The sequence below is a fragment of the Achromobacter sp. genome, assembly GCF_050285585.1.
Lineage (GTDB): Bacteria > Pseudomonadota > Gammaproteobacteria > Burkholderiales > Burkholderiaceae_B > Achromobacter.
The window spans coordinates 220,293-333,587 of sequence record NZ_JBLZXF010000003.1; the positions used below are offsets into that span (position 1 = coordinate 220,293).

99 protein-coding genes (2 of these 99 running past the window's edge) are annotated in these 113,295 nt (G+C 68.1%); 63 read left to right on the forward strand and 36 right to left on the reverse strand.

The features are described 5' to 3' along the window. On the reverse strand, positions 1-857 hold the 5' portion of the coding sequence (locus ACN6PJ_RS06595) for a DMT family transporter (protein ID WP_427995075.1). It extends 64 nt beyond the left edge of the window; only the first 857 of its 921 coding nucleotides appear in the window; its start codon is at positions 855-857; its stop codon lies beyond the left edge, outside the window. Between the two features lie 98 nt (positions 858-955). Between ACN6PJ_RS06595 and ACN6PJ_RS06600 the strand changes: the two genes are divergently transcribed. Together ACN6PJ_RS06600 and ACN6PJ_RS06605 are read left to right on the forward strand one after the other, a co-directional pair. Then, positions 956-1,753, forward strand: a complete 798-nt coding sequence (locus tag ACN6PJ_RS06600) for an AraC family transcriptional regulator (protein ID WP_427995076.1) — start codon at positions 956-958, stop codon at positions 1,751-1,753. A gap of 118 nt (positions 1,754-1,871) precedes the next feature. Next, positions 1,872-2,393, forward strand: a complete 522-nt coding sequence (locus tag ACN6PJ_RS06605; protein ID WP_427995077.1) for a hypothetical protein — start codon at positions 1,872-1,874, stop codon at positions 2,391-2,393. Between the two features lie 68 nt (positions 2,394-2,461). Here the strand turns inward: ACN6PJ_RS06605 and ACN6PJ_RS06610 are convergent, their stop codons facing one another. From ACN6PJ_RS06610 to ACN6PJ_RS06635, 6 genes are all read right to left on the reverse strand, one after another. Continuing rightward, positions 2,462-3,457 (reverse strand): ABC transporter ATP-binding protein, encoded by a 996-nt coding sequence (locus ACN6PJ_RS06610; protein WP_427995079.1) that lies wholly within the window; start codon positions 3,455-3,457, stop codon positions 2,462-2,464. After that, the gene (locus ACN6PJ_RS06615; protein WP_427995080.1) at positions 3,454-4,476 is read right to left on the reverse strand and encodes an ABC transporter ATP-binding protein; all 1,023 of its coding nucleotides are present in this window, start codon (positions 4,474-4,476) and stop codon (positions 3,454-3,456) included. The genes ACN6PJ_RS06610 and ACN6PJ_RS06615 overlap by 4 nt, the downstream gene beginning before the upstream one ends. 10 nt (positions 4,477-4,486) lie before the next feature. Then, on the reverse strand, positions 4,487-5,401 hold the full coding sequence (locus ACN6PJ_RS06620; protein ID WP_427995081.1) for an ABC transporter permease: 915 nt from the start codon (positions 5,399-5,401) through the stop codon (positions 4,487-4,489). Further along, a complete protein-coding gene (locus ACN6PJ_RS06625; protein ID WP_427995082.1) occupies positions 5,401-6,390 on the reverse strand; it encodes an ABC transporter permease in 990 nt (329 codons plus the stop codon). Before ACN6PJ_RS06625 ends, ACN6PJ_RS06620 begins: the two co-directional genes overlap by 1 nt. Before the next feature lie 59 nt (positions 6,391-6,449). Continuing rightward, a complete protein-coding gene (locus ACN6PJ_RS06630; RefSeq protein ID WP_427995083.1) occupies positions 6,450-8,021 on the reverse strand; it encodes an ABC transporter substrate-binding protein in 1,572 nt (523 codons plus the stop codon). A gap of 197 nt (positions 8,022-8,218) precedes the next feature. Beyond that, positions 8,219-8,716 carry a MarR family winged helix-turn-helix transcriptional regulator gene (locus ACN6PJ_RS06635; RefSeq protein ID WP_427995084.1) on the reverse strand — a complete coding sequence of 166 codons (498 nt, stop codon included), beginning with the start codon at positions 8,714-8,716 and terminating at the stop codon, positions 8,219-8,221. Positions 8,717-9,047: 331 nt separating this feature from the next. On the opposite strand from ACN6PJ_RS06635, the gene ACN6PJ_RS06640 reads away from it, so the two are divergent. The 14 genes from ACN6PJ_RS06640 to ACN6PJ_RS06705 all read left to right on the forward strand — a co-directional run bounded on the left by ACN6PJ_RS06640 (position 9,048) and on the right by ACN6PJ_RS06705 (position 26,419). Continuing rightward, complete coding sequence (locus tag ACN6PJ_RS06640) at positions 9,048-11,270, forward strand: thiamine pyrophosphate-dependent enzyme (RefSeq protein WP_427995085.1); 2,223 nt, start codon at positions 9,048-9,050, stop codon at positions 11,268-11,270. A gap of 13 nt (positions 11,271-11,283) precedes the next feature. Continuing rightward, a complete protein-coding gene (locus ACN6PJ_RS06645; RefSeq protein ID WP_427995086.1) occupies positions 11,284-12,828 on the forward strand; it encodes an indolepyruvate oxidoreductase subunit beta family protein in 1,545 nt (514 codons plus the stop codon). 26 nt (positions 12,829-12,854) lie between these two features. After that, entirely contained in the window at positions 12,855-13,832 is a 978-nt protein-coding gene (locus ACN6PJ_RS06650) for a PDR/VanB family oxidoreductase (protein ID WP_427995087.1), read from the forward strand. Between the two features lie 16 nt (positions 13,833-13,848). Continuing rightward, on the forward strand, positions 13,849-15,168 hold the full coding sequence (locus ACN6PJ_RS06655; protein ID WP_427995088.1) for an aromatic ring-hydroxylating dioxygenase subunit alpha: 1,320 nt from the start codon (positions 13,849-13,851) through the stop codon (positions 15,166-15,168). Continuing rightward, positions 15,165-15,656 (forward strand): aromatic-ring-hydroxylating dioxygenase subunit beta, encoded by a 492-nt coding sequence (locus tag ACN6PJ_RS06660; protein ID WP_427995089.1) that lies wholly within the window; start codon positions 15,165-15,167, stop codon positions 15,654-15,656. Before ACN6PJ_RS06655 ends, ACN6PJ_RS06660 begins: the two co-directional genes overlap by 4 nt. 9 nt (positions 15,657-15,665) lie before the next feature. Next, the gene (locus ACN6PJ_RS06665; RefSeq protein WP_427995090.1) at positions 15,666-17,330 is read left to right on the forward strand and encodes an AMP-binding protein; all 1,665 of its coding nucleotides are present in this window, start codon (positions 15,666-15,668) and stop codon (positions 17,328-17,330) included. After that, complete coding sequence (locus ACN6PJ_RS06670) at positions 17,327-18,499, forward strand: thiolase family protein (protein ID WP_427995091.1); 1,173 nt, start codon at positions 17,327-17,329, stop codon at positions 18,497-18,499. The genes ACN6PJ_RS06665 and ACN6PJ_RS06670 overlap by 4 nt, the downstream gene beginning before the upstream one ends. Next, positions 18,496-19,737 carry an SDR family NAD(P)-dependent oxidoreductase gene (locus ACN6PJ_RS06675; RefSeq protein ID WP_427995092.1) on the forward strand — a complete coding sequence of 414 codons (1,242 nt, stop codon included), beginning with the start codon at positions 18,496-18,498 and terminating at the stop codon, positions 19,735-19,737. The genes ACN6PJ_RS06670 and ACN6PJ_RS06675 overlap by 4 nt, the downstream gene beginning before the upstream one ends. Positions 19,738-19,777: 40 nt before the next feature. Continuing rightward, positions 19,778-20,563, forward strand: coding sequence for a cyclase family protein (locus ACN6PJ_RS06680; protein WP_427995093.1), 786 nt, complete (start codon positions 19,778-19,780; stop codon positions 20,561-20,563). A gap of 22 nt (positions 20,564-20,585) precedes the next feature. Further along, positions 20,586-21,314 (forward strand): SDR family NAD(P)-dependent oxidoreductase, encoded by a 729-nt coding sequence (locus ACN6PJ_RS06685; protein ID WP_427995094.1) that lies wholly within the window; start codon positions 20,586-20,588, stop codon positions 21,312-21,314. A 172-nt stretch (positions 21,315-21,486) separates the two neighbouring features. Further along, positions 21,487-22,638 (forward strand): ABC transporter substrate-binding protein, encoded by a 1,152-nt coding sequence (locus ACN6PJ_RS06690; protein ID WP_427995095.1) that lies wholly within the window; start codon positions 21,487-21,489, stop codon positions 22,636-22,638. Between the two features lie 218 nt (positions 22,639-22,856). Beyond that, positions 22,857-23,891 carry a branched-chain amino acid ABC transporter permease gene (locus ACN6PJ_RS06695; protein ID WP_427995096.1) on the forward strand — a complete coding sequence of 345 codons (1,035 nt, stop codon included), beginning with the start codon at positions 22,857-22,859 and terminating at the stop codon, positions 23,889-23,891. After that, positions 23,888-25,681: an ABC transporter permease subunit gene (locus ACN6PJ_RS06700; RefSeq protein ID WP_427995097.1), complete on the forward strand. Its 1,794-nt coding sequence runs from the start codon at positions 23,888-23,890 to the stop codon at positions 25,679-25,681. The genes ACN6PJ_RS06695 and ACN6PJ_RS06700 overlap by 4 nt, the downstream gene beginning before the upstream one ends. After that, positions 25,682-26,419 (forward strand): ABC transporter ATP-binding protein, encoded by a 738-nt coding sequence (locus ACN6PJ_RS06705; RefSeq protein WP_427995098.1) that lies wholly within the window; start codon positions 25,682-25,684, stop codon positions 26,417-26,419. Positions 26,420-26,536: 117 nt separating this feature from the next. On the opposite strand, the gene ACN6PJ_RS06710 is transcribed toward ACN6PJ_RS06705, so the two are convergent. Beyond that, positions 26,537-27,472 carry a glycosyltransferase family 2 protein gene (locus ACN6PJ_RS06710; RefSeq protein ID WP_427995099.1) on the reverse strand — a complete coding sequence of 312 codons (936 nt, stop codon included), beginning with the start codon at positions 27,470-27,472 and terminating at the stop codon, positions 26,537-26,539. Between the two features lie 223 nt (positions 27,473-27,695). On the opposite strand from ACN6PJ_RS06710, the gene ACN6PJ_RS06715 reads away from it, so the two are divergent. Next, positions 27,696-28,649, forward strand: a complete 954-nt coding sequence (locus ACN6PJ_RS06715) for a LysR substrate-binding domain-containing protein (protein WP_427995100.1) — start codon at positions 27,696-27,698, stop codon at positions 28,647-28,649. 172 nt (positions 28,650-28,821) lie between these two features. Here ACN6PJ_RS06715 and ACN6PJ_RS06720 read toward each other — a convergent pair whose 3' ends face one another. The 4 genes from ACN6PJ_RS06720 to ACN6PJ_RS06735 form a co-directional block, all read right to left on the reverse strand. Then, positions 28,822-28,950 carry a hypothetical protein gene (locus ACN6PJ_RS06720; protein WP_006226408.1) on the reverse strand — a complete coding sequence of 43 codons (129 nt, stop codon included), beginning with the start codon at positions 28,948-28,950 and terminating at the stop codon, positions 28,822-28,824. Positions 28,951-29,150: 200 nt separating this feature from the next. Continuing rightward, positions 29,151-30,083: a sugar kinase gene (locus tag ACN6PJ_RS06725; RefSeq protein ID WP_427995101.1), complete on the reverse strand. Its 933-nt coding sequence runs from the start codon at positions 30,081-30,083 to the stop codon at positions 29,151-29,153. Further along, complete coding sequence (locus ACN6PJ_RS06730; RefSeq protein WP_427995102.1) at positions 30,076-30,717, reverse strand: bifunctional 4-hydroxy-2-oxoglutarate aldolase/2-dehydro-3-deoxy-phosphogluconate aldolase; 642 nt, start codon at positions 30,715-30,717, stop codon at positions 30,076-30,078. Before ACN6PJ_RS06730 ends, ACN6PJ_RS06725 begins: the two co-directional genes overlap by 8 nt. Before the next feature lie 23 nt (positions 30,718-30,740). Further along, positions 30,741-31,526: an IclR family transcriptional regulator gene (locus ACN6PJ_RS06735; protein WP_427995103.1), complete on the reverse strand. Its 786-nt coding sequence runs from the start codon at positions 31,524-31,526 to the stop codon at positions 30,741-30,743. A 250-nt stretch (positions 31,527-31,776) separates the two neighbouring features. Here ACN6PJ_RS06735 and uvrA point away from each other — a divergent pair, with 250 nt between their 5' ends. From uvrA to ACN6PJ_RS06750, 3 genes are all read left to right on the forward strand, one after another. Further along, complete coding sequence (gene uvrA / locus ACN6PJ_RS06740) at positions 31,777-37,539, forward strand: excinuclease ABC subunit UvrA (protein WP_427995104.1); 5,763 nt, start codon at positions 31,777-31,779, stop codon at positions 37,537-37,539. Positions 37,540-37,543: 4 nt separating this feature from the next. Continuing rightward, positions 37,544-38,680: an aminodeoxychorismate synthase component I gene (locus tag ACN6PJ_RS06745; protein ID WP_427995105.1), complete on the forward strand. Its 1,137-nt coding sequence runs from the start codon at positions 37,544-37,546 to the stop codon at positions 38,678-38,680. A gap of 63 nt (positions 38,681-38,743) precedes the next feature. After that, on the forward strand, positions 38,744-39,376 hold the full coding sequence (locus ACN6PJ_RS06750) for an aminotransferase class IV family protein (RefSeq protein WP_427995106.1): 633 nt from the start codon (positions 38,744-38,746) through the stop codon (positions 39,374-39,376). Between the two features lie 24 nt (positions 39,377-39,400). Here ACN6PJ_RS06750 and ACN6PJ_RS06755 read toward each other — a convergent pair whose 3' ends face one another. Then, positions 39,401-40,303 (reverse strand): LysR family transcriptional regulator, encoded by a 903-nt coding sequence (locus ACN6PJ_RS06755; protein ID WP_427995107.1) that lies wholly within the window; start codon positions 40,301-40,303, stop codon positions 39,401-39,403. 210 nt (positions 40,304-40,513) lie between these two features. Between ACN6PJ_RS06755 and ACN6PJ_RS06760 the strand changes: the two genes are divergently transcribed. From ACN6PJ_RS06760 to ACN6PJ_RS06770, 3 genes are read left to right on the forward strand one after another with little or no spacing between them, the layout of a single operon-like run. Then, positions 40,514-41,773: an aromatic ring-hydroxylating dioxygenase subunit alpha gene (locus tag ACN6PJ_RS06760; protein WP_427995108.1), complete on the forward strand. Its 1,260-nt coding sequence runs from the start codon at positions 40,514-40,516 to the stop codon at positions 41,771-41,773. A 2-nt stretch (positions 41,774-41,775) separates the two neighbouring features. Then, positions 41,776-42,249: an aromatic-ring-hydroxylating dioxygenase subunit beta gene (locus ACN6PJ_RS06765; protein WP_427995109.1), complete on the forward strand. Its 474-nt coding sequence runs from the start codon at positions 41,776-41,778 to the stop codon at positions 42,247-42,249. 15 nt (positions 42,250-42,264) lie between these two features. After that, on the forward strand, positions 42,265-42,576 hold the full coding sequence (locus tag ACN6PJ_RS06770) for a non-heme iron oxygenase ferredoxin subunit (protein WP_427995110.1): 312 nt from the start codon (positions 42,265-42,267) through the stop codon (positions 42,574-42,576). A 16-nt stretch (positions 42,577-42,592) separates the two neighbouring features. Here the strand turns inward: ACN6PJ_RS06770 and ACN6PJ_RS06775 are convergent, their stop codons facing one another. From ACN6PJ_RS06775 to ACN6PJ_RS06790, 4 genes are all read right to left on the reverse strand, one after another. Beyond that, positions 42,593-43,435 carry a tRNA threonylcarbamoyladenosine dehydratase gene (locus ACN6PJ_RS06775; protein ID WP_427995111.1) on the reverse strand — a complete coding sequence of 281 codons (843 nt, stop codon included), beginning with the start codon at positions 43,433-43,435 and terminating at the stop codon, positions 42,593-42,595. Between the two features lie 110 nt (positions 43,436-43,545). Beyond that, positions 43,546-44,964, reverse strand: a complete 1,419-nt coding sequence (locus ACN6PJ_RS06780; RefSeq protein ID WP_427995112.1) for an efflux transporter outer membrane subunit — start codon at positions 44,962-44,964, stop codon at positions 43,546-43,548. A gap of 5 nt (positions 44,965-44,969) precedes the next feature. Then, entirely contained in the window at positions 44,970-46,928 is a 1,959-nt protein-coding gene (locus tag ACN6PJ_RS06785) for a MacB family efflux pump subunit (RefSeq protein ID WP_427995113.1), read from the reverse strand. 1 nt (position 46,929) lies between these two features. Then, positions 46,930-48,117, reverse strand: a complete 1,188-nt coding sequence (locus ACN6PJ_RS06790) for an efflux RND transporter periplasmic adaptor subunit (protein ID WP_427995114.1) — start codon at positions 48,115-48,117, stop codon at positions 46,930-46,932. Between the two features lie 414 nt (positions 48,118-48,531). Here ACN6PJ_RS06790 and ACN6PJ_RS06795 point away from each other — a divergent pair, with 414 nt between their 5' ends. The 6 genes from ACN6PJ_RS06795 to purU all read left to right on the forward strand — a co-directional run bounded on the left by ACN6PJ_RS06795 (position 48,532) and on the right by purU (position 53,897). Further along, positions 48,532-49,740, forward strand: a complete 1,209-nt coding sequence (locus ACN6PJ_RS06795) for an MFS transporter (protein ID WP_427995115.1) — start codon at positions 48,532-48,534, stop codon at positions 49,738-49,740. Positions 49,741-49,748: 8 nt separating this feature from the next. Continuing rightward, positions 49,749-50,402, forward strand: coding sequence for a gamma-glutamylcyclotransferase (locus tag ACN6PJ_RS06800; RefSeq protein WP_427995257.1), 654 nt, complete (start codon positions 49,749-49,751; stop codon positions 50,400-50,402). 114 nt (positions 50,403-50,516) lie between these two features. Then, on the forward strand, positions 50,517-51,146 hold the full coding sequence (pdxH, locus tag ACN6PJ_RS06805) for a pyridoxamine 5'-phosphate oxidase (RefSeq protein ID WP_427995116.1): 630 nt from the start codon (positions 50,517-50,519) through the stop codon (positions 51,144-51,146). Positions 51,147-51,185: 39 nt separating this feature from the next. Then, entirely contained in the window at positions 51,186-51,710 is a 525-nt protein-coding gene (locus ACN6PJ_RS06810) for a flavin reductase family protein (protein ID WP_427995117.1), read from the forward strand. Beyond that, entirely contained in the window at positions 51,707-52,819 is a 1,113-nt protein-coding gene (locus ACN6PJ_RS06815; protein WP_427995118.1) for an NAD(P)/FAD-dependent oxidoreductase, read from the forward strand. Before ACN6PJ_RS06810 ends, ACN6PJ_RS06815 begins: the two co-directional genes overlap by 4 nt. A 223-nt stretch (positions 52,820-53,042) precedes the next feature. Further along, positions 53,043-53,897, forward strand: coding sequence for a formyltetrahydrofolate deformylase (gene purU / locus ACN6PJ_RS06820; protein ID WP_427995119.1), 855 nt, complete (start codon positions 53,043-53,045; stop codon positions 53,895-53,897). 13 nt (positions 53,898-53,910) lie between these two features. Here the strand turns inward: purU and ACN6PJ_RS06825 are convergent, their stop codons facing one another. Then, complete coding sequence (locus tag ACN6PJ_RS06825) at positions 53,911-55,584, reverse strand: SulP family inorganic anion transporter (protein ID WP_427995120.1); 1,674 nt, start codon at positions 55,582-55,584, stop codon at positions 53,911-53,913. Positions 55,585-55,774: 190 nt separating this feature from the next. After that, a complete protein-coding gene (locus ACN6PJ_RS06830; protein ID WP_427995121.1) occupies positions 55,775-56,677 on the reverse strand; it encodes a LysR family transcriptional regulator in 903 nt (300 codons plus the stop codon). 124 nt (positions 56,678-56,801) lie between these two features. On the opposite strand from ACN6PJ_RS06830, the gene ACN6PJ_RS06835 reads away from it, so the two are divergent. The 3 genes from ACN6PJ_RS06835 to ACN6PJ_RS06845 are packed head-to-tail and all read left to right on the forward strand — an operon-like array spanning position 56,802 to position 60,651. Continuing rightward, positions 56,802-58,502, forward strand: coding sequence for an acyl-CoA dehydrogenase family protein (locus ACN6PJ_RS06835; RefSeq protein WP_427995122.1), 1,701 nt, complete (start codon positions 56,802-56,804; stop codon positions 58,500-58,502). 47 nt (positions 58,503-58,549) lie between these two features. After that, positions 58,550-59,533 carry a Bug family tripartite tricarboxylate transporter substrate binding protein gene (locus ACN6PJ_RS06840; protein WP_427995123.1) on the forward strand — a complete coding sequence of 328 codons (984 nt, stop codon included), beginning with the start codon at positions 58,550-58,552 and terminating at the stop codon, positions 59,531-59,533. Positions 59,534-59,544: 11 nt separating this feature from the next. Then, entirely contained in the window at positions 59,545-60,651 is a 1,107-nt protein-coding gene (locus ACN6PJ_RS06845; protein ID WP_427995124.1) for a CaiB/BaiF CoA transferase family protein, read from the forward strand. 42 nt (positions 60,652-60,693) lie between these two features. On the opposite strand, the gene ggt is transcribed toward ACN6PJ_RS06845, so the two are convergent. Further along, positions 60,694-62,451, reverse strand: a complete 1,758-nt coding sequence (gene ggt, locus ACN6PJ_RS06850) for a gamma-glutamyltransferase (RefSeq protein ID WP_427995125.1) — start codon at positions 62,449-62,451, stop codon at positions 60,694-60,696. Between the two features lie 110 nt (positions 62,452-62,561). Here ggt and ACN6PJ_RS06855 point away from each other — a divergent pair, with 110 nt between their 5' ends. Next, positions 62,562-63,467 carry a LysR family transcriptional regulator gene (locus tag ACN6PJ_RS06855; protein ID WP_427995126.1) on the forward strand — a complete coding sequence of 302 codons (906 nt, stop codon included), beginning with the start codon at positions 62,562-62,564 and terminating at the stop codon, positions 63,465-63,467. A gap of 84 nt (positions 63,468-63,551) precedes the next feature. Here the strand turns inward: ACN6PJ_RS06855 and ACN6PJ_RS06860 are convergent, their stop codons facing one another. Beyond that, positions 63,552-64,544 (reverse strand): tripartite tricarboxylate transporter substrate binding protein BugE, encoded by a 993-nt coding sequence (locus ACN6PJ_RS06860; protein WP_427995127.1) that lies wholly within the window; start codon positions 64,542-64,544, stop codon positions 63,552-63,554. Positions 64,545-64,785: 241 nt separating this feature from the next. Between ACN6PJ_RS06860 and ACN6PJ_RS06865 the strand changes: the two genes are divergently transcribed. Next, on the forward strand, positions 64,786-65,679 hold the full coding sequence (locus tag ACN6PJ_RS06865; protein WP_427995128.1) for an AEC family transporter: 894 nt from the start codon (positions 64,786-64,788) through the stop codon (positions 65,677-65,679). A gap of 367 nt (positions 65,680-66,046) precedes the next feature. Here ACN6PJ_RS06865 and fumC read toward each other — a convergent pair whose 3' ends face one another. After that, a complete protein-coding gene (gene fumC / locus ACN6PJ_RS06870; RefSeq protein WP_427995129.1) occupies positions 66,047-67,432 on the reverse strand; it encodes a class II fumarate hydratase in 1,386 nt (461 codons plus the stop codon). 163 nt (positions 67,433-67,595) lie between these two features. Between fumC and tsaE the strand changes: the two genes are divergently transcribed. Further along, entirely contained in the window at positions 67,596-68,135 is a 540-nt protein-coding gene (gene tsaE / locus ACN6PJ_RS06875; RefSeq protein ID WP_427995130.1) for a tRNA (adenosine(37)-N6)-threonylcarbamoyltransferase complex ATPase subunit type 1 TsaE, read from the forward strand. After that, positions 68,063-69,448: an N-acetylmuramoyl-L-alanine amidase gene (locus ACN6PJ_RS06880; RefSeq protein ID WP_427995131.1), complete on the forward strand. Its 1,386-nt coding sequence runs from the start codon at positions 68,063-68,065 to the stop codon at positions 69,446-69,448. The genes tsaE and ACN6PJ_RS06880 overlap by 73 nt, the downstream gene beginning before the upstream one ends. A 103-nt stretch (positions 69,449-69,551) precedes the next feature. On the opposite strand, the gene ACN6PJ_RS06885 is transcribed toward ACN6PJ_RS06880, so the two are convergent. Next, complete coding sequence (locus tag ACN6PJ_RS06885) at positions 69,552-70,193, reverse strand: VTT domain-containing protein (protein WP_081954978.1); 642 nt, start codon at positions 70,191-70,193, stop codon at positions 69,552-69,554. 104 nt (positions 70,194-70,297) lie between these two features. Here ACN6PJ_RS06885 and mutL point away from each other — a divergent pair, with 104 nt between their 5' ends. Then, positions 70,298-72,223, forward strand: a complete 1,926-nt coding sequence (mutL, locus tag ACN6PJ_RS06890; RefSeq protein ID WP_427995258.1) for a DNA mismatch repair endonuclease MutL — start codon at positions 70,298-70,300, stop codon at positions 72,221-72,223. 2 nt (positions 72,224-72,225) lie between these two features. Continuing rightward, the gene (gene miaA, locus ACN6PJ_RS06895) at positions 72,226-73,194 is read left to right on the forward strand and encodes a tRNA (adenosine(37)-N6)-dimethylallyltransferase MiaA (RefSeq protein ID WP_427995132.1); all 969 of its coding nucleotides are present in this window, start codon (positions 72,226-72,228) and stop codon (positions 73,192-73,194) included. 67 nt (positions 73,195-73,261) lie between these two features. Here the strand turns inward: miaA and purM are convergent, their stop codons facing one another. Beyond that, positions 73,262-74,311, reverse strand: coding sequence for a phosphoribosylformylglycinamidine cyclo-ligase (gene purM, locus ACN6PJ_RS06900; protein ID WP_043542463.1), 1,050 nt, complete (start codon positions 74,309-74,311; stop codon positions 73,262-73,264). 419 nt (positions 74,312-74,730) lie between these two features. Between purM and hda the strand changes: the two genes are divergently transcribed. From hda to ACN6PJ_RS06920, 4 genes are read left to right on the forward strand one after another with little or no spacing between them, the layout of a single operon-like run. After that, positions 74,731-75,432: a DnaA regulatory inactivator Hda gene (gene hda, locus ACN6PJ_RS06905; protein ID WP_427995133.1), complete on the forward strand. Its 702-nt coding sequence runs from the start codon at positions 74,731-74,733 to the stop codon at positions 75,430-75,432. Beyond that, entirely contained in the window at positions 75,429-76,127 is a 699-nt protein-coding gene (locus ACN6PJ_RS06910; protein ID WP_427995134.1) for an HAD family hydrolase, read from the forward strand. The genes hda and ACN6PJ_RS06910 overlap by 4 nt, the downstream gene beginning before the upstream one ends. Further along, positions 76,128-77,486, forward strand: coding sequence for a polynucleotide adenylyltransferase PcnB (gene pcnB, locus ACN6PJ_RS06915; RefSeq protein WP_427995135.1), 1,359 nt, complete (start codon positions 76,128-76,130; stop codon positions 77,484-77,486). A gap of 3 nt (positions 77,487-77,489) precedes the next feature. Beyond that, on the forward strand, positions 77,490-77,972 hold the full coding sequence (locus ACN6PJ_RS06920; RefSeq protein ID WP_427995136.1) for a 2-amino-4-hydroxy-6-hydroxymethyldihydropteridine diphosphokinase: 483 nt from the start codon (positions 77,490-77,492) through the stop codon (positions 77,970-77,972). Between the two features lie 72 nt (positions 77,973-78,044). Here ACN6PJ_RS06920 and ACN6PJ_RS06925 read toward each other — a convergent pair whose 3' ends face one another. Genes ACN6PJ_RS06925 through ACN6PJ_RS06940 form a run of 4 tightly spaced genes read right to left on the reverse strand, consistent with a single transcriptional unit; the run spans position 78,045 to position 81,829 of the window. Next, positions 78,045-78,941: a sugar kinase gene (locus tag ACN6PJ_RS06925; RefSeq protein WP_427995137.1), complete on the reverse strand. Its 897-nt coding sequence runs from the start codon at positions 78,939-78,941 to the stop codon at positions 78,045-78,047. 37 nt (positions 78,942-78,978) lie between these two features. Beyond that, entirely contained in the window at positions 78,979-79,812 is an 834-nt protein-coding gene (locus ACN6PJ_RS06930; protein WP_427995138.1) for an HpcH/HpaI aldolase/citrate lyase family protein, read from the reverse strand. After that, complete coding sequence (locus tag ACN6PJ_RS06935; protein WP_427995139.1) at positions 79,809-81,002, reverse strand: CaiB/BaiF CoA transferase family protein; 1,194 nt, start codon at positions 81,000-81,002, stop codon at positions 79,809-79,811. The genes ACN6PJ_RS06930 and ACN6PJ_RS06935 overlap by 4 nt, the downstream gene beginning before the upstream one ends. After that, positions 80,999-81,829, reverse strand: a complete 831-nt coding sequence (locus ACN6PJ_RS06940) for an FAS1-like dehydratase domain-containing protein (protein ID WP_427995140.1) — start codon at positions 81,827-81,829, stop codon at positions 80,999-81,001. The genes ACN6PJ_RS06935 and ACN6PJ_RS06940 overlap by 4 nt, the downstream gene beginning before the upstream one ends. A 149-nt stretch (positions 81,830-81,978) precedes the next feature. Here ACN6PJ_RS06940 and ACN6PJ_RS06945 point away from each other — a divergent pair, with 149 nt between their 5' ends. Beyond that, on the forward strand, positions 81,979-82,872 hold the full coding sequence (locus ACN6PJ_RS06945; protein ID WP_427995141.1) for a LysR family transcriptional regulator: 894 nt from the start codon (positions 81,979-81,981) through the stop codon (positions 82,870-82,872). 52 nt (positions 82,873-82,924) lie between these two features. On the opposite strand, the gene paaG is transcribed toward ACN6PJ_RS06945, so the two are convergent. The 3 genes from paaG to ACN6PJ_RS06960 are packed head-to-tail and all read right to left on the reverse strand — an operon-like array spanning position 82,925 to position 86,076. Further along, entirely contained in the window at positions 82,925-83,737 is an 813-nt protein-coding gene (gene paaG / locus ACN6PJ_RS06950) for a 2-(1,2-epoxy-1,2-dihydrophenyl)acetyl-CoA isomerase PaaG (RefSeq protein WP_427995142.1), read from the reverse strand. Next, complete coding sequence (locus ACN6PJ_RS06955; protein WP_427995143.1) at positions 83,734-84,846, reverse strand: acyl-CoA dehydrogenase family protein; 1,113 nt, start codon at positions 84,844-84,846, stop codon at positions 83,734-83,736. Before ACN6PJ_RS06955 ends, paaG begins: the two co-directional genes overlap by 4 nt. A 39-nt stretch (positions 84,847-84,885) precedes the next feature. Next, complete coding sequence (locus ACN6PJ_RS06960; RefSeq protein WP_427995144.1) at positions 84,886-86,076, reverse strand: acyl-CoA dehydrogenase family protein; 1,191 nt, start codon at positions 86,074-86,076, stop codon at positions 84,886-84,888. Positions 86,077-86,280: 204 nt separating this feature from the next. Here ACN6PJ_RS06960 and ACN6PJ_RS06965 point away from each other — a divergent pair, with 204 nt between their 5' ends. The 5 genes from ACN6PJ_RS06965 to ACN6PJ_RS06985 are packed head-to-tail and all read left to right on the forward strand — an operon-like array spanning position 86,281 to position 91,449. Then, on the forward strand, positions 86,281-86,685 hold the full coding sequence (locus ACN6PJ_RS06965; RefSeq protein ID WP_427995145.1) for a Zn-ribbon domain-containing OB-fold protein: 405 nt from the start codon (positions 86,281-86,283) through the stop codon (positions 86,683-86,685). Then, positions 86,682-87,854 (forward strand): thiolase, encoded by a 1,173-nt coding sequence (locus ACN6PJ_RS06970; protein WP_427995146.1) that lies wholly within the window; start codon positions 86,682-86,684, stop codon positions 87,852-87,854. Before ACN6PJ_RS06965 ends, ACN6PJ_RS06970 begins: the two co-directional genes overlap by 4 nt. Positions 87,855-87,870: 16 nt before the next feature. Further along, positions 87,871-89,391: a class I adenylate-forming enzyme family protein gene (locus tag ACN6PJ_RS06975; RefSeq protein WP_427995147.1), complete on the forward strand. Its 1,521-nt coding sequence runs from the start codon at positions 87,871-87,873 to the stop codon at positions 89,389-89,391. A 55-nt stretch (positions 89,392-89,446) separates the two neighbouring features. Beyond that, positions 89,447-90,424: a Bug family tripartite tricarboxylate transporter substrate binding protein gene (locus tag ACN6PJ_RS06980; RefSeq protein WP_427995148.1), complete on the forward strand. Its 978-nt coding sequence runs from the start codon at positions 89,447-89,449 to the stop codon at positions 90,422-90,424. Between the two features lie 17 nt (positions 90,425-90,441). Beyond that, a complete protein-coding gene (locus ACN6PJ_RS06985; protein ID WP_427995259.1) occupies positions 90,442-91,449 on the forward strand; it encodes an NAD(P)H-dependent flavin oxidoreductase in 1,008 nt (335 codons plus the stop codon). On the opposite strand, the gene ACN6PJ_RS06990 is transcribed toward ACN6PJ_RS06985, so the two are convergent. Further along, positions 91,436-92,419: a tripartite tricarboxylate transporter substrate binding protein gene (locus tag ACN6PJ_RS06990; protein WP_427995149.1), complete on the reverse strand. Its 984-nt coding sequence runs from the start codon at positions 92,417-92,419 to the stop codon at positions 91,436-91,438. The genes ACN6PJ_RS06985 and ACN6PJ_RS06990 overlap by 14 nt on opposite strands. 184 nt (positions 92,420-92,603) lie before the next feature. Continuing rightward, on the reverse strand, positions 92,604-93,503 hold the full coding sequence (locus ACN6PJ_RS06995) for a LysR substrate-binding domain-containing protein (protein WP_427995150.1): 900 nt from the start codon (positions 93,501-93,503) through the stop codon (positions 92,604-92,606). A gap of 148 nt (positions 93,504-93,651) precedes the next feature. On the opposite strand from ACN6PJ_RS06995, the gene ACN6PJ_RS07000 reads away from it, so the two are divergent. From ACN6PJ_RS07000 to ACN6PJ_RS07010, 3 genes are read left to right on the forward strand one after another with little or no spacing between them, the layout of a single operon-like run. Further along, positions 93,652-94,566, forward strand: coding sequence for an SDR family NAD(P)-dependent oxidoreductase (locus ACN6PJ_RS07000; protein ID WP_427995151.1), 915 nt, complete (start codon positions 93,652-93,654; stop codon positions 94,564-94,566). Positions 94,567-94,573: 7 nt separating this feature from the next. Further along, positions 94,574-95,434: a MaoC/PaaZ C-terminal domain-containing protein gene (locus tag ACN6PJ_RS07005; RefSeq protein ID WP_427995152.1), complete on the forward strand. Its 861-nt coding sequence runs from the start codon at positions 94,574-94,576 to the stop codon at positions 95,432-95,434. Then, complete coding sequence (locus tag ACN6PJ_RS07010) at positions 95,431-96,666, forward strand: CaiB/BaiF CoA transferase family protein (protein ID WP_427995153.1); 1,236 nt, start codon at positions 95,431-95,433, stop codon at positions 96,664-96,666. Before ACN6PJ_RS07005 ends, ACN6PJ_RS07010 begins: the two co-directional genes overlap by 4 nt. Positions 96,667-96,766: 100 nt before the next feature. Here ACN6PJ_RS07010 and ACN6PJ_RS07015 read toward each other — a convergent pair whose 3' ends face one another. Both ACN6PJ_RS07015 and ACN6PJ_RS07020 read right to left on the reverse strand, forming a co-directional pair. Further along, positions 96,767-98,290, reverse strand: a complete 1,524-nt coding sequence (locus ACN6PJ_RS07015; RefSeq protein WP_427995154.1) for a fumarate hydratase — start codon at positions 98,288-98,290, stop codon at positions 96,767-96,769. A gap of 108 nt (positions 98,291-98,398) precedes the next feature. Beyond that, positions 98,399-99,166: a crotonase/enoyl-CoA hydratase family protein gene (locus ACN6PJ_RS07020; RefSeq protein ID WP_427995155.1), complete on the reverse strand. Its 768-nt coding sequence runs from the start codon at positions 99,164-99,166 to the stop codon at positions 98,399-98,401. A 297-nt stretch (positions 99,167-99,463) separates the two neighbouring features. Here ACN6PJ_RS07020 and hisD point away from each other — a divergent pair, with 297 nt between their 5' ends. From hisD to def, 12 genes are all read left to right on the forward strand, one after another. Then, positions 99,464-100,726, forward strand: a complete 1,263-nt coding sequence (gene hisD / locus ACN6PJ_RS07025; RefSeq protein WP_427995156.1) for a histidinol dehydrogenase — start codon at positions 99,464-99,466, stop codon at positions 100,724-100,726. Positions 100,727-100,799: 73 nt separating this feature from the next. After that, the gene (locus ACN6PJ_RS07030) at positions 100,800-101,774 is read left to right on the forward strand and encodes a Bug family tripartite tricarboxylate transporter substrate binding protein (protein ID WP_427995157.1); all 975 of its coding nucleotides are present in this window, start codon (positions 100,800-100,802) and stop codon (positions 101,772-101,774) included. A gap of 40 nt (positions 101,775-101,814) precedes the next feature. Continuing rightward, complete coding sequence (locus ACN6PJ_RS07035; protein ID WP_427995158.1) at positions 101,815-103,323, forward strand: M81 family metallopeptidase; 1,509 nt, start codon at positions 101,815-101,817, stop codon at positions 103,321-103,323. A gap of 69 nt (positions 103,324-103,392) precedes the next feature. Continuing rightward, positions 103,393-103,941: a cupin domain-containing protein gene (locus tag ACN6PJ_RS07040; RefSeq protein ID WP_427995159.1), complete on the forward strand. Its 549-nt coding sequence runs from the start codon at positions 103,393-103,395 to the stop codon at positions 103,939-103,941. A 117-nt stretch (positions 103,942-104,058) separates the two neighbouring features. Next, positions 104,059-104,970 carry a glycine--tRNA ligase subunit alpha gene (glyQ, locus tag ACN6PJ_RS07045; protein WP_427995160.1) on the forward strand — a complete coding sequence of 304 codons (912 nt, stop codon included), beginning with the start codon at positions 104,059-104,061 and terminating at the stop codon, positions 104,968-104,970. After that, on the forward strand, positions 104,971-107,109 hold the full coding sequence (gene glyS / locus ACN6PJ_RS07050; protein ID WP_427995161.1) for a glycine--tRNA ligase subunit beta: 2,139 nt from the start codon (positions 104,971-104,973) through the stop codon (positions 107,107-107,109). Beyond that, a complete protein-coding gene (gene gmhB, locus ACN6PJ_RS07055; protein ID WP_427995162.1) occupies positions 107,106-107,645 on the forward strand; it encodes a D-glycero-beta-D-manno-heptose 1,7-bisphosphate 7-phosphatase in 540 nt (179 codons plus the stop codon). Before glyS ends, gmhB begins: the two co-directional genes overlap by 4 nt. A gap of 4 nt (positions 107,646-107,649) precedes the next feature. Then, positions 107,650-108,378, forward strand: a complete 729-nt coding sequence (locus ACN6PJ_RS07060) for a lysophospholipid acyltransferase family protein (RefSeq protein WP_427995163.1) — start codon at positions 107,650-107,652, stop codon at positions 108,376-108,378. Then, complete coding sequence (locus ACN6PJ_RS07065; protein ID WP_427995164.1) at positions 108,365-109,342, forward strand: M48 family metallopeptidase; 978 nt, start codon at positions 108,365-108,367, stop codon at positions 109,340-109,342. Before ACN6PJ_RS07060 ends, ACN6PJ_RS07065 begins: the two co-directional genes overlap by 14 nt. A 37-nt stretch (positions 109,343-109,379) precedes the next feature. After that, complete coding sequence (locus ACN6PJ_RS07070) at positions 109,380-110,522, forward strand: 2-aminoethylphosphonate--pyruvate transaminase (RefSeq protein WP_427995165.1); 1,143 nt, start codon at positions 109,380-109,382, stop codon at positions 110,520-110,522. Between the two features lie 11 nt (positions 110,523-110,533). Then, the gene (gene gloA / locus ACN6PJ_RS07075) at positions 110,534-110,929 is read left to right on the forward strand and encodes a lactoylglutathione lyase (RefSeq protein ID WP_129239197.1); all 396 of its coding nucleotides are present in this window, start codon (positions 110,534-110,536) and stop codon (positions 110,927-110,929) included. Positions 110,930-110,942: 13 nt separating this feature from the next. Continuing rightward, complete coding sequence (gene def / locus ACN6PJ_RS07080; RefSeq protein ID WP_427995166.1) at positions 110,943-111,476, forward strand: peptide deformylase; 534 nt, start codon at positions 110,943-110,945, stop codon at positions 111,474-111,476. Between the two features lie 9 nt (positions 111,477-111,485). Here def and ACN6PJ_RS07085 read toward each other — a convergent pair whose 3' ends face one another. After that, a protein-coding gene (locus ACN6PJ_RS07085; RefSeq protein ID WP_427995167.1) for an acyl-CoA dehydrogenase crosses the window boundary here: on the reverse strand, positions 111,486-113,295 show its 3' portion. 458 nt of this gene lie beyond the right edge of the window; the window shows 1,810 of its 2,268 coding nt (coding positions 459-2,268); the start codon falls outside the window, past its right edge; the stop codon is at positions 111,486-111,488.

A 113,295-nucleotide genomic window follows, 5' to 3' on the forward strand; every position in this document is an offset into this window, starting at 1 on the left:
AGCGCCATCGCGCCGCCAACGATGTGGAAGAGGTGCGGCTTCTCGTCCAGGAACGCGGCCGCGATCGCCACCGTGGCGACCGGCATGACGTTCAGGAAAATGCTGGCCCGGTTCGGCCCCAGGTGCTTCACGCCCTGCATCCACAGGAAGGGCGCGAACAGCGACGGAAAGATCGCCGCGTACAGGACCAGGGGCAGGTTGTCGCCATTGAGGGGCGAGGCGGGCGCCGCCAGGAAGGCGGGCAGCTGGAACAGCACGCCGAAGGCCACCTGCACATACAGCGACTGCCACGGCCCTACCGGCAGCGCCCAGCGGCGCAGCAGCACGCCGTACAGCGCGTAGGCCAGCGCGCCCACGCCCATCAGCACGTCGCCGTGGTTGGCGCCCACCGACAGCAGGCGGGCGGGATCGCCCTCCCCGATCAGCAGGGCAAGGCCCGCCAGGGACAGCAGGCCGCCCAGCATCGCCATCACCGACGGCAACTCGCGCAGCACCACGGCCACCACGGCGATGGTCATCAGCGGAATCATGGCCGTGATGATGCCCATGTTGGTTGCGGTGGTGCTGGCGGCCGCCACATAGGCCAGCCCCTGGTACAGCGCCATCCCCAGGCCGCCCAGCACCGCGAGCCTGGGCAGGTTGGGCAGGATCTGGCGGCGCTGCGCCCAGACGCCGGGAAGCGCGAAGGGCGTCAGCAGCACGCCTGCCAGCGCCCATCGGTAGAACCCGATGGCGGCCGGCGCGATCACGCCCGCGGCCATCTTCGTGACGATCATGTTGACCGACCAGATCAGGGCCGCGAGCAGGGGAAACAGCAGGTAGCGGGCGGGAGGGTGCGTGGCGTGGGCGGTCGGCATGGCGGAGCAAAGCGAAAACGAAACAGAGCGGCAAGTGTAGGATCTGTCCGACCTGATGTATATAATGAAAAACAGACAAATCCAGACGAAGTTCCGACATGCCGCCCGCAGACACCGCGCCCGTGCTGGCCAGCCACCTGCCCTATCCGCTGGCCTGCCGCATCCTCCACTTCACGCCCCATTCGCGCATGAAGCGCCATGCGTCGCCCTGGGCGGAACTGAATTTCGCGATCTCCGGCATCATGGAACTCGGCATCGGCGGCGTGACCTATCTGTCGCCGCCGCAGTACGCCATCTGGATACCTCCCCACGTCGAGCATTGCTGCCAGAACGAAGGCGAAGTGCATTACGCCTGCATCGACATTCCCGCCGCCGCATGCGCCGGTTTGCCCGACAAGCCCTGCACGCTGGAAATCAGCCCGGTCATGCGCGCGATTCTGGCCGACTTCGAACGGCGGGGGATCAGCTATCCGGATACGCCCGAAGACCGGCGGATGGCGCAGATCGTCATCGACCAGGCCCGCCAGGCCCGCGCCTACGCCAGCTACCTGCCGTCCGCCGCGGACCCGGTGCTTGCGCCCATCCTGTCGGCGCTGCAACAGCGCCCGGGCGACAAGCGCGGCGCCGCGCACTGGGCTGCCACCGCCGGCATTACCGAGCGCACGCTATTGCGCCGCTGCCAGCAGCGGCTGGGCATGTCATTCAACGAATGGCGGCAGCGGCTGCGCGTGGTCAGCGCGCTGGGCATGCTGGGCGAAGGCCGGTCGGTCCAGTCGGTGGCGCGCGAACTGGGCTACAGCACCCCCTCGGCCTTCATCGCCATGTTCCAGCGGCTGACGGGCGAATCGCCCGACAGCGCGCGCAGGCGCAGCCTGGGCTGCTCCCCCTCTTCGTGACCCGGGAAAATCGCGTCGTCCAAGCGTCGGATGCAAGGCGAAGCCGATAGAGCGACAATACGCCTGACTTTCGTCTTGCCGTGCCGTCGCGGCTTCATCGCGCCCAGGAATTCCCCTCATGTCCGCCTCCGCCACCCCCCCAGCTTCCCTGACCCATTTCAACGCATCCGAACTGGACATGCTGGCCAAGACCGCAGACGCCCTGAGCGCCTATCTGGGCAAACCCGTGCTGGCCGAAGTCGTGCTGGGCGACGACGGCACCGAATGGGTGACCTACGGCGTGCCCGTGGACGAAAACGCCAAACCGGACGAGGAACAGACCCACGTCCAGCTGGGCGGCCCCGGCGCCCGGCTGCTGGGCAACCGCGGCGGCCTGCCCCAGTCCGACGACGACACCTACGACTGCCTCTACCTCTGGGCCATCGAGATCTCGTTGAACGAGGGCGAGCGCTTCGTCAAGCTCGACCACGACGGCGAAGAGTCCGCCTGGTCGGACAGCCTGGAAGACGTCCTGCCCTTCGCGCTTACCGAGGAGCCCGTGCCGGAAGATCCGGACGAAGACGAGGATGACGAAGACGACGCCGATGAGGAAGACGGCGATCCCCACCGCCATCCCCACGACCACGGCCATCGCCACTGAAGAAACGGGGCGCGGCGGCTGGCGGGCCCGGCTCGCCGCGCCGGGCCCGCCTCCCAGTCAAGCGCGGATCACACGGTGATCCGCCCCTCCTGCACCGCGTGGCAAGCCACCACCGACGGGCCCGCAACCATCGCTGCGGGCGCCTCCCGCTTGCATCGTTCGTTCGCGTGCGGGCAGCGCGGGTGGAACGTGCAGCCCGAGGGCGGGTTGAGGGGATTCGGCACTTCGCCTGCCACCGCCGTGCGCGGCTTGCCCGCGCCGTTGATGTCCGGAATGGCTTCCAGCAACATGCGCGTGTACGGATGCCGCGGCCGCTGGAACAGCTCGTCGCGCGGCGCCACCTCCACCATGCGGCCCAGGTACATCACCCCCACCCGATCGGCCACATGGTGCACGACCGCCAGGTTGTGCGAGATGAACAGATAGGTCAGCCCCAGCTTGCGCTGCAGGTCTTTCATCAGGTTCAGCACCTGCGCCTGCACCGACACGTCGAGCGCCGACGTCGGCTCGTCGCACACCAGGAACTCGGGGTTCACCGCCAGCGCCCGCGCGATCGAGATGCGCTGGCGCTGGCCGCCGGAGAACTGGTGCGGATAGCGCGCCTGGTCGGCCGGATCCAGCCCCACCTGCGTGAGCAGCTCGCCCACCCGGACGCTGCGCTCCGCCGGCGTCATCCGCGTATGGGTCAGCATGGGCTCGGCGATGATGCGGCCGACCCGCCAACGCGGGTTCAGGCTTGCGTACGGATCCTGGAAGATCATCTGCAGGCGCTTGCGCAGCGCGCGTCCGCCCGGCTCCGACATGCGCGAAAGAGGCTGTCCGTCGAACCGGATGTCGCCGCGGGTCAGGCCGTACAGCCCGACCAGCATGCGCGCCACCGTCGACTTGCCGCAACCCGATTCGCCCACCAGCGCCAGCGTCTCGCCGCGCGCGATCTCGAACGACACGCCGTCCACGGCGCGCAGCATCACCTGCGGCTTGCCGGCGAGCTTGCGTTCCAGCCATGGCGGCGACACGTCGAACCAGCGGGCGGCGTCCTTCACTTCCACCAAGGGCGTGCTCATTTCGACTCCTCCGCTTGGGCGCCGGCGATCCCGTCCAGCGGACGCGGCGCCTGAACGGATCCGTCATGCAGCCAACAGGCCGCCAGCGACGCGCCCGCGGGCATCAAATCGGGCCTGTCCCGTCCGCAACGCGGCAAGCGCCGGCCGCAACGCGGGTTGAAGGCGCAGCCTGGCGGAATGGCGTTCAACCTCGGCATGCTGCCGTCGATCTGCACCAGCCTTTCGGCATGCCCGTCCAGCGACGGGATGGATCCCATCAGCCCCGAAGTATAGGGATGGCGCGGCTTGTGGATCACGTCCGCGACCGGGCCGATCTCGGCGACGCGGCCCGCGTACATCACCGCCACGCGGTCGGCGGTCTCGGCGATCACGCCCATATCGTGCGTGATCAGCATCACGGCCGTGCCGTTCTCGCGGCACAGGCGTTTCAGCAGCTCGATGATCTGCGCCTGGATGGACACGTCCAGCGCGGTCGTCGGCTCGTCCGCCACCACCAGCTTGGGCTCCGCCGCCAGGGCCAGCGCGATCACCACGCGCTGGCGCATGCCGCCCGAAAACTGGTGCGGATAGTGGTCGATGCGCTCGCGCGCCGCCGGGATGCCGGTTGCCGCCAGCAGTTCCACGGCGCGGTTGCGCGCCTGGGACCAGCTCATGTCCAGGTGCGTGACGATGGTCTCCGCCAGCTGCCGGCCCACCGTGTACAGCGGGTTGAGCGACGTCAGCGGATCCTGGAACACCGCGCCGATCTCGCGGCCGCGCACGCGGCGCATCTGCTCGTCGGGCAGGTTGTCGATACGGCGGCCCGCCAGCAGGATCTCGCCGGCGGCGATGCGCCCCGGCGGCTCCAGCAGGCCGATGATGGACGCGCCGGTCAGCGACTTGCCGGCGCCGGATTCCCCCACGACGCCCAGGACCTCGCCCGCCCGGATGGAAAACGAAACGTCGTCCAGCGCGCGCAGCGTGCCGCGGCGCGTGGGAAATTCCACGCGCAGATTGCGGACTTCAAGTAATGCGCTCATCCGCGATACCTCAATTCAATTTGGGGTTGAGCGCGTCGCGCAGCCAGTCGCCCAGCAGGTTGACGGACAACACCAGCAGCACGAGCGCCGCGCCCGGGAAAATGGTGATCCACCACTCTCCGGAAAACAGGAAGTCATTGCCGATGCGGATCAGCGTGCCCAGCGAAGGCGCCGTCGGCGGCACTCCCACGCCCAGGAACGACAGCGTCGCCTCGGTAATGATGGCGGTGGCCAGGTGCACGGTGGCCAGCACCAGCACCGGCCCCAGCACGTTGGGCAGCACGTGGCGGAACATGATGACCGGCGACGCCACGCCGATCACCCTGGCCGCCTGCACGTATTCGCGGTTCTTCTCCACCAGGGTGGAACCGCGCACCGTGCGCGCGTACTGCGGCCAGCCCGCCAGCGCGATCGCGCCGATCAGCACCGGAAAGGCGATCAGTTCATGCATTTCGCGCGGAACGGCGGCGCGCGCCACGCCATCGATCAGCAGCGCGATCAGGATGGCGGGGAACGACAGCTGCACGTCCGCGACGCGCATGATGAACGCATCGATCCGGCCTCCGGCGTATCCCGATACCAGCCCCAGCACGATGCCGATCAGCATGGACAGCAGCACCGACGCCAGCCCGATCAGCAGCGACACGCGCGTGCCGTACAGGATCGCGGAATACAGGTCCCGCCCCTGGCTGTCCGTGCCCAGCAGATAAGTCGATTGGCCGTCGGCCTCCCAGGCGGGCGGCAGCAGGGCATCCAGCAATTCCACCTTGGTGAGGTCGAAGGGATTGTGCGGCGCCACCCAGCCGGCGCCGAAGGAACCGATGAGCAGAAGCGCCAGCAGCACGGTCGCGGCGATGGCCACCGGAGCCCGGCGCCAGGCCCAGGCGATGTCGCTGTCCCACCAGCGTTTGAGTACGGCGCGCATCAGTGAGCCCCCCCGCCGCGGGTCAGCCCCGAGCGCAGGCGCGGGTCCACGACAAAATACAGAAGATCGACGATCAGGTTGATGACCACGAACACCAGCGCGATCAGGCACAGGTACGCGGCCATGACCGGCACGTCGGCGAATTGCACCGCCTGGATGAACAGCAGGCCCATGCCCGGCCACTGGAATACCGTCTCCGTCACGATGGCGAACGCGATGATGCCGCCCAGCTGCAGGCCGGTGATGGTGATGACGGGCACCATCGTGTTCTTCAACGCATGGCCGAAATGGATGGCGCGGCGCCTCAGGCCTCGGGCGCGGGCGAACTTGATGTAGTCCGAGCGCAGCACCTCCAGCATTTCGGAACGCACCAGGCGCAGAACCAGCGTCATCTGGAACAGCGACAGGGTGATGGACGGCAGGATCAGGTGCTTCCAGCCCGTGGAGGTGAAAAGCCCGGACGTCCACCAGCCAACGCTGACGGTATCGCCCCGCCCATAGCTGGGCAGCCAGCCCAGCTGGACGGAGAACACGAGGATCAGCAGGATGCCGATCAGGAAGGTGGGCAGCGACACGCCCAGCAGCGAACCGGCCAGCAGCAGCTGGGACACCAGGCTGTTGCGCTTGAGCGCGGTGTAGACCCCGAGCGGCACGCCCACCAGCAGCGCCAGCAGGGCAGCCACCATGGACAGCTCCAGCGTGGCCGGCAGGCGGGATTTCAGCAAGGCGGAAACGGGTTCGCTCTGGCGCAGGGAAATGCCGAAATTCCCTTGCGCGGCGTTGGCCACGAAATGGCCGAATTGGACGATGGCGGGCTCATTGAGCCCCAGGCGCTCACGCAATTCGATGCGCTCGGCATCGGTGGCGTCCTGCCCCAGCATGATGGTGACAGGGTCGCCGACGTATTGAAAAAGCACAAAGGCCAGCAGCGCGACGGTGAGCATCACCGCTACGGCCTGCAACAGGCGACGCAGTATGAAGGCAAACATAGGCGGAAAAGGCAAAACGGCGGAAGCCCGGGCGGGCCCCGCCGTTCGATTAGCCTGGATCAGTCAACCTTGACCCAATCGGCAACGAGACGGTTGTCGGCACGGTGGATGACCGTGACGTTCTTGCGCATCGCCCAGGGAATGACCTGGTCGTGCAGGGGGATGTGGCCGAAGTCCTTGGCGTGTCCCTGCAGCACGGTAATGATGTCGGCGTCGCGCTTGGCCGGATCGGTTTCCGTCTTGATCCGGTCGATGATGACGTCCAGTTCCTTGTTGCTGTAGTTGCCCAGGTTGTACATGCCGTCCGCGCCCTCGCCCTTGGTGCGGATCAGGTTCTGCAGCGTGTACATGGCGTCGAACGTGGGCACGCCCCAGCCGAACAGGTAGGCGCTGGTGTCGGACGACTGCACCTTGGGGAAATACGTGGAGCGCGGCATGGCGTTCATCGTCGCCTTCACCCCCACCTTGGCCCACATGCCGACGACGGCCTGGCAGATGGCTTCGTCGTTGATGTAGCGGTTGTTGGGGCAGTCCAGCGTGAAGTTCAGGGTGCCGTCGTAGCCGGCTTCCTTCAGCAGCGCGCGGGCCTTCTCGGGATCGTAGGGCACGCGCTTGTGCAGGGATTCGGCCCAGCCGTGCACCTGGGGCGCGATCATCGTGCCGGTGGGGGCCGACAGGCCGCGCATCACCGCGCGCTTGATCGCATCCACGTCGATGGCGCGGTACAGCGCTTCGCGCACGCGGATATCCTGGAACGGATTCTTGCCCTTGATGCTGGAATACTGGAGCTCGGGACGCTTCTGGTCCAGGCCCAGGTAGATGGTGCGGTATTCGTTTCCTTCCACCACCTTGGCGGACTGGCGCAGGCGGTCCAGGTCCTGCGCGGCGGGATCCAGCACGAAATCGATCTCGCCCGACAGCAGGGCCGCGGTGCGGGTGGCGTTCTGCTTGATCGGCGTGAACACCACCTCGGTCACGTTGCCGATCTTGCCGGCCTTGTTCCACCAGTCCTTGTTTTCCTCGAAAACGGTGCGCACGTCCACTTCGCGCGACTTGAGCTTGTAGGGACCGGTGCCGTTGGTATTGCGCGCGCCGTAGGTTTCTTCCTTGTTGACGAAGTCCTGCGGCTTGGCGATGTTGTTCTTCTCGGACCAGGCCTTGTTCATGATGAACACGTTGGTCAGCTGGCGCAGCAGCACGGGGTTGGGCGCGGAGGTCTCCACCTCGACCGTGAGCTCGTCGATCTTGCGCGCTTCCTTGATGCCCGTGGTGTAAGCCTTGTAGTTCGACGTGGGCGCCATGGCGCGATGGATCGAGAACACCACGTCGTCGGCGGTGAACGCGGCGCCGTCGTGGAACTTCACGCCGGGGCGCAGCTTGAAGCGGTACAGCGTGGGCGAAACCTGCTCCCATTCCGTCGCCAGGCGCGGCGACACCTTGAAGGACTTGTCGTAGTCCACCAGCGGCTCGTAGATGTAGCTGTTGGCGGCGATCGTCATGCCCTCGTTTTGCGAGTGCGGGTCGAAAGTGAGGATGTCACCCTGGGCGGCCCAACGAAAGGTTTTGGCCTGCCCGATCGAGGGCGCGGCCACGGCGGCGGCGATCGCGATAGCAATCAAAGTGCGGCGCATAGTTTCAACTCCTGACAATAGTCTGAATACCGGCGCGATATTGCCTAGCCGCAAGACCCCCGTCAATTAAGGGTTTATGCGTACCGGAACAGGTTTTCACAGAGGGGAAACATATTGGGGACGCATATGCTTGTAACAAAAAAATCGAAGTAAACGGCGTTGGGCCGAGCCGGCGGATCCCGCCGGCTCGCGTTGGCCTATTCGTCCTCGGACGCGGCCATTTCCAGCGGTACGTGCTCCGTCATCAGCACGTCCAGCATCTCGATCAGCAGCGCGGCCTTTTCCTCGCCGAAAGGCGCCAGCACCGCCTTCTGGTGCTGCAAGGCCTGATCGCACAGGGCGGCGATCAGGTTGGAGCCCTTGGCGGTAATGCAGACCCGCGTCTGCCGGCGGTCGGCCCGCACGCCCGAGCGGACCACCAGGCCCTCGGCCTCCATGCGCTGCACCACCTTGCTCAAGGTGGGCTGCTTGGTGATCGCGAGCACCGCCAGCGTGCCGATGGTTTCGCCGGCGCTGCCTTGAAGGCTGGCCAGCACCCGCCATTGCGTGACCGACAGGCCGGCCGCCCTGACCTGCAGGTGGAACTCCGCCGAAATGCGCTGGCTGGCCTGCGCCAGCAGGTACGCCAGGTAGCCGTCGACGAAACGGCCGCCAGGCGCCGCCGTGGATGTGTCCCGCTGCTTTTCCAACCGCATACTGCCTTGCTCCCATGCGCGCCCCACGGCGGCGCGATCATGCGCCCGGATGGGGCGCTTGCTGTTGCGCAACACAGGGTATACCCGGAATCGCAACCCGTTTTTTGCACCATGCCGGCGCTCGCCGCGTGCACTGAAACTAGAGAACAACGAGTATATACGTCCTTGTTTTAGCGTGATATTTTTTTCTTTCCATGAAATTTCATCTTTTTTGTTGACAGCTAAAACGTTGACTCCTAAAGTATTTTTTAGGCGAGATTTTCCTGACGTGACGATGCTGCGCAGCAGCAAAGCTTGAGGACCCGCGGGCCGGGCCGGGAAGGAGTTCTAGATGGCTGAAAGGTCTTTCAAGAAAGAAGTCCAGCAGTTGCGCATCGGCGCGGGCGAAGAGTTCCGCGGAGAGGGCATCCTCGCGGTCACGAAGGCCCTGCTGCAGTCCGGCGTGGGTTATGTCGCGGGCTACCAGGGCTCGCCGATCTCGCACCTGATGGACGTGCTGGCCGACGCCAACGACATCCTGCAGGAACTCGGCGTGCACTTCGAGGCCAGCGCCTCCGAAGCCACGGCGGCGGCCACCCTGGCCGCTTCGGTCATGTATCCGATCCGCGGCGCGGTTACCTGGAAATCCACCGTGGGCACCAACGTCGCGTCCGATGCGCTGGCCAACCTGTCCTCCGGCGGGGTAACGGGCGGCGCGCTGGTCATCGTGGGCGAAGACTACGGCGAAGGCTCGTCCATCATGCAGGAGCGCTCGCACGCGTTCGCCATGAAGTCCCAGATCTGGCTGCTGGATCCGCGGCCCAATCTCGAAAGCATGGTCAAGGCCGTGGAAGACGGCTTCGAACTGTCCGAGGCCAGCAAGACGCCGGTCATGCTGCAGCTGCGCATCCGGGGCTGCCACGTGCATGGCCGCTTCATCGCCAAGGAAAACAAACGCCCCGGGTTCTCGCTCGCCCAGGCGCTGGAAAGCCCCGCCCGCGACACCAGCCGCATCGTGCTGCCTCCCGCCTCGTTCCTGCACGAGCAGGAAAAAATCAAGGAGCGCTGGCCTGCGGCCATCCGCTACATCAAAGAACACAAGCTCAACGAATACGTCGACGGCGATCAGGACGATATCGGCCTGATCCTGCAGGGCGGCCTGTACAACGGCGTCATCCGCGCCCTGCAGCTGCTGGGCCTGGCGGACAACTTCGGCAATAGCCGCATCCCGCTGTACGTCATGAACGTGACCTATCCCGTCATCGAGGACGAAGTCATCGATTTCTGCCGCGGCAAGCGCGCCGTGCTGCTCCTGGAGGAAGGCCAGCCCGACTACATCGAGCAGAACCTCCACGCGGTGCTGCGCCGCGCAGGCGTGGACACGCGCCTGTCCGGCAAGGACGTGCTGCCCATGGCGGGCGAATACACCACCCAGGTGATGCGGGACGGCCTGCGCGAATTCCTCAAGCGCAACCGGCCGGAATCCCTCCAGACGCATCCCGCCGCCGCGGCCGATTCGCAGGCCGCCGAACGCCAGCTCGAAATCACCGAACTGGCGCGGCCCAGGCCCGCCCCGCCCGCCGAACAGCCCATCACCTTCCACAAGCACGTGGAGGGCCTGGCGGCCGTGGTTCCGCCCCGGCCCGCGGGCTTCTGTACCGGCTGCCCGGAAAGGCCGATCTTCTCGGCGCTGACGCTGGCGCAGGAAACGCTGGGCCAGCACCATATTTCCTGCGACATCGGCTGCCACCTGTTTTCCATCCTGCCCCCCTTCAACCTGGGCGCCACCACCATGGGCTACGGCCTGGGCGCCTCCAGCGCGGCGGCCTTCAACGTGCCCGCGGCCAAGCGCCCCATCTCCATCATGGGAGACGGCGGCTTCTGGCACAACGGGCTGGCCTCGGGCATCGGCAACGCGGTGTTCAACAAGTACGACGGTGTCATCGTCATCGTCGACAACTACTACGCCTCGGCCACCGGCGGCCAGGACATCCTGTCGTCGCGCGCCGAAAACCCGGACCGCTCGACCAACAACCCCATCGACCAGGCAGTGCGCGGCGTGGGCGTGAAATGGGTGCGCACGCTGGACCGCACCTATGACGTGGCCAAGGTGCGCGCCACGATCGAAGAGGCGCTGACCACGGACGTCAAGGGCCCCAAGGTCATCATCGCGCAGTCGGAGTGCATGCTGAACAAGCAGCGCCGCATCAAGCCGCAGTTCAACAAAGCCGTGAAGGAAGGCAAGCGCGCGGTGAAGGAACGCTTCGGCGTGGATCCCGACGTCTGCACCGGCGACCACGCCTGTATCCGCCTGTCGGGCTGCCCCTCCCTGACCGTCAAGGACAGCGGCGATCCTCTGAAGGAAGACCCGGTCGCGCACGTGGAAAGCAGCTGCGTCGGCTGCGGCAATTGCGGCGAGGTCGCCCATGCCGCCGTGCTGTGTCCGTCGTTCTACCGCGCCGACATCGTCCACAACCCCACCAAGGGCGACCGTTACCTGGCGCGCGTGCGCGGCGCCGTGATCGGCTTCCTGCAACGGCGACGCGCGGCGCGCCTGGCCAATAACGCACTTTAAGGACATGCGCTCCATGAAATCGGTGCCCATGCAGCAAGGCAACCCCATCAAGATCGCCATCCTGGCCATGGGCGGCCAGGGCGGCGGCGTGCTGGCCGACTGGATTGTCGACATGGCCGAGCACGCCGGCTGGTGGGCGCAGACCACCTCGGTGCCCGGCGTGGCCCAACGGACCGGCGCCACGATCTACTACCTGGAATTGATGCCCGAATCGGACGTGAAACGCGCCGGACGGCAGCCGGCGCTGGCGCTGATGCCCACTCCCGGCGACGTGGACCTGGTGGTGGCGGCCGAGCTGATGGAAGGCGGCCGCGCGATCCAGCGCGGCCTCGTCACGCCGGAGCGCACGATGCTGCTGGCGTCGTCCCACCGCAGCTACGCGGTCAGCGAAAAGTCCGCGCCCGGCAATGGCATCGCCGACCCGAACAAGGTCCTGGAGGCGGGCCGCGCCGCGGCCAAGCGCTTCCTGTGCTTCGACCTGCAGGCGCTGGCCGACCGCGCCGGCAGCGTCATCAGCGCCAGCCTGTTCGGCGCGGTGGCCGGCAGCGGCGCCCTGCCCTTCGCGCGGGAAGACTACGAAGCCACCGTGCGGCGCGCCGGCCTGGGCGTGGAAGCCAGCCTGCGCGCCTTCGCCCTGGGCTTCGAATCGGCCGACCAGGCGCCCGCGCAGCCCGCGCCCATCGACCTGGAACGCCCGGTGCCGGCGCTGCCCGACGTTGCCGCCAGCCCCAGGACGCAGGCCCTGCTCGATACCATCAAACGCGACTTTCCCGCCTGTGCGCAGCCCATGCTGGCGGCAGGCGTGCGCCGCCAGCTCGAATTCCAGGACCTGGCCTACGCCGGCGACTACCTGCGCCACATGAAGGCGATCCGCGACCTGGACGCCGCGCACGGCGGGGAAGCCCGGCAATGGGCGCTGACCTGCGCCGCCGCCCGCTATGTGGCCACGGCCATGGCCTACGACGACGTGATCCGCGTCGCGGACCTGAAGACCCGCGGCACGCGCTTCGACCGCGTGCGCCAGGAAGTGGGCGCGCGCCCGGACCAGCTGGTCTACACGACGGAATTCATGCATCCGCGGCTGGAAGAGATCTGCGGCACGCTGCCCGCCGGGCTGGGACGCTGGCTGGAAGGATCCAAGGCCTTCGGCGGCTTCGTGGCGCGCCGGCTGGGCCGCGGCCGCCGCATGCGGAGCAGCACGCTGGGCGGCTTCCTGATGCTGTATGCGCTGGCCGGCATGCGCCGCTTTCGGCGCGGCACGCTGCGCCACCAGGCCGAGGCCGCCGGCCTGCGGCAATGGTTGGACCTGATCGCCAAACTGGCGCCGCGCGACTACGCGCTGGCCGTCGAAACCGTCAATTGCCGCCGCCTCGTCAAGGGGTATAGCGACACGCATGCGCGCGGCGGCGGCAAGTACCGCCAGTTGATCGCCGCGGCGGAACAACTGGCCGGCCGGCCCGACGCCGCCGCGACGTTGCGCGCGTTGCGCGACACCGCCCTGGCCAATGAGAAATGCGGCCCCATGGAACGCCAGCTGGCCGAAAAGCTGGCGGCCTGAGCCGACTACCGAAAGGGAAAAACGCCGTGCAGACATTGAAACTCATCGTTCGGGAAGTCCGGCAGGAATCGCCGCTGATCCGCTCGTTCCGGCTGGCCCGCGAGGACGGCGCGCCCCTGCCCGCCTTCGGGCCCGGCGCGCACCTGAAGGTGTCGGTGCCCGGGCAGCGCGAACCGCGCTGCTATTCGCTGGTGCAGCTTGCGCCGGAGCCCGGACGGTTCGCCCAACCCCTCGAATACCGGCTGGGCGTGCGCCTGGAGGAAGCCAGCCAGGGCGGATCGCGCTACATGCACGCGCTGGCCGAAGGCGACGCGCTCACGGTGGAAGGCCCGAAGAACGATTTCCCGCTGCACGAATCGCCGGCCGGCGACGAGCCCGTGGTGCTGATCGCGGGCGGCATAGGCATCACCCCGGTCGCCTCCATGGCCGCCGCGCTCAGATCCGCCGGCCGCGCCTTCCACCTGCACTATTGCGGGCGAAGCAGGGACCAGCTGGCCTTCCTGCCCGAACTCGAAACCCTGGCGGGCGAAGACCTGAGCCTGCATGCGGACGACGATCCCTCGTGCCGCTTCGACCTGCAGGCGCTGCTGGAATCCGCCACGCCGCGCCAGCACCTGTACGTCTGCGGCCCCAAGGGCCTGATCGACGCGGTCATCCAGGAAGCCCGCGCCCGCCACTGGCCCGACGCCCACATCCACTTCGAACTCTTCACCACGGCCGCTCCGCAGGCCGGCGACCAGCCATTCGAGGTCGAGCTGCGCCAGTCCGGCCGGGTGCTGACCATTCCCGCCGACAAGACCATCATCGACGTCATGGAAGAGGAAGGCTGCGATCCAATGTACGACTGCAAGCGCGGCGAGTGCGGGGTCTGCCAGGCCACGGTGCTGGAAGGCGTGCCCGACCATCGCGACTATTACCTCTCGGATACGGAGAAGGCCAGCGGCAAGATCATCCAGATCTGCATCTCGCGCGCGAAATCGGCGCGCCTGGTGCTGGATCTGTAGGAAGGAAAGCGCCATCATGAGCAAATACCGCGACAACCCCGACGCCATCCGCGCCCTGCTGCGCGACACCGAGGTGCACAAGGACCTGTTCATCGACCAGGAACTGTTCGACCTGGAAATGGAACGCCTGTACGCCAATACCTGGGTCTATGTCGGCCACGACAGCCAGGTGCCCAATCCCGGAGACTACATCACCACCACGGTCGGCAACCAGCCGGTGGTGATGGTGCGCCATGGCGACAAGAGCGTGCGCGTGCTGCACAATCGCTGCCCGCACAAGGGCACGATGGTCGCCGGCGACGCCTGCGGCAACACCGGCAAGTTCTTCCGCTGCCCCTACCATGCCTGGACCTTCAAGACGGACGGCAGCCTGCTGTCGATTCCGCTGAAGAAGGGCTACGAGAACACCGGCCTGGAAAACTGCGAGGCCAGCCAGGGCATGGCCGCCGTGAAGGACGTCAGGAACCACCGCGGCTTCGTGTTCTGCCGGCTGAATCCGGAAGGCCAGTCCTTCGAGGAGTTCTTCGGCGACGCCCTGTCCACCCTGGACAATATGGTCGACCGCTCGCCCGAGGGCAGGCTGGAAGTGGCCGGCGGCGTGCTGCGCTATATGCACCGCTGCAACTGGAAAATGCTGGTCGACAACCAGACCGACACCTGCCATCCGATGGTGGCGCATGAATCGTCGGCGGGCACGGCCGTGAAGGTCTGGGAACAGGCGCCGGAAGGCACGCCCAAGCCCATGGCCGTGGAATTGTTCGCGCCGTTCATCTCGCCCTACGAGTTCTTCGAGAACATGGGCATCCGCGTATGGGAAAACGGCCACGGCCACACCGGCGTGTCCGATTCCATCCATGCCTCCTATTCCGGCATTCCGGGCTACTGGGACGCCATGGTGGCGGCCTACGGCGAGGAGCGCGCCAGCCAGATCCTGGGCGACGTGCGCCACAACACCGTGTACTTCCCCAACATCATGGTCAAGGGACCGATCCAGACCCTGCGGGTCTTCAAGCCCATCGCTGCGGACCGCACCCTGGTGGAGTCCTGGACCTTCCGGCTCGTGGGCGCGCCCGACCTGCTGCTGGAACGCACGCTCATGTACAACCGCCTCATCAACGCCCCCACCTCCGTGGTCGGCCACGACGATCTCGAAATGTACGAGCGCGCGCAGGACGGCCTGCAGTCGCGCGCCCGCGACTGGGTGAACGTGGGGCGTCTGTACTCGCCCGATGAAATCGGCCGGAAGAACGCGACCACCAATGGCACCAATGAATGGCAGATGCGCAACCAGTACCGCGCATGGGGCCGCTACATGACCGGACCGGAGTCGGTATGAGCGCAAGCGACCGTGAACTGATCGATTTTGTCTACGCCGAAGCGCGCCTGCTGGATGAGCTGCGCTTCGAGGACTGGCTGAACCTGTATACCGACGACGGCTATTACTGGATGCCGCTGGCGCATGGCCAGACGGATCCCAGGCTGCACGCGTCGCTGATGTACGAGGACAAGCTGTTGCTGCGCGTGCGCGTGGAGCGGCTGGCCGGCCAGCGCACGTTCTCGCAGCAGCCCAGGAGCCGCTGCCATCACCTGCTGCAGGCACCCGCCGTGGAGCACGGCCATCCCGAAGCCGCGCCCGCCGAGGGCCGCCACGTGGTGCGCACCGCCTTCCATTACGTCGAGACGCGGCAGGACGCGCAGACGCTGTACGCCGGCTGGGCTACCCACCACCTGGTGGAGCAGGACGGCGCCCTGCGCATCCGGCTCAAACGCGTCGACCTCGTCAACTGCGACGCGGCCTTCGGCAACATCCAATTGTTCATGTAGGAGCGGCTTGTGAGCACCACGGTCCATCAGGCATTCCGCGACACCGCAGCCCGCCACGGCGCCCAGCCCTTCCTCTGCATCCTGCCCGAAACGGCGCAAGTCTATGGCATCGAGGCCGGCGAACTGGGTTACGCGCAGGCCGCCGACGCCATCGAAACGCTGCGCGCCGCCTACGCCCGCGCCGGCTACGGGCACGGCCACCGCGCCGGGCTGCTGCTGGAAAACCGCCCCGCCTTCTTCCTGCACTGGTTCGCGCTGAACGGGCTGGGCGTGTCCGTGGTGCCCATCAATCCCGACCTGCGGGCGGCGGAGCTCGAATACCTGGCCGGACACTCCGAGATTGCGCTGGCGGTGGCCCTGCCGGAACGCCATGGCGATCTCAAGGCGGCCGCGCAGCGCGCCGGCCGCGAATTGCGCGTGATGGGCCCGGACGACGCGCCGCCGCCAGCCCCGTTCGCCGCGCCGCTGGCCGGCACCGAGCCCGGAGAGCTGACCGAGTGCGCGCTGCTCTATACGTCCGGCACCACGGGCCGGCCCAAGGGCTGCATTCTTCCCAACCGCTACTTCCTGCACGCCGGCGGCTGGTACGCCCGCATCGGCGGCCTGGCGGCCCTGCGCCCCGGCCAGGAACGCATGCTGACCCCGCTTCCGCTGGTGCACATGAACGCCATGGCGTATTCGGCCATGGCCATGGTGCTGACGGGCGGCTGCCTGATCCCGCTGGACCGCTTCCATCCCAAGACCTGGTGGGACAGCGTGCGCGACTCCCGCGCCACCGTGCTGCACTACCTGGGCGTGATGCCCGCCATCCTGATGAAGGCGGAGCCCTCGGCGCGCGATCTCCAGCCCGCCATCCGCTTCGGCTTCGGCGCGGGCGTGGACCGCAAGCTGCACCAGCCTTTCGAAGAGCGCTTCGGCTTTCCGCTGCTGGAGGCCTGGGCCATGACCGAGACCGGCGCGGGCGCGGTCATCATCGCCAACAAGGAGCCGCGCCATATCGGCAGCAGCTGCTTCGGCAGCGAGGAAGACGACGTGCTGGTGCGCCTCGTGACCGACGCGGGCGCCGAGGCGGCGACGGGCGAGCCGGGCGAACTGCTGGTGCGCCACGCCGGGGACGATCCCCGCTACGGCTTCTTCGCCGGCTACCTGAAGGACGCGGAGGCCACGGCGCAGGCCTGGGAAGACGGCTGGTTCCATACCGGCGATATCGTCCGCCGCGAGGCCGACGGCGCGCTGCGCTTCGTGGACCGCAAGAAGAACGTGATCCGCCGCAGCGGCGAGAACATCTCGGCCGTGGAAGTGGAAAGCGTGCTGATGCAGCATCCGCTGGTGAAGGCGGTGGCGGTGGCGGCCGTGCCCGATCCGGTGCGCGGCGACGAAGTGCTGGCGTGCGTGGTGCCGGAAAAGCTGCCGGCCACTGACGCCGACATGGCCGAGGCGGCCCGCGGCATCGTGCAATGGAGCCTGGAGCAGCTGGCCTACTACAAGGCTCCCGGCTACGTCGCCTTCGTGGACAGCCTGCCTCTCACCACGACCAACAAGATCCAGCGCGGCGAAATGAAGGCGCTGGCCCCCACCCTGCCCGGCACGGCGCGCTGCGTGGACACCTGCGCGATGAAAAAGCGCCCGCAGGCGGATGCGCCGCCGGCGCAGCGCCAGGAGTCCGTATTATGAGCGCGGCCCGGCTGGGCTATGACGGCGTGGTGGCGGCCCTGCCGGTCACCATTCCCTATGAACGCTACTCCACGCACGCGGCCCACTGGTGGCTCGGCCGCGCGCTCGGCGCGCTGATCCGGCAGGCCGGCGTCGCCAAGACGGACGTCGACGGGCTCTGCGTTTCCAGCTTCACGCTCGCGCCCGACACGGCCGTCGGCCTGGTGCAGCACCTGGGCATGAGCCCGCGCTGGCTGGACCACATCCCCATGGGCGGCGCCAGCGGCGTGGCGGCGCTGCGCCGCGCCGCCCGCGCCGTGCAGGCCGGCGACGCCGGCATCGTGGCCTGCATCGCGGGGGACACCAACCACGTGGACTCGTTCCGCAACACGGTCAGCCAGTTCTCGCGCTTCGCGCAGGACGCGGTCTATCCGTACGGCGCGGGCGGCCCCAACGCCAGCTTCGCGCTGCTGACCGCCAATTACATGCGCGCGACGGGCGCCACGCGCGAAGACTTCGGCAAGCTCTGCGTGGCGCAGCGCGACAACGCGCTGCGCTTTCCGCACGCGCTGATGAAAAAGCCGCTGACGCTCGCCCAGTACCTGCAAGCCCGCGTCATCACCGATCCGATCCATCTGTTCGATTGCGTGATGCCCTGCGCGGGCGCCGACGCCTTCCTCGTCATGAGCGAAGACCGCGCCCGCTCGCTGGGCCTGCCCTATGCCCGCATCCTTTCCACCATCGAGCGCCACAACGCCTGGATCGAGGATCCCATCCAGATGCGCGGCGGCTGGACCATGGACGTGGACGAGCTGTACGGCCAGGCCGGCGCCCAGCCCGCCGACATGGACTTCCTGCAGGCCTATGACGACTATCCCGTCATCAACCTGATGCAGATGGAAGACCTGGGCTTCTGCGAGAAGGGCGCGGCGCCGGAATTCGTGCGCGCCAATACGTTCACCGTGGACGGCAGCTTCCCCTTCAATACCAACGGCGGCCAATTGTCGGTGGGCCAGGCCGGCGCCGCCGGCGGGTATCTGGGGATGGTCGAGGCGCTGCGCCAACTGACCGGCACGGCCGGCCGCACGCAGGTGGCGGGGGCCCGGCTCGGCCTGGTCAGCGGCTTCGGCATGATCAATTACGACCGCGGGCTGTGCACCGCCGCGGCCATCCTGGGGAGCAACGCATGACCGAACCCTTGGCCAAGCCGCCCCGCAAGAACCCCGTCGCCCGCACCCGACAGCCCACCCTGCCGCCCGGCTCGCGCAGCCGCAGCGCGCTGGGCCTGACCGCCGCGGCGGCCGAAGGCCGCTTCGATCTCCAGACCTGCGCCGACTGCGGCGCCGTGCAGTATCCGCCCCGCGAAGTCTGCGGCCATTGCCTCTCCGAACGCCTGCCCTGGCGTCCGGCCGACCCCTCGGGCGTGCTGCTGGTCAGCACGGTCCTGCATCACAGCAACGACCTGTACTTCCGTGAACGCCTGCCCTGGCGGGTGGGCACGGTGCGCATGGCCGCGGGCCCCTCGGTGGTGGCCCATGTGCACCAGGACTGCGCCGACGGCGGCCGCGTGCGGCTCGCCCTGAAGCTGGACCGCAGCGGCCAGGCCGTGATGATCGCCCTGCCTGAAAGGAACACCCCCAACATGGAAGACGACAAGACCCTGCGCGAAACCTCCTGCGACCCGAAGTTCCGCCGCGTGCTGGTCACCGACGGCAAATCGGCGGTCGGCATGGCGGTGGCCCGGGCGCTGCTCGACGCCGGCAGCCCCAAGGTGTTCCTGGGCGATCCCCAGGCGTGGCGCCGCGACGCCGCGTTCGAGGCCCTGGCGGCGGATCCGCGGGTGGAGGCGGTGAACCTGGACGTGACCGACACCGATTCGGTGGAGCGCCTGGCCGCCTCCATCGGCGGCAAGGTGGAGATCCTGGTGAACACCGCAGACCTGGAGCGCGAAGGCGGCCTGCTGAACCGCAAGGACGTGAACACGGCGCGCGACGCCATGGACGTGAACGTGCTGGGCTTGATGCGGCTGGCGCAGGGCTTCGGCCCGGCGCTGTGCGGACGCGCGGCGGACGGCGTGAACAGCGCCGCGGCCTGGGTCAACGTGCTGTCCATCTATGCCCACATGAACCTGCCGTCGCGCGGCATGTGGTCGGCCTCCAAGGCCGCCGCGCTGTCGCTGGCGCAATGCCTGCGCGCCGAAATGCGCGGCGCGGGCGTGCGCGTGGTGAACGTGTTTCCGGGGCCGGTGGACCACGAATGGGAGCAGCGCACGCCGCCCCCGCGCGTGGCGCCGGCCGCGATCGCCGCCGCCATCGTGCGCGCGCTGAAGGAAGGCACCGAAGACGTCTACGTCGGCGACGTGGCGCAGGAATTCCGCGCGCGCCTGGCGGAAAACCCCAAGGGACTGGAACGGGAGCTGGGCGCCTGACGGCCGCTCCCGACGACACGCAAACCGCGAGGAACCGCACATGAGCCAAAACATTCTTGCCCAATTCATGGCCGAACTGGTGTCGGGGCGCATCCGCATGGTGGATCTCACCGAAACGCTGACGCCCGAGTTTCCCACCATCGTGCTGCCGCCGGAGTTCGGCCAGGCCTGGCCGTTCCGGATCGAGGAGATCTCGCGCTACGACGAGCGCGGCCCCGGCTGGTACTGGAACAACTTTTCGTGTTCCGAGCACACCGGCACGCACTTCGACGCGCCGGCCCACTGGGTCACGGGCAAGGACCAGCCCGACAACACCGTCGACACCATCCCGATCGACGCCTTCATCGCCGACGCGTGCGTCATCGACTGCTCGGCCGAGGCGAGCGGCAACCCGGACTTCCTGCTGACCATCGACTTCGTGCGGAAATGGGAGGAACGCCACGGCCGCATTCCCGCGCGCTCCTGGGTGCTGATGCGCACCGACTGGTCCAAGCGCGCCAAGCCCGCCGATTACCTGAACATGCAGGAAGACGGGGCGCACTCCCCGGGCCCCGACGCCGAGGTCGTGCCCTGGCTGATCAAGGAACGCGACGTGCACGGTTTCGGCACCGAATCGGTGGGCACGGACGCAGGCCAGGCGCAACACCTGGATCCGCCCTACCCCTGCCACTACTACATGCACGGCAACAACCGCTACGGCCTGCAATGCCTGACCAACCTGGACCAGCTGCCGCCCACGGGCGCGGTGATCTTCTCGGCGCCGCTCAAGATCCGCAGCGGTTCGGGCAGCCCATTGCGCGTGCTGGCGCTGGCGCCCAAGGCCTGAACAACGACAACAAGGGGAAACCATGACGCAATCCCACGTCGCCCTCGTCACCGGCGGCAGCGCCGGCATCGGCGCCGAAATCTGCCGCAGCATGCTGGACGCCGGCTACGAAGTGATCTCCATGGCGCGCCGCGCGGCCGAGTTCAGCCATCCGCGCCTGCACAACGTCCAGGTGGATCTGCTGGACGCCGGGGCGACCGCGCAGGCAGGGGCCGAAGCCGCCGCGAAGTTCCCCATCAGCCACGTCATCCACAACGCCGGCGTCATCTGGCCGAACCTGCTGCCGCAGGTCACGCAGGAGGAACTGCACGGCCTGACGCAGATCCACCTGGGCGCGGCCATCAGCCTGGTGCAGGCCGCGTTGCCTGGCATGCAGGAACGCCGGTTCGGCCGCATCGTGCTGATGTCCTCCCGCGGGGCGTTGGGCCTGCCCACGCGCACCGCCTATTCGGCCACCAAGGCCGGCATGGTGGGCATGGCGCGCACCTGGTCGCTGGAGCTGGCGCCCCATGGCATCACCGTCAACGTAGTGGCGCCGGGCCCGATCCAGACGGATATGTTCTATGAGGTGATCGAACCCGGCAGCGAGCGCGAGAAACAGCTGGCCGCCGGCATTCCCGTCAAGCGGCTGGGCCGATCCGACGACGTGGCGCGCGCCGTCATGTTCTTCGCGGATCCGGCCAACAGCTTCGTCACCGGGCAGACCCTGTTCGTCTGCGGCGGCGCCAGCGTCAGCTCGATCACCATCTGACGCCCGTTCCCGGGCGCCGCTTCGGGTTTTGACGGATAGGTAAGCACTGCGGCGCGGTCTACAGTGCTGAGCCTGCCCCGAGAAACTTTAAGCAACAAGTAATTCTGGCAGTTCCTGTTTTCTCCGTTTTCCAGCCGCACTCCCACCCTGCTCCCTATCCGGAGGTTTTGCCATGCTGTCGAAGAAACTCCCCCTGGCCGCGGCCGCCGCGGTAGCCGCGCTGTTCGCCCTGCCCGCCCTGGCGCAGGTCAAGGTCGGCGTCGTCACCTCCTCCACCGGCCCCACCGCGCTGGTGGGCATTCCGCAGAAGAACACCGTGCCGCTTCTGCCCAAGAAGATCGGCAATCTGACCGTTGAATACATCTCGCTGGATGACGCCAGCGATTCCACCAACTCGGTCACCGCCTTCAAGAAGCTGATTTCGGAGCAGAACGTCGACGCGCTGATCGGCCCGTCGGGCTCGCCGAACGCCATGGGCGTGATCCAGTTCGCGGCCGAGGCGGGCGTGCCGATGCTGGCCCCGGTCGGCACGGCCGCGGTCGTGCTGCCGATGAACGAGCAGAAAAAATGGGTGTTCAAGACGACCCAGAACGACGACATCATCGCCCGCGCGCTGGTGGATCACATGGCCAAGACCGGCATCAAGACGGTCGGCTTCATCGGCCTGAACGATCCCTACGGCGAGAACTGGTACAAGGTCTTCTCGGGGCTGGCCGCCGAGAAAGGCATCAAGATCACCGCCAACGAACGCTATCTGCGCTTCGACAGCTCGGTCACCGGCCAGTCGCTGAAGATCCTGGCCGCCAAGCCGGACGCCGTGCTGGTCGCCGCCCCCGGCGCCGCCAGCGTGCTGCCGCAGACGACCCTGTACGACCAGGGCTACAAGGGCAAGTTCTACCAGACCCACGGCGCGGCCCTGCCCGACTTCCTGAAGCTGGGCGGGAAGAAGGTCGAAGGCACGGTGCTGGCGGCGAGCCTGATGCTGGTGCTGCCGGAAATGCCCGACAGCAATCCGTCCAAGAAGGTCGCGTCCGACTATATCGCAGCCTACGAAAAGCTCAACGGTTCCCGGCCCGCCACCTTCGGCGCCAACGTCTTCGACGCCGGCCTGCTGCTGGAACAGGCCGTGCCGCTGGCCGAAAAAGCCGGCAAGCCGGGCACCAAGGAGTTCCGCAGCGCGCTGCGCGATGCGCTCGAACAGACCAAGGAGCTCGTCGGCACCCAGGGCGTCTACAACATGACGGCAGCCGACCACAGCGGCTTCGACGAGCGCGGCCGCGAACTGATCACCGTCAAGAACGGCGCCTGGACGCTGGTGAAGTAGAGCTCCCCCGAGGCGCTGCGCGCTTCCTCCCCAGCGGGCATGCCTACGGGCCGGCGGAGCCCGGATCCGCGATGGGGATGCCCCCCGAAGCGCTACGCGCCTCTCCCAGGGGGCATGCCTGCGGACCGGCAGAGCCGGATCCGCGGCAGCCCGATGGTGAGGCGCTCATGCGGAGATGAAGTGTCGGCCCTGTTTGTCTGTTCTATCCGGAAGTTCTGATGAATGCTCAGATTGCCCTGATTCTTGGGCAGGACGGCATCACCAATGGCGCCATCTACGCGCTGCTGGCCTTGTCCATCCTGCTTGTGTTTACCGTTACCCGCGTGTTGTTCATCCCCCAGGGGGAATTCGTCGCGTTCGGTGCGCTCACCATGGCCGCGCTCCAGGCCGGCAAGCCCGTCATGCTGGTGTGGCTGCTGTTCGCCTTCGCGGTGGCCGAAGCCGCCGCCGACCTGACGGCCCGCCGCAAGCGGCCCGGCCGCGGCCTCGGGCGCATGGCCGCCAAGCTGGCCTACCCGCTGATCCTCGCGGCGCTGTTCTACAACCTGCCGCTGGCCCAGTTGCCGATGGCGGCGCAAGCGCTGCTGACGCTGCTGCTGGTCGTGCCGATGGGACCACAGCTGTATCGCCTGTTCTACCAGCCCATCGCCTCCGCCTCCACGCTGGTGCTGTTGATCGTATCCATCGCGGTGCACCTGGCGCTGGTCGGGCTTGGCCTGCTCGCCTTCGGCGCGGAAGGCGCCCGCACCGCGCCGTTCAGCGACGCCAGCCTCGCGCTGGGGCCGCTGAACGTGAACAGCCAGGCGCTGTGGGTCGTCGCCGTGTCCGCGCTCCTCATCATCGTGCTCTACCAGTTCTTCGAACGCTCCATGTACGGCAAGGCGCTGCGCGCCGCCGCCTTCAACCGGCTGGGCGCCCGGCTGATGGGCATCTCGCCGATCTTCGCCGGCAAGGCCACGTTCTTCCTGGCCGCGCTGATCGGCACGGTATCGGGCATTCTCATCGCTCCGATCACCACCATGTATTTCGACTCCGGCTTCATGGTCAGCCTGAAGGGCTTCGTGGGCGCCATCATCGGCGGCCTCGTGAGCTATCCGCTGGCCGCGGCCGGCGCCATCCTGGTCGGCCTGATCGAGGCCTTTTCCTCGTTCTGGGCCAGCGCCTACAAAGAAATCATCGTGTTCACGCTGATCATCCCCGTCTTGCTCTGGCGCTCTCTGAAAAGCCATCACGTCGAGGAGGAAGACGAATGAATCCTCGCCACATCCTCCTCGCGTTCCTGGCGCTGCTGGCGCTGGCCCCGCTGGCCCTGCCGCCTTTCTACGTCACGCTGCTGAACTACATCGGCCTGTACGCCATGGTGGCGCTGGGCCTGGTGCTGCTGACCGGCGTGGGCGGCCTGACGAGTTTCGGCCAGGCGGCCTTCGTGGGCGTGGGCGCCTACACGACGGCGCTGCTCACCACCCGCGCCGACACCCTGCCGTCCTGGCTGGCGTGGCTGGGCGCGTCGCCCTGGCTGACCTTGCTGGCCGGGCTCGCGCTGACCCTGGCGATCGCGTACCTGCTGGGCGCGATCACCCTGAAGCTCTCCGGCCACTTCCTGCCGCTGGGCACCATTGCCTGGGGACTGTCGCTGTACTTCGTCTTCGGCTCGGTCGAAGGCCTGGGCGGCCACACCGGCATTCCGGACATTCCTCCCATCGACCTCTTCGGCTGGCCGCTGACTCAGGGCGACACCATCTACTACCTGATCTGGGCCTTCCTGCTGACGGCGGTATGGTCGACGCGGAATCTGCTGGATTCGCGCGAGGGCCGCGCCATCCGCGCGCTCAAGGGCGGCCGCGTGATGGCGGAATCCATGGGCGTGGACACGGCCCGCTCGCGCATGGTGATCTTCATCATCGCGGCGCTGCAGGCCTGCGCCTCGGGCTGGCTTTACGCGCACATGCAGCGCTTCGTGAACCCCAATCCGTTCGGTCTGCAGATGGGCATCGAATACCTGTTCATGACCGTCATCGGCGGCGCCGGGCAGGTCTGGGGCGCCCTGGTCGGCGCGGGCGTGTTCACCGTGCTGAAGCAATGGCTGCAGGACTGGATGCCCAGGCTGCTGGGCCAGACCGGCAATTTCGAGGTCATCGTCTTCGGCTTCGGCATGGTGCTGCTGCTGCACCGCGCCCGCAGCGGCCTGTGGCCGGTGCTGACCCGCTGCATTCCGGTGAAGAAGCAGATGCGCAGGCTGGACATGAACGCCGAACCGCTGCCCCGCAAGCCCATGCCGCCCCGCGGCGAAGTGGTGCTCAAGGCCGTGGACGTGACGCGCAAGTTCGGCGGCCTGGTCGCCAACAACGCGATGAACCTGGAGATCCGCGCGGGCGAGATCCTGGCCCTCATCGGCCCCAACGGCGCCGGCAAGAGCACGATGTTCAACCAGATTTCCGGCGTGGATACGCCGACCTCGGGCCAGGTCACGCTGCTGGGCCGGTCGGTGGCGGGCGCGGGCGCGCGCGCCATCGCCCGGCTCGGCCTGTCGCGCACCTTCCAGCACGTGCGCCTGCTGGGCCGCATGAGCGTGCTGGAAAACGTGGCGATCGGCGCGCACCTGCGCGGCCACCGCGGCGTGATACCGGCCGCGTGGCGCCTGGATCGCGCGGAAGAGGCGCGCCTGCTGGCCGAAGCCGCCCGGCAGGTGGAGCGCGTCGGCCTGGGCAAGCATCTGCACGACGAAGCCGGGTCGCTCGCCCTCGGCCAGCAGCGCATCCTGGAGATCGCGCGCGCGCTCGCGTCCGACCCGTGCATCCTGCTGCTCGACGAACCGGCGGCGGGTTTGCGCTACCAGGAGAAGCGCGAGCTGGCGGACCTGCTGAAAAAGCTCCGCGCCGAAGGCATGGCCATTCTGCTGGTCGAACATGACATGGATTTCGTGATGGGACTCGTGGACCGCGTCGTGGTCATGGATTTCGGCGAGAAGATCGCCGAAGGCCAGCCCGCCGAGATCCAGAACAACCCCGCGGTGCTTGAAGCCTATCTGGGCGGAGTGGAATAGATGAGCGCGAAACTGCTGGAAGTGCGCGACCTGCGCGTTGCCTACGATAAGGTCGAGGCCGTTTCGGGCGTCAGCGTCGCGGTGGGAGAAGGCCAGATCGTCACCGTGATCGGCCCGAACGGCGCGGGCAAGACGACGCTGCTGTCGGCCATTATGGGCGTGCTGCCGTCCAGCGGCGAGATCGTCTTCGGCGGCAAGCGGCAAGCACACGCCGAGATCGAAGAGATGGTGGCGGCCGGGATGAACCTGGTGCCCGAGAAGCGCGAACTCTTCGCGGAGATGACGGTCGAGGACAACCTGATGCTGGGCGCGTTTCACCGCTACCGCAACGGCATGCGCGACCAGGACGCGACACTGGCGGAAGTCTACGAATTGTTCCCTCGCCTGAAGGAGCGCCGCGGCCAGTTGTCCGGCACGCTGTCGGGCGGCGAGCGCCAGATGCTGGCGGTGGGCCGCGCGCTGATGGCCAAGCCCCGGCTGCTGATGCTGGACGAACCGAGCCTGGGCCTGGCGCCCCGCATCGTCCGCGAAGTGTTTCGCATCGTGGCGCGCTTGCGGGAAATGGGCGTATCCATCCTGCTGATCGAGCAGAACGCCCGCGCCGCGCTGCAGGTGGCGGATTACGCCTACGTGCTGGAAACCGGCGCCGTCACGCTGGAAGGCCCCGCCGCGCGGGTCGCGGCGGACCCGCGCGTGGTCGAGGTATATCTCGGGCTGGGGCATGCTCCTGCCGCCTGAGCCCCGGAAGACCGCCCCCAAAGGCGGTCCCGCGGAACGCGCCCGCAAGCTGGCGGAAAGAGGCGCGGCCGGGCCATAATCGGACCTGTGCCAGGCTTCTTTTAGGAGGAGCGGGCCCTAGGCGACGCCCCGGCGCCTGTCGCGGCGGTACAGCGCATAGCCCAGCGGCCACATCGCCGCCACCATGAACCTGGCGACGGGATTGGTCAGCCGATAGGCCTGGACCGCCGTGGGCACGCCGGAATGCTTCAGATGCAGGCGGAATCGCGTATAGCGCGCGGCAGCCATGATGAACTCCCGCGGCCGGTAGCGGAAGAACTCCAGATGATGCTGCAACATGTCCCAGGCCAGCAGGTAAAGGCCCTGGGCGTTGTTGGCGGCGGATACCGCGCCCTGGCTCAGGCTGCCCGGCGTATCGTGGTACGTGCGCACCACGCGATTGATGAAGCGGCTCAGGTAGCCCGCGCGCGCAATCGCCCACCACACCAGGCTTTCGGGCACGAAGCCCGCCACGTCCTCGGGAAAGGGATAGGTCCTGAGGATGTCGGTGCGCATGCAACCGAACTTCTCGCCCTTGATGCGGTAGCGGAAATAGACGTCCACCGCCGTGCTGTCGAATACGTCCTGCGGATACGAGTCTCCCACGATGCTGCCGTCGGGACGGGCGCACAGGCCGGTGACGGCCACGTAGGATTCGCGCCGCGCCGGGGGGATGCTCTCCCAGGCCTCCTTGAAGATGGCCAGCGCATCGGGCGGCATTTCGTCGTCGCTGTCGAGCCCGACGATCAGCTTGCCGCGCGCTTCGCGCACGCCGCGGTTGAAAGCGGTTTTCTTGTGCTGATTGTTTTGCCAGAAATAGCGGATCGGAAAATCGGCGCGAGCCTGCCAGCCCAGGATGGATTCGTGAGTGTTGTCGGTGGATCCGTCATCCACCACCACCCATTCGAAACCCCGGAAAGTCTGCCGGGAAAGGGACTCGTATACCCTGTGCAGCGTGCCCGCCCGGTTGTAGGTGGGCGTCAGAACGGTAAAAAATGTTAGCGTGTCGGTCATGCCCACTGTGCCCCTTTGCGATTCCTCATGCAACCGCTGCGGTCTTGGTCTTTATGTATTCGCCTGAAGTTTAGGGGATATGCCTGCGCGTACAGACGCCGCGGCATTCGAATTTGCAATCAAATCTGACAAAACCGTATTTATTCCCGATCATCCCGACGGCGCCGGCTTTGGGCGGCGCGCCCGAGTGGCGTAAACTCGGGCGGCCAAATTCGGAATGCCTATGGAAGCTTCGACCGTCCAGCTCAATGACATTGCCCTGTTCGTGGAGGTTGCCAAGCGCAAGAGCTTCAGCCTGGCCGCGCGCGCGCTGAACATGCCCACGTCGACCTTGTCGCGCCGCATCAACGAGCTGGAACGCGCCATCGGGCTGCGGCTGATCAACCGCAATACGCGCCGGCTGGACCTGACCGAAGCCGGCGCGGCCTACATGAGCCGCTGCCAGGGCCTGATCGACGAGGCCCGCCTGGCGCACGAACAGCTGCAAATGCTATCGGGAGGCCCCTCCGGCAATCTACGGGTGTCCATGCCGTACAGCCTGGCGATGTGGCTGCTGCCCGAAACCATCAATGACTTCACGGAACGCTATCCCGAAGTGGAATGCGAGTTCGACCTGAGCATGATGACGGCATCCGACGCGCAAGGCACGCCCTTCGACGTGGTGCTGCGCTTTGGCCGCGATACGGCGCACCCGCTGTCCACGGTGGAAACGGGCAACGGGGTGTCGCACAGCGGCGCGGTGGTGCAGGAACTGGTGTCCCTGGACAATTACCTGTATGCGTCCGACAGCTACCTGGCCCGCCACGGCGAACCCAGGACGCCCGCCGACCTGACCCAGCACCAGTGCCTGCGCACCACGATCGACGAGGCGCATTCGTATTGGACGCTGCACCGGGGCGCGGTCAGCGAACGCGTGCCGGTCGCGGGCCACCTGGCGGCCAACAACATGAGCATCGCGGGCACCCTGGCGGGCCTGGATCTGGCGATCACGCGCATGCCGCACTGCCAGGCGCTGGACCCCATCATCAAGCGCAATTCGCTCAAGCGGGTGCTGCCCGGCTGGTCGGTGGACCCAATCTCGATCTACGTGGTGTATCCCTCCAGCATCCAGCCGGCCAAGACGCGGGCCTTCATGGACTTCATCCTGCCAAAGCTGGGCCCGCCGCAGGAAGGGTGAAGCTCGACAAAAAATACCGCCACGCCGCGCAGGCTTCGCCCGCTTGCTGCCCCCTGAGGGGGCGTTTTTGCGTTTTTGTCCTGGGGCGGCCCAGCGAAAAAAAACCCGCTCGGCGCGAACCGGCGGGTTTTTCTCAGACCCGGGCCGAAGCGCGCTTCGGTCCGGCGCGTGATTAGACGCGCTTGATCTTTTCCAGCATCTTGAAAACGCCCTTGGGCGACTTGACGAACAAGCGCTTGAAAGCCTTGCCCAGGCAACGGCGTTCCAGGGTGTTGCGACGCACGCGTTTGCGTTCGGCCATGTTTACTCTCCTGATGAAATTGTGCGGAAAAGGCGAGCCCGCACAACCGGGTACTGGGCTGGCGGAAAATTCGGGTAACTTGGCATTTTAGCCTGAAATCGGCCATGAACGCCAATGGCCGGAAATCGGGCGCCCTTCCCCGCCGTCCCGGCGGGCGGCCTGAAAATCGGGACGGATTCAGCCCGCCAGGCGCCCGCGGCTCAGCCGGAGGCGCCCTTCAGCCTTTCCCGGACCTGGTCGGCCCGCGGCAGGGGATCGACCGCGCCATAGCCCAGGGTGGACAGCGCCGCGGCCGCATTGGCGTAGCGCACGGCGTCTTCCCAGGAGTCTCCCTGGCAGCGGCGCGCCAGCAGGCTGCCGGCAAAGCAATCGCCCGCCCCGGTTGCATCCACGGCCTGCACCCTCAAGGCCGGCATCGGAACGCGCTTGCCGCCGTCGTCGATGATGGAACCGTCCTTGCCCAGCTTGAGGACCACGACGCCCGTGGCGCCGCCGTCGCGGATCCAGTCCAGCGTGCGCTCCGGATCGTCGTTGCCGGTCAGGTGCTGCATGTCGTCCATGCTGGGCAGGAACAGGTCGGCCGTGCGCATGGTTTCACGCAAGACGGCGCGGGCGCGGTCGACCGGCCACAGCCGCAGGCGCAGGTTGGAGTCCAGGCTGACCTGGGTGCCGGCCCTCCGCGCGCGCTCGATGGCGGCAAAGACCGTGTCGCAGGCGCTGGTGCTGATCGCCAGGCTGATGCCCGATACGTGCAGAAAGCGGGCTCGTTCGATCAGGCCCGACGCCAGGCTGGCCGGCGTCATCAGGCTGGCCGCCGAGCCCCGGCGCAGGTAGCTGAAAGCATGGCCGTCCGGCCCGTGCTGCACGAAGTACAGGCCGGTGTGCGCCTCGTCGTCCAGCTGCACGCCCGAGGTATCCACGCCCTCGGCTTGCCAGAGGTCCAGGAACTGCCTGCCGAAAGCGTCATTGCCTACCCGGGTCAGGTAGGCGCAGCGCGCGCCCTGCCGCGCCGCGGCGATGACGGCATTGGAGGTATCGCCGCCAAACCCCTGCAGGTATTGCCGCTGGCCCTCGTGCGTCTGGTTCAGTTCGACCAGGGGCTCGCCCAGGGCGACGATGTCGAAATCAGCCATGGGCGGCCTCGCGGGTGCGGACGATCTGCGCCACCAGCGCGGCGGTATCGCGGGCGGCGAAGGCCGCCTTGTCGTAGAGGTTGCTGCCTATGCCCACCAGCGCCGCGCCGGCGGCGAAATATGCGCCCATGTTGTCCTGGGTCACCCCGCCGGTGGGGCACAGGAGAGCGTCCGGGTAGACGGACTTGATCGCGGCCAGGTGCCTGGGGCCGCCGGTGTCGGCCGGGAATATCTTCACGACGTCGGCCCCGGCGCGGCGCGCCGTCAGGACCTCGGTGGGCGTGAAGGCGCCCAGCAGGCACAGCGCGTCGGCCGCGTGCGCCATGTCGACGATCTCGGTGGCCAGCGCGGGCGACACGAGGAAGTCGGCGCCCGCGACGAGCGCCTCGCGCGCCTGGTGCTCGTCCAGCACCGTGCCCACGCCCAGCTGCAGCGCGCTGCCGTGCTTGTCGCGCAAGGCGCGCAGCAGATCGGTGACGCCGGGGATGGTCCAGGTCAGTTCCAGCGTGGCGCAGCCGGCGGCCACGGCGACTTCGGCCGCGTACGCGGCGGTGGCCGCGTCCGTGTACCGCAATACGGGCACGACCCGGGCGGCCATCAGGGCGGCAAGCTTGGAGGCAAGGGGAGCGGTCATGGAATTCCTTTGGGAACTGACGGTCAGGCGCCGCCGGGAACGGCGGGCAGCAGGGCAAGTTTGGCCGCGGCGGCGTCGCGCAGCCGCAGCAAGGGTTCGACATAGGCGGCTTGCGGATCCTCGCGCCGCCGGAACAGCAGCGTGCTGACGCTGACGCCGGCGACCGGCCGGCCGGCCGCGTCGCACAGCGCCACGCCGTAGCAGACGATGCCGGCTTCGTTTTCCTCGTTGTCGGTGGCGTAGCCGCGCCTGGCGGTGTCGTCCAGCTGGGCCCGCAGCGCGGACAGGCTGGTTACCGTGCCGGGCATGCGCGCGTCCAGCGGCAAGCCGCGCAGCAGGCGCTCGCGCGCGGCCTCGTCCAGCGCCGCCAGGTACGCCTTGCCGACCGCGCTGGAATGCAACGCCACGGATGCTCCCACGCGCGACGCCATGCGCACCGGGCCGGGGCTTTCCAGCTTGTCAATGTAGGTCATCTCGCGCCCGGCGGGAACCGCCAGATGCACCGTTTCGCCGGTTTCGTCGCGCAGGGCCCGCAGTTCGGAGGCCAGCTCGGCGCGCAGGTCGAACTGCGCCCACGCCCTGCTGGCCAGGGACATCAGCCTCGGCCCCAGCCGATAGGCGCCGGCCGTCTCGGCCAGCATGCCCTGCTCGGCCAGCGCCGCCACGATCCGGTAGACGGTGGGCCGCGGATAGCCGCAACTGCGCGCCAGCGCCGCCGCGCTGGGCGGCTGCGGAGCGTCTGCCACGGCCTGCAGCACCGTCATGAACTTGGCGAACGCCGCCGCGCCCGCGACCTTGGTTTCCAGCAAAGGGGTCTCCAGTCTCCGGCCATGGACCGCCTCGCCCTGCACGCCGCGGCCAGCAGAAAGTTCTAGCCGGACAGCGCGAATTTCGGACGAATCTGCGATACTGTTTATTTGTACAGCTAGTGAGCCCGCGATTGTCCATATATTGGACATCAGCCTCACAATATAGGCAATTATTCCATATCGCCACGCTCGGAACCAGCGACGGGTCGTCGCTCGGGCAGGCCCCTTCCCTCAGGCTACGATACCGTCCATGAGCTCTCACATTCGCATCGTTGGCGCCCGCCAGAACAATCTCAAGAACCTGGACCTGACCATCGCCACCGGTGAACTGGTCGTCGTGACCGGCGTATCGGGGTCCGGCAAGAGTTCGCTGGCCTTCGACACCCTGTACGCCGAGGGGCAGCGCCGGTACGTGGAAACCTTCTCGCCCTATGCGCGCCAGTTCCTGGACCGCATGGACAAGCCCCAGGTGGACCGCATCGAGGGCATTCTGCCCGCCATCGCGATCGACCAGACCAATCCTGTGCGCAGCTCGCGCAGCACGGTCGGCACGATGACCGAACTGAACGATCACCTGAAACTGCTGTTCGCGCGCGGCGCCCGCCTGTATTGCCGCGGTTGCGGCAAGGTGGTGCGGCGCGACACGCCGGACTCCATCCATCGCTCGCTGGCCGAACGCGCCGCGGCCGCCGGCGACCCGCGGCTGGTGGTGACCTTCCCCATCGCCGTCCCCGCCAACTTCACCGAGGAAGAAGTGCGCGGCTTCCTGGAGCAGCAGGGCTATACGCGCGTGCACGCCGAGGAAAACGCCGCGCCCCGCGCCGAAGCCCCGGCCAAGGGCGCCAAAAAGGCCAAGGGCGCGAAAGCCGCCGCTGACGCGCGCCGCATCCTCCATGTCATCCAGGACCGCTTCCGTTTCGCCAGCGCCGAGCGCGAGCGCGTCATGGAAGCGCTGGACACCGCGCTGCGCATGGGCGGCGGCCATCTTGCCGTCTATGCCATGGACGCCGACGGCGGCAACGCCCACGTCTGGAAATACAGCGACCGCCTGCACTGCGCCGACTGCGATATCGAATACACCGATCCGCTGCCCAGCAGCTTCTCGTTCAATTCGCCGCTGGGCGCGTGCGAAGCCTGCCGCGGCTTCGGCCGCGTGATCGGCATCGATTTCGGCCTGGTCATCCCGGACGAGAACAAAACCCTGCTGGAAGGCGCCATCAAGCCCTGGACCACCCCATCCTACAAGGAATGCCAGGACGAGCTGCAGAAGTACGCGCCGAAGGCTGGCGTGCCGCTGGGCGTGCCCTGGAACAAGATGAGCGAGGAGCACAAGCGTTGGGTGCTCTACGGCACTCCCGACTGGAAGGGCGGCAGCGACGCCTGGAAGCACCAGTGGTACGGGGTGCAGCGCTTCTTCGACTGGCTGGAAACCAAGGCCTACAAAATGCACGTCCGCGTGCTGCTGTCGAAATACCGCAGCTATACGCCCTGCCCCACCTGCAACGGCGCGCGGCTCAAGCCCGACGCGCTGCTGTGGCGCCTTGGCACCAAGGAAGAGGCCGACACGGTGCTGCCGCCGGAAGACGGCCGCTACAAGCGCTTCATGCCCGTGGGCGCCAACTGGAGCCGCGAGCAGTTGAACGGCCTGGGCGGCCTGTCCATCCATGACGTGATGCTGCTGCCCATCGAGCGGGTGCGGCTGTTCTTCGATACGCTGTCCTTCTCCGGCGCGCTGGACGCCGCCACCGACCTGCTCATGACCGAAGTCCGGGCGCGCCTCAAGTTCCTGTGCGACGTGGGCCTGGGCTATCTGACGCTGGACCGCCAGAGCCGCACGCTGTCGGGCGGCGAAGTGCAGCGCATCAACCTGACCACGGCGCTGGGCACCTCGCTGGTGAACACGCTGTTCGTACTGGACGAGCCCTCCATCGGCCTGCACCCGCGCGACATGCACCGCGTCGTCGAGGTCATGCACCGGCTGCGCAACGCCGGCAATACGCTGGTGGTGGTGGAGCACGATCCGCAGGTCATGGTGGCCGCGGACCGCATCATCGACATCGGCCCCGGCCCCGGCGAACGCGGCGGCCGCATCGTGTTCGACGGCTCGCCCGCCCAGCTGCGGGCCGCCCATACCCTGACCGGCGACTACCTCGGCGGACGCCAGCGCGTGGAAGCGCCCAGGCCCATGCCCGTGGCCGCCAATACGCCGCGCCTGCTGCTGGAAGGCGTCAGCGCGCACAACCTGAAGAACGTTTCCGTCGAACTGCCGCTGGGCCGGCTGGTCTGCGTGACGGGCGTGTCGGGTTCGGGCAAGTCCACGCTGGTGCAGGACGTGCTGTACCCCGCCCTGCTGAAGCAAAAGGGCAAGCCCTCGGAAGCGCCCGGCGCCTTCGAGCGCCTGCTGGGCGCCGAGCAGATCGCGGACGTGGTCATGGTGGACCAGACCCCCATCGGCAAGACCACCCGTTCCAACCCGGCCAGCTACGTGGGCGCGTTCGACGCCATCCGCAAGCTGTTCGCCCAGGCTCCGCTCGCGCGCGAACGCGCCTATACGGCGGGCACCTTCAGCTTCAACGGCGGCGACGGCCGCTGCCCGACCTGCGGCGGCACGGGCTTCGAACACGTGGAAATGCAGTTCCTGTCCGACGTCTACCTGCGCTGTCCCGATTGCGACGGCAAGCGCTTCCGCCCCGAAGTATTGGAAGTGCGCGTCGAGCACCTGGGCAAGAGCGCCTCGATCGACGAGGTGCTGGAAATGACGGTGAGCGAAGCGCTGGACTTCTTCAAGGGCCTGCGCGACGTGCAGACCGGCCTGGCGCCGCTGGCCGACGTAGGCCTGGAATACGTGCGTCTGGGCCAGCCGGTGCCCACTTTGTCGGGCGGCGAGGCGCAGCGGCTGAAGCTAGCCGGCCACCTGGCCGAGGCGGCTCGCAGCGGCATCTCCACCGCCAAGGTCGCCAAGAAGGGCAGCCTGTTCCTGTTCGACGAACCCACCACCGGCCTGCACTTCGACGACGTGGCGCGCCTGATGCGCGCTTTCCGCAAGCTGCTGGCCGCCGGCCACACCCTGCTCGTCATCGAACACAACCTCGACGTCATCCGCGCGGCCGACTGGCTGATCGACCTGGGCCCCGAAGGCGGCGACGCCGGAGGCCAGGTCGTCGGCGTGGGCACGCCGCAGGACCTGATGGACAACCCGCAATCGCACACGGGCGCGGCCCTGCGCGATTACGAAATCAGCATCCTGCCCGCGGACGTGGTCGTGACCAGCGACGCCGACGCCCAGGAGGTGGAGCAGGCCGGCCTGACCGCCCGCATCGCCGAGCCCGGCGCGGCCTACGGGGCGGGAATGGGCACGCCGCTGCAGTCGCTGGTGCGCGCGCGCCGCCAGGACAACATGGCGATCGAAATCCGCAACGCCCGCGAGCACAACCTGAAGAACGTCAGCGTGGAGATTCCGCGCGACAAGTTCACCGTCATCACCGGCGTGTCCGGCTCGGGCAAATCCACGCTGGCGTTCGACATCCTCTTCAACGAGGGCCAGCGCCGCTACCTGGAATCGCTCAACGCCTACGCGCGCGCCATCGTGCAGCCGGCCGGCAAGCCGGACGTGGACGCCATCTTCGGCATCCCGCCCACCGTCGCCATCGAGCAGCGCACCAGCCGGGGGGGCCGCAAGTCCACCGTGGCCACGATGACGGAAATCCACCATTTCCTGCGCCTGCTGTACGTCAAGCTGGGCACGCAGTACTGCCCCGACTGCAACGTCGCGGTCGAACCCCAGAACGCCGACCAGATCGTGGCGCGGCTGTTGCGCGAGCACAAGGGCGAACACATCGGCCTGCTCTCTCCGCTGGTCACCGCGCGCAAGGGCTATTACACGGACCTGGCCAAGTGGGCCGGATCCAAGGGCCATACGCATCTGCGCGTGGACGGCGAGTTCATCCCCGTCGCGCCCTGGCCGCGCCTGGACCGCTACAAGGAACACACGATCGAACTGCCGGTGGCCGACGTGGTCGTGGATCCGGCGAACGAGGCGGACCTGCGCGCGGCGGTCAAGAGCGCGCTGGAAAACGGCCAGGGCGTAATGTCCGTGGTCTGGCCGGTGAACAAACTGCATGAAGCGCTCAACAGCGAATTGCAGCAGCAGCATTTCTCGGTCAAGCGGGCCTGCCCGTCCTGCGGCACCAGCTTCCCCGAACCCGATCCGCGCCTGTTCTCGTACAACTCCAAGCATGGCTGGTGCACGGGCTGCTTCGGCACGGGCCTGCAATTGCAGGGCTTCGACGAAGAACAGACCGGCGAGGAAACCGCGTGGAACGCCTGGTACGAAGGCGAAGCCAAGGTCTGCGCCGTCTGCGACGGCCAGCGCCTGAACCGCGTGGCCCGCGCCGTGCGCTGGCGCGACAAATCGATCGCCGAACTCGCCTCGCTGCCGGTGTCGGACGCCCATACCTTTTTCACGGGCCTGGTCGCTCGCGGCCGCGAAGGCGAGATCGCCCGCGATATCCTCGCCGAGATCCGCGGGCGCCTCAATTTCATGCAGGAAGTGGGGTTGAACTACCTGGCGCTGGACCGCGCAGCGCCCACGCTTTCCGGCGGCGAGGCGCAGCGCATCCGCCTGGCCGCTCAACTGGGCTCCAATCTGCAGGGTGTCTGCTACGTGCTCGACGAACCCACCATCGGCCTGCATCCGCGCGACAACCGCATCCTGCTGGACGCGCTGGCGCGCCTGGAAGGCAACGGCAACACGCTGGTGGTGGTCGAGCACGACGACGACACCATCCGCCGCGCCTCGCACGTCATCGACATCGGGCCGGGCGCGGGCATCCGCGGCGGCCGCGTGGTGGCGCAAGGCACCGTGCAGGACGTGATCGACGCGCCCGAATCCGTGACCGGCCGCTACCTGAAGACGCCGCTTGCGCATCCGCTGCAAGGCCGCCGTCCGGTCGAGGCCGACACGCCCATGATCGAGATCCGCGGCGCGCGCCTGCACAACCTGCGCAGCGTCGACGCGCGCATCCCGGTGGGCCGCCTGAGCGTGGTGACCGGGGTGTCGGGGTCCGGCAAGTCGACGCTGGCGCGCGAAGTGCTGCTGGACAACCTGACGCAGGCCGTCTCGCAAGGCAAGGCGCCGGGCTGGGCGGGCTGCGAAAGCATCACGGGCTGGGAAGCCATCGACCGCGTGCTGGAAGTGGACCAGACGCCCATCGGCAAGACGCCGCGCTCGTGCCCGGCCACCTACGTGGGCTTCTGGGACGACGTGCGCAAGCAGTTCGCCGACACCCGCGAGGCCCGCATGCGCGGCTGGACGGCGGCGCGCTTCTCGTTCAATACCGGCGATGGCCGCTGCCCGATCTGCGAAGGCCAGGGCATGCGCACCATCGAGATGAACTTCCTGCCGGACGTCAAGGTGCCTTGCGATGCCTGCAACGGCGCGCGTTTCAACAGCGATACGCTGAGCGTGCAGATGCGCGGCAAGAACGCCGGCGAACTGCTGTCCATGGAAGTGGACGATGCCATTGGCTACTTCGCGGCCCATCCCAAGATCCATCGTCCCCTGCAGCTGATGCAGGACGTGGGCCTGGGCTACCTGACCCTGGGCCAGCCCTCGCCCACCCTGTCCGGCGGCGAAGCGCAGCGCATCAAGCTGGTGACCGAACTGTCCAAGGCCAGGCTGACCGACGGCCTTATCAAGACCGGCCGCGCCTCCCGCATACCCCATACGCTGTATGTACTGGACGAGCCTACCGTGGGCCTGTCCATGGCCGACGTGGAAAAGCTGATCCACGTGCTGCACCGCCTGGTGGAAGCCGGCAACACGGTGGTGGTGATCGAGCACAATCTCGACGTGATCGCCGAGGCCGACTGGCTGCTGGACCTGGGCCCCGAAGGCGGCACCGGCGGCGGAAAGCTGGTGGCCGAAGGGTCGCCCGAGCACGTCATGACCCTGAGCGACCATTCCCATACGGGGCGGGTCCTGAAGGAATTCCTGGCACATCAACAGCAGTAGAAGCATGGAATGTCGTTTTGAAGACCGGCTGGCCGGCAGCGCGCTTCGATTGGAGGGCTTCCGCTCGCGGATCGAGGCGCGCTCGGCCGCCGAGGTCGCCCCCGCGCTGGCCGCCATCGAGGCGGCCCGGCAGCAGGGGCAATGGGTGGCGCTGCTGCTGGACTACGAGCTGGGCGAATGGCTGTTGCCGGAAGCCGCGCTGGCGCCGCCCTCCGGCCCCTGGCGGCCTCCGTCCGACGATGGCGCCCCGCGCCTGACCGCGCTGGTATTCGAGCGCAAGGTGGACGAGGCGCCCTGGGATGCGCCAGACGCCGGCAGCGCCGCGGCGGCCATCAGCCTGCCCGCCCCGCGCATGACCGAACCGGACTACGTGCGGCAGGTCGGCGCGATCCGCTCGCTGATCGGCGGCGGCGAGCTGTATCAGGTGAATTTCACCCAGCCCCTGGACCTGCGGTACCAGGGCGATCCCGCCACGCTGTACCGGCGCATCGCCGCCCGCAACCCGGTGGCGCATGGCGCCTACATCCGGGATGGCGCGCGCACGGTGCTGTCCTTTTCGCCCGAGCTGTTCGTGCGCCGCGACGGCCCGCGCCTGACCACGCGACCGATGAAGGGAACGGCTCCGCGCCATGCCGATCCGGCCGAGGACGAGCGCCTGGGCCGGGCGCTGCTGGCCAGCGAGAAGAACCGCGCCGAAAACCTGATGATCGTCGATCTGCTGCGCAACGATCTCGGCCGGCTGGCCGAGCCGGGCTCGGTCCGGGTGGATGCCCTGTTTTCGCTGGAGCGCTACCCAACCGTCTGGACCATGACGTCCACGGTGTCCGCGCTGGCGCCCCGCGCCCCCCTGGAGGACGTGCTGCGGGCGCTGTTTCCCTGCGGGTCCATTACCGGGGCCCCCAAGGTCGCGGCCATGCGCCGGATCCGCCAGATGGAAGCCGCGCCGCGCGGCCTGTATTGCGGCAGCATCGGCTGGCTGGCGCCGGACGGCGATTTTTCGCTGAACGTCGCGATCCGCACCCTGGTCCTGGACGCATCCGGCCACGGCGTCTACAGCGTGGGCGGCGGCATCGTGCATGACTCCGACCCCGCGGAAGAATGGCAGGAATGCCACTGGAAAGCCCGGATTTTGCGGGCCTGAGGCCCCCGGACGGAGGCCGCGGTAGTAGGATAGAGCGCGCATCCACGCGCCATGGAGAGTCCCATGCAACCCGAACTGATCGAGACCATCCTGGTGGATGCCGAGCGCCGCGTGCCGCTTCTTTCCCGCCACCTGACGCGCCTGGAAGCGTCCTGCAAGGCGCTGGGCTACGGCTGGGGCGGACGCGCGGTGGAAGCCGACATCATGCTCGCCGCGCTGGGCCTGGCGACGCCGGGGCCGCATCGCCTGCGCCTGCTGGTGGCGCGCGACGGCAGCCGCAACATCCAGACCGCCCCGCTGCCCCCCTTGCCCCCGAAGCAGGAAGCCATGCTGGCGCCGGAAGCGCTGCGCTCCTCCGAGCCGCTGCTGCGCTACAAGACCACCTACCGGCCCTGGTACACCAAGACCATCGAATGGCTGCCCTCGCATCCTCATATCTTCGACCTGCTCTACCTGAACGAGCGCGGCGAACTCTGCGAGGGCAGCCGCAGCAACGTCTACCTGCGCATGGATGGCGACTGGTACACGCCGCCAGTGGACAGCGGCTGCCTGCCCGGCGTGCAGCGCGCCGAACTGCTTGATACCGGCCGCGTCGAAGCGCGCGTCCTGACCCTGGCCGACCTGCACGCCGCCGAGGAGGTCCGCCTGTCCAATGCGTTGCGCGGCTGGTTCACCGTGGCGCTGCACGCCAGCTGAACCCGCCCCTGGGCGCCTGCCGGCTCAATCCGCGAACTCGTCCACCACCACCTGGCGCAGCCATTGATTGGCGGGCTCCCGGTGGTTGCGGGCATGCCAGAACACATTGATCACCGACTCCGGTATCTTCACCGGGCAGGCCGCGGCGGCCAGGCCGAAAGGCCCGCTGGCGCAGTCGGCGAAGCGCCGCGGCACCACGGCGATCATGTCGGTGGCGGCAAGCACCGGCCCCACCGCCATGAAATGCGGCACCGTCAGGCGCACGCGCCGCCGGATGCCGGCCTGCCCGATCACTTCGTCGACGACACCGTGGCCGGTTCCTTCCGACACGATGGCCACGTGCTCCGCCGCGCGGAATTGCCTGGCCGAGACCCCGGTGCGCGCCAGCGGGTGATCCCGCCGGAAGATGCAGACGTAGGGCTGGCGAAACAGCAGCCGCTGGAAGAAGCCGCTTTTCAAGCCGGGCAGAAAGCCCATGGCCAGGTCGATCCGGCCGCGTTCCATTTCGTCCTTCACGTCGATCGAGGTCGTGCGCACCGTGCGCACGGTGACGCCCGGCGCCGCCCGCTCCAGGGCGCGCATCAGCCGGGGCAGGAAGTAGGTCTCGCCCACGTCGTTCACGCCGATCACGAACGCGCGTTCGCTATGCGCGGGATCGAACGCCGCGCGGGCGTTCAGCGTGCTGTGCAGGGCGTCCAGCGCATCGGCTATCGGCCGCGCCAGCGCCTCGGCGTAGGGCGTGGGCACCATGCCGCGCGAGGTTCGCAGGAACAGTTCATCGCCCAGGAGCTTGCGCAGCCGGCCCAGCGCATTGCTGACGCCGGGCTGTGAAATTCCCAGGCTCTCCGCCACGGCCGATACCCGTCCATGCTTACGCAATTCATTGAAGACGACCAGCAGGTTCAGGTCCACGTCTTGCAGGTTCATGCGCTTGTCTCCACCAATATTCGTTTTGGTGATTTATCTCATTGATCAGATTCTATTTATTTATTTCACGCCCTGCCCGATCATGCGGAAAACGCCCGCGCCCATGCCGCGCGGGCTCTGCCCGGCCGCCCGGCGGCCAGCCGAACCAAGGAGACCCGCAATGCATCCCAGCACGCGCCCCGCGGCCGCGCCCTGTACCAGGGGCACGCCATGAACGCCCCCGAACGCCCCCTCGAATTCGTGCCGCCCTGGCAAGGGGACGGTTCCCATCGCATCCCGTTCGGCGTCTATACGGACGCGGCCCTGCACCAGCGCGAACTGGATCGCTTCTTCTACCGCGGGCACTGGAGCTACGTGGGCCTGGAGGCGGAAATCCCGGCCCCCGGCGATTTCAAGCGCACCGCCGTGGGCGAACGCTCCGTCATCCTGCTGCGGGACAACGATGGACAGGTACGCGTGGTGGAGAACGTGTGCGCCCACCGCGGCGTCCAGTTCTGCCGCGAACGCTCCGGCAACCGCAGCGAGTTCGTCTGCCCCTACCACCAGTGGAACTACGACCTGCAAGGCAACCTGATCGGCGTGCCCTTCCGTCGCGGCGTCAAGCAGGACGGCCGGATCAACGGCGGCATGCCGCCCGACTTCAATCCGGAGGAGCACGGCCTGACCAAGCTGGCCGTGGCCTGCCGCAACGGCGTGGTCTTCGCTTCGTTCGACCACGGCGTCGAGTCGCTGGAAGACTACCTGGGGCCGGACATCCTGCATTATTTCGACCGCGTTTTCGACGGGCGCGAACTGGTGATCCACGGCTACAGCCGCCAGCGCATCCCGGGCAACTGGAAGCTGATGCAGGAGAACATCAAGGACCCGTATCACCCCGGCCTGCTGCACACCTGGTTCGTCACCTTCGGCCTGTGGCGCGCGGACAACCGGTCGGAACTGAAGATGGACCGCCACTTCCGCCACGCGGCCATGATCTCCACCCGCGGGCAGGGCGGCAAGGGCAGCGTGACCAGCGGCGTGTCCAGCTTCAAGGAGCAGATGTCGCTGAACGACGACCGCTTCCTGGACATCGTGCCGGAACCCTGGTGGAACGGCCCCACCGCCGTGCTCATGACGCTGTTCCCCAGCGTCATCATCCAGCAACAGGTGAATTCCCTCTCCACCCGGCACATCCAGCCGGTGGGCCACGACGCCTTCGATTTCGTCTGGACGCATTTCGGCTTCGCCGACGACACCCCGGAAATGACGCGCCGTCGCCTGCGCCAGGCCAATCTGTTCGGCCCGGCGGGCTTCGTATCCGCGGACGACGGCGAGGTCATCGAGTTTTCGCAATCGGGCTTCGAACAGAAGCCCTGGCATCGCAGCGTGGCGGAACTGGGCGGCAAGACGGCCGAGAACACGGACCACATGGTGACCGAAACGCTGATCCGCGGCATGTACGCGTACTGGCGCCGGGTGATGGAGGCCTGACGATGCTGGACTTTCCCCTCTACTACCAACTGACCTGCCTGTACAACGACTACGCCGCCGCGCTGGACGCGGAGGAATGGGAGAAGTGGCCCGACTTCTTCATGGAAGACTGCGTGTACAAGGTGCTGCCGCGCGAAAACCACGAGCGCGGCTATCCGCTGGCCACCATGGCGTTCGAAAGCCGCGGCATGCTGAAAGACCGCATCTACGGCGCCACCGACACGATCTTCCACGACCCCTACTACCAGCGCCACGTCGTGGGCGCGCCGCGCGTGCTGTCGGTGCAGGGCGACCGCATCGAATCCGAAGCCAGCTACGCCGTTTTCCGCACCAAGCCCAGCCAGCTGACCACCGTGTTCAACGTGGGCCGCTACCTGGACGTGGTGCGCCGCGCCCCCGAGGGCCTGAAGTTCGAATCGCGCCTATGCATCTTCGACAGCGAACTCGTGCCGAATTCGCTCATCTATCCCATCTGACCAGGACACAGCACCATGAGCATGCAATGGATCAAGGCCATCGCGCGGGCCGACGTGCCGGAAGAAGACGTGATCGCCGTCGAGGCGGGAGGCCGTGAAATCGCGCTCTACGGCGTGGGCGGCGAAGTCTACGCCACCGACAATCTCTGCACGCATGGCAATGCGCGGCTGTGCGACGGGTTCCTGACCGGGCACGAGATCGAATGCCCGCTGCACCAGGGCCGCTTCGACGTGCGCGACGGCCGGGCGCTCTGTTCGCCGCTGCGCGACGACATCGCCACCTACCCCGTCAGGATCGAGGACGGCATGGTGTTCGTGGCGCTGTAGAAGCCCGGCCCGGGCTTCATACGGCGAGGCGCAGCGCCTCGTTGGCCGCGGCCATCCCCATGGCCGCGGTGACCGTCACGACCGAACCGTAGCCTGCGCAGGACAGGCCCTGCGGCGCCAGCACCTGGCCCGACGCGCCCATATCGTCCTCGCCTTCGGTGGCGCGCGTCCAGGCATCCGGAAGGATGGCGGGCTGGTCGAACCACAAGGCATGGATGCCCATCTTCGGCACGCGCTTCAGGGCCTTGCCGTTCTGGTCCGACGCGCGCGGAAATCCGTGCTCGCGCCGCAGCTTGTTGCGCAGCTTGGACAACAGCGCGTCGTTCACCGCCGCCGACAGATCGCCCGCCCGCAGGGCCAGCGGGTCCGTCTTGCCGCCCGCGCCGCCGCACAGCAACATGGGCACGCCCCGCGCCCGCGCATGCAGGATCATCGCGATCTTGGCGGCGGCCTGGTCGGTGCAATCGATGATGACGGAGTATGGTCCGGGCAGCACGCCGGCCACGTTTTCCGGCGACACGAAATCATCCACCCGCGTGAGCCGGCATTCCGGATTGATGGCCAGCACGCGCTCGGCCATGGCGTCGACCTTGGATTGCCCGAGCGTGGACGTCAGCGCGTGGATCTGCCGGTTGACGTTGGATTCGGCGATGTGGTCCAGGTCGATGAGCGTCAAGGCGCCGACCCCGCAGCGCGCCAACGCCTCCACCGTCCAGGACCCGACGCCCCCCAGACCGGCGACCGCGACGTGCGCGTTGCGGAGGCGGGCGGGCGCTTCGGGGCCGTACAAGCGCGACAGGCCGCCGAAGCGGCGGTCCAGGTCGGCGGGTTCCCGGGGGAGGAGGTCTGGGGAGTTCATGGGGGGGTATTTTAGGGCAGCGGGGTTTTGGGGCTGCCCGCCAGGGGGAGTTTGGTGCTTAAGGCTCCCGCCGCGACAGACGTCTTGAGAAAACGGCCTGTCACAATGGACTAAGAACGCCCCGCCGCCGCGGCAACCGCATCATCGCCGCCCAGCGCCTGATACACGGTCACCTGGTTCACCAGCCGGTTCAACATGTTCTCGTCCCGCGCAATCTCGGCCGTCCGGCGCTTTTCCTGCGCGTCCAGCCAATCCTTCAACGGCACCGCTCCCGCCCGGTACCGCACTTCGTACAGGCTTTCGGCCTGGCGGGCCGCCCGCAGCGATGCGTCCAGCTGCTGGGCCTGCAAACGCAGTTGCGTGCGGTTCGACAAGGCGTTTTCCACATCCGCCATCGCCTGGTAGAGCGACTGCCGGAAGTTCACCACGCGTTCCTCGTAGTCCGCCCTGGATATCTTGATGTTGAGCTGCATCTGGTTCCATTGCAGGAACGGCAGGCTCAGCCCGGCGGCCAGCGTTCCGACCGGGTTCTGCAGGAGGTCGGACAGCGTCGGGCTGGCGCTGCCCAGGGCGCCGGTGAGGGTCAGGGGCGGATAGAAGCTGGCGCGGGTCGCGTCGACGGTGGCCAGGGCTTCGCGCAGGCGCAGCTCGGAGGCGCGGAGGTCGGGGCGGCGTCCCAGCAGTTCCGCCGGAACGCCGGCGCGGGCCTCGGGCAGCGGATATTGCGGCAGGCGCTGCGGGTCGGCCATGGTGCGTTCCGGCGGGCCGTCGAACAGGATGGCCAAGGCGTTCGCGTACTCCACCCGCGCCTGCACCAGCAGCGCGTGGGCTGCCTGCTGGCTGGCGACCGTCTGCTCGGCCTCGGCCATTTCCAGCGCCGACGCGCCGCCCGCCGCATACTGGGCGCGCACCAGGTCCTGCGTCCTGCGCGCGTAGGCGATGCTCTCTTCGCTGCTGGCGATGCGCTGGTTGATGAATGCGGTCTGCCAGTACAGCGTGGCGGTGGTGCCCACCAGCGACAATGCCGCGCTCTGGCGGTCCTGCTCGGTGGCCAGCGCTTCCCATTGCGCGGCATCGCGCTGGCGGGACAGCCGGCCCCACAAGTCCACTTCATAGCTGACGGTCAGCTCGGCCGCATTGTTCCGGGTGGTGACGCGTTCGCCGCTGAGCGTGCGCGCGCGGGTCGCGTTGACGGTCCCGCCCAGCTGCGGGAACAGTTGGTCCTCGGACAGGCCGGCCTGGTACTGGGCCCGGCGCACCCGGATGGCGGCGGCGGCCAGATCATTGTTGCGCGCAAGCGCGCCCTCGATCAGGCCATTGAGCACCGGGTCGCCGAAGTTGCGCCACCACGCTCCCCCTTCGGCCAGCGCGCCGGCCTGGGCGGCCGAGGCGGCCGGACCATGGGACCAGGCCGCCGGCGCCGAGGTACCCGGGGGTTGGTAGTCGGAACGCAGCAGGCCGCCGCAGCCGCCGAGCGCCAGCAGCAGCGCCAGCGCGGCAGGTTTGCAGATCAAGGAAACCGCTTTCATCGTCCTCATTCCCGGGCCAGTGCCTCGACGGGGTCCAGCCGCGCCGCGTTGCGCGCAGGCAAATAGCCGAAAAGCACCCCGATCAGCGTCGAGCAGGTGAACGCGGCCACCATGGCCGCCGTGGAGTAGATCATTTGGAACGAACCGCCCGTGACCTTGGACACGAGCACGCCCAGTCCCAGGGAAAGAACGATGCCGATCGCCCCGCCGATCAGACACACCAGCACCGCTTCGATCAGGAACTGCTGCATGATGTCGCTGCGCCGCGCGCCCACGGCCATGCGCACGCCGATCTCGCGGGTGCGTTCGGTAACCGACACCAGCATGATGTTCATGACGCCGATGCCCCCGACCATCAGCGAAATCAGCGCGATCATGGAGACCAGGAGCGTCATGGTCGCGGTGGTGCGTTCGATGGTCTTGCGGATTGCGTCCGTGTTGAACACGAAGAAGTCCTTCACGACGTGCCGGCGCGTCAGCAGGCGCACGATGGCCTGCTCCGCCGCGGCGGGGGGCGACGCGTCGTTGACCCGGACGGTAATGCTCTTGAGGTGCTGCTGGCCCAGCACCCGGGACAACGCCGTGGTGTAGGGAATCCACACATTCAAGGTGTCCTTGCTGCCGAAGACCGAATCCTTCTTCTGCGTCACCCCGATCACGCGCGCCGGCATGGAACCCAGGAACACCACCTGGCCGATCGGATCGGTATGCGAACCGAACAGCGTCCGGCGGGTGCCGTCGTCGATCACCACTTCCTGGGCCCGGCGCGTCACGCTGGTTCCGTCGAAGAACTTGCCCTGCGCCAGCCTGATGGCGCGCACGCGGAAATACTGCTCGCCCACGCCCTGGATCGCCCCATTCACCGAAACGTTGCGGTAGCGCAACGTATTGCTGGTGGAAACCTCGGGGGTGACACTGTCCACATAGGATTCCCGCGCCAGCGCGTCCGCGTCGGCGGCCACCAGGGTGCGGATGTTGACGGCCTTCTCGTCCCCGAAGTCCTTGCCCGGAAAGATCTCGACGGTATTGGTGCCGATTTCGCTGATGTCGTCCAGGATCTTGCGGCGCGAGCCCTCGCCCAGCGCGACCACGGACACCACCGCCGCAATGCCGATGATGATGCCCAGCATCGTCAGCGAGGTGCGCAGCCGGTGCGCGTTCATGGCGAGCAGCGCCATGCGCAGGGCTTCGCCGCAGCGGTCCAGGTAGGCCTGCCAGGCGGGCCGCTGGGCCAGCGCCGGCGGTTCGTCCCTGGCGATCTGGCGCCGCGGGGCATCGGGATTGCGATGGTCGGAGACGATCTCGCCGTCGCTGATTTCGATGATGCGCTGTGCGTGGCGCGCCACGTTCATATCGTGGGTCACGATGATGATGGTGTGCCCGGCCGCGTTCAACTCTTCCAGGATGCGCAGCACTTCCTGGCCGGTGTGCGTGTCCAGCGCGCCGGTCGGCTCGTCGGCCAGGATGATGTCGCCGCCGTTCATCAGCGCCCGCGCGATGCTCACGCGCTGCTGCTGGCCGCCGGACAGCTGGCCGGGCCGGTGTCCGGACCTCTCGCCCAGCCCCAGCCGCGCCAGCAGCTCGCCGGCGCGCGCGAGGCGCGCCTCGCGCCGCTTGCCGGCGTAGACGGCCGGCACCTCGACGTTGCCCAGCGCGGTCAGGTCCGACAACAGGTGGTAGCGCTGGAAAATGAAGCCGAAATGCTCGCGGCGCAGTTCCGCCAGCTCGTCCGGATCCAGGTCCCCGGTGCTGCGCCCGCCCACCCGGTATTCGCCGCGGGTCGGCCGGTCCAGGCAGCCCAGGATGTTCATCAGCGTGGACTTGCCCGAGCCGGATGCGCCCACGATGGCCACCATTTCCCCCGCCTCGATGGACAGATCGATGTCCTTCAGGACGGCGATGGTCTGCTCGCCCGCCGGGAACTCGCGGCGCACGCCGGCCAGCGCGATGAGAGGCGCGCTCATCTCAGGCCCCCGGCGCCGGGACGGCCGGGGCGGCGTCGGCCGACACGACCCGCTCGCCCACCTCCAACCCCTCCAGCACCTGCGCCTGGACGTTGTTGTTCATGCCGATCCTGACCTGCCGCGCTTCCGTCTTGTTGTCCTTCAGGACCACGCGCACGGCGTAGCGGCCGTCTTCGCCCCGCTTGCCGAGCGCCGAGGCCGGCACCACGACGGTGTTCTTGGCCTCGCCCAGCACGATGAAGACCTGCGCGGTCATCGAGATGCGCAGCTTCTCGTCGGGGTTGGGCACGTCGAACAGGCCGTTGTAATAGACGGCTGCGGTGGTGGAGCTGCCTGTGGAAGACGCGGTCAGCGAGGACGCCGCATCGTCCTTCTGGATGGAATCCGGCGCAGGCTCCACCGCCCGCAGCTTGGCGTGATAGCGCTCGTCGGGCTCGCCGAGGATGGTGAAGTACACGGGCAGGCCCGGCTTCACCCGGGTCACGTCGGCCTCCGAGATCTGCGCTTTCACCGTCATGGTGTCGACTTGGGCCACCTTGATGATGGTGGGCGCGCTCTGGATCGAATTGACGGTCTGCCCTTCCTTGGTGACCACCGCCACCACCACGCCGTCGATGGGCGACGCGATGCGGGTGTAGCCCAGGTTGACCTTGGCCGTATCCACCTGGATCTCGGCCTGGGCGATCTGGGCATCCAGCGACGCGATCTCCGCCCGGGTCACCCCCAACGTGGCCTCGGCGGTTTCGTAGGCTTCGCGCGAACTGGCGTCCGCGGCCAGCATCTGGCGCTGGCGGCGGAAAGCCAGTTCGGCCTGCTTCAGCATGGCGACCTTGGCGGCTCGTTCCGCGCGCCGGGTCTGCAGGGCGGCCTCGGCGTTGCGCAAGTCGTTCTGCTGGGTCAGGTCGTCGATCTCGGCGACCAGCTGGCCCTTCTTGACCCGGTCGCCCAGCGCCACTTTCAGGGACTTCAACTGGCCGGAAACCTGGGCGCCCACGCTCACGCGCTCGATGGCGTCGATGGTGCCGCTGGCCAGCACGCTGTCCTCGATATTGGCGCGCGTGACCTCGGCCACGGCGAAAGTGGGCGCAGGCGGCGCCGAGAAAAAGGCGGCTCGCACGGCAAACACGACGAGGAGGAGCAGAACGGCTATCAGGGAATAGCGCTTGAACTTACTGCGGGACTTTTTCATTGAACCTGCCGAATGGGGCGCGGGGATCCGCCAGCGCGCCGGTATTGCGAATGGCGAGTGGCGGACGGAACCTGGCCTGCCCGCGATGCCTGCACATCCTAAACGCGCGGCCCGGCCAAACCATGGTCAATCTATGGCAAAACAGTGAAAAACCGTAAAGCGCCGCGCCCGCCGCGGATCCGCCCGATTGTTCCGTTGCGAGAACGATACAACGCTTTGACGCGGGCCGGCAGCGCCTCCAAGCCGCCAGAAGCGCCGAACGTGCCGCCATCTTGCGCCATAAGCATACGAGTTCGCCCCTAGATCGCCTCTATCGTGACACGGACGATTGGCGCCAATTGCGGCACTGCAAAACACGCCCGCCTCGACATTGGGCGACGTTATGGACAGAATGAATGCAGTTAAGCCGTATCCGTGTCTACCTCCCATAGATCCCCCTCCTCGTCGTCCAGTTCCCCGGAATTTTCCGGGGCAGTGCTGCTGTGCCTCCTGGCCATGATGAATCACGTGGCGCTGACCGGGGGACGCATCACCGTCTCGCTGACCGCGCTGCAAATGGGATTGTCGACCTTCAAGGTGGGCACGCTGGTGGCCGTATTCGCCGTGCTGCCCATGCTGTTCTCGGTGCGCGCGGGGCGCTGGGTCGACCGGGTCGGCATCGTCCGGCCGCTGGTCATCGGCACCACGCTGGTTGCGTTCGGCACCGCATTGCCCTTTATCTTCCAGACACAGCTGGCCCTGCTCATCGCATCCTGTTGCATCGGCATCGGCTTCATGCTGCATCAGGTCGCCACCCAGGATCTGCTGGGCCATGCCGAGCCTACGCAGCGGCTGCGCAACTTCTCCTTTATGTCGCTGGCCCTGGCGGGGTCGGGATTTTCCGGGCCGCTGATCGCCGGGCTGGCGATCGACCACCTGGGCACGCGCCTGGCCTTCGGCCTGCTCACGCTGGGCCCCTTGCTGTCGGCCGGCGGGCTTTATGTGCTGCGTCACCAATTGAAGGCGGTGGATTCGCAACTGTCCGGCGCAAAAGAAGCCGAACGCCGGCGCGTTACCGAATTGCTTGCCGTGCCTGCGCTGCGCCGCATCCTGATGGTGAACACCATTCTTTCCGGCGCCTGGGACACCCACTTGTTCGTGGTCCCCATCTTCGGCGTGGCCATCGGGCTGTCGGCCACCACCATCGGCGTGATTCTTGCGTCCTTCGCGGCGGCAACGTTCGTCATCCGTCTCGTTCTCCCCCTGATCCAGCGCCGGGTGCGGTCCTGGACCCTGGTGCGCGTGGCCATGGCCACGGCAGCCATCGATTTCATGTTCTACCCGTTGTTCACCGATGTTACCGTGCTGATCGTGCTGTCTTTCATCCTGGGGCTCGCCCTGGGCTGTTGCCAGCCCAGCATGCTGTCCCTGCTGCACCAGCATTCGCCCCCGGGGCGCGCCGCCGAGGCCGTGGGCCTGCGGATGGCCCTCATCAACGGCTCCCAGGTCTCGCTGCCGTTGACCTTCGGCGCGCTCGGTGCGGTAATTGGCGTTGCCCCCCTTTTCTGGGCCTATTCCCTGGCCTTGATGGCCGGGGGCTGGGCCAACCGCAATCCCCCGATCGAATCTGACCGCAAGCCGTAGTCGTGAATATCCCGTCTTCCCCTCCCGCCGGCATTCCCGGCTCCAGCCTGCCGTTTCGCCTCTGGACGCCCGAAGAGCGGCAGGGATCCCTGGACGAGGCCTTGCGCCACTGGCAATCGGGCGAGGATGTGTGGGTGTACGGATATGGATCGCTGATCTGGCGCCCCGATTTCGACTTCATGGAGCGCCGGCTCGCCACCCTGCGCGGCCACCACCGGGCGCTGTGCCTGTGGTCGCGGGTGAACCGGGGCACGCCGGAATGCCCGGGCCTGGTGTTCGGCCTGGACCGGGGCGGTTCGTGCCGCGGCGTGGTGTACCGGCTTGCCGGCGATCAGGTGCCCAATTACTTCCCCGCGCTCTGGGAGCGCGAGATGTCCACGGGCGCCTACCTGCCGCGCTGGCTCAACTGCACGACCGAGGCCGGCACCGTCCGGGCGCTGGTTTTCATCATGAACCGGGACAATCCCGCCTATATCCGCGCCCTGCCCGAGCCCGAGCTGCTGGAGATCGTGCGCCGCGCCGCCGGCCGCTACGGCCCCTGCACCGACTACGTGGTGCAGACCGCCCAGGCCCTGCGCGCCGCCGGCATCCACGATGCCCGGCTGGACGCCATCGCCCGCCGGCTGGAACAGGACGGACGCCCCCTGCCGGAAGGCGCCTGAGGCGCCCGCCGCGGGCTCCGGGACTTCCTTGCCGGAGACCTGAGCGGGGTCAATGGAGGGGCGGCGGTCCAGGCGGTATAAACTCCCTGTTATCAACGCTGAATCCTTACGCCCATGTCCGTCTCAGATCTGCGTCAAAGTTACGAGAAGAACGTCCTGCTCGAAAGCCAGGCCTCGGCTTCGCCGTTCGCGCAATTCACCCGCTGGTTCGACGAGGCCCTGGCTTCCAAGGTGCCCGAACCCAACGCCATGACCCTGGCCACGGTGGACGCCAACGGCCAGCCCAACGCGCGCATCGTTCTGGTCAAGGGCTTCGACGAGCGCGGCTTCACCTTCTTCACCAACTACGAATCCCGCAAGGGCCTCGACCTTCAGGCCGAGCCGCGCGCCTGCCTGCTGTTTTTCTGGCAGCCCTTGGAACGCCAGGTCCGGATCGAGGGCGTCGTGGAAAAAGTGGCCGCCGAGGAATCGGACGCCTACTACCACAGCCGTCCCGCCGGTTCGCGTATCGGCGCCTGGGCGTCGCGCCAGAGCCAGCCCATTACGCGTGAAGAACTTGAAGCCCGCGAACGGGAATTCCGCGAACGGTTCGGCGAAGAGCCGCCGCGTCCGCCGCACTGGGGCGGTTACCGCCTGAAGCCCACCGCATTCGAATTCTGGCAAGGCCGGCCATCGCGCCTGCACGACCGCCTGCGCTACGTCGCCGAAGGCGCGGCCTGGAAGATCGAACGTCTGTCGCCTTGATGCCGGGCGCCTCGCGCGCCCGCCCCAATCCACGATTGCATGACCGCCTCCTCCCCTGATTTTGACGCTGTTTTTTTCCGCACCGCGCTGGGCCGCTACGCCACGGGCGTGACCGTCGTGACGACGTCCGGCCTCGACGGCGCGCCCATCGGGCTGACGGTGAGTTCCTTCAATTCCGTCTCGCTGAACCCGCCGCTGGTGCTGTGGAGCCTGTCCCGGAATTCGTCCTCGCTGGCCGCCTTCGAGCAGTGCGAGCGCTACGTCGTCAACGTGCTGGGCGCGGAGCAGATCGCCCTGGCGCGCCGCTTCGCCACGGGCAAGACGCCCGACCGCTACGCCGGCCTGCCCGTGCACCGCGCCCCCGGCGGCACGCCCATGCTGGACGGCCACTGCGCGGCCTGGTTCGAATGCCACAACCGCAGCCGCTACGTAGAGGGCGACCACGTCATCATGGTGGGCGAAGTGGAACGTTGCGGCCACAGCGCCGAACCGCCCCTGGTTTTCCATGCCGGCGGCTTCGATCTGACTCCTGCCGGCGACCGCTCGGCCAGGAAGGCGCCATGAGCGCGGACATCGATTGCGTCGTCATCGGCGCGGGCGTAGTGGGCCTGGCGATCGCGCGCGCGCTGGCGCAGTCCGGACGCGAGGTGCTGGTGGCGGAAGCCACCGAGGCCATCGGCACCGGCACCAGCTCGCGCAACTCCGAAGTCATACACGCCGGCATCTACTACCCGGCCGGCAGCCTCAAGGCCCGGCTGTGCGTGCGCGGCAAGCACCTGCTCTATGCCTATTGCGCCGAGCGCGGCGTGCCCCACAAGCGCCTGGGCAAGCTTATCGTCGCCACCAGCGCGGAGCAGGCCGCGCAACTGGAGAGCATTGCACGGCGCGCCCGCGCCAACGGCGTCGACGACCTGCAATTCCTGTCGGGCGAAGACGCCATGCGCCTGGAGCCGGCGCTGCAATGCACCGCCGCCCTGTCCTCGCCGTCCACCGGCATCGTGGACAGCCATGCGCTGATGCTGTCGTTCCAGGGCGATGCCGAGAACGCGGGCGCCCAATGCGTCTTCCACACGCCGCTGGTATCCGGCCGCGTGCGGCCGGAAGGCGGTTTTGAACTGCAGTTCGGCGGCGATGAAGCCATGAGCCTGAGCTGCAACGTGCTCGTCAATTCGGCCGGCCTGCAGGCGCCGGCGCTGGCTCGCCGCATCGACGGCGTGCCGCCGGCCAGCATCCCCACCGACTATCTGTGCAAGGGCAGCTATTTCACGCTGTCCGGCCGCGCCCCGTTTTCGCGCCTGATCTATCCGGTGCCGCAACATGCAGGCCTGGGCGTGCATCTGACGCTGGACATGGGCGGGCAAGCCAAGTTCGGCCCCGACACGGAATGGGTCGGCACCGAGGACTACACGCTGGATCCGGCCCGCGCCGACGTGTTCTACGCCGCGGTCCGCAGCTATTGGCCCGCCCTGCCCGACAACGCCCTGGCGCCTGGCTACACGGGAATCCGGCCGAAGATCTCGGGCCCCCATGAACCCGCCGCCGATTTCGCCGTCCTCGGGCCGGCCGCGCACGGCGTGCCCGGCCTGGTGAATCTCTTCGGCATCGAATCGCCGGGCCTGACCTCGAGCCTCGCCCTGGCCGAAGAGACCCTGGCCCGTCTGCTGTATGGTTAGCCCCCACGCCGCGCGCGCTACGCGTGCTAGCTGCCCCCCAAAGGGGCTGCCCTCCCTTGGGGCGGCCCGGCGGGAGGGCAACACTCTTAGGTTAGCCCCCACGCCGCGCGCGCTACGCGTGCTAGCTGCCCCCCAAGGGGGCTGCCCTCCCTTGGGGCGGCCCGGCGGGAGGGCAACACTCTTACCGTCTTCTAGTTTTATTTTTCCTTTTTTTTCCTGAGCCATGCAGCACAACGACTACATCCTGACCCTGTCCTGCCCCGACCGCACGGGCATCGTGTACCGCGTCAGCGGCCTGTTGTTCGAATTGGGCTGCAACATCCTGGATTCGCAGCAGTTCGGCGACGAAGAAACCGGCCGCTTCTTCCTGCGCGTGCACTTCGACGCGCCCGGCGGCGTGTCCGCCGGCGACCTGCGCGCCCGCCTGGCCGCCATGTCCGACGAGTACGGCATGGAGGTGCAGCTGCACGACGCCCGCCGCAAGGAACGCCTGCTCATCATGGTCAGCAAGCAGGGGCACTGCCTGAACGACCTGCTGTTCCGCGTGCACAGCGGCCACCTGCACGCCGAGGTGGCCGCCATCGTGTCGAATCACAATGACTACGCGAGCCTGGCGGCGTCCTACGGCATCCCCTTCCACCATCTGCCTGTCACCGCCGACACCAAGGCGGAACAGGAACGGCAGGTGCTTGCCCTGGTCGAGCAGGAAAACATCGACCTGGTGGTGCTGGCGCGCTACATGCAGATCCTGTCCGAGGACATGTGCCGCGCGCTGAACGGCCGCGCCATCAATATCCACCACAGCTTCCTGCCCAGCTTCAAGGGCGCCCGCCCGTATCACCAGGCGCACGCGCGCGGCGTGAAGATCATCGGCGCCACCGCCCACTACGTGACCTCGGACCTGGACGAAGGCCCCATCATCGACCAGGACATCGAGCGCGTGGACCATACGATGACCGCCCAGGACCTGACCCAGGTCGGCAGCGACATCGAATCCCTGGTGCTCTCGCGCGCCGTGCGCAGCCACGTCGAACACCGCATCCTGCTGAACCGCAACAAGACGGTGGTCTTCCGCTAGCCGGACGGCGCCCCTACGCGCCGCCGTCCGCCCGAGCCAGCGCCACGGCAGCCGCCGTGGCGCTCGCCACGTCGGGCTGCAGATGGCCCTGCAGGCGCTTGTACAGGCCGATGCGGCGCGCGATGTCCTGCGGCTGGCCCATCAGCCCGGAGACGATCAAGCGCACCTGGCGCGCGTCGCATGCATCGCTCAGCCCTTCGAGCGCCTCGGCCCCCGTCGAATCCACGTAGATCACGTTCTTCAGGTCCAGCACCAGCGCCCGCTCGGGCAGATGGTCTTCGAGCGACTCCACCAGCTTGGTCGCGCCGAAGAAAACCGTGCCGTACAGGCGCCAGACCGCGACCTTCCCTTCCAGCCCCGCCAGCAGGGGCTGCTCGGCCGCCGTGATCCGTTCCGCGCGCGACAGGCTGGAGATGCGGTAGATGAAGGTGATGCAGGCGGCGAAGATGCCGAATTCCACCGCGATCGTCAGGTCGAATATCACCGTCAGCAGGAACACCGACACCAGCGTGACGCGGTAAGGCAGCCGATAGGTCTTGAGCCGCGCGAACTCGCGCCACTCGCCCATGTTCCAGGCCACGAACATCAGAATGGCCGCCAGGGTGGCCAGCGGAATGGAGGCGGCGAGCGGCGCGGCCACCAGGATCACCAGCAGCAGCACCAGGGCATGCACCATGCCCGAGACGGGGCTGGTGGCTCCGCTTTTCACGTTCGTCACCGTGCGCGCAATGGTGCCGGTGGCGGGCATGCCGCCGAAAAAGGGCGTGACGAAGTTGGCGACGCCCTGCGCCATCAATTCCTGGTTGGGATCATGCCGGTCGCCGATCATCCCGTCGGCCACGCGCGCGCACAGCAGCGACTCGATCGCCCCCAGCACCGCCAGCGTGATGGTGGGCATGAGCAGAAAGCGGGCCGATTCCCAGCTGAATGCCGGCAGCGTGAAATCGGGCAGCGCCGCCGGTATGCCACCGAAACGGCTGCCGATGGTTTCGACGGGCAGGCCGAACATGGCCACCGCCGCCGTGGCCAGCGCCAGCGCCACGATGGAACCCGGCACCCGCGTCAGCCGCGCGGCCCGGCGGCCGCCCCATTTCGGCAGCCAGCGCTGCCAGCCGACGATCACCAGCAGCGACACCAGCGCCACGCCGGCGGCCCATGGATTGAGCGTGGACAGATGGCCGCCGAGCGCCCCCAGGATCCCGAAGAAATCGCCCGGCATCTCGGGAATCGCAAGGCCCAGGAAATCCTTGACCTGCGACAGCGCGATCAGCACCGCGATGCCGTTGGTGAAGCCGATGATGACCGCCACCGGAATGAAGCGCACCAGTGTCCCCAGCCTGAGCAGCCCCATCACGAACAGCAGCACGCCCGACAGCGCCGTGGCGATGATCAGGTTGGCCACGCCGTACTGCTGCACGATGTCGTAGACGATGACGATGAACGCGCCCGCCGGCCCGCCTATCTGCACCCGGCTGCCGCCGAGCAGGGCGATCAGGAAGCCCGCGATGATGGAGGTGAACAGGCCCGCCTCCGGCTTGAGGCCCGAACCGATGGCGAAGGCCATGGCCAGCGGCAGCGCCACCACGGCCACCGTGAGGCCGGCGCCGAGGTCCTGCAGGAAGCGGCTGCGGTCGTAGCCGCGCAGCGCCACGAAGAGACGCGGATGAAAGGAAAAGGGAATGTCCACAATCGGCTCCGGAGAAGTGAAACTGAAGCGCCCTCGTTTGGGGTTCAGTTCTTCGCCGGAGGGCCGCAATGACGCAGCCGGGTGATGAAACGCTTGCGGCGTGTCAGCGGCAGGATCGGTCGATAGGACATGGCCGGACCAGTGTACTCCCGCGGCCCCGGCTCTGGCGCTGCCTGTTTGAAGTCCGGCCCTAGGAAGTTTCCGGACCGGCCCCGTAATGCCGCGCCACCAGCTCGACGGCCTTCTCCTGCAGCGGCGTGCGCCCGGCGCCGGGCCAGATCGCCTGGCTGACCGAGCGCGCCGCGTGCTCGAATGCGATGAAGCGCGTGCCGGCCAGGCCGCTGCTCGACAGGCAGGCCGGCACGATGGACACGCCCAGTCCCTGCGACACTAGCGACGCGACGCTCAGCCAATGCCGCACCTCGTGCCGGATGACGGGCATGAAGCCGGCCGACACGCACATCGCCAGCACCGTCTCGTAATAGCTCGGCGAAGCCGCCCGGGCAAAGAATACGAAGTCGTCCCCCGACAGTTCGGCCAGCCTTAAAGAGGCGCGGCCTGCCAGCGGATGCCCTTGCGGCAGGCACACCATGAACGGTTCGGCCACGAGGTCGCGCGCCTCCACGCCTTTCGGCAGGGGATTGGCGTGGATGAAACCGAGGTCCTGCTCGCCTCGCCGCACCGCCTCGATCTGGTCATGCGAATTCAGTTCGGTCAGCACGTGCTCCACGTCGGGCAGTTCGGTGCGCATCGCATTCAACAGCGCCGGCAGGCCGCGATACAGCATGGAGCCGACAAAGCCGATGCGCAGCCTGCCTCGCAGGCCCGCGTCCACGCGCTGCACCAGCGTGCGCACTTCTTCCGCCTGGCGCAGCAGCGTCAAGGCCTCGCGATACAGCACTTGCCCGGCGTCGGTCAGCTCCACGTGCCGGCTGCTGCGATTCAGCAGGCGGGCGCCCACGCTGTCCTCCAGCTGCCGGATGGCGTAGCTGAGCGGCGGCTGCGAAATGTGCAGCCGGACGGCGGCCCGGCTGAAATGGCGCTCTTCGGCCACGGCGATGAAATACCGCAGCAGGCGCGGGTCCAGGTCCATGTCAGTCTCCTTCGCGCCCTTATCTATACTTTTTTTGAATTGTTCTACACAAAAACAGTATTTGTATAGATTAATCGATTTGCGCACCATCAAGGCATCTTTTCGTTTTGCACAGGATGCCGCCATGGATGCCCCCGTCAAGACCGTCACGCCCGCCACCACGCCCGTGCCCGATTCGCGCGGCCTGAACCTGTTCCGCGCGGACCCCTACGCCGAGGCGCTCAGCCGGCGCTATCTGCCACCGGCGCTGCATGCCCACCTGCTGCCCCATCTCGACCGGCTGGGCGAGCTGGCGGGCGGCGCCATGGACGAACTGGCCTCCACGGCGGACAAGCACCCGCCTACGCTCTCGGTGCGCAACCGCGCCGGGACGGACGAATCCCGCATCGACAAGCACCCCGCCTACGTCGAGCTCGAACGGCTGGCCTATAGCGAGTTCGGCCTGGCCGCGCTGTCGCACCGGGGCGGCGTGCTGGGCTGGCCCGAGCCCATGCCCGCCGCCGCCAAGTACGCGCTCAGCCATCTGTTCGTGCAGGCGGAGTTCGGCCTGTGCTGCCCGGTCAGCATGACGGACTCGCTGGCCCGCACGCTGCGCAAGTTCGGCGACCCCAAGCTCGTCGAACAGGTCCTGCCCCAGGTGACTTCCCAGGATTTCGATACGCTGCGCCAGGGCGCCATGTTCATGACGGAACAGGGCGCGGGCTCCGACGTCAGCGCCACCGAGGTCGCGGCCGAGCTCCAGGATGACGGCACCTGGCGCCTCCACGGCGATAAATGGTTCTGCTCGAACCCGGACGCGGGCTACGCCATGGTGCTGGCGCGCAGCGAACCTCAGGCCGGCCTGAAAGGCGTATCGCTCTTCCTGCTGCCGCGCGACCTGCCCAACGGCGCGCACAACCATTACCGCATCCTGCGCCTGAAAGACAAGCTGGGCACGCGCTCGATGGCCAGCGGCGAAATCCGCCTGGAAGGCGCGGTGGCCTGGCTGGTGGGAGAGCGCGGCCGCGGCTTCAAACAGATGGCGGACATGATCAACAACTCGCGCCTGTCCAACGGCATGCGCGCCGCCGGGCTGATGCGCCGGGCCGTCACCGAAGCGGTCTATTTCTCGCAGCACCGGCGCGCTTTCGGCAAGCGCCTGATCGACATGCCGCTGATGCAGCGCCAGCTGGTCAAGATGACCGTCTGGGCCGAGCAGGCGCGCAGCGTGATGTTCCAGACGGCGCGGGCCCTGGCCGACGCCGACCAGGGCAACGGCTCTCCCGCCCTGGCCCGCATCCTCACACCGCTCATCAAGTTCCGCGCCTGCCGCGACGCCCGCAAAGTCACCGGCGACGCGATGGAAGTGCGCGGAGGCTGCGGCTACATCGAGGAATGGACGGAGCCGCGCCTGGTCCGCGATGCGCATCTGGGCTCCATCTGGGAAGGCACCAGCAACATCGTGGCGCTGGACGTGCTGCGCGCCATCACCAAGGAGCAATCGCTGCCGGCGCTGCGCAGCCATATCGACCGCCTGCTGGCGGACGGCGCGCCCTGCCGCCCCGAGCTCGCCCCGCTGCAGGCGCGCGCGCTGGAGCAGACCTACGCGCTCGCCGAGCATGCCGCGGCAGGCAACCATGCCGAACTGGCCCGCCAGGCGGCGTCGCTGCTGTACCACGCTGTGTCCCTGGCCGCCCTGCGCTGGGAAGCCGCCGCGCCCGGGCTGGAAAGCCGCGCGCAACTGGCCGATCAGGTGCTGCTGCACCGCCTGGGGCCCCGCGATCCCTACACCATCCCCCCCGACGAAAGCGCGGACTGCCGGGCCATCCTGCAATACGCGCTGTAAACCGACGCCGGCGGCACAGCCGGCGCGCCCCACCACTGGAGACAAGCATGAACCGCTACCTCGCCCCCTTGCTGCTGGCGGCCGCCGCCGCGGCCGTCCCCGCGGCGCCCGCCCTGGCCGCCGACGCCTATCCCTCGGAACGCCCGGTCACGCTGATCGTGCCCTTCCCGCCCGGCGGCCCCACCGACGCCCTGGCCCGCAGGCTGGCCGACAAGCTCAGGCAGCCGCTGAACCAGAACGTGATCGTCGAAAACCGCAGCGGCGCGGGCGGCAACATCGGCTCGGAGTACGTGGCCCATGCCAGGCCCGACGGCTATACCATCCTCTTCGGCACCTCGGGGCCGCTGGCGATCAACGTCAGCCTGTACAAAAAACAGGGCTACGACCCCCAGACCAGCTTCACGCCCATCATCCGGATCGGCCACCTGCCCAATATCCTGGTGGTGAACCCGTCCGTGCCCGCCAAGAACATGCAGGAGCTCATCGCCTACGCCAAGAAGAACCCCGACGCGCTGAGCTATGCCTCGTCCGGCAACGGCGCGTCTTCGCACCTGGCCGGCATTCTCTTCAACCGCATGGCCGGCACCCAGATCATGCACATTCCCTACAAGGGTACCGGCCCCGCCCTGAACGACCTGCTGGGCGGACAGGTATCCATGTCATTCACCGACATCCTGACCGCGCTGCCCTACGTCAAGGCCGGCAAGCTGCGCGCCATCGGCCTGGCCAGCGCCCAGCGCTCAGACGCGCTGCCCGACCTGCCCACGCTGTCGGAGCAAGGGCTGAAGGGCTACGACGTCAGCGTGTTCTTCGGCATCGTGGCGCCCAAAAACACGCCGGCGCCGATCGTCGACACCCTGAACCGGGCGTTCCAGAGCGCGCTGTCCGATCCCGACGTGGCCCAGACGCTGCGCAGCCAGGGCATCGTCGAAGCGCAGGACAAAACGCCTCAAGGCCTGTCCTCGTTCATATCGGCCGAAGTGCCCAAATGGCGCGACGTCATCGCCAGCGCCCACGTTTCCATCGACTGAACGGATCCCTCATGGCTGCAACCCTACCCAACGCCGGCGCCCTGGCCGGCTGCAAGGTGATCGACCTGTCCCGCGTGCTGGGCGGCCCCTATTGCACGCAGATCCTGGGCGACCACGGCGCCGACGTGCTCAAGATCGAGCCGCCCGGCGGCGACGAAACGCGGGGCTGGGGCCCGCCCTTCCTGGGCGACACCGCGTCCTACTTCATCGGCGTGAACCGCAACAAGGAAGGCATGACGCTGGACCTGTCCCAGGAGGCGGGCCAGGAACTGCTGCGCCGCCTGCTGGCCGACGCCGACGTGCTGGTCGAGAATTTCAAGCCCGGCACGCTCGAAAAATGGGGCCTGGGGTACGACACCCTGAGCCGGGAGTTCCCGGCGCTGATCCATTGCCGGGTCAGCGGCTTCGGATCCGATGGGCCGCTGGGCGGCCTGCCCGGCTACGACGCCTGCGCCCAGGCCATGTGCGGCCTCATGAGCGTGAACGGCGAGGCGGAGGGAGAAGCCACCCGCGTCGGCCTGCCGGTGGTGGACATGGTGACGGGCCTGAACGCGGCGGTAGCCATCCTGCTGGCGCTGAACGAGCGCGGCCGCAGCGGCCTGGGCCAGTTCCTCGACATCACGCTGTACGACTGCGCCCTGTCGCTGCTGCATCCACATGCGCCGAACTACTTCTACAGCGGCAAGGTGCCCGCGCGCAGCGGCAACGCGCACCCGAACATCGCCCCCTACGAAACTCTCCCCACGGCCACCGGCCCGATATTCCTGGCGGTGGGCAACAACCGGCAATTCGCGCAGCTGGCGCAGGCGCTGGAAGCGCCGGCGCTGGCCGAGGACCCGCGCTATGCCGCCAACGCGGACCGCCTGCGCAACCGCCAGGCCCTGCGCGACGACCTGTCCGCGCTGCTGGCCGGGCACGACGCGGCCGCGCTGGCCGACCGCCTGCTGCGCAGCGGCGTGCCCGCTGCCGCCGTGCTGACGGTGGACCAGGCGCTGGCGCATCCGCACACCCGGCATCGCGGCATGGTGCTGGAGCAAGGCGGCTACCGCGGGGTCGGCTCCCCCATCAAGCTGTCGCGCACTCCCGCCACACTGCGCAAGCTCCCGCCGGGGCGGTAGGCTGGCGCGGCGCGGGGCTCGCATTACGCCCGGCGTTTCGCGTCAGCCGCCCCGCGCCAGGCCTTCGCGGCGCGGGTCCACCCCGCCTTGCAGTCCGTCCGGGCCGATCACGATGCCATGGATGCCGCTGGGAAAATCGGTGATGCGCACGGGGTGCCCCATGCGCTCCAGCGCGGGAGCCAGGGCCTCCAGCGGCGTTCCCTTCTCGAGTTCGGTGTCCTTGTTGCGGCTGCCCATGTTGGGCAGGGCGATGGCGGCCTGGATGTCCAGGCCCCAATCCAGCACGCCCACCAATGTCTTGGCCACGTAGTTGATGATGGCGCTGCCGCCGGGGGATCCCACCAGCAGATAGGGCTTGCCGTCGCGCAGCACGATCATCGGCGCCATCGCGCTGCGCGGACGCTTGCCGGGCTCGATCCGGTTGGCCACCAGCCTGCCTTCGGGATCCCGGTAGGACGAGGAAAAATCCGTCATCTCGTTGTTCAGCAGAAAGCCGCGCACGAAGATCTTGCTGCCGAATTCGCTTTCGATGGTGGTCGTCATGCTCAGCGCATTGCCCTGGGCGTCGACCGCCACCAGGTGGCTGGTCGACGGCAGCTCGAGCGCATTGTCCTTGCCCAGCGACAGGAGCTTGCCTTCCGGATCGCCTGGCAGCGCCACCTTCATGCTCCGGTCCGGCCGGATCAGGGCGCCGCGCGCGCGCAGGTAGGCCGGGTTCAGCAAGGCGCTCACCGGCACCGGCGCGTAGGCCGGATCGGCGACGTAGAAGTCGCGGTCGGCGAAGGCCAGCCTGCCCGCCTCGGAGAAATAGTGCACGGCCTCGACGCTGCCCGGCGCATAGCGGCCGATGGGAAACTGCTCCAGTTCGCCCAGCATCTGCAGCACCGCGATGGGCCCGCTGCTGGGCGGCCCCATGCCGCACAGCCGGTAGCCGCGGTAGTCGCCGCAAATGGGCGGACGCTTCAGGGCGCGGTAGGCGGCCAGGTCGGCCAGGCTCAGGTCGCCCGGCACGGCGTGCCCATGCACGGCGGCGACGATGTCATGGGCGATCTCGCCCTGGTAGAACGCGTCCGCGCCCTGCTCCGCCACCGCCCGCAGTGTGCGCGCGAATTCCGGGTTCTTCAGCACGTGGCCGACTGGCCACGCCGTGCCGTCCGGCGCGTAGAAATAGGCGGCCGCCGCCGGCTGCGCGGGCAGCGCCTTGTTGCCCGCCAGCAATTTGTGCAGGCGCGGGGAGACGGCGAAGCCCTGCTCGGCCAGCCGGATCGCGGGCTGGAACAGATCGGCCCAGGGCAGCACGCCGTGCTCCTTGTGCGCCAGCTCCAATCCGCGCAGCAGGCCGGGCACGGCCACCGACATGCCGTTGTTGACGGCCTGCGCGAACGGCAGGGGCTTGCCCTGGGCGTCCAGGAAGCGGTCCTCGCGGGCCGCCGCGGGCGCCGTCTCGCGGCTGTCGTAGGTTTGCATGCGGCCGTTGCCTGCCGTATACAGCACCATGAACGCGCCGCCGCCGATGCCGGAGGATTGCGGCTCCACCAGGTTCAACACCAGCTGGGTCGCAATGGCCGCATCCACGACGCTGCCGCCCCGGCGCAACATGTCATCGCCGGCCTGCGTCGCGAGCGGATTGGCCGACACCATCATGAAGCGCGATGCCCGCGCCAGTTGCCGGGCCTGCGTGCCGGTGGCGGCCTCCGGGTTGAGGTCCTCGGCCGCCGGCGGCGTCCGCGCCCAGGCGGCGGGCATGGCGGCCATCGCGGCGGCAAGCAGGATCGCGGCGACGTGACTGGGTGCGCGCATGAGGAACTCCGATGTGCGCCGGCATTCCGGCAGGCGTCCATCATATCAACGCATCCGGCCGGCGCATCCGGCATAGAATCCCGGTTTCCGTCCATTGCCCACGTCGTGCCATGCGCCTGCGTCACATCGAGATTTTCGAAGCGATCCGCCGCACCGGATCCCTGACCGAGGCCGCGGCCGCGCTGCACATTTCGCAGCCCGCCGCCAGCAAGCTGCTGGCGCACGCCGAGGCCCAGTTGGGTTTCAAGCTATTCGAACGCGTAAAGGGCCGGCTGGTCGCCACCCGCGAAGCCGAGATCCTCACCCCTGAAGTCGCGCGCCTGAACCAGGATCTGAACAGCGTGCGCCGGCTGGCGGCCAGCCTGCGCGACCGGCCCAACGGGCACTTGCGGCTGGGCTGCGCCCCCGCGCTGGGCCTGGGGCTGCTGCCGGGCGTGGTGCGCGACAGCCGCGATGCGCAGCCCGGCATCACTTTCGACATCCACACGCATCACAGCGCCGAACTCGTCCAGGGCCTGCTGACGCGCGAGCTGGACCTGGCCATCACTTTCGACACGAACGACTATCCGGGCCTCACGCGCATGGGCCTGGGCCACACCGAGCTCGTGCACCTGAGCCGCAAGCCCGGTTCGGGGCCGCTCAGGCTGACGGAGGTGTCGGCCATGGCGGGCGACACGCTGATCGTGCTGGACGCGAGCGACGCCTCCGGCGCCCTGCTGCAGATGGCGCTGGATGCGCAGGGCCTGGATCCGCAGGTCGCCATCCAGGTGCAGACCCACTATGTGGCCTGCGCGCTGGTCGAGGCAGGCTGCGGCGACGCCATCGTGGATGCGATCACGGGCCAGGCGATGCTGCGTCCCGGCATGAACCTGCGCCGCCTGGAACCGGCGCTGCGCGTGCCCATCAGCATCATGGTGCGCAACCAGGATCCCCTGTCCGCCCTGCACCGCGACCTGATCGAACGGCTGAAGGCCGGTTGCGAAGCGCGCCAGGCGGCGCTCGACAGCCCCGCCTGAAGGCTCCGGCCCGCAACAGAACAACGGGCGCCCGAAGGCGCCCGTTGTTTTGCCATGGACGGGCCTGGCCCGCCCCAGGCGACATCAGTCCAGCTTGATGTTCTGCTTCTTCACGACGTCCTTCGCCCAGTCGTACTGCTCCTTGATTTCCTTGGCGAATTCCTCGGGCGTGTTGCCCGACGGCGCCGAGCCCTGGTCGTCCAGCGCCTTGATGACCTTCGGGTCCTTCAGGGCCACGACGGCCGCGTCACGCAGCTTGTTCACGACTTCCATGGGCGTGCCCTTCGGGGCCAGCAGGCCGTACCAGACCGGCTGGTTCAGCACGGGGAAGCCGGCATCCTTGAACGTGGGAACGTCCTTGATGGCTTCGATGCGGTCCGGCCACGCGATGGCCATGGCGCGCAGCTTGCCCGCCTGGATCTGCGGCATCGACGACGGCAGGTTGTCGAAGATGATTTCGATCTGGCCGCCGACGGCGTCGGCCACGGCCGGGCCCGAGCCCTTGTACGGCACGTGCACGATATCCGTGCCGGTAGCCATCTTGAAGGATTCGCCCATCAGGTGCAGCACGCCGCAGGTGCCCGAGCTGCCATAGGAGTACTTGCCCGGATTCTTCTTCAGCTCTTCCAGGAAGCCCTTGAAATCCTTGGCGGGGAACTTCGGATTCACGGCCACGACGTTGGCGGTGTTGGCGAAGTTGGTGACCGGCTGGAAATCCTTGATCGGATCGTAGGGCAGGTCGTTGGGACGGCAGGCGGGGTTCACGGCCATCGTCGACACAGTGGCGATGGACAAGGTGTAGCCGTCGGCATCGGCGCGCGCGGCTTCGGACGCGCCGATGGCGCCGCCTGCGCCGCCCTTGTTTTCCACGACCATGGGCTGGCCCAGTTCCTGGCTCATGCGCTGCGTCACGAGGCGCGCGATGATGTCGGTGGAACCGCCAGGCGCAAACGGAACGATGACGCGGATGGCCTTGCTCGGGTACTTGTCGGCGGCGTGCGCGACGGAGGCGCCGAAGGTACCGGCAGCGCCGGCGGCCACGGCGATGGCCACGGCCAGGGAGCGGACTTTGTTCATAGAAGTGTTTCCTCCAATTTTGCGGGCCCGCATGTAAACGGCCCGTATGTGATGTGCCCGCCTGTGGACGGGTCAGCAATTGATGACGGCGGCGCGCTGCGTGGGTACGGGTCGAATCGCACCGCTTTTGTAGGTTGCTTGTGGCACACGCGGCCGCCGGAATGACGGAGAATAGCAGCAAATGCTTACAGTCGCATAGCGTGCCGATTCCCGGTTGACGCCCATCAATTCGTACTCGCCCATGTCGGTAGCACTCCTGGTTTTCCCTGATTTTCTGCTGGTCGCTCTCGGTTGGGCGCTGCGTCACAAACTGGGTTTCTCCCGGGAGTTCTTCGCCGGCACGGAGCGGCTGGTCTACTTCGTCCTCTTCCCCGCCCTGCTGTTCCAGTCCATCATCCGCACCCCCATCACGGCCGGGAACGCGGCCATGCTGCTGCAGGCCACCGCGGCCGTCATCGGCTCGGGCGTCGCGCTGTCCTGGCTGGCCGGCCTGGCGCTGCGGCCCGCTTCGCTGGCACTGGCCTCGTCGGCGCAGTGCGGCTACCGCTTCAATACCTATATCGGCCTGGCCCTGTCGGCCAGCCTGGGCGGCTCGCAGGGCCAGACGGTCATGGCCTTGATCGTCGGCTTCGCCGTGCCGATGGCCAATCTGGCCGCAGTCTACGGGCTTGCCCGCCACAGCGGCGGCAACCTGTTCCGCGAGCTGGCGCGCAATCCGCTCCTGATCTCCACCTTGCTGGGCCTGGCCTGCAACCTGGCCGGCCTGCACCTGCCGGGCCCCGTGGACACGGTGCTGGCCCGCCTGGGCGCGGCAGCCATCGCGCTGGGCATCATCTGCGTGGGAGCAAGCCTGTCCTGGGAAGGCGGCAAGGGCCATGGCGCGCTGATCGCGTGGATGCTGGCGGTAAAGCTCGTGGCGCTGCCCGCCGTCGCCTGGCTGGTGGCGGGCCTGCTGGGCCTGCCCCCCCTGGAGGCGCGGATGCTCCTGCTGTTTGCCGCCCTGCCCACGGCCTCCGCAGCCTATGTGCTGGCGATGCGCATGGGCGGCGACGGCCGCATGGTGGCGGTGCTGATATCGCTGGGCACGCTGTTTTCCGCGCTGTCGATCCCCCTGTGGCTGCTGATCGCGGGATAAGGCGCTCGAGAGGCAGCAAGCGCGCAGAGCGCGCGCACCATGGAAGCATCCACAGCCTCCGCAAGAATGGCCGGCCCGCCGCCGGGCCGCCCCAAGGCGGGCCAGCCCCCTCGGGAGGCAGCAAGCGCGCAGAGCGCGCGCACCATGGAAGCATCCACAGCCTCCGCAAGAATGGCCGGCCCGCCGCCGGGCCGCCCCTAGGCGGGCCAGCCCCCTCGGGGGGCAGCAAGCGCGCAGAGCGCGCGCACCATGGAAGCATTCACAGCCTCCGCAAGAATGGCCGGCCCGCCGCCGGGCCGCCCCTAGGCGGGCCAGCCCCCTCGGGGGGCAGCAAGCGCGCAGAGCGCGCGCAGCGTGGGGGCTACTTCTATTTATTCGTCATGGCTGCCGGCACGACCCATTCGGCGAACTGCTCTTCGGTCAGGTAGCCCAGCGCTAGCGCCGACTCCTTCAACGACAGGCCTTCCTTGTGCGCCTTCTTCGCGATCTGCGCGGCCTTGTCGTAGCCGATGTGGGGATTCAGCGCCGTAACCAGCATCAACGAACGATCCACCAGTTCGGCGATGCGCTCGCGATTGGGCTCGATGCCCGCGGCGCAATGCTTGTCGAAGCTGGCCATGCCGTCCGTCAGCAGGCGCACCGACTGCAGGAAATTGTGGATCACCAGCGGCTTGTACACGTTCAGTTCGAAATTGCCGCTGGCGCCGCCGATGTTGATCGCCACGTCGTTGCCCAGCACCTGCGCGGCCAGCATCGTGATGGCTTCGCATTGCGTAGGGTTGACCTTGCCCGGCATGATCGAACTGCCCGGCTCGTTCTCGGGAATGCTGATCTCGCCCAGGCCCGAACGCGGGCCGCTGGACAGCCAGCGCACGTCGTTGGCGATCTTCATCAGGCCGGCCGCCAGCGACTTCAGCGCGCCGTGCGCGAACAGCAGCGCTTCGTGCGAAGCCAGCGCCTGGAACTTGTTGGGCGCCGACACGAAGGCCGTGCCGGTGGCGTGCGCCAGTTCAGCCGCCACCTTGGCGCTGAATTGCGGATGCGCGTTCAGGCCGGTGCCCACGGCGGTGCCGCCGATGGCCAGCTGGTGCAGGCCAGGCAGGGTGGCGCGGATCTGCTGCTCCGCCAGGTCCAGCTGGGCCACATAGCCCGAAAGCTCCTGGCCCAGGGTCAGCGGGGTTGCGTCCTGCAAGTGCGTGCGGCCGATCTTGACGATGTCATAGAAGTCCGCGCTCTTGGCGGCCAGCGTGGCGCGCAGCGCCTTCAGCGCGGGCAGCAGGTGGTGCTCCACCTGCACGGCGGCAGCGACGTGCATGGCGGTCGGGAAGGTGTCGTTGGACGACTGTCCGCGGTTCACGTGATCGTTCGGATGCACCTTGCGCTCTTCGCCGCGCACGCCGCCCAGCAGCTCGGAGGCGCGGTTGGCCAGCACCTCGTTCATGTTCATGTTGCTCTGGGTCCCCGAACCGGTCTGCCAGACCGACAGCGGGAACTCGCCCGGCCATTTGCCGGCAATCACTTCGTCGGCGGCGCGGACGATGCCATCGGAGATCTTGGGGTCCAGTTCGCCCAGGTCGGCGTTGACCTTGGCCGCCGCCCGCTTCAGGCGCGCCATCGCTTCGACCAGGGGCGCCGGCATCTTTTCGGTGGAAATCGCGAAGAAATGCAGCGAGCGCTGCGTCTGGGCGCCCCAAAGATGGTCTTCAGGCACTTCAATCGGGCCAAACGTGTCTTTTTCGATGCGGGTCTTCATGGCGCGTGCAACTCCGTGGCAACGTCGATGGCGGCCGGCGGTCGCGCGCCGGCAACGGTAATATTGAGAATGAAAATCACTACTAGATTAGCAGAAACCCGCATTCCTATAATTGCGCGTACATCCGTGTTTCCTCCACCATTTTTACCACTCGCCCAGCGCCATGTCCGCCCCTCTCTGCAGCCTGACCTCGCACCTGCCCGACGAAGCCGCCACGGAAGCGCTGGCGCGGCAGCTCGCCCCCCTGGTGTCCGGCCGGCAAACGGGGCAGGCGGGCGGCTGCATCCACCTCCAGGGGGACCTCGGCGCGGGGAAAACGGCCTTCACCCGGGCGCTGTTGCGCGAATGCGGCATCACCGGGCGAATCAAAAGTCCGAGCTACGCGCTGCTTGAATCCTATAAAGTTTCTAACTTATACTTCTATCACCTTGATTTTTATAGATTTAGTGATTCGCGCGAATGGTTGGACGCAGGATTCCGGGATTTGCTGCGTGACGACGCGGTCGTTTTGATCGAATGGCCGGAGCGGGCAGAGGGCCTTTTGCCCCCGCCCGACCTGCTGATTTCCCTAGCCTATGCAGGCGAAGGACGCGACGCCACCCTGACCGCGTACACCGCTCGAGGACAAACATGGTTGAACGCGATTGTCCCCCCGCCCTCAGCGGCGCCCTCCCCTCGGCAGGCGCCACCCGGCGCCGCCTGATCAGCGTCGCAGCCACCCTGCTCGTCCTGCCGGTCCTGCCCCGCCTGGCCCAGGCGGCGACGATCCTGGCCGTTCGCACCTGGCCGGCCGACGAATACACCCGGGTTACGCTCGAGCTCGACAGCGAGCTCAAGGCCGAACAGTTCACGCTGGAAAATCCTCACCGCCTCGTGGTGGATATTGAGGGACTGACCATCAGCGCCGCCCTGAACGACCTGGTTTCCAAGGTCCGCCCTGACGACCCTTATATCCAGAGCCTGCGCGTGGCGCAGAACCGTCCGAACGTGGTGCGCCTGGTGTTCGACCTGAAGCAGCCCGTGGCGCCGCAGGTGTTCACGCTGAAGCCGGTGGCCGACTACCAGTACCGCCTGGTGCTGGATCTGTACCCGAAAATCGCCCAGGACCCGCTGATCGCCATCCTGAACAAGCAAAGCGGCCCCGACGTGGACGATCCGCTGGCGCGCATCCTGGAAGATATCCAGCGCAACCCTGTAACCCGCGCCGACCCGCCCGAGCCGCCCCGCGTCCAGGGCCAGCAGCCCGCCCCCGCCCTGCCGTCCACGCCCAAGCCTCCGCCGGCCACCGCCAGCCGCGGCAAGCAGCGCATGCTGACCATCGCGCTGGACCCTGGCCACGGCGGCGAGGATCCGGGCGCCATCGGCAGCAGCGGCCTGCGCGAGAAAGACGTGGTGCTGCGCATCGCCCGGCGCCTGAAGGCGCTGATCGACAGCCAGCCCTATATGCGCGCCTATCTCACGCGCGACGACGACTACTTCGTGCCCCTGCACGTGCGCGTGCAGAAGGCCCGCCGCGTGCGCGCGGACCTCTTCATTTCCATCCACGCCGACGCCTGGATCAAGCCCTCGGCCAACGGATCCTCGGTGTTCGCGCTGTCGCAGCGCGGCGCCACCAGCACGCAGGCGCGCTGGATGGCCGACAAGGAAAACGCGGCCGACCTGATCGGCGGCGTCAACCTGGGCAGCCACGACCGCCAGGTGGCGAAGGTGCTGCTGGACCTGTCCACCACCGCGCAGATCAACGACTCGCTGAAGGTCGGCAGCGCCTTCCTGGACGAAATCAAGAAGATCAACCGCCTGCACAAGAACAGCGTCGAACAGGCCGGCTTCGCCGTGCTGAAGGCGCCGGACATTCCGTCGGTGCTGGTCGAGACCGCCTTCATCAGTAATCCGCAGGAAGAAGCCCTGCTGCGCAGTTCCTCGCACCAGGACAAGCTGGCGCAAGCCATGATGACGGGCATCCAGCGTTACTTCACCGCCAATCCGCCGCTCGCGCGGCTGGGCGACGTGAGCTGAAGCCGTTTCGTTGCCCGGCCGGCCCCGGCGATAAAAAAGGCGATGCGCGGGAGATGCGCATCGCCTTTTTTCTTTTGCCGCCGCGCCGTGGCGCGGACCGCATTCAACGGGCGCCGCGGCGCGCCTTGAAGAGCTTGAACAGCCCCGCCCCGATCACCGGCACGATGGCCGCGGCCAGGCCCAGCAATACGATGGTGTTCAGGTGTTCCCGCACCAACGGGATATTGCCGAAGAAATAGCCCGCGGCCACCAGGCTGATCACCCACAAGAGCGCGCCCATGATATTGAACAGCTGGAAGCGGGCCAGCGGCATGTCGGCCACGCCTGCCACGAACGGCGCGAACGTCCGGATGACCGGAATGAAGCGCGACATCACGATGGTCTTGCCTCCGTGCTTCTCATAGAACGCGTGCGTGCGCATCAAGGCGCCGCGGTCGAGAAAGCGCAGGTTCATCGAGAACACCCGGGGCCCGATGTAACGCCCTACGGCGTAGTTCACCGTATTGCCGGTGATCGCCGCAATGATCAGCAGGGCCGCCATCAGGAACGGATCGATATGGCCGGTCGCGCCGAAGGCCCCGGCGATGAACAGCAGCGAATCCCCCGGCAGGAAGGGCAGGATGATCAGCCCCGTCTCGGCAAAGACGATCAGGAACAGCACCAGGTACACCCATACGCCATACTGTTCGACCCAGACGCCCAGCGTCTGGTCGATATGGAGCACCATATTGAAGAATTCGAGCATCGAAGCAATCCTGCTGTGGGAACGGAATAAGTGTCAGCGACTATAGCCCACCCGCCCATGACGCTAAAATCATCCGGATAGCCATGCCAGAAACCGCCAGCAACATGACCGAACGCCGCTCCATTCTCGCGCTTCCCGACCTGCTGATCAGCCAGATCGCCGCCGGCGAGGTCATCGAGCGGCCCGCCTCCGTGCTCAAGGAAATCCTCGAGAACGCGATCGACGCGGGCGGGCGCGCGATCGAAGTGCGGCTGGAGGGCGGCGGCATCCGCCGCATCGCCGTCACGGACGACGGCGGCGGCATCCCGCCCGACGAACTGCCGCTGGCCCTGGCGCGCCACGCCACCAGCAAGATCCGATCGCTGGACGAACTGGAATCGGTCGCCTCGATGGGCTTCCGGGGCGAAGCGCTGGCGTCCATCGCCTCGGTGGCCCAGGTGACCATCATTTCCCGCACGCGCGACGGCGAACACGCCTGGCAGATCGATGCGGGCAGCATGCAGGTCAGCCCCGCGTCGGGCCCGGTGGGCACCACGGTCGACGTGCGCCAGCTCTTCGACGCCGTGCCGGCCCGCCGCAAGTTCCTGCGTTCCGAGGCCACGGAATTCGGCCATTGCGTCGACGCCATGGAACGCATCGCGCTGGCGCATCCGCAGATCGCGTTCCGCCTGTTCCATCACGATCGCGCGCAGCGCCAATGGCTGCCCGCCGAGCCGCCCCAGCGCATCCGCGACGTGCTGGGCGCGGAATTCGCCGAACACGGTCTGCTGCTGTCGCATTCGGTGGGCAACGTCAGCCTCGCCGGCATGATCACCCGGCCCACCGCCGCCCGCGCGCGCGCCGACCGCCAGTACCTGTACGTGAACGGCCGCTACGTGCGCGACCGCACCGTCAGCCACGCGCTGCGCGCCGCGTACGCGGACGTGCTGCACGGGGACCGCCAGCCGGCCTACGTGCTGTTCCTGGACATCGACCCGGCCGCGGTGGACGTGAACGTCCACCCCGCCAAGCACGAGGTGCGGTTCCGCGACAGCGGCGCCGTGCACCGTTTCGTTTCCCATGCGGTCGGCCAGACGCTGGCGCAGACCGGCGGTTCGGCCGCGGTCACGCCTGCCGGCCAGGAGGACGACGCTGGATTCGAAACGGCGGCCCAGCCCGCCCCCGCGCCCTCGCCTTCCGCCCCCCTGCCGGCGGATCCGCCCAGGACTTCCTATGGCGGCAATGCGGGCAATGGCGGCGCGCCCTACGGCCTGCGCCCATCGCCCGCGCCGCAACGCCCGCATACCCAGGTTCCCTTCCGGCTGCACGCCGAACCCGCCGGCATTCCCGCGGCGGACTGGCAATCGCTCTACCGCCCGCTCGGCGACGACACGGCGGTCAAGGCCGCGCCGCTGCGCGAGCCCGCCCCCGCGGCGGCCGCGCCGGCCGCCATGCCGGCGGATGAGGAACACCCGCTGGGCATGGCCCTGGGCCAGTTGCACGGCATCTACATCCTGGCGCAGAACCGGCGGGGCATGGTGCTGGTGGACATGCACGCCGCGCATGAACGCGTCGTGTACGAACAGCTCAAGCAGGCGCTGGACGCGCGCAGCCTGCCGCGCCAGGACTTGCTGGTGCCCGTGGTGTTCCATGCGCAGGAAAAGGACGTGGCCCTGGTCGAAGAGTTCGAAGAGCAGTTGAACGGGCTGGGATTCGAGATGCGCCCGTCCGGCCCGACCTCCATCGCCGTGCGCTCCGTGCCGGCCATCCTGGCGCGCGGCGACATCGAAACCCTGGCGCGCGCCGTGCTGCGCGACCTGGGCGCCGTGGGGGTCTCGCGCCTGCTGACCGAGCAGCGCAACGAATTGCTGTCCACCATGGCCTGCCACGGCTCGGTGCGCGCCAACCGCAAGCTCACCCTCGAAGAAATGAATGCGTTGCTGCGCCAGATGGAAGCCACCGAGCGCGCCGACCAGTGCAACCATGGCCGCCCGACCTGGGTACAGTGGTCGGTGTCCGACCTGGACAAGCTCTTCCTGCGCGGGCAATAGGCTTGTCGTCTCCCGCTCCAACCTCCGCCGGCCAGCCGGTCATCTGCCTTGCCGGCCCCACCGCGGCCGGCAAGAGCGCGTCCACGCTGGCGCTGGCGCAACGCTGGCCGCTGGAAATCGTCAATGTCGATTCCGCCACGATCTACCGCGGCATGGACATCGGCACGGCCAAGCCGTCGCCCGAAGAACAGGCGCGCGTTCCGCAGCACCTGCTGGACATCCTGGACCCCGTCCAGTCGTACTCCGCCGCCGAGTTCGTCGCGGACGCCCTGCGCCTGATCGACGAAATCCGCGCGCGCGGCCGCATCCCGCTCCTGGCGGGCGGCACCATGATGTACTACAAGGCGCTGCGCGACGGCCTGGACGACCTGCCCCAGGCCGATCCGGCGCTGCGCGCCGAGCTGGAGGCCCGCGCGGCCGTCCTGGGCTGGCCCGCGCTGCATGCGGAACTGGCCCGGCTGGATCCCGCGACCGCCGCCCGCCTGGCGCCCAACGACAGCCAGCGCATCCAGCGCGCGCTGGAGATCTGCCGGCTGTCGGGTCAGCCCATGTCCGCCCTGCTGCTGCGCGGCCGGCGCCAGCGCGACGACAGCGGCAATCAGTACCTCACCATCAGCCTGGAGCCCTCCGATCGCGCCGCCCTGCACGCGCGCATCGCGCAGCGTTTCGACGCCATGCTGGCGAGCGGCTTTCTCGACGAAGTGCGCGGCCTGCACGCCAGGGCCGACCTGCATCCGGGCCTGCCTTCCGTGCGTTGCGTGGGCTACCGGCAGATGTGGGCGCACCTGGACGGCGAAATCGACCTGGCCGCCGCCAGGGAACAAGGCATTGCCGCCACGCGCCAGCTGGCCAAGCGCCAGATCACCTGGCTGCGCGCGCAGCCCGAGCGCGTCATCGTGGATTGCCTGGCCGCGGACGCCGTGGCGCAGACCATCGATGCGGTGGCGATCGCGCTGGCGGGCCACGGCTAGCCAGCCGCGCCGGCCGCAATGAAAAAACCGCCACGAGAGCGGTTCTTTTTACTGGGGCGGCCGGGGCTTACACCACGAAGGTCTGCGCCATGCCTTCCTTCTGCTCGACGATTTCACCCAGCGTGCTCACCGTTTCGCCCTGCTCGCGCAGCGTGGCCGCGATGGCCTCCGCCTCGGCCGGATCCACGACCAGCACCATGCCGATGCCGCAGTTAAAGACGCGGTACATTTCGGTGTCCTCGACGCCGCCCTGCTCCTGCAGCCATTGGAACAGCTTGGGCATTTCCCAGTTGGCGCGGTGCAGCTGGGCCGCCAGGCCGGGTTGCAGGATGCGCGGCACGTTGTCCAGCAGGCCGCCGCCCGTGATGTGGGCCAGGCCCTTGATGCTGGCGCCGTGCTTGGCCAGCGCGGCCAGCACCTGCTTCACGTAGATGCGCGTCGGCGCCATGACGACGTCGACCAGCGGCTGGCCGTGGAAGTCGTCGTCGGGCTTGGCGTTGGCGCGCTCGAGGATCTTGCGCAGCAGCGAGTAGCCGTTGGAGTGCGCGCCGCTGGAGGCCAGGCCCAGCACCACGTCGCCCGTCTTGATCGACTTGCCGGTGATGATGGCGGACTTTTCGACCGCGCCCACCGCGAAACCGGCCAGGTCGTACTCGCCGTCGGGGTACATGCCCGGCATTTCGGCGGTTTCACCGCCGATCAGCGCGCAGCCCGACAGCTCGCAACCCTTGGCGATGCCGCCCACCACCGACGCCGCCGTGTCCACCGAGAGCTTGCCGCAGCCGAAATAATCCAGGAAGAACAGCGGTTCCGCGCCCTGCACCAGGATGTCGTTGACGCTCATGGCGACCAGGTCGATCCCCACGGTGTCGTGGCGATTCCAGTCGAACGCCAGGCGCAGCTTCGTGCCCACGCCGTCGGTGCCCGAGACCAGCACGGGTTCCTTGAATGTCTTCGGCACTTCGAACAAGCCGCCGAAGCCGCCGATACCGGCCAGCACGCCGGCACGCATGGTGCGGGCCGCAAGCGGTTTGATACGGTCGACCAGGGCGTCGCCTGCGTCGATGTCGACACCGGCATCGCGGTAGGTCAGAGGGGCGGTAGGTTGATTCGTCATGAGAAATGCCGTGGGGTATGTAACAATTGCTGGGATTTGGGTGGAACGCCCCGCATTTTACGATGTTGCGGGCTCTAGCAGGGATTGCCCCCGCCGGGGGGCCGCGAAAGCGGCCCGGCCAGGGACGGCAGGAACCGCGCAAAGCCAGGCCGGCCCATGGGTCCCGACGCGACACTGCCCCCTCAGGTGGTTTAAAGTGTAGGGTTCGCCGGTATTGATTTTGCCAGTTTCTGGCGGCTGAAGCCCGACGCGGCCCTGTTTCGGCTCGCATCGCGCCCGGCTTCCGGCCCTTGTACTACCGTTTTTTGGCTTTTCGGCACCCGGCGGCGCTGCCCGGCATGCCGCTCGCGGAAACCCGCTATGTGGACTCGCGGCGTTGGTTTTCGGGTGCTCCGAAAAAGCCTGATTGATAAGCTCTCATGAACCGCCAGCTGCTGCTCGACGTTCTTCCCGCGCCAGCGCCATCGCTGAACAACTATATCGCCGGCCCCAACGGAGAAGCGCTCGCCGCCGTGCGCGCGCTCGCGCCCGGCCGCGCCCTGTACATCTGGGGCGCGGCGGGTTGCGGCCGCAGCCACCTGCTGCGCGCCCTGACCGCCCGCCGCGACGCCGTCTACATCGACGCGGCCACCGGCGAGAACATGCTGCGCCGCCTGGCCGAGGCCGACTCCAAATCGCCCATGCCCAAGTTCGTGGCGGTCGATGACGTGCACCGCATGGACGACAGCCGCCAGGCGGCCCTGTTCGCCCTGTACAACCGCTGGCGCGAATCCGCCGCGACGGGCCGCGCCTTCGCGCTGGCGCTCGCGGGCGACCGCGCCCCGCTGTCCATGCCGCTGCGCGAAGACCTGCGCACGCGCCTGGGCTGGGACCTGGTGTTCCGCCTGGACCCGCTGTCCGACGCGGACAAGCTGGCCGCCCTGTCCGCCCAGGCGGCCGAGCGCGGCATGCACCTGGCGCCGGAAATCATCAACTGGATGCTCACGCACCACGAGCGCGACATCCGCAAGCTGGCGACGCTGATCGACGCGCTCGACCGCTATTCCCTGGCCACCGGCCGTCCCATCACCCTGCCCCTGCTGCGCGCCATGCTCGCAGACCCTGATTCGCAACGCAAATGACCTCCCGACGTCTCGCCCTGTTCGACCTGGATCACACCCTGTTGCCGCTCGATAGCGACTACCAATGGGCCGACTATCTGGCACGCACGGGCCGCGCGGGCGATCCCGACGAAGCCCGCCGCCGCAACGACGATCTGATGGACCGCTACAACCGCGGCGAACTGACGGCCGAACAGGCCGCCGAATTCATGCTCGGCCTGCTGGCCGCGCACACTCCCTACGACCTGGCCGCCTGGCACGAAGCCTTCATGGACGAGGTGATCCGCCCATCCATGACGCCCGCCGCGCGCGAACTGGTCCAGGCCCACCTGGAAGCCGGCGATCTGTGCGCGGTCGTCACCGCCACCAACAGCTTCGTCACCGCCCCCATCGCCCGCGCCTTCGGCGTGCCGCACCTCGTGGCGACGGATGCCGAATACCTGCGCGGCCGCTACACCGGCCGCATCCTGGGCACCCCCAGCTTCAAGGAAGGCAAGGTCGTGCGCGTCAACGACTGGCTGGCCGGCATGAGCCTGGGGCTTGCGGATTTCTCGGAATCGTTTTTCTATAGCGATTCGGTGAATGATGTCCCGCTGCTCGAGAAAGTGACCCGTCCGATCGCCGCGAACCCCAGCCCCACCCTGCGCAAGATCGCCCAGGAACGCGGTTGGCAAGTGATCGACTTGTTCGACCACATGGAAGATGCGAAGTCCTAAATGATCACTGAAACCATAAGAAAATTCGTCGGCCGACTGTTCGCGCCGGCGCCCCGGGGGCCGTTGCGCATCGCGCGCGACAAACACGGCATCGACCGCCGCAACGTATCTCGCCACGCGATCAAGGTCTGCGAAGTTTTACGCCAGCACGGCTATGAAGCCTATATCGTCGGCGGCGCGGTGCGCGACCTGATCGTGGGCCTGGAACCCAAGGACTTCGACGTGGCCACCAACGCCACGCCCGAGGAGATCCGCCCGCTGTTCCGCCGCGCCCGCATCATTGGCCGCCGCTTCCAGCTGGTGCATGTGGTGTTCGGCCAGGAGATCATCGAAACCTCCACCTTCCGCGCGCCCGCCTCGGAAGACCAGGAGACCGACGAACACGGCCGCATCCTGCGCGACAACGTATTCGGCACGCAGGAAGAAGACGCCAAGCGGCGCGACTTCACGATGAACGCGCTGTACTACGATCCTCACACCGAGGAAGTCATCGACTACCACAACGGCGTGGCCGACCTGAAGAAGCGCCAGATCCGCATCATCGGCGATCCCGCCAAGCGCTACCGCGAAGACCCGGTCCGCATGCTGCGGGCCGTGCGCTTCGCCGCCAAGCTCAACGGTTCGATCGACCCGGCCACGCGCCAGCCGATCGGGACGATGGCCGACCTGATCGAGAACGTGCCGGCCTCGCGCCTGTTCGACGAAATGCTCAAACTGCTGACCTGCGGGCATGCCATGGACTGCCTGCGCCAGCTGCGCGCGGACGGTCTGCACAAGGGCCTGCTGCCGCTCCTGGACGTCGTGCTGGAACAGCCCGGCGGCGAGCATTTCGTGGAGCTGGCGCTGGAACGCACGGACGCGCGCGTGCGTTCGGGCAAGACCATCAGCCCGAGCTTTCTTTTCGCCGCGCTGCTGTGGCAGCAGGTGGACGTGCGTTGGAAGCAGTTGCGCGCCCAGGGCGAGCACACCATCCCCGCGCTGTCCCAGGCCGCGGACTCGGTCCTGGACGAACAGACCGAGAAACTTGCCATCCAGCGCCGCTTTTCGTCCGACATGCGCGAGATCTGGTTCATGCAGCCGCGCTTCGAGCGCCGCATGGGCAAGAGCATCTTCCGCATGATCGAACAGCCGCGCTTCCGCGCGGCCTGCGACTTCCTGCAATTGCGCGCCGCCGCCGGCGAATTCGACAGCGTGCTGGCGCAATGGTGGATGGACCTGGCCAACGCCGACGACGTCACCCGCGCGGACATGATCGAGGAAATCGCGCGCCAGCCGCGCGATGCCGGCGACGCGCCCGCGCCGCGCAAGCGCCGCCGCCCGCGGCGCTCGTCCTCGCGCGGCGCGCCCAGCGCGGGCTGACCCGTGGCGCCCGTTCCCGCGCGCGCCTACATCGGCCTGGGCGCCAATCTCGGCGACGGCGCGGCCACGCTGCGCCAGGTCCTGGCCGAATTGCGGGGCCTGGAGGGCGTCGTGGCGGTGAAAGCCTCGCCGTTCTACCGCAGCGCTCCCGTGGAAGCCGCCGGCCCGGATTTCATCAACGCGGTGGCGGCGGTGGATACCCATCTTGCGCCGCTGGCCTTGCTGGACGCGCTGCAGGCCCTGGAAAACCGCCACGGCCGCCAGCGCCCCTACAAGAACGCGCCCCGCACCCTGGACCTGGACCTGCTGCTTTACGGCGACGTCGCGATGGACCACGAGCGCCTGTCGCTGCCCCACCCCCGCATGCACCTGCGCGCCTTCGTCCTGCTGCCGCTGCGGGACCTGGCGCCGGGGCTGGTGCTGAAGGGCAGGAATATCGATGACTGGGTGGGCGAGATCCGGGACCAGGCGATAGAACGGGCCTGACTCGCTGCGCGCCGCCTGGCTGCGGCGGCGTTTCCACCGCCCTCACGGGCTCGCGTCGGACATCCGGACGGCTCAGGCCTTCGGCCCATAAGCCATCATCGCGCGCTCCACGTCCTCGACCTGCGGCAGGCCAGCCTCGTTGCCCAGGTGCTGGATCTTGTGGGCGGACGCGGCCCTGGCAAAAATGAAGTGTTCCGACCAGGGCTGTTCCGGGCGGTTCAGGTAGGACCAGACATAGGCGCCGTGGAACACGTCGCCCGCCCCCGAGGTGTCGACGATGCTTGTCCCTGGCACGTCCAGCGACGGCAGCGTATCGACCGCGCCCGTTTCGTCGTACCAGAGCATGCCGCGCTCGCCCATGGTGACGGCGCCGATGCGGCAGCCGCGGGCCTTGAGCAGGTCCAGCAGGCCCTGCGGCGACAGGCCCAGCTGTTCGCACATGCGTTCCGCGCAGACGGCCACGTCGATGTAGCGCAGCAGCTCATCGGTGTTCTCGCGCAAGCTTCCGCCATCCAGCGAAGTCAGCACGCCGGCTTCCCGGCAGGCCCGCGCGTAATGCAGGGCGGCGTCGGGTTGATGCCCGTCCAGGTGCAGCGCGCGGTAGCCGCGGATGTCCAGGCGCGGGAAATCGTTCAGGTAATCCGCATCGCGCGCGCGCACGATCGCGCGCTTGCCTTGGTTGGGCATGATGAAGGACAAGGAAGAGCGACGCACCTGGCGCACGTGCAACGACACGCCATGCGCCGCGGCCATGTCGGAGTACATATGGCCCAGCCAGTCGGTCGCCAGCGAACAGATCAGATCGGGCGGCGTGCCCAGCCGCCCGCAGGCGAACGCGGCGGTGACCGCGTTGCCGCCGAAGGACACGGCGTAGTCCCGCGCCACGCTCTTCTCGTCGCCGGTGGGCCAGCGGTCCGCCAACACGGTTACGTCGATATAGGTGTGTCCGATGAAGAGCGCTTCGCGCATAAGCCTGCCAGAAAGAGGTTGACGGGGAGACGCGCCCCTACGCGCCGGCGGATTCCCCCGCTTGCGCCAGCACCAGCCGGGCGCGCGCGATGACTGGCGCGTCGACCATCTTGCCATCCAGCATGAAGGTACCGGCGGCGGTGTCTCGATGCGCGGCGATGACGCGGCGCGCCCACTCCAGTTCTGCCTGCGCCGGCACGAAGGCGGCGTGGATCACGGCCACCTGCGTGGGATGGATGCACAACATCCCGCCGAACCCCATCTGCTGGGCCCTGCCGGCGGCTTGCGCCAGCCCGGCCTGGTCCTGCACGCCGGGAAACACGCCGTCGAGCGCGGGCGCCAGGCCGGCCGAGCGCGTATGCAGCAGAACCTGCACGCGCGCCTGGTCCAGCACCGTCGCGGCGCCGGGCGTGTCGGGCGCCAGCCCCATGTCCAGGCCATAGTCCAGGCTGCCGAAGGCCAGGCGCGCCACCCCCGGGGTCGCGGCGACCTCGGCGGCGTTGAGGACGCCCTGGGCCGTTTCCAGGATGGGGATCACGGGCAGGCCGGTCTGGGCCACGTGGCGCACTTGCGCCAGGCTTTCCGCCTTGGGCAGCAGAATGCCCGCCACGCCGGGCTTGCCGCGGCAGGCCTTCAGATCGTCGTCGTGCCAGGGCGTGGAGGCGTCGTTGATGCGTACCCACAGGCGGGCGCGGGGATTCGTCCCCAGGAAATCGCACAGGGCCTCCCGCGCGGACGCCTTGGCCAGATGCTCGACGGCGTCCTCCAGGTCGACGATGACGGCATCCGCGCCGGCGGCGAGCGCCTTGGGGATGCGCTCGGCCCGCGAGGCGGGCACGAACAGGGCGCTACGGACGACAGGATGGGTCACACGACCTCCGAGGCATGGAATTGCGCCACCTGATCAGGCGCGTATCCCAATGATGCTAGCACCGCATCCGTGTTTTGGCCCACCGCGGGCACGGCCTCCATGCGCGGCGCGAATGCGTTGCTGCTGGCCGGGGGCAGCAGCGCCGGCAGTTCGCCGGCGGGGCTGCCGACCTTGCTCCAGCGGGCGCGCGCCTGCAACTGGGGGTGCGCCCACACGCCCGCCATGTCGTTCACGCGGGCGTTGGCGATCTGGGCGTCCTCCAGGCGTTGCGTCACCTGTTCGATGGACAGGTCGGCGAACGCCGCCACGATCAGCGCCCGCAGGTCGTCGCGGTTCGCGGTGCGCAGCGAATTGGAAAGAAAGCGCGGATCCTCCGCCAGTTCGGCCTGGCGCAGCACCTGGGCGCAGAACACGCGCCATTCGCGCTCGTTCTGCAGGCCCAGCATGATGGTGGAGCCGCCGCCCACGGGGAACGGCCCGTAGGGGTAGATTGACGCATGGGCGGCGCCCGCGCGCACGGGCGGGGCGCCGCCGTCGAACGCGTAGTACATCGGGAACCCCATCCATTCGACCATGCTCTCCAGCATGGACACGTCCAGGCGGCTGCCCTTGCCCGTCTTCTGGCGCAGCAGCAGGGCGTTCAGAATGGCCGAGTAGGCGTACATGCCGGCCGCGATATCCGCGATGGAGCAACCCGCCTTGACGGGGTCGTCCCTGGTGCCGGTCACGGAGAGGAAGCCGCTTTCGCTCTGGATCAGCAGGTCGTAGGCCTTCTTGTCCTGGTAGGGGCCGCCTTCGCCGTAGCCGGAAATGTCGCAGACGATGAGGCGCGGGTATTTCTCGTGCAGGGCGTCGAAGGACAGCCCCAGCCGCGCCGCGGCTCCGGGGGCGAGGTTCTGCACCAGCACGTCGGCCGATTCGAGCAGGCGGTCCATGATGCCGCCGGCCTCGTCGCGCTTGAGATCCAGCGTCAGGCTTTCCTTGGAGCGGTTGGTCCAGACGAAGTGCGAGGACAGGCCCCGCACGCGCTCGTCATAGCCTCGGGCGAAGTCTCCGCTGCCGGGGCGTTCGATCTTGATGACGCGCGCGCCCATGTCCGCCAGCTGGCGGGTGCAGAAGGGCGCGGCGATGGCGTGTTCCAGACTGACGACGGTGATGCCGTCCAGCGGACGGGGGGCCTGCTTGCTCATTCGGAGAACCTCAATTCAGCTTGGTGGGCCAGCGTGCCGTCCTGCTCTGCCCAGAGCTGGGCCACGCCCGGCTCGGTCAAGCGGCCGGCCACCTGGAAGGGCTTGGGCGCGATCAGCGGGCGCAGGCCCCGGTACGACAGATGAGTGGGACGCGCCTTGGGATGGGCGCGCGAGAAGGCGGCGACCATCTCGGTGGCGATGAGCGGGCCGTGCACCACCAGGCCGGGATAGCCTTCGGTGCCGGTCACGTAAGGATGGTCGTAATGAATGCGATGGCCATTGAAGGTCACCGCCGAATAACGGAACAGCAGCACCGGGGACGGTTCCACCGTGTCGCGCCACTGCGCCTCGGGGGCCGGCTCGCTGCCCGCGAGCTTGGGCGGCGTGGGCTGGCGGTAGACGATGTCCTGCTCTTCCTGGATGACGATTTCGCCTTCCTGATGGTATTCGTGGCGCACCGTGACGAACAGCAGCGCGCCGGTGCGGCCCGTTTTTTCCTTGACGTCGATGACGGTGGATACGCGCTCGGCCGGCACGCCGGCCTTCAGCGGCTTGCGGAACTCCACGCGGCCGCCCGCCCACATGCGGTTGCGGTCCTGGGCTGGCGGAAGGAAGCCGCCCCGCGAAGGATGGCCATCCGTCCCCAGGCCGTCCATGCCTACCGTGCCGATGAAAAACGCCCATTGCCACAGCGGCGGCAGGGCCTCGCCCCGGGCGGGCGCCGGGCCGCCCAGCGTGGCCGCGATGCGCGCGGCATGGCCCGGGTCCATGGCGTCCGCCTTCCGTTCGCCGCTGCCGATCCATGCGGCCGGATCTGTAGTCGTCATGCCGATATCCTTTGGTGGGGTTTTTACAGCCTGAAGCATGCCCGCAAGCCGTTCCCATTGTGAATTCGTTTTTCCTCAAGGCGGGGTTTGCGGCGCCTGAATCGGACCGCTTTCCCGCCGCTGCCGCCCCGCGCCGTAATATATGGGCTATGCACTTCGACCTCGCCGACCTCCGCCTGTTCATCCACATCGCCGAATCCCCGAGCCTGACCCAGGCGGCCAAGCGGGCGCACCTGTCCCTGGCGGCCGTCAGCGTGCGGATCAAGGCACTTGAAAACCAGCTGAATTCCCGGCTGCTGTACCGCGACAGCCGCGGCGTGGAAATCACGCCCGCGGGCCAGAAGCTGCTGCAGCACGCCCGGGTCATCATGCGCCAGGTCGACCACCTGAAACATGATTTCCAGGAGCAGGCGGACGGCGACGCCGGCCACATCCGCATTTTCGCCAACACCACGGCGGTCACCGAGTTCATGCCGGACATCCTGGCGCAATTCCTGTCCGGGCATCCCGGCGTCACGGTGGACCTCCAGGAGCGGCTGACGCGCGACATCGTGCGCGGCGTGCTGGACGGCACCACAGACCTGGGCATCGTCGCCGGGCCGGTGGACGCCCCCGAATTGCAGGCGATCCACTTCAGCACCGACAAACTGGTGCTGGTGGTGCCCAACGGCCATCCGCTGCAGGACCAGGAAAAGATCAAGCTGGCGGACGCCGTGCGCTATCCGTTCATCACCATGCACGAGGGCTCCACCCTGGTGGCGTTCCTGCGCGACCAGCTCGAGCGCGTCGGCCAGCGCCTGCCGCAGCGCATCCAGCTCTACAGCTTCGACTCGATCTGCCGGATGGTGCAGGCGGGCGTCGGCATCGGCGTCATCCCCGATTCGGCCGCGCGGCGGTACGGCGCCGACATGAAGCTGCGCGTGGTGGAACTGGACGAGCCCTGGGTCGTGCGCGAGCGCAAGCTCCTGGTGCGCGACGTCGACGCCCTGCCCGGCTGCGCGCGGGAGCTGATCGAGCAGATCCAGGCGCCGCAGGCGCCCTAGGCCAGGCCGCATCGAAAGCTGCCCGCCCGAAAGAGCCCCGGCGCCCGCCCCGTCAAGTGCCGGTGAAGGCGGGAGGGCGCTTCTCCGCAAACGCCCGCATGCCTTCCAGGTAGTCGTTGGTATGGCCGAGCTGGCGCTGCAGGCTGCATTCCAGGTCGAACTGCTGCGCCAGCGTATTGCCGCTGGAGGCATGCAGCGCCGCCTTGGTCGCCGCGTATGCGCGCGTCGGGCCGGCCGCCAGCGTGGCCTCCACCTCGGCCAGCGTGTCGGCGAGCGCCGCGTCCGGCACCACGCGCCAGATCAGCCCCCAGGACTCCGCCTGCGCAGCGCTCACCGCCTCGCCGAACAGCGCCGCGCCCATGGCCCGCGCCGATCCCACCAGGCGCGGCAGGAACCAGGTGCCGCCCGCGTCGGGCAGCAGCCCGATCTTGCTGAAGGCCTGGACGAACCGGGCCGATTCCACGGCGTAGACCACATCGCAGGCCAGCACCAGGCTTGCGCCCGCGCCGGCCGCCACGCCGTTCATGACGCAGACCACCGGCACGGGCAAGGCGCGCAGGCGCCCGATGAGGGGCCGATAGCGCTTTTCCAGGCCTTCGGCCAGATCGCGGCGCGAGCCGTCTTCCGCCGGCTTGCGTTCGCCCAGGTCCTGCCCCGCGCAAAAGCCGCGGCCGGCGCCGGTGATGACCAGGCCGCGCAGGCCGGGCTCGGCCTCCAGCGCGTCCAGCGCCCGCGCCAGTTCGACATGCATGGTCTCGGTGAAGCTGTTCAGGCGCTCGGGCCGGTTGAGCGTGATGCGGCCGACGCCGTTTTCCAGGTTGAAGCGGATCTGCGTCCAACCGCCGCCGGACAGGGAAGCCGTCATGCCAGCACCTCCAGGACCGCCAGTTGCTCGGCGGTGTCGCCCAGCAGTTGGTCCACGACGGTCAGCCGCTTGAAGTAGTCGCCCACCTCAAGTTCATCGGTCATGCCCATGCCGCCATGCAGTTGCACGGCCATCTGCGCCACCAGGCGGCCCGCTCGCGCGGCCTCAAGCTTGGCCGAGGCGATCATGCGCCGGCGCTGCGCGGCATCGGGCTCGGTCAGGGCCGCCACCGCGACGTAGGCCATCGACAGGGCCAGCTCCTTCGCCACCAGCATCTCGGCCAGGCGATGCTGCAAGGCCTGGAAGGAGGCCAGCGGCTGGCCGAACTGCTTGCGCGTCTTCAGGTAGTCGACCGTGATCTCCAGCAAGCGCTCCATGGCTCCTGCCGCATGGGCGCACAGCGCCGCCGTGCCCCATTGCAGGGCCTGGGCCAAGGCGTGCTCCGCCGCCTCGCCCCGCGCCAGCAGCGCATCGGCCGGCACGACAGCCCCGTCCAGGTCCAGGCGGGCGCAACGCGCCCCATCCAGGGTGGGGGTGTCCGTCATGCGCACGCCCGCCGTATCCGCCGGCACCGCCAGCAGCACCGCACGCCCGTCGACGCCCCGCGCGCTCACCAGCCAGGCGGAGGCGGCCGCGCCATGCCAGACCAGATGCTTGGCGCCGTCCAGCCGCCAGCCATCGGCGGTTTCGGCGGCATGGCAGTCCTGGGGATCCGTGTCGTAGCGGCGCCCCGGTTCCTGATAGGCCACGCTGACGATGGCGTCGCCCGCCGCGATCGCCGGCAGCCAGCGGGCCCGCGCCGCATCGCCGCAGGCGTCGACCAGCGCGGCGCCCATGACGGCGCTGGGTATGACGGGTTCGGACACCAGCCCGCGCCCCAGTTCCACGTGCACCGGCAGCAGGCTGGCCGGCACTTCGCCGAATCCGCCGAAATCCTGGGATATGTTCAGTCCCAGCACGCCCAGCTCCGCCAGGGCGCGCCAGGCCTGCGGGTCCAGCGCGCCGGCGGCCTGCCGCGAGCGGCGCTGGGGAAAGGTCCATGCCTGGTCCACCAGGCGGCGCAAGCTGTCCGCCAGCATGCGTTGTTCTTCGGTATAGATGAAATCCATGCGTCGCGTTCCTGTCGATACGCCCCGGGGCCACCGCCCCTAGAGGCCCAGCACCTGGCGGGCGATGATGCCCTTCTGCACTTCGGTCGTGCCGCCGTAAATGGAGGTTTTGCGCATGTCGGCATAGCCCGCGCCCGCCGCCGCGGCCATCTCGGGCCCGGGGCCGTGGAAGGTGGCGTCGGCGTACATCCAGTCGGGGTCGTAGGGCCAGGCGTCCGGCCCCGCCACTTCCATTTGCAGCATGGCCAGGTCCTGCTGGATTTCGGAGCCGCGTATCTTCAGGACCGAGGCTTCCGGGCCCGGCGAGCCGTCATTGCTGGACGCCACCCGCAGCAACAGCATCTCGAGCGCCATGATGTCCACCTCGATGCGGGAAATCCGGTCGCGCATGCGGCCGTCAGCCAGCAAGGGCCGCCCATGGGAACGCGCGTTCTCGGCCATGCGCTTCAGGATGCCCAGTTCGCGGTGGCAATGGCCGAGCCCGGCGATGCCGGTGCGCTCGTGGCCCAGCAGGTATTTGGCATAGGTCCAGCCCTGGTTTTCCTCGCCGACGAGGTTGGCCGCAGGCACGCGCACGTTCTCCAGCCACACTTCGTTCACATCGTGCCCGCCGTCGAGCGTGCGGATCGGACGGACGGTGACGCCCGGATCGCGCATGTCCAGCAATAGCATCGAGATGCCGCGCTGCGCCCGCGCGTCGGGGTCGGTGCGCGCCAGGCAGAACATCCAGTCGGCGTACTGGGCCAGCGTGGTCCAGGTTTTCTGGCCGTTGACCACGTAGCCGTCGCCGTCGCGTTCGGCACGCGTCTTGAGCGAGGCCAGATCGGACCCCGAGCCCGGTTCCGAATAGCCCTGGCACCACCAATCCTCGACCCGGGGGATCCGGGGCAGGAAGCGGGCCTGCTGTTCCGCGCTGCCGTACTTCATCAGGACCGGCCCGATCATGGACAGCCCGAAGGGCAGCAGGCGCGGCGCGCCCGCCTTGAAGCACTCCACTTCGAAGATCAGGCGCTGCAGCGCGTTCCAGCCGGTGCCGCCGTGCTCGACGGACCAGCTCGGCGCGCCCCAGCCCTGGTCGGCCAGGATGTTGTGCCAGCGCACGTAATCGTCGCGCTCCAGCCGCTGGTGCCGCAGCACCTTGCCGCGTATATCCTCCGGCAGCTTGGCCTCGGCGAACGCGCGCACCTCATCGCGGAATCGGCGCTCTTGCGGCGTCCAGGTCAGGTTCATGGTCTACCTCCTTTTCCGGTATCTAGCCATGGTCCCGCGGTCCCGGCAATCTGCCTCTGCCGAAGACCGGCTTCGGGCTGGACGTAGGGCGCGCCACCCACTACGGGCCGGCGGAAGGCCTGCTTCAGCAATGAAGAATGGCCCAACTCCGCGGCAGTGCCGACACTAGTGCCTGTTGACACTGACCGAAAGGCCTCACGCACCATGACCCTCCCCGATCACCAGGAAGCCGCGCCGCAAGGCGTCGAGGCGCAGTACCGCCAGGCGCTCGACCAGGGCCGCTTCCTCATCCAGCATTGCGCCGCCTGCGACCGAGCCGTCTTCTATCCCCGCATGATCTGTCCGCATTGCGGCGCCGGCTCGCTTTCCTGGGTCGAGCCGGACGGACGCGGCACCGTCTACTCCACCACCGTCGTGCGGCGCAAGCCCGACGCCGGCGGCGACTACAACGTGGCGCTGGTGGACCTTCGGGAAGGCGTCAGGCTGATGAGCCGCGTGGAGGGCGTGCCGCCGGAAGCCGTGCGCATCGGCATGGCCGTGCGCGCCCAGGTAGCGCAACAGGGCGGGCATGGCCTGGTGGTATTCGTTCCCAGCAAGGAGGCGCAATGAACCTCGACGATCTGCGGGGCGCCGTGGCGGTGGCCGGCGTAGGCCATGCCGGCCTGGGGCAGGCCGCGGGCTACACGGAAATGGAGATCCTGGTGCAGGCCGCGCAGCGCGCGGTGGCGGATGCCGGCCTATCCATGCGCGACATCGACGGCCTCTGCACCGCCAGCGTGGCCGCGCCGATGTGGGCGATGCCAGTCATCGAACACCTGGGCATCCGCCCCACCTTCATCGACAGCACGATGCTGGGCGGCTCCAGCTTCGTGGCGCACCTCATGCCCGCGCTGCAGGCCCTGGCTTCGGGCCAGTGCAATGCCGTGCTGGTCTGCTACGGCAGCACCCAGCGCACCTCGACGCTGAGCCGGGCCGAAATCGGCCGCGTGCGCAAGCAATTCGATCCCCAGCCCTATGAAACGCCTTACGACCCGCTGAGCCCGCTGTCTTCCTATGCGCTGGCCGCCGCTCGCCACATGCACCAGTACGGCACGCGCCGCGAGCATCTGGCACAGGTGGCGCTGGCGGCCAACCAATGGGCCCAGCTGAACCCGGAGGCGCAACTGCGCGAACCCGCCACGCTCGAACAGATCCTCGGCTCGCGCATGGTATCCGACCCTTTGAGCGTGCGCGACTGCTGTCTGGTCACCGACGGCGCGGGCGCCTATGTGCTGGTGCGCGCCGAGCGCGCGCGCGACCTGCCCCGCCCGCCGGTCTATGTGCTGGGCAACGCCACGGCGGTCTGGAACCGGCAGATATCCTCTATGGAGGATCTCACCGTGACGGCAGCCTCCGAGTCGGGCAGGCGCGCCTTCGAAATGGCCCGCGTGACGCCGGGCGATATCGACGTGGTGGAGCTATACGACGCCTTCACCATCAATACCCTGCTCTTCCTGGAAGACCTGGGCTTCTGCGCCAAGGGCGAAAGCAAGGACTTCATCGCCGACGGCGCTATCGCGCCGGGCGGCAGGCTGCCCGTGAACACCAACGGCGGCGGGCTGTGCTGCGTGCATCCCGGCATGTACGGCGTCTTCATCATGATCGAGGCGGTCCGGCAGCTGCGCGGCGAGGGCGGCGCGCGCCAGGTCAGCGGCGCGCAGCTGGCGCTGGTGCACGGCAACGGCGGCACGCTGTCCAGCCAGTCCACCGCAATCCTGGGCACCCAGGCCACTCTTTGAGCGACACCCCGCACCGATGCTCCAGGCAGCCTCCCTCACCCGCATCCACCACCTGCTCGCGCACCAGGCGGGCCTGCGGCCCGACGCCGTCTTCCTGCACGAGGAAGGCGGCGGCACCTTGAGCTACGCGCAGTTCTGGCAGCGCGCGCAGGGCGTGGCCCGATGGCTGGAAACGCAAGGCGTGCAGCCTGGCCACCGCGTCATGATGGTGGGCGAGAACTGCGGCGCCATGATCGCCGCCCTGTTCGGCTGCAGCCTGGCCGGCGCCTGGCCGGTGAGCGTGAACGCCCGGCTCTCCGCCCGCGAGATCGAGAACATCCGCCAGCACGCGCAACCCGAGGCGACGCTCTACACCACCGGCGTTTCTCCAAGCGCCCGCGCCCACGCCGAAACGGCGGGCGCAAGCGACGCCCCGGCCGCCGTGTGGGGGCCCGGCGTGCAGGCCGTGCTGGCGGACGCTCCCACGGCGCCGGAAACGGCCGGCCACGCAAGCGAAGTGGCGACCCTGATCTACACCTCCGGCACCACCGGCGCGCCGAAGGGCGTCATGGTGCCGCATCGCGGCTTGCTGCATTTCGCCCGCGTGTCGGCCGCGTCGCGCCGCCTGACGCCGCACGATATCGGCTACGCGGCGCTGCCCATGTCGCACATCTTCGGAATCGCCACCGTGCTGATGGCCACCGTGCACGCCGGCGCCAGCCTGGTGCTGCGCAGCCGTTTCGACCCCGAGGACGCATTCAAAGCACTGGCATGCCCTGGCGTCAGCATCCTGCAGGGCGTGCCGACCATGTTCAGCCGCATGATGGCGGCAGCGCCGCCGAAGACGGCGCTGCGCGCGCCCGCCCTGCGTTACGTGTATACCGGAGGCGCGGCGCTGGACCCGACCCTGAAGCGCGACGTGGAACGCTACTTCGGCGTGCCCATGCACCATGGCTACGGGATCACCGAATACGCCGGCTCCATGTTCATCACGGACATGGACGCGCCCCGCGCCGACTGCTCCGCCGGCTGCGCGGTGGACGGCGTGGAATTGCGCATCGGAACCCCGGACGGCGGCGCGCCCGCGCCGGGCCAGCGCGGAGACATCCTGATCCGAGGCCCGGGCGTCATGCTGGGCTACTACCGCGATCCGGCGCAGACGGCCCAGGCGCTGCTGCCCGGCGGCTGGCTCCATACCGGCGACATCGGCTACGTCGACGCGAGCGGCGCGCTGTTCATCTCGGGACGCTCCAAGGACCTGATCATCCGCTCGGGCTTCAACGTCTATCCGATCGAAGTCGAATCCGTGATCAATGCCTTTCCCGGCGTGCGCCTGTCCGCCGTGGTGGGCCGCTCCACGGCCGACCAGAACGAGGAGGTCATCGCCTTCGTCGAGCCGCTGCCGGGCGCCTCGCTCGACCTGCGTCTGCTGATGCTGCACCTGCGGGCCCAGCTGGCGCCGTACAAGCGGCCGGCCCAGATCATTCCCATCGACACGATTCCCACCACAGTCAGCGGCAAGATCCTGAAGCAGCCGCTGAAAGAAAGGCTGGCGTAGCGCTTGCTCCTGGCTTAGCTCCACGACCGGCCCAAGCACACTAGGAGACATGAGCATGCGCATCAAGACCCTGTTCGCCGCGGCAGCCGCCACGGCGATGATGGCAGTCGGCCAGGCCGCCTGGGCCCAAAGCACGTATCCGGACCGCCCCATACGGCTGCTGGTGGGCTATGCCCCGGGCGGCCCCGTGGACACCACGGCCCGGGTGTTCGCCAAATACCTGGGCGATAAGCTAGGCCAGGCCGTCGTCGTGGAAAACCGCGCGGGCGCCAGCGGCATGATCGCCTCGGACGCCACCGCCAAGGCGGCGCCGGATGGCTATATGCTAGGTTTCGCCGCGAGCCCCACGCTCACCATGTCGCCGCTGGTACAGCGCAGCACGCTGTTCGACCCGCGCAAGGACTTTTCGCTGATCGGGCTGGTCGTGGACTACGCCAACGTGCTGCTTATCGGCCCGCAGATTCCGGCCAAGGACGTGGGCGAGCTCGTCAGCTACGCGCGCTCGCATCCCGACGCCGTCTCCTTCGGCTCCGCCGGCATCGGCGCCTCTAACCATCTGTCCGCGGAACTCCTGAAAAAGCAGGCCGGCGTGCCGATGCTGCACGTGCCTTACCGCGGCAATTCCCCGGCCATGATGGACGTCGTGAGCGGCAAGGTGACGTTCATGTTCGACATCACGAGCACCGCCATTCCCTTCATCAAGAGCGGCAAGGCCCGCGCGCTCGCGGTCACGTCCAAGACGCGCAACCCCGAACTGCCCGACGTGCCCACCATGATCGAGGCCGGCCTGAAGGACTATGAAGTCGTCGGCTGGTACGCCCTGGTGGGGCCCAAGCAGTTGCCCGAGGCCGTTTCCGCCCGGCTGACCCGCGCGTTGGCCGACGTCTCCAAGGATCCGGCGTTCCGCCAGGCCATGGTCGACGGCGGCTACTCCATCAACACCGGCGACTCGAAGGCCCTGCAGGCCCGCATCGACCGCGAGTACGCGTTGTGGTCCGACGTCATCCGAAACGCCAACATCCAGGCCAACTGAAGCTCCGGAGCGCCATGATGAACCCGCCGCCCGCATTGCGCGCCCAGACCCGTCTGCCGGTCATCGGCGCCCCGATGTTCCTGGTCTCGGGCCCGGAACTCGTCATCGCGCAATGCGGCGCGGGCATCATCGGAACATTTCCGTCGCTCAACGCCAGGCCGCAGGAACAGCTGCACGCCTGGATCTCGCGCATCGAAGAAGGGCTGGAGGCGCGGCGGCGCGAGGACCCGCGGGCCAGGGTGGCGCCCTTTGGCGTGAACCTGATCATCCATCCCAGCAATGCGCGCTGGCAGGGAGATCTGGCGATCTGCGCCGAGCGCCGCGTGCCGCTGCTCATCACCTCGCTGCACGCGCCCGAGGCCGCGGTGCGCGCCATGCATCCGCATGGCGGCCTGGTTTTCCATGACGTCACCAACGTGCGGCACGCCAAGCGCGCGCTCGATGCCGGCGTGGACGGCCTGATCCTGGTCGCCGCCGGCGCGGGCGGACACGCGGGCCAGATCAACCCCATCGCGCTGGTCAACGAGATACGCGCCTTCTACGATGGGCCGCTGGCGCTGTCCGGCTGTATCAGCCACGGCAAGGACATTCTCGCCGCGCAGGTGATGGGCTGCGACTTCGCCTACATGGGCACCCGCTTCATCGCCACGCAAGAGTCGCTGGCGGGCGACGGCTACCGGGAAATGGTGCTGCAGGCCCAGGCGGCGGACGTGGTCTACACCCCTTACTTCTCGGGCGTGCCCGCGAACTACCTGTCTGCCAGCATCCTGGCCGCAGGGCTCGATCCCGCGGAACTGGCGCAACACCGTGAAGCCCCGCCCCCGATGCTGGACAAGAACGCGCGCCCGAAGGCCTGGAAGGACGTCTGGAGCGCGGGCCAGGGCGTGGGCGCGGCGCAGGAGATCCTGCCGGTCGCAACGCTGGTGGCGCAGCTCGAGGCCGAGTACCTGTGCGCCCGCGAAGCCCTGGCCCGGCCAAATGGTCCGCTGGCGCCTGCCGCCGGCCCCGGCGTCACTCCACCTTGATATTCGCCGCCTTGATCACGCCGCGCCACTTCGCGATCTCGGCCTGGACGAACTCGCCGAACTGCGCGGGCGTGCCTGGCCGGGGTTCCGCTCCCGCCGCGATCATGCCCCTGGCGGTGGCCGGGTCCGACAGCACCTTCACCATGTCGGCATTCAGCCGCGCGACGATATCGGCGGGCGTCCCCTTGGGCGCCATCACGCCGCTCCATGAGTACGCCTCGTAGCCCGGCAAGCCCGATTCCGCGATGGTGGGCACGTCGGGCAGCATGTCCGAGCGCTGCGGGTTGCCGACGCCCAGCGCGCGCACCTTGCCCGCCTTCAAGTGGGGAACCGCGGAGGGGCCGTCGGCGAACATCACCTGCACCTGCCCGCCCAGCAGGTCCTGCATCGCGGGCGCGCTGCCCCGATAGGGAACGTGCTGGATCTTCACGCCGACCATCGCGTTGAAAAGTTCGCCCGCAAGGTGCGTGCCGCCGCCCGTTCCGGACGAACTGAAGGACAGCTTGCCGGGATTGCCCTTGGCGTAGGCGATCAATTCACTGACGGAATTGACGGGCAGCGACGGGTTGACCACCAGCACGATGGGAAAGACCGCCGCCATGCCCACGGGCTCGAAATCGCGACGGATGTCGTAGCTGAGGTTGTCGCGCAGGCTGGGCAGCACCGCATGATGGATGGAGGCGAAGAAGAAACTGTAGCCGTCGGGTTCGGCCTTGGCGGCGAACTGCGCGCCCACGATACCGCCCGCGCCGGAACGGTTGTCCACGACGGTGGGGACGGACCACAGCTGGCCCAGCGGCTGCGTGGTGAAGCGGGCCGTGGTGTCCACCGGCCCGCCTGCCGGAAAGGGCACGATGAAGGTTACGGCATGGCCCGGCCAGGTGGCGGCGCGGGCCCAGGACGGAACGATGGCGGCGGCGCATGCGGCGCCCAGCCCCGCGATGGCGCGGCGGCGTTGAGTATCGGTCAAGGCGGTCTCCTGGGTCTTGTTTTTCACGGCCAGGACATGGAACCGCTGCCTGCCGCGCCATTTATTATTTTCCGAATGCGCGCGTCCGCCGCTACACATTTCCGGAAGCCCCTCTTTCGCACGACACCGAAGTTCGGTCACCGGACACTATCCGCCCGATGGCGTAGCGCCGATGGCCGGGCCGCTACTGCCCGCGCGCGGCGCGCTGCAGATGGCCAATGAAGCACTCCGCGAAGCTGGGCAGGTCGCGGCCGCGCTGGCGGCACAGCAGCCGGTCGCGCAAGGCCCAAGCATCATTCAGCTTCAGCACGTGCAGCGCGTCGGGGCGGCTATAGCGCGCCGCGCAGGCGCGCGGCACCACGGCGATGCCGGCGCCGGCCTCCACCATCCGGCATACCGCCTCGAAGCTGCCCACGTGCACGCGCTGGCAGATGCGCTTGCCCAGGCCGCTGGCGATGTCTTCGAGGAAAGTCTGGATGGCGCTGTCCGGATGGATACCCACGAATTGGTAGGCATCCACCAGGTCCACGAAATGCGCCGATTCCTGCGATGCCAGCGGGTGGTCCAGGGACGTCACGACGGTGAGCTCGTCGCGGAAAAGGGGCGTGACGTCCAGTCCCTCGACATCGATGTTGCCGGCCACCAGGCCCAGATCGCCCGCGCCCGCGCGGATCGCGATCACGATGTCGCCGGAGATCTTTTCTTCCAGCTCGACGTCCACGTCCGGGTTTTCCGCAAGAAACGTGGACAGCGCGTCGGCAAGAAAGGAATTGGTGGCCGTGGTGTTGGCCAGCAGGCGCAGGCGCCCCTTCAGGCCGTTGGCGTAGGGCTGGAGATCCGCGTTCAGGCACTCCAGCTGGCGAAAGACCGCGTTGGCGTGCTTGAGCAGCACTTCGCCCGCCGGGGTCAGCGCGACGCCCGTGGCCATGCGCACCAGCAGCCTGGCCTTGAAGGCCTCTTCCATGTTCTTCACCCGGGCGCTGGCCGCGGGCAGGGACAGGAAGGTCCGCTCGGCGGCGCGCGTCAGGTTGAGTGTTTCCCCCACGTTCAGAAACAAACGCAGGTCGGTCAGGTCATGTCTCATGTTCCACCACGCAGAAGGGGGGCATTTCTAATTTTGAATTCTGCGAATGCCTTGCCGAATCTACCATGGGGCATTCCCCTAAACCAGACCGGTTGATGCGGAACTGTTTTCCACGCGGCGCGTGCGCCGCAGCACAGGAGTCAGCTTCATGAGCGGCATAGTTTCCGGCAAGGTAGTGATCGTTACGGGCGCGGGCGGCGGCATCGGCCGAGGCATCGCGCTGGCCATGGCGCAGGCCGGCGCCAAGGTGGTCGTGAACGACATCGGCGTCTCGCTGACCGGCGAAGGCGGCGCCGAAGGCCCGGCGCAGGCCGTGGTCAAGGAAATCATCGCCGCCGGCGGGCAGGCGGTGGCCAGCACCGACAGCGTCGCCGCCTACGACAGCGCCAGCCGCTGCGTGCAGACCGCGATCGACGCCTACGGCCGCCTCGACGCCGTCGTCAATAACGCCGGCAATCTGCGCGATCGCGTCTTCCACAAGATGAGCGAAGAAGAGTGGCGCCAGGTGCTTGACGTGCACCTGAACGGCTCGTTCTTCATGAGCCGGGCCGCCGCGCCCTACTTCCGCGAACAGGAATCCGGCGCGTTCGTGCACATGACGTCCACGTCGGGCCTGATCGGCAACTTCGGCCAGGCGAACTACGCGGCGGCCAAGCTGGGCATCGTCGCCCTGTCGAAATCCATCGCGCTGGACATGGCGCGCTACAACGTCCGTTCCAACTGCATCGCGCCATTCGCCTGGAGCCGCATGACGAGCTCCATCCCCGCGGAAACCGACGAAGAAAAGGCGCGCGTCGAAAAGCTGAAAAAAATGGAAGCCGGCAAGGTCGCGCCCATGGCCGTGTACCTGGCCAGCGACGCGGCCAGCGCGATCACCGCGCAGATCTTCGCGGTGCGCGCCAACGAGATCATGCTGATGAGCCAGCCGCGGCCGCTGCGCACGGTGCATCACGGAGAAGGCTGGACGCCCGAGCTCATCGGGGAAATCGCGGTGCCCGCCATGCGCAAGCACTTCTACGCGTTGGAGCGTTCGCCCGACGTGATCGACTGGGATCCTATCTGAGGCCGCCATGCCCCTGGACTATGCAACCGTGAAGGGCTGGCGCTTCGACGACGTGCGCCAGCGCTACGACGAAAAAGACACCATGCTGTATGCGCTGGGCATCGGCCTGGGACAGGACCCCGAAGACGCCGGCCAACTGCGCTACGTCTACGAAAAGGGCTTGCAGGCGTTTCCCACCATGAGCGTGGTGCTGGGCTACCCGGGCTTCTGGATGCGGGACCCCCGCGCCGGCATCGACTGGGTCAAGGTCGTGCACGGCGAGCAGCGGCTGACGATGCATGCGCCGCTGCCGTCCTCGGGCGTGGTCATCGGCAGGAGCCGCAACACGCACGTGATCGACAAGGGCGCGGACAAGGGCGCCATCGTCGTCACAGAGCGCACCTTGCACAGCGAGGACGGCGCTTGCCTGGCCACTCTGCAGCACAGCACCTTCTGCCGAGGCGACGGCGGCTTCGGACAGGGCGATGACGGCCCGCCGCCCCTGCCCGCCGCGCCCGGCGGCGAGCCCGACCTGCGGTGCGAACTCCGCATTCCGCCGAACGCCGCCCTGCTGTACCGGCTGAACGCGGACCGCAACCCGCTGCACGCCGATCCCGCAATCGCGCGCCAGGCGGGCTATCCCCGGCCCATCCTGCACGGCCTGTGCTCCTACGGCTTCGCGGCGCACGCGATCGTGAAGACCTGCTGCGACGACGACGCCTCGCGCCTTTCCAGCCTGAACACACGCTTCTCGGCGCCGGTATATCCAGGCGAGACCCTGCAATGCGACATATGGCGGATGCCGGACGGACAGGTCCGCTTTCTTGCGCGCGCCCGCGAACGCGACGTGGTCGTGCTGAGCAACGGCACCGCGGAGTTGCGGCCATGACCCGCCCCCCCGCGCTCGACGGCATCCGCGTGCTGGACCTGTCGCGCATCCTCGCGGGTCCCTGGTGCACGCAGAACCTGGCGGACCTGGGCGCCGACGTCATCAAGGTCGAGCGCCCCCGCGTGGGCGACGACACCCGCGCCTGGGGCCCGCCCTTCCTCAAGGACGGCAACGGCCAGGACACCAGCGAGTCCGCCTACTACCTCAGCACCAACCGCAACAAGCGTTCGATCGAGGCCGACATGGCCACGCCCGAAGGCGCGGCGCTGATCCGCGAACTGGCGGCCGTCAGCGACATACTGGTCGAGAACTTCAAGGTCGGCGGCCTGGCCAAGTACGGCCTGGACTACGACAGCCTCAGCAAAATCAATCCGCGCCTGATCTATTGCTCGGTCACGGGATTCGGGCAGGACGGCCCCTATGCCCAACGCCCCGGCTATGACTTCATGATCCAGGGCATGGGCGGCCTGATGAGCATCACGGGCGAACGCGACGACCTGCCCGGCGGCGGCCCGCAGAAGGCGGGCGTGGCGGTGACGGACATCGTCACCGGCATGTACGCCACCGTCGCGGTGCTGGCGGCCCTGCAAGAACGCCACAGGAGCGGCCTGGGGCAGCACCTGGACATCGCGCTGCTCGACAGCCACGTGGCCCTGCTGGCCAACCAGAACTCCAACTATTTCAACTCGGGCGTGGCGCCCACGCGCGCCGGCAACGCGCACCAGAACGTCGTCCCCTATCAGGTGTTCGCCGCGAGCGACGGCCACCTGATCGTGGCCACGGGCAATGAATCGCAGTACCGCGCCTACTGCGCCGCCATCGGCGCGCCCGAACTGGGAGACGACCCGCGCTTTGCCACCAACCGCCTGCGCATCGCCAACCGGGAAGCGCTGGTCGGCATGCTGGCCGACATCATGCGGCAAGGCAGGCGCGACGACTGGATCGCGAAACTGGAAGCCGCGGGCGTGCCTTGCGGCCCGATCAACAATATCGCTCAGGCCTTCGCGCATCCTCAAGCGCATGCGCGGCAGCTGCGCCGCGACCTGCCTCATCCCGCCGGCGGCGTCGCCGCCGTCACGGCCAGCCCATTGCGTCTCTCGGCCTCGCCGGTCGCGTACCGCCGCGCTCCGCCCATGCTGGGCGAGCACACCGAGGAAGTGCTGCGCGACGTGCTGGGAAAATCGGCGGATGCGATCGCGGCGTTCAAGGCCGCAACCGCGAAACCGTCCTAGGACGGCGGGCGCGAAACGACCTGCCCCCCCAGGGCCGGGCAAGCCCTCAAAAAAAAACGGCCGCTGCGCCAGCGGCCGTTTTCAGCGCAGGTCGGCAGGGTCAGGCGACGGCGACCGGAATCTTCCCGATCTTGGCTTGCCATTCCTTCGGGCCCGTCGTGTGGACCGAGGTGCCCTGGGCGTCGACCGCCACGGTCACCGGCATGTCCTTCACGTCGAACTCGTAGATGGCTTCCATGCCCAGGTCGGCGAAGCCCAGCACCTTGGCGCCCCGGATGGCCTTGGACACCAGGTAGGCGGCGCCGCCGACGGCCATCAGGTAGGCCGAACCGTGCTTCTTGATGGACTCGATCGCGACCGGGCCGCGCTCGGACTTGCCGATCATGGCGATCAGGCCGGTCTGCTCCAGCATCATGTCGGTGAACTTGTCCATGCGCGTGGCGGTGGTGGGGCCGGCCGGGCCCACCACCTCGTCGCGCACCGGATCGACCGGGCCGACGTAGTAGATGACGCGGTTGGTGAAGTCCACGGGCAGCGGCTCGCCCTTGGCCAGCATGTCCTGGATGCGCTTGTGCGCGGCGTCGCGGCCGGTCAGCATCTTGCCCGACAGCAGCAGGGTCTGGCCCGGCTTCCAGCTGGCGACTTCTTCCTTCGTCAGCGTGTTCAGGTCGACCTGCTTGGACTTGTTGTAGTCCGGCGCCCAATGCACTTCCGGCCATTCGGACAGCGACGGCGGGTCCAGGCGCGCCGGGCCCGAGCCGTCCAGTTCGAAATGCGCGTGACGCGTGGCGGCGCAGTTCGGGATCATGGCGACGGGCTTGGAAGCTGCGTGCGTCGGGAACGTGTTGATCTTGACGTCCAGCACGGTGGTCAGGCCGCCCAGGCCCTGCGCGCCGATGCCCAGCGCGTTGACTTTCTCATACAGCTCGATGCGCAGTTCTTCCAGCTTGTTCTGCGGACCGCGGGCCAGCAGCTCGTACATGTCGATGTCTTCCATCAACGACTGCTTGGCCATCAGCATGGCTTTTTCGGCGGTGCCGCCGACGCCGATGCCCAGCATGCCCGGCGGGCACCAGCCTGCGCCCATCGTCGGGACCGTCTTGAGCACCCAGTCCACCAGCGAATCGCTGGGGTTCAGCATGGCGAACTTGGATTTGTTTTCCGAGCCGCCGCCCTTCGAGGCAAGCTGCACGTCGACCTTGTCGCCGGGGACCAGTTCGACGTGCAGGATACAGGGCGTGTTGTCGCGCGTGTTCTTGCGCGCGAACAGCGGGTCGTCCAGCACGGAGGCGCGCAGCGGATTGTCGGGATTCAGGTAGCCGCGGCGCACGCCTTCGTCGCAGAGTTCCTGCAACGTGCGCTTGGTGTCGAAGCGCACGTCCATGCCGACCTTGAGGAAGACATTCACGATGCCGGTGTCCTGGCACAGCGGGCGCTTGCCTTCGGCGCACATGCGCGAGTTGGTCAGGATCTGGGCCATCGCATCGCGCGCGGCCGGGCTTTCCTCGCGCTCGTAGGCGCGGGCCAGGTGGCGGATGTAGTCCACCGGATGGTAGTAGCTGATGAACTGGATCCCGTCGGCGATCGACTGGATGAAGTCTTCTTCTTTGATGATGACGGACATGGCGATTGACTGTCTGGATGGAAAATTGAAACCGCGGCCGGCGCAGCCGGCCGCGCTATAGGTTAAAGGTTCTTGGACGGTTCGCCGCAGGGGCGCGGCAAGAGGGCCTCACTTGCCCTGCCACACCGGCTTGCGCTTCTCGGCGAAAGCGGTGGCGCCTTCCTTGGCGTCGGCCGACGAGAAAATGTGGGCGATCAGCGGACGCTGGCGGTCGAACATGCCTTCCTGCTCCCAGTCGCCCGACTGCGACACGATGCTCTTCGCGGTCTGCACGGCCAGCGGGCCGTTCTCGACGATGGCGCGCGCCAGCTCCAGGGCGCCGGCCAGCGCGCCGCCCGGCTCGGTCAGGCGATTGACCAGCCCAAAGGAATGGGCGCGCTCGGCGGTGAGCATCTCGCCGGTCAGGATGACCTCCATGGCGATATGGTACGGCAGGCGGCGCGGCAGGCGAAGCATGCCGCCGGCGCCCGCCACCAGGCCGCGCTTGACTTCGGGCAACCCGAACTTGGCGTTGCTGGCGGCCACGATCAGGTCGGAGGCCAGCGCCATTTCGCAGCCCCCGGCCAGCGCATAGCCTTCCACGGCGGCGATCAGCGGCTTCTTGGGCGGACGCTCGTTCAGGCCGGCAAAGCCGCGGCCTTCCACGTACGGACGCTGCCCCGACTTCGCGAAGGCCTTCAGATCCATGCCCGAGGAAAACGTGCCGCCTCCGCCCGTCAGGATGCCGATGCGGATGTCGTCGCGGCCGTCCAGTTGGTCCAGCGCGGCGGCCATGGCCTGCGCGGCCTCCAGATTGATGGCGTTCTTGGCTTCGGGACGGTTGATCGTAATGATCTGGATGCCGTCGGTGACTTCTACCTTGATCAGGTCGGACATGGGGCTGCTCCTTCCGGGTTTTATATAAGACTTGCTCAGACCGGAATCATACGACCAATGCGCAGCGGACGCTGGCGGCCGCGCCCGGTCAGTATATTCACCACCCCCGGCACGGCTGCCGCGACGCCCGGCGCCCTCGGGCCGAGGCCGTCGCACGGCGAAGGGGGGACGGAACGCCGCGCGCGCAAGCCCGCGCCGGTCAATATAGTTACCGCCTGCGCGCGGCCATGAAACAAGGCCCCTGGCCGCTCTTATAGTGACCCATACCCGCAACGCTTCCGTCACGAAGAGCCTTCCATGCCAGCAACAAGCCAACTGAACTACGTCAAGTCGCCCGCCGCCCGCGCAGAAGACAGCGCGAGCGCCATCGAAGAGACTGTGCGCGACATCATCGCGCAGGTGCGCGCCCGCGGCGACGCCGCGGTTCGCGAGTATTCCCTGAAATTCGACGGCAAGGAGACGCCCGCCCTGGAAGTGCCCCTGGAGGCGCGGCTGCAGGCCGTCGCCGACCTGGATGCGCAAACCCGCGCAGACACCGAATTCGCCATTGCGCGCGTGCGCGCTTTCGCCCAGGCCCAGCTGGCCACGGTCCTGCCCCTGGAGATCGAGACCTTGCCCGGGCTGCACCTGGGGCATCGCGTCATCCCGGTGCAGCGCATCGGCGCCTACGTGCCCGGAGGCCGCTACCCGATCCTGTCGGCGCCCGTCATGACCATTGTTCCCGCCAAGGTGGCCGGCTGCGAGGAAGTCATCGCCTGCCTGCCGCCTGGCGCCCATCCGGCCATGATCGCGGGCTGCCACCTGTCCGGCGCGGACCGCATCTTTCTCGTCGGCGGCGCCCAGGCCATCGCGGCCATGGCCTGCGGCACGGAATCCATCCCCGCGGTGGACAAGATCGTCGGCCCCGGCAACGCCTACGTCAACGAGGCCAAGCGCCAGGTGTTCGGCGAGGTGGGCATCGACCAGTTGGCCGGCCCCAGCGAGATCTTCGTGGTGGCTGACGAGACCGGCGATCCGGAGATGATCGCCACCGACCTGCTCGCGCAGGCGGAGCACGACGTGCGCACCCGGGTCGGCCTGATCACCACCAGCGCGGCGCTGGCCCACGCCACGCTGGGCGCGGTCGAACGCCAGCTCCAGGACCTGCCGACCGCTCCCGTGGCCGCCCGCGCCTGGGCCGACTATGGCGAAATCGTCCTGTGCGCGGACGAACAAGCCATGCTGGCCTATTCGGACCACGTCGCGGCCGAGCACTTGCAGGTCCACACCCGGGATCCGCACGCCACCGCCGCCCGCCTGCGCAACTACGGCTCGCTCTTCATCGGCACGCTGGCCAGCGTGGTGTATTCGGACAAGTGTTGCGGCACCAACCATACGCTGCCCACGATGCGCGCGGGCCGCTACACCGGCGGGCTGTGGGTAGGATCGTTCCTGAAGATCTGCACCCATCAGTGGCTCGACTCGCGTGGCGTGGCCGCCGTGGCGCCGCCCGCGGAACGCCAGAGCCGCACCGAAGGCATGGAAGGCCACCGCCGCGCGGCCGCGCTGCGCATGCAGTAACGCCGGCCTCGCCGCGCGGCCGCGGGCCCGCGGCGACGGCCCGTTCATACCTACACCAGACAAGGGGAAAACCATGAAACTTGGCATCGTCATCGGCGCGCTGGCGCTCGCGGGTTCCGCCCTCATCGCGCCCGCGCAGGCGCAGCAGGCCTATCCTTCCCGGCCGATCAAGCTGGTCGTGCCCTTCCCGCCGGGGGGCACCACCGACGTACTGGCCCGCAGCATCGCCGATCCGCTGGGCAAGCTGCTCAAACAGACCGTCGTCGTGGAGAACCGCAACGGCGCGGCCGGCCGGATCGGAAGCGAATACGTGATCCGTTCGGAGCCGGACGGCTATACCCTCGGCATCGCCACGGTGAGCTCCCACGCCGTGACGCCGGTGGTCTATGACAATATTTCGTACGACGTGACCCGCGACCTGGCGCCGATCACCAAGCTGGCCTCGGTGCCCAACGTCCTGACCATCGGGCCCTCGGTGCCTGCCCAGGACATGGCCTCTTTCATCAAGCTGCTCAAGGGCAAGCCCAACGCCTATACCTATGGATCCGCCGGCACCGGCTCCGAGGCCAATATGATGGGCGAGCTGTTCAAGCTCAGCACCGGCACGGAGATGATGCACGTGCCGTACCGTGGTTCCAGCCCCGCGCTGCAGGACGCGCTGGGCGGGCAGATCGCCGCGGTATTCGATAACCTGCCCTCGTCGCTGCCATTCATCCGCAACGGCGACCTGAAGGCGCTGGCCATCGCCTATCCTCAGCGCATCCCGGCCCTGCCGGACGTTCCCACCTTCGCCGAGGTCGGCATTCCTGAAGTCAACGACGCCTCGTGGTTCGGCCTGGTCGCCCCCAGGAACACGCCGCCGGCCATCGTGGATCAGCTGTACCAGGCGGTCGCGCAGGTGCTGGCCATGCCCGAGGTCAAGGAAAAGCTGGCGGGCTTCTCCGCCGTGCCGGTGGGCAATCCGCCGGCGGAGTTCGGCGCCCAGCTCAAGGCCGAGATCGACAAGCAGCGCGCAACGGCGCAACGCGCCCACATCAGCCTGAAATAATCGCCTGGGCCGCCATGGCCCGCCTTTCGGAGACCCGCCCATGCCCACCCGCTACCGTATCCTGGTGGGGCAGTTGTTCCAGGAAACGCACGGATTCACCCCGGTGACCACGCCTTTGTCCGCCTTCGAGATCGAGCGCGGCGAGGCCATGCTCAGCGCCAACGCCGCCGCCGACTCGGTGCTGGGCGGCATCCTGCGCACGCTGAAGGCGCATGGCTGCGCCGCCGTGCCCACGCTCGCCGCCAGGGCACGGCCGGGAGGCCGGGTCGAGGACGGCGCGTACGCGGAGCTGCGCGCCGGCATCCTGGAAACCGCGCGGGCCGGCGGCTTCGATGCCATCGCGCTCTGCCTGCATGGCTGCATGCAGACCGTGGACCTCGACAGCGCCGAGGCGGATCTGTTGACGGAGCTGCGCGCCGTCGTCGGTGCGGAAATGCCTATCGTGGCGGGCTTCGATCTGCATGCCCACGCCGTGCCCGCCCTGCTCTGCCAGCTGGATTTCGCCTCGGCCTACAAGACCAATCCGCATGCCGACGCCGCCGAAACCGGGATCCGGGTGGCCACGGAACTGCTGCGCATGCTGGACACGGGGCAGCGGCCCGCCGGAGTCAGCGTGCTGGTGCCGATGCTGACACGCGGCAACGACGAAACCGCGCGCGGGCCGCTCGCCGAACTCCACGCCCGGGCCCTGGCGGCCGCGCAGGCCGATGACGGCATCCTGGACGTCTCCATTTTCAACGTGAATCCCTTCATCGACGGCGCGGGCGTCGGGCAAACCGTCCTGGCCTACGGCCGGACCGCCGCCGCGCTGCCCCGCGCCCGCGCGCTCGCCGCCGATCTGGCGCAGACGCTGTGGGCCGGGCGGGACCGCTACGTCCACGACCTGCCGGACATCGATACGCTGCTGCTGCGCCACGAAGGCTCGGCCCGCAGGCTGGTCGTCGGCGATTTCGGCGACCGGGTCCTGGCGGGCGGGCCGGGAGACAGCCTGCACGTGCTGGAGCGCGCGCTGGCGCTGACCGGGCGGCGCGTCGCCGCCATCGTCACGGACCCTGAAGCGCTGCGCCTATGCCAGCAGGCCGGCGTCGGCGCCCGGGTGACGCTGCGGGCCGGCGGCCGCTACAGTTCCGCCTGCCGGCCCCTGGACGTATCGGGCCAGGTCGCGGCCCTGGGCAGCGGCACCTTCCGCAACCGCGGCGCCTTCATGCGGGGCGCCACGCTGCGGCTCGGGCCCCATGCCGTGCTCCGCAACCCGCGCTACGAACTGCTGATCACCCAGGACGCCGTCATGTCGCAAGATCCGGGATGCTATCTGGACGCGGGCATGGACCTCGACGCCACGGACCTGATCGTGGTGAAGTCGGGCTATCACTTCAAGCTCGCCTTTGCCGACATAGGCGAATGCGCCTGCGCGGAAACGCCCGGCCTGACCGGCTACCACCCCGACCAGTTGCCCTTCGACCGGGCCAGGCCGCTCTATCCGCTGGATACTTTTTCGTACCGTCCCCAAATCGTCGATCTCCGCCCCCCGCAGGCCCGGCTCGCCTGAGCGCGGTCCGTGTATCCTGCAAGCCGGAACGACCGCCGGTCCGGAGACCGGCCCGCAGGAGGAGACACGATGCCGAGAATCGGCGCAGACATAAGGGAATTACGCCGCCGCCGCGGCCTGGGCATACGCGAAGTGGCCCAGCGCTCGGGCGTCTCGCACGCTTCGATCTCGCTGATCGAACGCGACAAGATCAGTCCCTCCCTCGATACGCTGGCGGCCGTGCTGGACGCCCTGGGCACCACCATCGTGGGCTTTTTCTCGAACAGCCGGCTGCTGGTGGCCGAATCGCCCTTCTACACCCCCGAGGACCTGCCGGAAATCGGCAATCCGAACGCCATTTCCTACCGGATGATCGGCAGCCGCTTCGCCAACCGGGCCATGCTCATGATGCAGGAACGCTACCTGCCGGGGGCCGATACGGGCGAGTTGTTCAGCCACCCGGCCCAGGAGGCCGGCCTGGTGCTGTCCGGGGCCGTGGAAGTCACCGTGGGAGACAAGACCCGCGTGCTTCAGGCCGGCGATTCCTACTATTTCGACAGCCGGGTGCCCCATCGCTTCCGCAATGTCCACGACGGCCCCAGCGAAATCGTCAGCGCGGTGACTCCCCCCACCTATTAGGGGCCCGATCCGGCCCCGGGCTCCCCTTTGCGGGACGGGTCGCTCCGCGCCAGTTAAAATGCCAGGTTTCCCACGCCCAGGGCAAGCCCTGCCCGGCGGCCGAATTCCAAGAATCCTATGCTCACCTTTCAGCAAATCATCCTTACGCTCCAGGAATACTGGGACAAGCAGGGTTGCGCCCTGCTGCAGCCCTACGACATGGAAGTCGGCGCCGGCACCTCGCACACCGCCACGTTCCTGCGCGCGATCGGCCCGGAACCCTGGCGCGCGGCTTACGTGCAGCCCTCGCGCCGCCCCAAGGACGGGCGCTACGGCGAAAACCCCAACCGCCTGCAGCACTATTACCAATACCAGGTCGTGCTGAAGCCGGCGCCCCCGGAAATCCTTGACCTCTACATCGGTTCGCTCAAGGCGCTGGGCATCGACCCGGCCCAGCACGACATCCGCTTCGTCGAGGACGACTGGGAGAACCCCACGCTCGGCGCCTGGGGCCTGGGCTGGGAAGTCTGGCTGAACGGCATGGAAGTCACCCAGTTCACCTACTTCCAGCAAGTGGGCGGCCTGGACTGCACCCCGACCACCGGTGAAATCACCTACGGCCTGGAACGCCTGGCCATGTACCTCCAGGACGTGCAAAGCGTGTACGACCTGGTCTGGACCGAAGGCGCCAACGGCAACCGCGTGCTCTACCGCGACGTGTTCCACCAGAACGAGGTGGAGCAGTCCACCTACAACTTCGAGCATTCGTCCGCCGACATGCTGTTCTCGCACTTCAATGACTACGAAGCCGAGGCCAAGCGCCTGATGGACGTGCCGCTGGCGCTGCCGGCCTACGAGGCCGCGCTGAAGGCGGCCCATACCTTCAACATGCTGGACGCGCGCGGCGCGATCAGCGTCACCGAGCGCGCCGCGTACATCGGCCGCATCCGCAACCTGTCGCGCGCCGTCGCGCAGGCCTACTACGATTCCCGCGAACGACTGGGCTTTCCCATGCTGGGCCGCAACAAGGCCGCCGGGGAGGCAGCATAAATGACGACGAACATCCGCCCGCTGCTGGTCGAACTGCTGACCGAAGAACTTCCGCCCAAGGCCCTGCAAAAACTGGGCCAGGCCTTTGCCGAAGGCGTGCGCGCCACGCTGGAACGCCACGGCCTGCTGGCCGCCGGCTGCGCCGCCACCGCGTTTTCCACGCCGCGCCGCCTGGCCGTGCACCTGTCCGCCGTGCTGGCGCAGGCGCCCGACCAGCCCTATGCCGAAAAGCTGATGCCGGTGAAGATCGGCCTGGCCGAAGACGGCAGCGCCACTCCGGCGTTGCAGAAGAAACTGGCCGCCAAGGGCCTGGAGAATATCGACGTTTCCACGCTGGACCGCGAATCCGACGGCAAACAGGACTACCTGGTCGCGCGCGGCACCGCGCCGGGCGCCCAGCTGGCCGCCGGCCTGCAGGAAGGCATAGACGCCGCGATCGACGGCCTGCCCATTCCCAAGGTCATGCGCTATCAGCTGGCCGACGGCGTCACCACGGTCAAATTCGTGCGCCCGGCGCACGGCCTGGTCGCGCTCTTCGGCGCCGACGTGGTGCCGGTGTCGGCGCTGGGCCTCTCGGCCGGCCGCGAGACGCTGGGCCACCGCTTCATGAGCGCCGGCCCGGTATCGTTCGCCGACGCCGACGCCTATGCCGCCACCCTGGCCGAGCGCGGCAGCGTCGTGGCCTCGTTCGAGGGCCGCCGCGACGAAATCAAGCGCCAGCTGCTGGACCACGCCGGCCGCCTGTCCGCCACCCTGGGCGACGATCCGGAAGTGGCGGCGCTGCTGGACGAAGTCACCGCGCTGGTCGAGCACCCCACCGTTTACGTGGGCGAGTTCGAGGAGCAGTTCCTGCAAGTGCCGCAGGAATGCCTGATCCTGACCATGCGGCTCAACCAGAAGTACTTCCCGCTGTTCGATCCGGCCACCGGCCGCCTGACCCACCGCTTCCTGATCGTGAGCAACATGCGCACGGACGATCCGGTGAACATCGTCGAAGGCAACCAGCGCGTGGTGCGTCCCCGCCTGGCGGATGCGCAGTTCTTCTTCGAAACCGACCGCAAGACGCCGCTGGCCGCGCGCGTCGAACAGCTCGGGTCCATCGTCTACCACAACAAGCTGGGCACGCAGCTCGAGCGCGTGGAGCGCGTGCGCGCCATCGCCCGCGGCGTGGCCGGGCAGCTGGGCGGCGACGTATCCGCCGCCGACCGCGCCGCCCTGCTGGCCAAGGCCGACCTGGGCTCCAACATGGTCGGCGAGTTCCCGGAGCTGCAAGGCGTCATGGGCGCGTACTACGCGGCAGGGGACGGCGAACCCGACAGCGTCGTGCAGGCCCTGCGCAACCAGTACCGCAACCGTTACGACGCGCCCGTCACCCAGGAGTCGCTGACGGCCGCGGTGCTGTTCATCGCCGAGCGCGTCGAGACCCTGGTCGGCATCTGGGCGATCGGTCTGGCCCCCACCGGCGAGCGCGATCCCTTCGGCCTGCGCCGCGCCGCGCTGGGCCTGATCAGCGCCTTCGAGCAACTGGCCGCGGGCGGCTGGCTGAAGATCAGCCAGGACGGTCCGCTGTCGCTGGACGGCCTGCTGGACCTGGCGGCGGGCACCTTCCCGGCCGGCAAGATCCCGGCCGGCACGCTGGCCGAGGTCCGCGCCTTCATCTACGAGCGCTATCGCAACCAGTTGATCAATGAGTCCGACCGCAACGCGGTGGAAGCCGTCATCGCGCTGACCCCGCCCCTGCACCAGGTGGCCGAACGCGTGCGAGCGGCCGCCGCGTTCGCGCAACTGCCCGAAGCCGCCAGCCTGGCCGCCGCGAACAAGCGCATCGGCAACCTGCTCAAGAAGGCCGAAGGCGAGATCGGCGCGGTGAACGACGCCGCGCTGGCGGAGCCGGCCGAAAAGGCGCTGGCCGCCGCCGTATCGGCGCTGCGCCCGAAGGCCGAGGCGCAACTGGCCGCGGGCGACTTCGCCGGCAGCCTCACCACGCTGGCCCAGGTCCGCGAACCCGTGGACGCCTTCTTCGCCGACGTCATGGTCATGGCCGAAGACCCGGCCGTGCGCGCCAACCGGCTGGCCCTGCTGGGGCAGTTGCATGGCTTGATGAATCAGGTGGCAGACATTTCCAGGCTCGCACAGTGAAACTGATCATCCTCGACCGCGACGGCGTCATCAATCAGGACAGCGACGCCTTCGTCAAGAATCCCGACGAATGGATCGCCCTGCCCGGCAGTCTGCAGGCCATCGCCAGGCTCACGCAGGCCGGCTGGAGAGTGGTCGTCGCCACCAACCAGTCGGGGCTGGCGCGCGGCCTGTTCGACATGGACACGCTGACCGCCATCCACGCCAAGATGCGGCGCGAACTGGCCGCCGCCGGCGGCAGCATCGACGCCGTCTTCATGTGCCCGCACGGCCCGGACGACAACTGCACCTGCCGCAAGCCCCGGCCGGGCATGTTCGAACAGATCGGACACCGCTACGACGTGGACCTGGCCGGCGTGCCCGCGATCGGCGATTCTCTGCGCGATCTGCAGGCCTCGTCATCGGTCGGCTGCTCGCCCTGGCTGGTGCTGACCGGCAACGGCAAGAAGACGCTGGACAAGGGCGGCCTGCCCGAAAACACCCGCGTATGCGACGACCTGTCGGCCGTGGCCGACGCCCTGCTCCAGGACAGCTGACCCAATGGCCTGGCTACGTTCGCTGCTCTACCTCCTGTTCCTGTCCGTCACGGTCATCCCCTATGCCTTTGCCTGCATCCTGTGGGCGCCGCTGCCGCTGCATTGGCGCTACAAGCTGACGGTGGGCTGGCCGCGCCTGGCCATCTGGGGCGCGCGCGTGATCTGCGGCATCCGCTGGCAGGTCAAGGGCTGGGAAAACCTGCCCGACGGCCCCGCGGTGCTGCTGTCCAAGCACCAGTCGGCCTGGGAAACGCTGTTCTTTCCCGCCTACATGCCCCGCGAAGTCTGCTTCGTCTACAAAAAGGAACTGCACATGGTGCCGTTCTTCGGGTGGGGCCTGGCGCTGCTGCGCATGATCGCGATCGACCGTTCGAAAGGCCGCGATGCCTTCGAGCAGGTCGTCAAGCAAGGCCAGACCCGTCTGGACGAAGGCCGCTGGCCCCTGCTGTTCCCCGAGGGCACCCGGGTCGCGCCGGGCAAGGTCGCCCGCTACAAGATGGGCGGCGCGCTGCTGGCGTCCCGCACCGGCGCCGCCGTCATTCCCGTCGCGCACAACGCCGGTGAGTGCTGGCGGCGCAACGCTTTCGTGAAACACCCGGGCCTGATCACCCTGTCCATCGGTCCCGCGATAGAATCCAAGGGACTCTCCCCCGAGGAACTGAACCAGAAGGTTCAGGACTGGATCGAAGGGGAAATGCGGCGTCTCAATCCTGAAAGGTATGTCCAGCCCTGACCAGCTCGAACTCCTGTTCGACGTGCAGCCAAACGGCGCGCCCGCCGGCGCGCCGCCGCCGGGCGGCGCTCCCAGTGCGTCCCCGCTTCAGCCTACGCCTCCCAAGCCGCTCTACCCCGACGCTCCGCCGCCCTCCGGCCCCGCCGGCGAGCCGCTGCTGACGCTCTCCCCCAACGCCTCGTCGCGCGTCCCCACGCCCTGCCCCGACCCGCTGCCGCCCGGCGCTCGCTGGCGCGAAGTCCCGACCGAGCAGCAGCCCATCGGCTTCGTGCTCTTGCGCTCGCGGCGCCGCAGCATCGGTTTCGTGGTCACGGACGACGGCTTGCGCGTCACCGCCCCCAACTGGGTCACGCTGGCGCAGATCGACGACGCGGTCCGGGAAAAATCCCGCTGGATCCTGGCCAAGCTGCGCGAATGGCATGCCCGCAAGCGGCAGCTGGCCATGGCGCATACGCGCTGGCAGCCCGGCGGCGAACTGCCCTACCTGGGCAAGCGCATCGTGATCGGCGTGAGCGGCGACAGCCGCCAGGCCTATCTGTCCGGCGACGCGGAAGCTCCCGAGGACGGCGATACGCTGTGGCTGGCGCTGCCCTCCTCGGCCGACCAGGGCCGAATCCGCGACTCCGCGCAAGCCTGGCTGCAACAGCGCGCCGGCGCCTGGTTCGGCGCCCGCCTTGCCCATTTCCTGCAGATCAGCGGGCTGAAGATCCGCCGCTGGCGCCTGTCGTCGGCGGCCACGCGCTGGGGCTCCTGCACCAGCGACGGCAACATCATGCTGAACTGGCGCCTGATCCATTTCGCGCCCGCCATCATCGATTACGTCATCGCGCATGAGCTTGCCCATCTGCGCGAAATGAACCACAGTCAGGATTTCTGGCGCGAAGTGGGGCAGATCCTGCCTGGCTTCGAAGACGCCAAGAACATCCTGCGGCGTCACGACCCCGCTTCCCTGCCTCAATTCTGAGACGGTTTGGTGCCTGTTCCACGAAAGGAGCTTTGAAATGTTGCTGCTGATTCCGGGCCCGGTCACGACCGACGCGCGGGTGAAGGCCGCCATGGCGCAGGACTACGCGCCCTGGGACAACGATTTCCGCCAGGCCTACCGGCAGGTCTGCGATAGCGTGCTGCGCGTGGCGCAAGCCTCGTCCGACGAGCACGCCGCGCTGGCGCTGCCCGGCTGCGGGCACTTCGCCGTCGAAGCCGCGATCCGCACCTTCGTGCCGGCGGGCGGCAGGCTGCTCGCCCCTTCCACCGGCGCCTACGCCTCCCGCCTGCAGAAGCTGGCTGCCGACGCCGGCAGGATCGCCGTGCCCCTGCCCGTGGGCGCGACCGAGCGGCTGGACCCGCAAGCCGTGGCCGCCGCGCTGGAGCGCGACCCCACGCTGACGCACCTGGCGGTGGTCTACAGCGAGACCGGCAGCGGCATCTGCCACGACGTGCCCGAACTGGCGCGCGTTGCGCATGCGCTGGGCCGCCGCGTCATCGTCGACGCGGTTTCCGCCTTCGGCGCGCTGCCGCTGGAGCTGCGCGACCTCCCCGCCGTGGATGCCGTGGTGCTGACGGCCAACAAGTGCCTCGAAGGCCTGCCGGGCGCCGCCTTCGTCGTGGCCCGGCGCGACCGCCTGGAGGCCGCAAGCGGCAACGCCGGCAGCTGGTCGCTGGACCTGTCCGACATCTACCAGCACACCTTGCAACCCAATGCCGGCCCGCGCTTCACGCCGCCCGCGCCCACGCTGGCCGCGCTGGCCGTCGCCCTGGCGCTGTATCATGAGGAAGGCCGCGAAGCCCGCCTGGCGCGCTACACCGCGAACATGCGCACGCTGTACGACGGCATCGGCGCGCTGGGCCTGGTACCGTACCTGCCGCCCGCCCTGCAAGGCCCCATCGTCGTCAACGTCCGGGCTCCGGATGCGCCGACCTGGAACCTGCAGCTGTTCGTCGATGCGCTCAAGCGCCGCGGCTACGTGCTCAGCAACTTCTACAACACCGAACAACCCACGTTCCGGGTCGGCTGCATCGGCGCGTTCGGCCCCGACCGGATGCGCCAGGCCGTCGACGCCATGGGCGCCGCGCTGGGCGATATCGGCATCAACCGGGAACCCGCCGCGAGCGGCGGGTTCTTCCCGCTCCCCCTCACCGCTTAAGGAAGACATCCATGCGTATGCTCCACACCATGCTGCGAGTCGGCAACCTCGACAAGTCCATCGACTTCTACACCAACGTGCTCGGCATGCGCGTCCTGCGCCGCAAGGACTATCCCGACGGCAAGTTCACGCTGGCTTTCGTGGGCTACCAGGACGAATCCGAAGGCGCCGTCATCGAGCTGACCCACAACTGGGACACGGAAAAATACGACCTGGGCACCGGCTACGGCCACATTGCCCTGGAAGTCGACAATGCCTACGAAGCCTGTGACAAGGTCAAGGAAAAAGGCGGCAAGGTCACCCGCGAAGCCGGCCCGATGAAGCATGGCAAGACGGTCATCGCGTTCGTCGAAGACCCGGACGGCTACAAGATCGAATTCATCGAAAAGAAAGGCCGCGAAGACTGAGACCGGGGAAATCATGATCCACCCCATCCTGAAAATGGGCGACCCGCGGCTGCTGCGAGTGGCCGCGCCCGTCGAGCGCTTCGACACGCCCGAGTTGCACGCGCTGATCGACGACATGTTCGAAACGATGGCGGCCGCCCATGGGGTCGGACTGGCCGCGCCGCAGATCGGCATGGATCTGCAACTGGTGATCTTCGGTTTCGACCGCAACGAACGCTACCCCGACGCGCCGCCCGTGCCGCAGACCATCCTGTGCAATCCCGTCATCACGCCGCTGTCGGACGAGATGGAGGATGGCTGGGAAGGCTGCCTGTCGGTGCCGGGCCTGCGCGGTCTGGTGCCGCGCTACCGCCATATCCGCTACAGCGGGCGCGACCCTTACGGCCAGCGCATCGAACGGGAAGCCGAAGGTTTCCACGCCCGCGTGGTGCAGCACGAGTGCGACCACCTGATCGGCCGACTGTACCCGTCCCGCATCCAGGACTTCTCGAAGTTCGGCTACACCGAGATCCTGTTTCCGGACATGGATCCCAACCAGGACGACTAGTCCCCCCGGTCAGGCTCCGTCCTCGCCGCGATGCGCCGCCTCCGGCCTCGCGGCGGACGGCGACAGGTCTTCGGGCGCGAAATCATCCACCTGCAGGACCTGCGACACGATCGTCTCGGCTTCCTCGAACGCCGCCGCCTGCGCGTCCGTGATCGCGCCGCGCCGATGCGCCTCGCGCCAGTCGCGCACGCCTGATTGATGCAGACGGTCGCGCAACGGCTGCACCGCGTCGGCCAGCGCGAAGGCGCGGGTCAACAGACCCACCGGATCGCTGCCCGAATGAGGATCGCCCGGATCCCGGTGCAGGTCCGCGGCCAGCCGGGCATGCGTGGGCGACGGCTTGAGCAGCAGCTCGGCGCATTCGCGGGTCAGGGCGTCGCTCGGCCCCCTGGCCAGGCGCAGCGGCAGGATGGCCGCTCGCAGGCCCCACGACAGCACGCGGCCCGGCAGATTGCGCAGCACCTGGTCCATGCTTTTCTCGATGGCGGCGTAGCCCTGCTCAAGGCACCAATGCACCAGCGGCAGGTCATCGTGCCGGCGGCCTTCGTCCTCCCAGCGCTTCAGCACGGCGGACAGCAGGTACAGCTGCGACAGGATGTCCCCCAGCCGCGCCGAGATCATTTCGCGGCGCTTCAAGGCCCCGCCAAGCTGCGCCAGCGTTGCGTCCGCGAGCAAGGCAAAGCCCGACGCATAGCGGCTCAACCGCCGGTAGTGCCCTGCCGTCGGCCCCGAAGCCGGGGCTGGCGCCAGCATCCCTGCGGTCCAGGCCCGGCCGATGGCGCGCAAGGCGTTGATCCCGGCGTGGCGCAGATGCCGCCAGAATACGTCGTGGAAAACGGCGATGCCGCGTTCTTCGTCGGGATTGCCCAGCGCCAGGATTTCCGGCATCAGGTAGGGATGGGCGCGGATCGCGCCCTGGCCGAAGATGATCAGGTTGCGCGTCAGGATGTTGGCGCCCTCGACCGTGATGGCGATGGGCACGGCGCGGTACAGCGCGCCCAGGTAGTTGCTGGGGCCGTCGATGACGGCGCGGCCCGCATGGATGTCCATGGCGTCGTTGACCGAACTGCGCATGCGTTCGGTGGCGTGGTACTTCATGATGCCGGAGACCACCGCCGGCTTCACGTCCTGGTTCAGCGCGGCGCAGGTCAGGCGCCTGGCGGCCTCCACCAGATAGGCGTTGCCCGCCAGGCTGGCCAGGCGTTCCTGCACGCCTTCGAACTTGCCCACCGGTATGCCGAATTGCTCGCGCACGCGCGCGTACATGCCCGTGGTGTGCGCGCACATCACGGCGGCGGCGGCCGACAGCGACGGCAGCGAAATACCCCGGCCCGCCGCCAGCGCGCTCATCAGCATCTGCCAGCCGTGGCCCGCGCGCTCGGCGCCGCCGATCAGCGCGTCCAGGGGCACGAACACGTCGCGCCCGCGGTTGGGGCCGTTCTGGAAGACCTGCATGGCCGGAAGGTGGCGGCGGCCGATTTCCACGCCCGGCGCCTCGGTCGGCACCAGGGCGACTGAAATGCCGATGTCCTTGGGGCCGCCCAGGATGCCGTCCGGATCCGACATCTTGAAGGCCAGGCCCAGCACGGTCGCCACGGGCCCCAGCGTGATGTAGCGCTTGTGCCAGTTCAGCCGGATCCCGATCAGTTCGCGGCCGTCCACCACCTGCCGGCATACGACGCCCGTGTCCACCATGGATGCCGCATCCGAGCCCGCCTCGGGGCTGGTGAGGCCGAAACACGGCACCTCGCTGCCGTCGGCCAGCCGGGGCAGCCAGTAATCGCGTTGCGCGGGCGTGCCGAACTGCATCAGCAATTCG

Bases quoted from the DNA above. Each gene is read 5' to 3' on its own strand.
- ACN6PJ_RS06600 (WP_427995076.1), top strand. From the start codon at position 956: ATGCCGCCCGCAGACACCGCGCCCGTGCTGGCCAGCCACCTGCCCTAT.
- ACN6PJ_RS06605 (WP_427995077.1), top strand. From the start codon at position 1,872: ATGTCCGCCTCCGCCACCCCCCCAGCTTCCCTGACCCATTTCAACGCA.
- ACN6PJ_RS06610 (WP_427995079.1), bottom strand. From the start codon at position 3,457: ATGAGCACGCCCTTGGTGGAAGTGAAGGACGCCGCCCGCTGGTTCGAC.
- ACN6PJ_RS06615 (WP_427995080.1), bottom strand. From the start codon at position 4,476: ATGAGCGCATTACTTGAAGTCCGCAATCTGCGCGTGGAATTTCCCACG.
- ACN6PJ_RS06620 (WP_427995081.1), bottom strand. From the start codon at position 5,401: ATGCGCGCCGTACTCAAACGCTGGTGGGACAGCGACATCGCCTGGGCC.
- ACN6PJ_RS06625 (WP_427995082.1), bottom strand. From the start codon at position 6,390: ATGTTTGCCTTCATACTGCGTCGCCTGTTGCAGGCCGTAGCGGTGATG.
- ACN6PJ_RS06630 (WP_427995083.1), bottom strand. From the start codon at position 8,021: ATGCGCCGCACTTTGATTGCTATCGCGATCGCCGCCGCCGTGGCCGCG.
- ACN6PJ_RS06635 (WP_427995084.1), bottom strand. From the start codon at position 8,716: ATGCGGTTGGAAAAGCAGCGGGACACATCCACGGCGGCGCCTGGCGGC.
- ACN6PJ_RS06640 (WP_427995085.1), top strand. From the start codon at position 9,048: ATGGCTGAAAGGTCTTTCAAGAAAGAAGTCCAGCAGTTGCGCATCGGC.
- ACN6PJ_RS06645 (WP_427995086.1), top strand. From the start codon at position 11,284: ATGAAATCGGTGCCCATGCAGCAAGGCAACCCCATCAAGATCGCCATC.
- ACN6PJ_RS06655 (WP_427995088.1), top strand. From the start codon at position 13,849: ATGAGCAAATACCGCGACAACCCCGACGCCATCCGCGCCCTGCTGCGC.
- ACN6PJ_RS06660 (WP_427995089.1), top strand. From the start codon at position 15,165: ATGAGCGCAAGCGACCGTGAACTGATCGATTTTGTCTACGCCGAAGCG.
- ACN6PJ_RS06670 (WP_427995091.1), top strand. From the start codon at position 17,327: ATGAGCGCGGCCCGGCTGGGCTATGACGGCGTGGTGGCGGCCCTGCCG.
- ACN6PJ_RS06675 (WP_427995092.1), top strand. From the start codon at position 18,496: ATGACCGAACCCTTGGCCAAGCCGCCCCGCAAGAACCCCGTCGCCCGC.
- ACN6PJ_RS06680 (WP_427995093.1), top strand. From the start codon at position 19,778: ATGAGCCAAAACATTCTTGCCCAATTCATGGCCGAACTGGTGTCGGGG.
- ACN6PJ_RS06685 (WP_427995094.1), top strand. From the start codon at position 20,586: ATGACGCAATCCCACGTCGCCCTCGTCACCGGCGGCAGCGCCGGCATC.
- ACN6PJ_RS06690 (WP_427995095.1), top strand. From the start codon at position 21,487: ATGCTGTCGAAGAAACTCCCCCTGGCCGCGGCCGCCGCGGTAGCCGCG.
- ACN6PJ_RS06695 (WP_427995096.1), top strand. From the start codon at position 22,857: ATGAATGCTCAGATTGCCCTGATTCTTGGGCAGGACGGCATCACCAAT.
- ACN6PJ_RS06700 (WP_427995097.1), top strand. From the start codon at position 23,888: ATGAATCCTCGCCACATCCTCCTCGCGTTCCTGGCGCTGCTGGCGCTG.
- ACN6PJ_RS06705 (WP_427995098.1), top strand. From the start codon at position 25,682: ATGAGCGCGAAACTGCTGGAAGTGCGCGACCTGCGCGTTGCCTACGAT.
- ACN6PJ_RS06710 (WP_427995099.1), bottom strand. From the start codon at position 27,472: ATGACCGACACGCTAACATTTTTTACCGTTCTGACGCCCACCTACAAC.
- ACN6PJ_RS06715 (WP_427995100.1), top strand. From the start codon at position 27,696: ATGGAAGCTTCGACCGTCCAGCTCAATGACATTGCCCTGTTCGTGGAG.
- ACN6PJ_RS06720 (WP_006226408.1), bottom strand. From the start codon at position 28,950: ATGGCCGAACGCAAACGCGTGCGTCGCAACACCCTGGAACGCCGTTGC.
- ACN6PJ_RS06725 (WP_427995101.1), bottom strand. From the start codon at position 30,083: ATGGCTGATTTCGACATCGTCGCCCTGGGCGAGCCCCTGGTCGAACTG.
- ACN6PJ_RS06730 (WP_427995102.1), bottom strand. From the start codon at position 30,717: ATGACCGCTCCCCTTGCCTCCAAGCTTGCCGCCCTGATGGCCGCCCGG.
- uvrA (WP_427995104.1), top strand. From the start codon at position 31,777: ATGAGCTCTCACATTCGCATCGTTGGCGCCCGCCAGAACAATCTCAAG.
- ACN6PJ_RS06745 (WP_427995105.1), top strand. From the start codon at position 37,544: ATGGAATGTCGTTTTGAAGACCGGCTGGCCGGCAGCGCGCTTCGATTG.
- ACN6PJ_RS06750 (WP_427995106.1), top strand. From the start codon at position 38,744: ATGCAACCCGAACTGATCGAGACCATCCTGGTGGATGCCGAGCGCCGC.
- ACN6PJ_RS06755 (WP_427995107.1), bottom strand. From the start codon at position 40,303: ATGAACCTGCAAGACGTGGACCTGAACCTGCTGGTCGTCTTCAATGAA.
- ACN6PJ_RS06760 (WP_427995108.1), top strand. From the start codon at position 40,514: ATGAACGCCCCCGAACGCCCCCTCGAATTCGTGCCGCCCTGGCAAGGG.
- ACN6PJ_RS06765 (WP_427995109.1), top strand. From the start codon at position 41,776: ATGCTGGACTTTCCCCTCTACTACCAACTGACCTGCCTGTACAACGAC.
- ACN6PJ_RS06770 (WP_427995110.1), top strand. From the start codon at position 42,265: ATGAGCATGCAATGGATCAAGGCCATCGCGCGGGCCGACGTGCCGGAA.
- ACN6PJ_RS06775 (WP_427995111.1), bottom strand. From the start codon at position 43,435: ATGAACTCCCCAGACCTCCTCCCCCGGGAACCCGCCGACCTGGACCGC.
- ACN6PJ_RS06780 (WP_427995112.1), bottom strand. From the start codon at position 44,964: ATGAAAGCGGTTTCCTTGATCTGCAAACCTGCCGCGCTGGCGCTGCTG.
- ACN6PJ_RS06785 (WP_427995113.1), bottom strand. From the start codon at position 46,928: ATGAGCGCGCCTCTCATCGCGCTGGCCGGCGTGCGCCGCGAGTTCCCG.
- ACN6PJ_RS06790 (WP_427995114.1), bottom strand. From the start codon at position 48,117: ATGAAAAAGTCCCGCAGTAAGTTCAAGCGCTATTCCCTGATAGCCGTT.
- pdxH (WP_427995116.1), top strand. From the start codon at position 50,517: ATGTCCGTCTCAGATCTGCGTCAAAGTTACGAGAAGAACGTCCTGCTC.
- ACN6PJ_RS06810 (WP_427995117.1), top strand. From the start codon at position 51,186: ATGACCGCCTCCTCCCCTGATTTTGACGCTGTTTTTTTCCGCACCGCG.
- ACN6PJ_RS06815 (WP_427995118.1), top strand. From the start codon at position 51,707: ATGAGCGCGGACATCGATTGCGTCGTCATCGGCGCGGGCGTAGTGGGC.
- purU (WP_427995119.1), top strand. From the start codon at position 53,043: ATGCAGCACAACGACTACATCCTGACCCTGTCCTGCCCCGACCGCACG.
- ACN6PJ_RS06830 (WP_427995121.1), bottom strand. From the start codon at position 56,677: ATGGACCTGGACCCGCGCCTGCTGCGGTATTTCATCGCCGTGGCCGAA.
- ACN6PJ_RS06835 (WP_427995122.1), top strand. From the start codon at position 56,802: ATGGATGCCCCCGTCAAGACCGTCACGCCCGCCACCACGCCCGTGCCC.
- ACN6PJ_RS06840 (WP_427995123.1), top strand. From the start codon at position 58,550: ATGAACCGCTACCTCGCCCCCTTGCTGCTGGCGGCCGCCGCCGCGGCC.
- ACN6PJ_RS06845 (WP_427995124.1), top strand. From the start codon at position 59,545: ATGGCTGCAACCCTACCCAACGCCGGCGCCCTGGCCGGCTGCAAGGTG.
- ggt (WP_427995125.1), bottom strand. From the start codon at position 62,451: ATGCGCGCACCCAGTCACGTCGCCGCGATCCTGCTTGCCGCCGCGATG.
- ACN6PJ_RS06855 (WP_427995126.1), top strand. From the start codon at position 62,562: ATGCGCCTGCGTCACATCGAGATTTTCGAAGCGATCCGCCGCACCGGA.
- ACN6PJ_RS06860 (WP_427995127.1), bottom strand. From the start codon at position 64,544: ATGAACAAAGTCCGCTCCCTGGCCGTGGCCATCGCCGTGGCCGCCGGC.
- ACN6PJ_RS06865 (WP_427995128.1), top strand. From the start codon at position 64,786: ATGTCGGTAGCACTCCTGGTTTTCCCTGATTTTCTGCTGGTCGCTCTC.
- fumC (WP_427995129.1), bottom strand. From the start codon at position 67,432: ATGAAGACCCGCATCGAAAAAGACACGTTTGGCCCGATTGAAGTGCCT.
- tsaE (WP_427995130.1), top strand. From the start codon at position 67,596: ATGTCCGCCCCTCTCTGCAGCCTGACCTCGCACCTGCCCGACGAAGCC.
- ACN6PJ_RS06880 (WP_427995131.1), top strand. From the start codon at position 68,063: ATGGTTGAACGCGATTGTCCCCCCGCCCTCAGCGGCGCCCTCCCCTCG.
- ACN6PJ_RS06885 (WP_081954978.1), bottom strand. From the start codon at position 70,193: ATGCTCGAATTCTTCAATATGGTGCTCCATATCGACCAGACGCTGGGC.
- mutL (WP_427995258.1), top strand. From the start codon at position 70,298: ATGACCGAACGCCGCTCCATTCTCGCGCTTCCCGACCTGCTGATCAGC.
- purM (WP_043542463.1), bottom strand. From the start codon at position 74,311: ATGACGAATCAACCTACCGCCCCTCTGACCTACCGCGATGCCGGTGTC.
- hda (WP_427995133.1), top strand. From the start codon at position 74,731: ATGAACCGCCAGCTGCTGCTCGACGTTCTTCCCGCGCCAGCGCCATCG.
- ACN6PJ_RS06910 (WP_427995134.1), top strand. From the start codon at position 75,429: ATGACCTCCCGACGTCTCGCCCTGTTCGACCTGGATCACACCCTGTTG.
- pcnB (WP_427995135.1), top strand. From the start codon at position 76,128: ATGATCACTGAAACCATAAGAAAATTCGTCGGCCGACTGTTCGCGCCG.
- ACN6PJ_RS06925 (WP_427995137.1), bottom strand. From the start codon at position 78,941: ATGCGCGAAGCGCTCTTCATCGGACACACCTATATCGACGTAACCGTG.
- ACN6PJ_RS06935 (WP_427995139.1), bottom strand. From the start codon at position 81,002: ATGAGCAAGCAGGCCCCCCGTCCGCTGGACGGCATCACCGTCGTCAGT.
- ACN6PJ_RS06940 (WP_427995140.1), bottom strand. From the start codon at position 81,829: ATGACGACTACAGATCCGGCCGCATGGATCGGCAGCGGCGAACGGAAG.
- ACN6PJ_RS06945 (WP_427995141.1), top strand. From the start codon at position 81,979: ATGCACTTCGACCTCGCCGACCTCCGCCTGTTCATCCACATCGCCGAA.
- paaG (WP_427995142.1), bottom strand. From the start codon at position 83,737: ATGACGGCTTCCCTGTCCGGCGGCGGTTGGACGCAGATCCGCTTCAAC.
- ACN6PJ_RS06955 (WP_427995143.1), bottom strand. From the start codon at position 84,846: ATGGATTTCATCTATACCGAAGAACAACGCATGCTGGCGGACAGCTTG.
- ACN6PJ_RS06960 (WP_427995144.1), bottom strand. From the start codon at position 86,076: ATGAACCTGACCTGGACGCCGCAAGAGCGCCGATTCCGCGATGAGGTG.
- ACN6PJ_RS06965 (WP_427995145.1), top strand. From the start codon at position 86,281: ATGACCCTCCCCGATCACCAGGAAGCCGCGCCGCAAGGCGTCGAGGCG.
- ACN6PJ_RS06970 (WP_427995146.1), top strand. From the start codon at position 86,682: ATGAACCTCGACGATCTGCGGGGCGCCGTGGCGGTGGCCGGCGTAGGC.
- ACN6PJ_RS06975 (WP_427995147.1), top strand. From the start codon at position 87,871: ATGCTCCAGGCAGCCTCCCTCACCCGCATCCACCACCTGCTCGCGCAC.
- ACN6PJ_RS06980 (WP_427995148.1), top strand. From the start codon at position 89,447: ATGCGCATCAAGACCCTGTTCGCCGCGGCAGCCGCCACGGCGATGATG.
- ACN6PJ_RS06985 (WP_427995259.1), top strand. From the start codon at position 90,442: ATGAACCCGCCGCCCGCATTGCGCGCCCAGACCCGTCTGCCGGTCATC.
- ACN6PJ_RS06995 (WP_427995150.1), bottom strand. From the start codon at position 93,503: ATGAGACATGACCTGACCGACCTGCGTTTGTTTCTGAACGTGGGGGAA.
- ACN6PJ_RS07000 (WP_427995151.1), top strand. From the start codon at position 93,652: ATGAGCGGCATAGTTTCCGGCAAGGTAGTGATCGTTACGGGCGCGGGC.
- ACN6PJ_RS07005 (WP_427995152.1), top strand. From the start codon at position 94,574: ATGCCCCTGGACTATGCAACCGTGAAGGGCTGGCGCTTCGACGACGTG.
- ACN6PJ_RS07010 (WP_427995153.1), top strand. From the start codon at position 95,431: ATGACCCGCCCCCCCGCGCTCGACGGCATCCGCGTGCTGGACCTGTCG.
- ACN6PJ_RS07015 (WP_427995154.1), bottom strand. From the start codon at position 98,290: ATGTCCGTCATCATCAAAGAAGAAGACTTCATCCAGTCGATCGCCGAC.
- ACN6PJ_RS07020 (WP_427995155.1), bottom strand. From the start codon at position 99,166: ATGTCCGACCTGATCAAGGTAGAAGTCACCGACGGCATCCAGATCATT.
- hisD (WP_427995156.1), top strand. From the start codon at position 99,464: ATGCCAGCAACAAGCCAACTGAACTACGTCAAGTCGCCCGCCGCCCGC.
- ACN6PJ_RS07030 (WP_427995157.1), top strand. From the start codon at position 100,800: ATGAAACTTGGCATCGTCATCGGCGCGCTGGCGCTCGCGGGTTCCGCC.
- ACN6PJ_RS07035 (WP_427995158.1), top strand. From the start codon at position 101,815: ATGCCCACCCGCTACCGTATCCTGGTGGGGCAGTTGTTCCAGGAAACG.
- ACN6PJ_RS07040 (WP_427995159.1), top strand. From the start codon at position 103,393: ATGCCGAGAATCGGCGCAGACATAAGGGAATTACGCCGCCGCCGCGGC.
- glyQ (WP_427995160.1), top strand. From the start codon at position 104,059: ATGCTCACCTTTCAGCAAATCATCCTTACGCTCCAGGAATACTGGGAC.
- glyS (WP_427995161.1), top strand. From the start codon at position 104,971: ATGACGACGAACATCCGCCCGCTGCTGGTCGAACTGCTGACCGAAGAA.
- ACN6PJ_RS07060 (WP_427995163.1), top strand. From the start codon at position 107,650: ATGGCCTGGCTACGTTCGCTGCTCTACCTCCTGTTCCTGTCCGTCACG.
- ACN6PJ_RS07065 (WP_427995164.1), top strand. From the start codon at position 108,365: ATGTCCAGCCCTGACCAGCTCGAACTCCTGTTCGACGTGCAGCCAAAC.
- ACN6PJ_RS07070 (WP_427995165.1), top strand. From the start codon at position 109,380: ATGTTGCTGCTGATTCCGGGCCCGGTCACGACCGACGCGCGGGTGAAG.
- gloA (WP_129239197.1), top strand. From the start codon at position 110,534: ATGCGTATGCTCCACACCATGCTGCGAGTCGGCAACCTCGACAAGTCC.
- def (WP_427995166.1), top strand. From the start codon at position 110,943: ATGATCCACCCCATCCTGAAAATGGGCGACCCGCGGCTGCTGCGAGTG.